Origin of the sequence: Actinomadura chokoriensis (assembly GCF_041463665.1) — a bacterium.
Lineage (GTDB): Bacteria > Actinomycetota > Actinomycetes > Streptosporangiales > Streptosporangiaceae > Spirillospora > Spirillospora chokoriensis_A.
The window spans coordinates 113,791-227,587 of sequence record NZ_JAXCEJ010000008.1 but is presented as its reverse complement, the minus strand read 5'-3'; the positions used below and the strand labels follow the sequence as shown (position 1 = coordinate 227,587).

Below are 113,797 nucleotides of genomic sequence, written 5' to 3'. Positions count from 1 at the left end.
CTGCTCGACCATGTTCCCGATCGTGGTGATCGACCGCTCCCGCACCGGACGGGTGATCATCCCGGCCTGGCAGAACCGGCAGCCGCGGGTGCAGCCGCGGAAGATCTCCACGCTGAACCGCTCGTGCACGGTCTCGGCGAGCGGGACCAGCGGCTTCTTCGGGTACGGCCACTGGTCGAGGTCCATGACGGTGTGCTTCTCGATCCGCCACGGGACGCCCGGACGGTTCGGCGCGACCCGCTGGATCCGGCCGTCGGCCAGGTACGTCACGTCGTAGAAGCGGGGCACGTACACGCCGCCGGACGCCGCGAGCCGCATGAGCAACTCGTCCCGTCCGCCGGGCTCGCCGTCGGCCTTCCACTCGCGGATCACCTCGGTGATGGCGAGCGCGATCTCCTCGCCGTCGCCGAGGACGGCCGCGTCGACGAAGTCGGCGATCGGCTCGGGGTTGAACGCGGCGTGCCCGCCCGCGATCACGATCGGGTGGTCGTCGGTGCGGTCGGCGGCCTCCAGCGGGATCCCGGCGAGGTCGAGCGCCGTCAGCATGTTGGTGTAGCCGAGCTCGGTGGAGAACGACACGCCGAGCACGTCGAACGCGGCGACCGGGCGGTGCGCGTCCACGGTGAACTGCGGGATGCGGTGCTCCCGCATGACGGCCTCCAGGTCGGGCCAGACGGAGTACGTCCGCTCCGCGAGCACACCGTCGCGCTCGTTCAGGATCTCATAAAGGATCTGGACGCCCTGGTTCGGCTGCCCCACCTCGTAGGCGTCCGGGTACATGAGCGCCCACCGGACGTCGGTCTCGTCCCAGTCCTTGAGCTGGGAGTTCAGCTCGCCGCCAACGTACTGAATCGGCTTCTGCACGCTCGGGAGCAGCGGTTCCAGGCGCGAGAAGAGCGACTCGACCGGCATGACGGAATCCTCCGTGCAGGGGACGTGGGGATGAACGTCCAGCCTACGCGGTCGCCGGTCGCTAATCGAACGCGCGGCGACCGCTAGTCGAACGCGCGACGGCGCACGTGGACGGCCTGCAGCAGGCCGAACGCGATCATGTTAGCGAAGGTCGCGGAGCCGCCGTAGGACACGAACGGCAGTGGCAGCCCGGTGATCGGCATGATCCCGATCGTCATCCCGACGTTCTCGAACGTCTGGAACCCGAGCCAGCACACGACCCCGGTCGCGACGAGCGTGCCGAACAGGTCGGCGGCCTGGGTGGCGATCCGCAGCCCGCGCCACAGCACCACGCCGAGCAGCGCGATGATGACCGCGGCGCCGACGAAGCCGAGCTCCTCCCCCGCCACCGTGAAGATGAAGTCGGTCTGCTGCTCGGGGACGAAGTGGCCGCCGGTCTGCTCGCCATGGAACAGGCCCTTGCCGAACGCGCCGCCCGACCCGATCGCGATCCGGGCCTGCTGGGCGTTGTAGCCGGCGCCGCGCGGGTCGGCCTCCGGGTCCATGAACGCGGTGAACCGGGCGATCTGGTAGTCCTCCAGCAGCCCGAAGAACCATACGGCCGCGGCCGCGGCGACGCCGCCGCCGACCAGGCCGAAGAGCCAGCGCTTCTGCGCGCCGGAGATCGCCAGCATGCCGAGCACGACCGCGATGAACACCAGCGTCGTGCCGAGGTCCGGCTGCAGCATGATCAGCAGGCCGGGCACCCCGGCGAGGACGAGCGCGAGCAGCACGTCGCGGCGTCCCGGCCCGATCTCCCCGTCCCGCGGCTCCCCGAGGATCATCGCGAGCAGCACCACGAGCCCGACCTTCGCGAACTCCGACGGCTGCACCTGGAACCCGCCGCCGAGCACGATCCACGAGTGCGACCCGTTGATCGTCGAGCCGAGCGGGGTCAGGACCGCCAGCAGGCCCACGCACGCCACCCCGTACAGGATGGGGACGTAGGCGCGCAGGAGCCGGTAGTCGAGGACGGTGACGACGCCGCCGAGCAGGAACCCGATGAGCAGGTTCAGCACGTGCCGCTTGAGGAGGCTCTCCGGGTCCTCGCCGCGCTCGGTGAGCAGGTGGAAGGTGGCCGAGCGGACCAGCAGCGCGCCCACCACCGACAGCGCCAGCACGGCGAGGAACAGCGGCCAGTCGAGCCGCCGCAGACCGCCGAGCCGGGCCTGCCACGTCCGCCGGGCGCCGTACCCCTCGACCGGGCCCGCGCCGGTTCCGGTGATCACGGGGCGGCTCCCGCGCCGGGCATCTTCGGCAGCTCCGACGGGAGATCGCCGTCCTTGAGGATGGCCTTGCCCTTCTTCGTCCCGTACATGGCCTCCCAGATCTCCCGGACGGCCGGGCCGGCCGTGGAGGCGCCGGTGCCGCCCTGCGAGACCATCGCGACGACCGCGAAGCGCGGGTTCTTCACCGGCCCGAACGAGGCGAACCAGGACGTGTCCTGCTTGCCGTAGACCTCCGCCGTACCGGTCTTGCCGCCCACGTCGACGCGCTTGAAGTCGAAGCCGGAGAACGCGCCGGCCGCCGTGCCGCTCTTGGTCACGTCGGCGAGCGCGTTGCGCATGTACGTCAGCACCTTCGGTGCGACGGGGAGCTTCACGGGCGGCGGGGCGTCGATCCTGCGGACGACGGTGCCGTCCGCCCGGACGACCGCGACGCCGAGCCGGGGCGTGAACAGCTTGCCGCCGTTGGCGACCGCCGCGTACGCGCGGACGAGCTGCAACGGCGTCACCAGCACGTCGCCCTGGCCGACGGAGAAGTTCGCGGCGTCACCGGGCCGCCACACGTACCCCTCGAGGCAGTTCTCCGTCGCGACCGCCTTCAGGTAGGCGGCACGCGCCGGGTCGGTCTTCGCGAGCTCGGGGTAGCCCGCCTTGGCGCCCTTGCAGTTGGCGTCCTTGGTGATCTTCCAGAAGTTCTTCTTCCAGCCCCGGTCCGGGATGCGGCCGGCGCTCTCGCTCGGGAGGTCGATGCCGGTCCTGGTCCCGAACCCGTAGTGGCGGGCCATCTTCACCATCGGGTCGGACGGGTTCTTCTTCGGCTTCATGCCGCCGTCGCGCTGCCACTCCTGGTAGGCGAACCGGTAGAAGATGGTGTCGCAGGACTTCACCAGCGCGGTGTGCAGCGTCATCGGGCCGAGGGCCTGGCCCTCGAAGTTCCGGAACCCCCGGTTTCCGACGTTGTAGGAGCCGGGGCAGTCGTAGATGCCCGACAGGCTGTTCCCGTCGTTCACCGCGGCGGACACCGAGGAGATCTTGAACGTCGAGCCGGGCGCGAACTGCCCCTGGGTGACCCGGGAGGTCAGCGGCTCGCCCTGCTTCTTGCCGAGCAGCGCGTCGTACTCCTCCTGGGAGATGCCGCCGGTCCAGATCGACGGGTCGTAGGTCGGGTAGCTGGCCATCGCCACCATCCGGCCGGTCCGCACGTCCATCACGGCGGCGGCGCCGGCGTCGGCAGGGCGGCCCGCCCTGCGCGCGTTGTCGATCGCGTTCTTGAGGGCCTTCTCCGCCGCGCCCTGCACCCCCGCGTCGATGCTGGTGACGATGTTGCTGCCGGCCACCGCCTGCTGCTCCTCGGCGGTGCCGGTGACGCGCCCCTGGCTGTCGACGAGGACCCGGCGGAATCCGGGCTCGCCGCGCAGCGCCGCGTCGTACTGCGCCTCCAGCCCGGCGCGTCCGACCAGGTCGACGCCGCTGTACCCGGTGACCTTCAGGCCCTTGCGCTGGTCCAGCTCCTCCTGCGTGACGGGCTGGAGGTAGCCGAGGACCTGCGCGGCGCTCGCCCCCTGCGGCGCCGGGTAGTCGCGGACGGCCTGGATCTGCGCGGTGACGCCGGGGAAGTACTCCTGCCGCTCCATGATCTGCAGGGCGCGCTTGGGGTCGACGTGGTCCTCGACGGGGATCGGCTGGTACGGGGAGCCGGGCCAGCAGGGCCGCTTGATGCCGGGCCCGCACAGCCGGATCCGCTTGGACATCTCGTCGTAGGTCGTCCCGAGGACGCCCGAGAGCCGCTTCAGGACGGCCGTACCGCCGTCCTCCTGCCGCGACAGCGTGGTCCGGTTGACGGACACGACGAGCGCGCTGCGGTTGCGGACGAGCGGTTCGCCCCGATCGTCCAGGATCATGCCGCGGACGGCGGGGACGACGATGTCGCGGGTGCGGTTCTGGGCGGCGATCTCCCTGTAGTGCGCGCCCTCCAGCACCTGCAGCGCCCACATACGCCCGACGAGGACGAGCAGCAGCGCGCCGACGAGCACGTACAGGACGACGAGGCGGAAGTGCGTCCTGGAGTTCACAGGGCCCCGCCCCGCCCCGACATCGCGCGGTAGCGGGCGGCGGGCACCGCGAGGCGGTCGCCCCGGGCTCGTTCGCCGCTCTCGTACCGGCGGGTCGCGCGCAGCACGGCCCAGACGACGAACGGGCTGGCGATGATGTCGTAGAGGACCTGCAGCGGGACCATGCTCGACACGGTCGCCCACTCGGCGCGCGGGTCGCCGAGGATCATCCCGGTCGCCGCGTAGAGCACGGTCCCGGCGAGGGCCCCCGCGGCGACGGCGAAGAACGGCACGACGGACTGGCGGTCCATCTCGGCGGACGCGACGCCGCACAGGAAGCCGATGAGGCAGTAGACGAGCGCGTACCGGCCGATGGTGTGGTCGGCGGGCGGGATGATGTCGGCGGCGAGGCCCGCGAGGAAACCGGCGACCATGCCGGTCATCGACCCGGAGACGAGCGCCAGCGCGACGACGGCCAGCAGCACCAGGTCGGGTTGCACGCCGCCCGGCAGCGGCAGCCGGTTCGCCACCGACACCTGCAGGATCAGCGTCACGACGATCACCACTGCGGCCACCGCGGTGCGGCCGGCCGGCGACGCCTCGGGTGGGTTCAGCACGTTCAGTCCCCCGCGGTCGGTTCTGTGGACGGGCTCGTGGATCTCGGCCGCGCTTCGGGGGTCTCGCGGGAATGCGGGCTCTTGCTCGCCTTCGGGGTCTTGCTCGGGCTCGGCGTCGGCGTCACCGGGGGCTTCGGCTTCGGCGGCAGCACCGCGTCCCGCGGGTCGGTCTTCGGCGGGGCGACCACGACGGCGACGACGTCGAGGCTCGTGAACTTCACGAACGGCCGGACGTAGGCGGTGCGGGTCAGCTGGCCGGTGGGCTTCTCGATCCGCTCGACCACGCCGATCGGGACGCCGGGGACGTACGGGCGCTGGCCCTGCGACCCGAGCGTGACGATCCGCTGGCCGACCCGGATCGGCGCGGAGGCGTCCAGGAGCTGGAACCGCAGCGGCGTCTCGCCGCCCCCGCCGAGGCCGCGGCGGCCGCGGCCCTGCACGATCCCGATCTCCTTGGAGTCCTCCAGGCGGGAGCCGATGGAGGAGGTCTGGTCGGTGGCGAGCAGCACGGTCGACGTCGCGGGGCCGACGCGGGTGACGCGTCCGACGAGCCCCTCGGCGCTCATCACGGTCATGTCGGCCTTGATGCCGCTGCGGCTACCGACGTCGATGGTGACGGTGTCCTCGAAGCCCTGCCCGGCGGAGATTACCTGCGCGGCGTGGATCTTGTAGCCGCCCATCCCGGCGGTGCCGAGGAGCCGCTGCAACTGCGCGGACTTCTCCCGGTCCAGGTGCGCCGAGCGCAGCTGCTCGCGCAGCTTCTGATTCTGCCGCTGGAGCTGGTCGGCGCGGCGCCGCTCGCCGGGGGCGTCGGTGATCGCGTCGAAGGTGTTGCCGACCGGCCGGACGACGGCCGCCGACGCGCGCTCCACCGGGCCGAACACGGCCGCGCCGAGGTCGCGCAGGCCGCGCAGCGGGGAGTCCGCCCCGCCGCGGTAGTCAATCGTGATCATCGTGAGCGCCACGACGAGCAGCCCGCCGAGCACCACGCGGGTGCGCCGGGTGTCCTTCACGCACCGACCTCCGGTTTCCTTGTCCCCGGGGAACTCAGAGCCTCCCGCCGGCGGGACGGCCCACGTCCCCCCGGCGGACTGCGTCCGTCCTAGTGCCGCGGCTCCGGCACGAGGACCGTGCGGAGCGATTCGAAGTCCTCGACGCACTTGCCGGTGCCGAGCACCACCGAGTCGAGCGGGTTGTCCACCAGGTGGATGGGCATCCCGGTCTCCTCGCGGAGCCGTTCGTCGAGGTTCTTCAGCAGCGCCCCACCGCCGGTCAGCGCGATCCCGCGGTCCATGATGTCGCCCGACAGCTCGGGCGGGCACTTGTCGAGGGTGGTCTTCACCGCGTCCACCACGGCGTTGACCGGCTCCTCGATGGCCCGCCGGACCTCCTCGGCGGAGATCACGACGGTCTTCGGCAGCCCACTCACGAGGTCGCGACCCCGGATCTCGGCGTGCGGCTCCTCGTCGCCGCCGGGAAAGGCCGACCCGATCGCCATCTTGATCTCCTCGGCGGTACGTTCCCCCAGCATCAGGGAGTACTCCTTCTTGGAGAACGAGATGACGGCCTGGTCCAGCTCGTCGCCGCCGACGCGGACGGACTGGCTCGTGACGATGCCGCCGAGCGAGATGATCGCGACCTCGGTGGTGCCGCCGCCGATGTCGACGACCATGTTGCCGGTCGGCTCGTAGACGGGCAGGCCCGCGCCGATCGCGGCGGCCATCGGCTCCTCGATGATGTAGACGCGGCGGGCGCCGGCCTGGTAGCCCGCCTCCTTCACCGCGCGCTGCTCCACCCCGGTGATGCCGCTCGGCACGGCCACGACGATCCGCGGCTTGGCGAAGTGCCGGCGCTTGTGGACCTTCTGGATGAAGTAGCGCAGCATGCGCTCGGTGACGTCGAAGTCGGCGATGACCCCGTCCTTGAGCGGGCGGACGGCCACGATGTTGCCGGGCGTGCGGCCGATCATCCGTTTCGCCTCGATGCCCACCGCGACGATCTTCCCGGTGTTGGTATTGATCGCCACCACGGATGGTTCGTTCAGGACGATGCCACGCCCGCGCACGTACACCAGTGTGTTGGCGGTACCAAGATCGACGGCCATGTCCCGGCCAAGAAACGACAGCTTGTTACCCATGAAGAAAGGGAGCCCTTCATGATTGACGGGCGTGTATATAGCGGCGCGTCCATCGTAACTGCACCCCCGCCCGCGGGCAGTCACCCCACCGCCGCGCGTCGCGAAAAAAACGCGTCCTGACCAGCCCGGTTTTCGCTAAAGAAGACGCGGGCCGGAAGATCCGGCCCGCGCTGTACCGCCCCCGGGGAAGCGCTTCAGCCCAGCTCGGGGAAGAAGAGCTTGATCTCGCGGTCGGCCGAGTAGGTCGAGTCGGAGCCGTGCACGATGTTCTCACCGATCTCCAGCGCGAAGTCGCCGCGGATGGTGCCGGGAGTGGCGCTGACCGGGTCGGTGGCGCCGGCCAGGGAGCGGAACGCCTCGATGGCGCGGGGGCCCTCGACGACCATGGCGACGAGCGGACCGCCGGTGATGAACTCGACGAGCTCGCCGAAGAACGGCTTGCTCGCGTGCTCCTCGTAGTGGGACTCGGCGGTCTCGCGGGCGAGCGTGCGGAGTTCCAGCGCGACGAGCGTCAGGCCCTTGCGCTCGATCCGGGAGATGACCTCGCCGACGACGCCGCGACGGACGCCGTCGGGCTTGACCAGGACAAGAGTGCGCTCGGACACGGGTGGTTCTCCTTGCGGAATTTCGGTTTCGGTGAGCGCGCGAATACTACCCGCCCCGCGGGCCGGAAGCGGCATTCAGGCGCCGGGAGTCGCGCCGGGCGGCGCCGGCGGCCAGGAGCGCGGCGAGCAGCACGGCGACCATTCCCGCGACGGCGAGCCAGCCGCGAAAGCCCTCCAGCAGGGCGTGGACCTGCTCCGCCCCCGTCTCCGCCCCCGTCTCCGGCCGCGGCCCCCGCAGCCGGGACGCCTGCAGGGACAGGACGAGGAGCTGCCCGGCCAGCACCGCGGGGAAGCACAGCGACAGGCCGAACAGCGCGGCGCACGGCCCGGCGTCCCGCAGCGACGCGGCGAGGGCCAGCCCGGCGCCCGCGCCGAGGGGGACGATCGGGACGAGCAGCGACCACTGGTCGCGGGCGTCGGTGGCGACGGCGAACGGCACCGCCAGGACCAGCAGCAGGAATCCGGTGGAGACGGCGCCGCGCGAGGGCGCGCGCACGGCGGCGAGGGCGCCCGCCACGGCCGCTGCCGCCGCCACGGCGAACGGGAGCGGTGGCACGCCGTCCCCGCGCGCGTGGGCGGTGGCGGCGGCGATGCCGGCGAGCGGTCCCGCGACCGGGTAGGTGAGCAGGCCGACGGCGATCATGACCAGGGCGCAGCCGTGCGGGCTGCCCGCGGGCGCGTCCCGTCCGCCGGTGAGGGCGAGCCCGATCAGGGCGAGCACGGCGAGGCCCGCGACGAGGACGCGTGCGCCGGGCGACCACTCGCCCGCGGCGACGACGGCGAGGAACGTGAACCCCGCCGCCGGGACGAGCGGGAGCAGCAGCTGGCCCCGCTCGCTGTACCCGGACGCGGGGAGCGTCCAGGGGCGGCGGCCGTGCAGCAGCGGGCGGGCGAGCGCCGCACCCGCGGCCGCGACCGCGGGCCACGGGACGGGCGCGAGCGCGGCATGCCAGTCGCCGGCCGGCGTGCCGCCGGCGGGCTGCGGGACGGCCGCCAGAGCCAGCGGCATCGCGAGGATGAGCATGCCCGCGAGCACGCCCGCCCAGAGGGCCGTCAAGGCTCGGTCACGGCGTTCCCAGACGAGGACGAGCGAGGCGGGCAGCACGATGCCGGCGCCCGCGCCCTGCGCCGCCCGGATCGTCGCGGTGAGGGGCACGGAGTCGGCGAGGTGGGCGGCGCCGAGCCCGGCCAGCAGCACGGCAAGGCCCGCCGCGAGCACCGTCCACGCGGGGAACCTGCGGGCCGCCACGGCGGCGGGCGGGACGGTGAGCAGCAGCGCGGGCAGGGACAGGCCGGTGGCGCGCAGCAGGCCCGGTACGCCGGCGTCGCCGAGGCCGAGGGCGCTCGCCGCGGCGGGTACGACGGTGCCGGAGGCGTCGGGCACGGTCAGGACGGCGGCGGGCAGCGCGGTGCCGGTCAGCAGCAGCGCGCCGAGCGCCGCGAGCCGCCGCCGCGCCGGATGTTCCAGATACTCCAGGTGTTCGGGTGCCTCGTCGGGCACGGCATGGGTGGGCGCGGCATGGGTGGACACGGCCTGCTCCTCCGGAGGGTCGTCATCCGCCGGACGCGCATTTCCCGGAAGGGAATGATGTCCAAATTAAGGCAAGAATTGGAATTCTCGGCAATCGGCGGGATGATTGGCTGCCGTCCCGCCGAACTTAGCGCGGCTGCGCGGCCACCGCCTTGCGTCCCAGCCAAATGGCCGTTCCCCAAAGCGCCCCGAAAACGGCGCCGAGGAAGAACATGGCCGGCACCATGAACCCGGTCGCGATGATGAGCGCCTGCAGGACGGTGCCGGCCGGGATCGCCCACGGGCGGCGCAGCAGCCCGGCCAGCACCAGGCAGACGAGCGCCAGGCTCCCGCAGACACCGCCCGCGGTCGCGCCGTCCACGTCCAGGACGGTCACGGCGACCGGGATCGCCAGCGCGATCACGATGGCCTCGCACGCCAGCACCGTGGCGAACAGCCGGCGTGCCGGGTTCTCGGCGGTTTCCGGGCTCATGACCGGCCTTCCTCCACGCGCAGCAGGGTGCGGGCGTCGCCGGCCGTGACCACCGATCCGGTGATCAGCACGCCGGCGCCCCGGTACTCGCCGGTCTCCTCGGCGAGCCCGATCGCCCGGTCGATGGCGTCGTCCAGGCGCGGCGCGACATGGACGCGCTCGGGGCCGAAGACGCTCTCGGCGATCTCGGCCAGTTCCTCGGGCGGCAGCGAGCGCGGCGAGGAGTTGCGGGTCACCACCAGCTCCGCCAGTACGGGTTCGAGCTGGTCCAGGACGCTCGCGACGTCCTTGTCGGCGGCGATGGCGAGCACCCCGACGAGCCGGGTGAAGCCGAACGACTCGGTGATCGTGGCGACGGTCGCCGCCATCCCGGCCGGGTTGTGCGCGGCGTCCACCAGGACGGTCGGGCCCGTCCGCACGACCTCCAGCCGCCCCGGCGAGGCCGACAGGGCGAAGCCGCCGCGCACCAGCGCCGGGTCGAGCTGCCCCTCGCCGCCGCCGAGGTAGGACTCCCCGGCCGCGACGCGGGTCGCCGCCTCCAGGTTGTGCTCTCCCCTGGTCGGCGCGCCGCTCGCGAACGCCTCCACGGCCGCGAGGGCCGTCGCGGCGTTGCTCGCCTGGTGCTCGCCGAACAGCGGCAGGAAGATCTCGTCGTACACGCCGTGCAGGCCCTGCAGGCGGAGCTGCTGGCCGCCGAAGGCGACGTCGCGGCCGAGCACGCCGTACTCGATGCCCTCGCGTGCCGCCGTGGCGCCGATCTCCGCGACCCTGCGCAGCAGCACCTCGGCCGCTTCGACCGGCTGCTGCGCCAGCACCGCGACCGCGCCGGTCTTGATGATCCCGGCCTTCTCCCCGGCGATCTCCTCCAGCGTGTCGCCGAGGTAGCGGGTGTGGTCCAGCCCGATCGGGGTGATCACGGCGACGACGCCGTCCGCGACGTTCGTCGCGTCCCACGCGCCGCCCATGCCCGCCTCGACCACGGCCACGTCGACGGGCGCGTCCGCGAACGCCGCGAACGCCATCGCCGTCAGGACCTCGAAGAACGACAGCCGCGCCGCGTGCTTGCCGTCGACCAGCTCGACGTACGGCAGGACGTCCTCGAACGCCTCGACGAACCGCTCCTCGCTGATCGGCTCCCCGTCGATGGCGATGCGCTCGCGCAGCGTGGTCAGCTCGGGGCTGGTGTAGAGGCCGGTGCGCAGCCCGCGCTCGCGCAGCAGCGACTCGATGAGCCGGGCCGTGCTGGACTTTCCGTTCGTCCCGGCGACGTGGATCACTGGATACGCGCGGTGCGGCTCCCCCAGGACGTCGACCAGGTCGCGGATCCGGTCGAGGGTGGGATCGATCTCCCACTCGACCCCGCGGGCCATGATCGCGCCTACGGTCGCCCGGTACCCGTCGGGCTCGGTTGGCTGACTCACGGTCTCAGAGCCTACTCGGCGGCGCGCAACGCTCCGTCCGGCCCCACATTGGAGGTATGGACGTGTTCTTCCGGGAATGGGAGCGGCGCACCCCGGGCGAGACCCGCGACGTCGGGCGCGCCCGCGCCGTCGCCGCCGCCCTGGACGTCCTCGCCCCGGACGCCCCCGTCCTGACCGTCGTGGGCTCCAAGGGGAAGGGCACGACGGCGACCTACGCCTCGGCCTTTCTCGCCGCCGCCGGACTTCGCGTGTGCACGGTCACAAGTCCGGGCCTGCGCACGAATCGCGACCGGATCAGGATTAACGGGCGAGCCGTTTCGGACGCCGAACTCGCCATTCTGGCGGCCGCCCTCGAAGAGGCCGTCGGCACGCTCCCGCCGCCCTCGGACGGTTACCTCTCGCCGTCGGGCCTCTTCCTCCTCGCGGGCGTCCTGCACGCCAGGCGCACCGGCGCCGGCGCGCTCGTCCTGGAGGCCGGGATGGGCGGACGGTCGGACGAGGTCGCCCTGTTCCCGCCGGACGTCGCCGCGATCACGCCGATCTTCCTCGAACACGCCGGCGTGCTCGGGGACACCGAGGCGGAGATCGCCCGGGAGAAACTCGGCGTCGCGGGGCCGGACACGGTCCTGCTGTCCGCGCCGCAGTCGGCTCCGGTCACCGAGGTGCTGCGCGGCGTCGAGGTCGTCCGGGGCGGCGGGCTGCCGGAGGACCTGCTGCCCGCCGGTCCCGGACGGGTCGGAGCCGAACTCGGCGTCGCCGCCGCCCGCTGCATGCCGGGCGTGCCCGAACCCGCCGCCGGGACGCTCCGCGAGGTGATGGCGTCGGTCGTCCTGCCCGGCCGGATGTCCTTGCATGACGTGCCCGGCTCCGCGACGAGACTGCTCGTCGACTCCGCCGTCGACCGCACCGGCGTCGCCGCCGCACTGGCCGCCGCGCGCGAGGCCTGGGGGACGATCGACCACGCCGTCGTCTGCCTCCCCGACCACAAGGACCTGGACGGGGCCGTCGCCGAACTCGGGGCCCTGCCGGTGACGTTCGTCCGGCTGCCGCTTCCGCACCTGCGCTTCACCCGTCCGCTGCCGCTCGGCTGGGACGTCGTCGACTCCGCCGCCGTCACCCCGGAGTCGCTCGCGACGCTCGGCCACCGCGTGGTCGTCCTCGGCACCGGCTACTTCACCGGGCACGTCCTCGACGTGATCGGCGCCTGCACCGAACGGCTCTTCGTCACTTCGGCCGCTCGACGTCCTTCCTGATGCGGCGCATGACGTCGGCCATCAACGGGAACTGCGGATTCACCGTCGGCTGGTTGGACGCGACGACGCCGTAGGAGTCGCGGGTCGCCCACGCGCAGTAGGTGTGGGTCTCGGCGAGGACGGCGAACGTGCCGCAGACCGCCTTGCCCTTGCCGCCCGGCTCGGCGTCCTGGCCCGCGATGAACGTGGTGGGCTGCGCCTTCTGCAGGAAGGCCGCCGGGTCGCCGACCGGGCCCGTCCCGCCCATGAACAGGACGTTGACCTTGCGCACCGGCTCCTCGGTGTAGACGGCCATGCCCTGCTTGGCGGCCGGGACGCCGCCCGCCTCGACCGCCCCCGCGACGAACGGGTACGCCGCGCTCTCCCGCGGCGGCGTCAGGGCGTCCTTGCGCAGGCCGCCGGCCGCCGGGCCCGCGACGATCAGCCTCGTGGACGGGGGCACGGCCGTCGTGCGCGCCTCCCTGGCGGCGCCGCCGCCCGTCCGGAACGCCAGCGCCCCCGCCATGAGGGCCACGGCCGCGGCCGCGGAGACGCTCACCACCAGCAGCAGCCTCGGGACGCGCCGTTTCCGCGCGAGGGGCGCACCTGGCGGCACCGGCAGCGGGCCCGTGCCGTCCGCGACCACGGGCTGCGCGCCCGTACCGCCCTGGACGATGGGATGGCCGCCGGTGTCCAGCACCTGGTAGGCGCCCGAACCGCCCACCATCGGGTGGCCGCCCGTGCCGTTCACCCTCGGCAGCGGGCCCGTCCCGTACGGCGGAGCCGGGTAGGGGCCGGAGCCGTCGCGCGGGGAGGGCAGGACGTGCGGCCCGGTGCCGCTCAGCGCGCCGTGCGGGCCCGTCCCGCCGGCGCCGTCGGCCGACCACCACGGGCGAGCCCCGCCCCAGGGCTCGCCGGCGGCGTCGCCCGGCGCGGACCCGTCCTCGATGACCTGCGCCGCGTCCAGGTCATCGCCGGACGCCGAGTCCGGCGCGCCGGACCGAGGGGGTGATTCGGCCATTGCACTCCCGATGCTTCATCTACCGCCAAAAGCCCGCGGGCCCAACCGGATCGTAACCGCGCCGGGCCCGCCGCGCCGACCGTTCACGCGCTCGTGACCTGCCGGACGGGACGGCCGGCCCGGGTCAGCCCGCCGGAAGTGCGGTCAGCTGCGACTCCAGGCGGCCGATGTCGGCCTCCGCCTGGGCGAGCCGGTCCCGGTTCTTCGCGACCACCGCCTCGGGAGCCTTCGCCATGAACGCCTCGTTGCCGAGCTTGCGGCGCGCCTGGTCGACCTCCTTGCGGGCGGCGGCCAGGTCCTTCTCCAGCCGCTTGCGCTCGGCGGCGACGTCGATCGCCCCGGCGGTGTCGAGCCGCACGGTGACGCCCTCGACGGGCAGGGACGCCGTGGTGGCGAACCCGTCGCCGGGCGCGGTGAGGCGCAGCAGCGCGCGGACGCCCTCCTCGTGCGCGGCCAGCGGCGAGCCGCCCCACTCCAGCTCCGCCGCGACCTTCTGGCCGGGCTTCAGGCCCTGGTCGGCGCGGAACCGGCGGACCTCGGTGACGAGCCGCTGCAGCGACTCGATGACGGCCTCGGCGTCCCGGTCGGCGCGGGCGGGCTCGGCGGCCGGCCACGGCGCGGTGAGGACGGTCTCGCCGCCGGTGAGGGACGTCCACAACTCCTCGGTGATGAAGGGGATCACCGGATGCAGCAGCCGCAGCAGCTTGTCGAGGATTTCGCCGAGGACGCGCCGCGTCGCCTCGGCCCGCTCGTCCGCGAGTTGGACCTTGGCCAGTTCCACGTACCAGTCGCAGACCTCGTCCCACGCGAAGTGGTAGAGCGCCTCGCACGCCTTCGCGAAGTCGTAGGACTCCAGGTGCTCGTCGACCTCGGCGACGACCGACTGGAGGCGCGACAGGATCCACGCGTCGACGGCGGTCACCTCCGCGGGCATGTCGCCGCGGACGTGCGCGCCGTTGATGAGCGCGAACCGCGTCGCGTTCCACAGCTTGTTGCAGAAGTTGCGCGAGCCCTGCGCCCACTGCTCGGCCACCGGGACGTCGCCGCCCGGGTTCGCGCCGCGCAGCAGCGTGAAGCGGGTCGCGTCGGCGCCGTAGGCGTCGATCCAGTCGAGCGGGTCGATGACGTTCCCGAACGACTTGGACATCTTCTTGCCGAACTGGTCGCGGACCATCCCGTGCAGCGCGATGGTGCCGAACGGCTGGACGCCGTCCATCGCGTACAGCCCGAACATCATCATGCGGGCGACCCAGAAGAACAGGATGTCGTACCCGGTCACCAGCACGGACGTGGGGTAGAACCGCTCGAGCTCGGGCGTCTTCTCCGGCCAGCCGAGCGTGGAGAACGGCCACAGCGCCGAGGAGAACCAGGTGTCGAGGACGTCGGTGTCCTGCGTCCAGCCGGCGGGCGGCTCCTCGTCCGGCGCGGGGCAGACGACCTCGCCGCCGGGCCCGTACCAGACGGGGATGCGGTGGCCCCACCACAGCTGCCGGCTGATGCACCAGTCGTGCATGTTGTCGACCCACTCGAAGTAGCGGGACGCCATCTCCGGCGGGTGGATCTTGACGCGGCCGTCGCGGACGGCGTCGCCGGCGGCCCGCGCCAGCGACTCCACCTTCACGAACCACTGCAGCGACACGCGCGGCTCGACGACCGTGGCGCAGCGCTGGCAGTGCCCGACCGAATGCTTGTAGGGGCGGATCTCCTTGACGATCCGGCCCTGCTCGCGCAGCGCGGCCACGACCGCGGGGCGCGCCTCGAACCGGTCGAGGCCCTCGAACGGGCCGGACGCGGTGACGACGCCGCGCTCGTCCATCACCGAGAGGGACGGCAGCGAGTGCCTGCGGCCGATCTCGAAGTCGTTCGGGTCGTGCGCCGGCGTCACCTTGACCGCGCCCGTGCCGAACTCGGGGTCGACGTGCTCGTCGGCGACGACCGGGATGCGGCGGCCGGTCAGTGGAAGCTCGATCTCCCTGCCGACCATGTGCGCGTAACGGGCGTCGTCCGGATGGACGGCCACGGCGGTGTCGCCGAGCATCGTCTCCGCCCGGGTGGTCGCGACGACCAGCTCGTCCTCGCCGGAGCCGTACCGGATCGAGACCAGCTCGCCGTCGACCTCCTCGTGCTCGACCTCGATGTCGGACAGGGCGGTCAGGCAGCGCGGGCACCAGTTGATGATGCGCTCGGCGCGGTAGATCAGGCCGTCGTCGAACAGCCGCTTGAAGATCGTCCGGACGGCGCGGGCGCGGTCGTCGTCCATCGTGAACGCCTCGCGCGTCCAGTCGACGCTGTCGCCGAGGCGGCGCATCTGGCCGAGGATCCGGCCGCCGGACTCGGCCTTCCACTGCCAGACCCGCTCGACGAACGCCTCGCGCCCGAGGTCGTGCCTCGACCGGCCCTCCTTGGCCAGCTCGCGCTCCACGACGTTCTGGGTGGCGATGCCGGCGTGGTCCATGCCGGGCACCCACACCGCCTCATGGCCCTGCATGCGGCGCCGCCGGACGAGGGTGTCCTGGATGGAGTGGTCGAGGGCGTGCCCCATGTGCAGCGAACCGGTGACGTTCGGCGGCGGGATCACGATCGAGTACGCGGGACGCTCAGGCGCGCGCGCGGGGTCGGCGGTGAACAGCCCCGCCGATACCCACCGCTCGTAGAGCCGGCCCTCGACATCGGCCGGGCGGTACTGGGTGGGCAGGTCGACGTCCGCGGCGGCCCCCTGGCCGCGCTCAGTGCTGGGCTGTGTCACGGCTGACGATTCTACGGGGACGACGGAGGTGGGACGCCCCGGGGACGCCCCGCGCCCGGGATTGACCGCTGCCCTGAGAGCGTTTTCCCGTCGCGGTCGGGACACAGGTCACCTGACACCGGGTCGCCTCACCCGAAAAGGTGGCGACCGAAGGTCCGCGAACCGGGGCGTAGAGAGAGGGACGGGATGCGAGCGGTACTGGCACGCGCCGCCGTGCTGGCCGGCGCGTTCACCGCGGGGGCCGTGGCGGCACGTGCCGCGACCATCCCTCACCTCCGCCGGCTCACCGCGGACCTGCAACGTTCCCGCGAGCGGATCCTCGCCAACCGGGAGGAAGAACGCCGGCGGCTCCGGCACGACCTGCACGACGGGCTCGGGCCGACGCTCGCCAGCCTCGCCATGTCGCTCGACGCGGCGCGCATCACCCTCGCCTGCGAGCCGGAGCGGACCGACCCGCTGCTCGCCGAGGTCCGCAACCGGCTGGCGGGCGCCGTCGGCGAGATCCGCGACCTGGCGCACGGGCTGCGGCCGCCCGCGCTGGACGACCTCGGCCTCGTCGCCGCCATCGAGTCGTTCGCGGACGGCTGCTGCGAGCGGGTGGACGTCCGGTTCGACGGCGAGCCCGCGGGGCTGCCCGCGGCCGTCGAGGTGGCCGCGTACCGGATCGCGCAGGAGGCCCTCACGAACGTCCGGCTGCACGCGCCGGAGAGCTGCGCGTCCGTCCGGCTGAAACGGGACACCGAACTGCACCTCGTCGTGGCCGACAGCGGCCCCGGCCTGCCGGACTCCGCGCGCGGGGGCCCGAAGCCGGGCCGCGGGCTCGCCTCGATGAGGGAGTGGGCGGCCGAGATCGGCGGCAGCTGCGTGATCACGTCCCGCAACGGCGGCGGCACGCTCGTCGCCGTCCGGCTGCCGCTCGCCGCCCCGCAGACCGCCGACGGGTATCATCGTCCCTCGGTCGGAAGAAGGCGGGCGTAGATGTCGGAGACCATCCGGGTCCTCATCACCGACGACCACCCGGTGTTCCGGCAGGGCCTGAAGGGCCTCCTGCAGGCGCTGGGCGTGGAGGTCGTCGGCGAGGCCGAGAACGGGCCGGAGGCGGTGAGGCTGGCGGCGGAGTTGCAGCCGGACGTCGTCGTCATGGACCTGCACATGCCCGGCGGCAACGGCATCGAGGCCACCCGCACCATCACCCGGACCAGCCCGCGCATCGGCGTGCTCGTGCTGACGATGTTCCGCGACGACGACTCCGTCTTCGCCGCGATGCGCGCCGGCGCCCGCGGCTACCTGCTGAAGGAGTCCGGCGCCGAGGAGATCGCCCGCGCCGTCCGCGCGGTCGCGGCCGGCGAGGCCATCTACGGCCCGGAGATCGCGCGCCGCGTCCTCACCTACTTCACCGACATGCCCGACCCGAGGCGGGCCGCGTTCCCCGAGCTGACCGAGCGGGAACGCGAGGTCCTCGAACTGATCGCGCAGGGCCGCAGCAACGCCGAGATCGCCGGGACGCTCTTCCTCAGCCAGAAGACCGTCCGCAACCACGTCTCGAACATCTTCATGAAGCTGCACGTCGCCGACCGCGCCCAGGCCATCGTCGTGGCCCGCGAGGCCGGCCTCGGCGAATCCACCCCCCGCTGACCCCGCGCAGGCGGACGACACAGGCGGACGACACAGGCGAACGCCCCCGGCCGCGTCGGCCGGGGGCGCTCTCGTGCTAGGCGGACTTCTCGCGAGGTTCGCGCTTGGGACGGTCTCGCGGGACGAGCGTCGGGTTCACGTGCTCCAGGACGGCCTCGCGGGTGATGACGACGCGGGCGACGTCCTGGCGGCTCGGGACCTCGTACATCACCGAGAGGAGGACCTCCTCCATGATGGCCCGCAGGCCGCGGGCGCCGGTGCCGCGCAGGATGGCCTGGTCGGCGATCGCCTCCAGGGCGTCGTCGGTGAACTCCAGGTCGACCCCGTCGAGTTCGAAGAGGCGGTGGTACTGGCGGACCAGCGCGTTCTTCGGCTCGGTCAGGATGTTGATGAGGGCGTCACGGTCCAGGTTGTGCACGGACGTGATCACCGGGAGGCGGCCGATGAACTCCGGGATCATCCCGAACTTCAGCAGGTCCTCGGGCATCACCTCGCCGAGCACCGCCGCCGACTCCTCGAAGTCGGACTTGGAGCGGATCTGCGCGCCGAAGCCCATGCCCTGCTTGCCGACCCGGGACTCGACGATCTTCTCCAGCCCGGCGAACGCGCCGCCGCAGATGAACAGCACGTTCGTGGTGTCGATCTGGATGAACTCCTGGTGGGGGTGCTTGCGGCCGCCCTGCGGCGGGACGCTCGCGGTGGTGCCCTCCAGGATCTTCAGCAGGGCCTGCTGGACGCCCTCGCCCGAGACGTCACGGGTGATCGACGGGTTCTCGCTCTTGCGGGCGACCTTGTCGACCTCGTCGATGTAGATGATTCCGGTCTCGGCCTTCTTGACGTCGTAGTCGGCCGCCTGGATCAGTTTGAGGAGGATGTTCTCGACGTCCTCCCCGACGTAGCCGGCCTCCGTCAGCGCCGTTGCGTCCGCGATGGCGAACGGGACGTTGAGGAGCTTGGCGAGCGTCTGCGCGAGCAGCGTCTTGCCGGATCCGGTGGGGCCGAGCAGCAGGATGTTCGACTTGCCGATCTCGACCGGGTCGTCCCTGCCGCTGTCGCCCGACTGGATCCGCTTGTAGTGGTTGTAGACGGCGACGGACAGTGCCTTCTTCGCCGTGTCCTGCCCGATGACGTAGGAGTCGAGGAACTCGTAGATCTCCCGCGGCTTGGGCAGGTTGTCCCACTTGAGGTCGGAGGTCTCGGAGAGCTCCTCCTCGATGATCTCGTTGCAGAGATCGATGCACTCGTCGCAGATGTACACGCCCGGACCCGCGATGAGCTTCTTGACCTGCTTCTGGCTCTTCCCGCAGAACGAGCACTTGAGCAGATCACCACCGTCGCCGATGCGTGCCACCCAACTGTCTCCTTTTCGTGGGGCCGCCCGCCCTGGAGGATGCGGCGCAGCTCGGTTGCGTCCCGAAGGCTCTCGACGTTGGACTCGACGTTACCGCCTCCAACGGACTTGGAAAGCCCCTAGCCCGGAAGTGTGGCCCCCGGGCTGGGGGCTCCCTCGTCCTAGTGCCGTCTCACGACGACACTACCTCGGCCTTCCGCTTCCTGCTGGCGAAGACGTCGTCGATGAGACCGTAGTCCTTCGCCTCGTCCGCCGTGAGGATCTTGTCGCGCTCGATGTCGCGGCGGACATCGTCGATGCTCCGGCCGCTGTGCTCGGCCAGGATGCTCTCCAGCAGCTCGCGGATCCGCATGATCTCGCGCGCCTGGATCTCGATGTCGCTGGACTGGCCGTAGGTGCCCTCGGTCGCGGGCTGGTGGATCAGGATCCGCGAGTTGGGCAGCGCGGCCCGCTTGCCCGGCGTCCCGGCCGCGAGCAGCACGGCGGCGGCGGACGCGGCCTGCCCGATGCAGACCGTCTGGATGTCGGGCTTGACGAACTGCATCGTGTCGTAGATCGCCGTCATGGCGGTGAAGGACCCGCCCGGCGAGTTGATGTAGATGCTGATGTCGCGGTCCGGGTCGATGGACTCCAGCGTGATCAGCTGGGCCATCACGTCGTTGGCGGACGCGTCGTCGATCTGCACGCCGAGGAAGATGATGCGCTCCTCGAACAGCTTGTTGTACGGGTTCATCTCCTTGACCCCGTACGTGGTGCGCTCGACGAACGACGGAATGATGTAGCGGTTGTCGACCGGCAGCGGGCCGGCGCCCGGCCGGGCGATATCGGTGAAACCGGGTCGGAACAGGTCGCTCATGTGTGCCTCCGATAAGAGTTCAGGTCGTCAGGAGACGGTGCCCTCGGAAGGCACCTGGGTGGCACTGAGCACCACGTGGTCGACGAACCCGTAGTCCTTGGCCTCGTCGGCGGTGAACCAGCGGTCGCGGTCGGAGTCGCGCTCGATCTGGTCGAGGGGCTGTTCCGTGTGCTCGGCGATCTTCTCGGCGAGCGTCTTCTTCACGTAGAGCATCTGCTCGGCCTGGATCTTGATGTCGGAGGCCGTGCCGCCGATGCCGCCCGACGGCTGGTGCATCATGATCCGCGCGTGCGGCAGGGCGTACCGCTTGCCCCGGGTGCCCGCGCACAGCAGGAACTGGCCCATCGACGCGGCGAGGCCCATGCCCACCGTGACGATGTCGTTCGGGACGTACTGCATGATGTCGTAGATCGCCATGCCGGCGGTGACGGAGCCACCTGGCGAGTTGATGTACAGCGTGATGTCGCGGCGGCCGTCCTCGGCCGACAGCAGCAGGAGCTCGGCGCAGATGCGGTTGGCGATGTCGTCGTCGACCTGCTGGCCGAGGAAGACGATGCGCTCGCGCAGCAGCCGCTGGAACAGCTGGTCGCCCAGAGGCAACAGGGGCGCCTCGGCGACCCGCGCCTGGATCCGCGACGACTCGTCGAAAGTCGGAGGCATGCTCACCGGGTGTTCCTCCGGTCCTTTTAATCGGTTCGGATGATTGGACATTAACGCGCTCCCGGGGCCGCTTAAGCCCGGGGGGCCGCCTTTTCGCCAGGGGCGTACCCGCGTGGCGCCGGATGTCGCACGCGTTCCGGGCGATCTTCGCTAACGCGGCACGCCCCGTACCCGGTGGCCGGGTACGGGGCGTGCCTGCGCTGCGCGCGGGAAACGTCCGGGCGTGCGGCGCCGCACCGAAGCGGGGCGAGGCCGCGAGACGCCTCAGGCTTCCTTGTCCTTGGCGTCCTTCTCGTCCTTCGCCTCGGCGGCCGGGGCCTCCTCAGCGGCGGCCTCAGCCGTCTCCGCGGGGGTCTCCTCGGCGTCCTCGGCGGCGGTCTCGGCGCTCTCGGCGTCCTCGGCGTCCTCGGCCTGGACGGTCTCGCCCGTCTCGCCGTTCAGCTCGCGCTGGACGGCCTCGACGTCGATCTCGTTGCCCGACTCGTCCTTGACGGTGACGTGCTCGACGACGAGGTTCAGCGCCTTGCTGCGCAGCACCTCGGAGACGATCGCCGGAAGCTGGTTGTTCTGCGTCAGGTACTCGGCGAGCTGCTGCGGCTGCACGCCCATCTGCATCGCCTGCGTGACGACGTACTCGCTGAGCTCCTCGTTCTCGACGCCCAGCTCCTCCTGGACGGCGAGCTGGTCGAGGACGAACCCGCCCTTGACCGCGAGGCGGGCCGCGTCGGCGACCTCGGTGTCGAAGTCCTCGGCGGACTTCTCCTCCTCGGAGAGGTAGTCCTCCTTGGTCATGCCGGCCATCTGGAGCTGCTGCTCCAGCTGCTGGTTGCGGCGGCTGATCTCCTCTTCCACGACCTTCTCGGGAAGCGGGATGTCGACCTTCTCCAGCAGCGCCTCGAGGGCCTTGTCGCGCGCCTCGGACAGCTGCTGCAGCTTCACCTGCCGGCCGAGCCGCGTCCGGACGTCGTCGCGCAGCTCGTCGATGGTGTCGAACTCGCTGGCGAGCTGGGCGAACTCGTCGTCCAGGTCGGGCAGGTTCTTGACCTTGACGCTCTGCACGGTGACGGTGATCTCGGCCTCCTCGCCGGCGTGCTCGCCGCCGACCAGCGTGCCGGTGAACGTCTTGTCCTCGCCGGCGGCGAGGCCGACCAGCGCCTCGTCCAGGCCCTCGACGGCCGAGCCGCTGCCGACCTCGTAGGAGTAGCCGGTGGTGGAGGCGTCCTCGATCTCCTCGCCGTCGATCTTCGCGACGAGGTCGATGGAGGCGAAGTCGCCCTCCTCGGCCGCGCGCTCGGCGTTGGTGAGGGACGCGAACCGCTCGCGCAGGTTCGCGATGGTCTCCTCGACCTGCTCGTCGGTCACCTCGGCGTCGTCGACCACGACTTCGAGCCCGTCGTAGTCGGGCACCTCGAACTTCGGCCGGATGTCGACCTCGGCGGTGAACGCGAACTGGGTGCCGTCGTCCAGCTCGGTGACCTCGACATCGGGCTGTCCGAGCACGAAGATTTCGGACTCCTCGACGGCGCGGCCGTACAGCTCGGGAAGCGCGTCGTTGACGGCCTCCTGCAGGACCGCACCCCGGCCGACGTACTTGTCGATCAGCGGGGCCGGGACCTTGCCGGGCCGGAAGCCCTTGATCCGTACCTGCTGCGAGATCTCCTTGTACGCCTTGTCGAGGTTCGGCTTGAGCTCGTCGAACGGAACCTCGACGGTGAGCTTGACCCGGGTGGGGGTCAGCTCCTCGACATCGGTCTTCACTGGGGTAGGTCTCCTTGATCGGGCGCTGTCTCGGCCGCGGCGTTCGACGCGTGCTCAACTCGAGGGGCGCGGGCACGCCGAAATACGGCTCCGCGCCTTCGCGCGGTCAAGTCTATGGGGTAGCGGCCCCGGCTGCGGACATCGGCTGCCCACAAGCCGGGCGAATCGCGTCAGCGACGCCGCACGGGCAGTGACATGAGAGACCGGAAGGCCCATACTCGTCCGGGATGAACGGGATAGCCGCGGCCTTCAGTGCGACCGGTCTCTACTACCTCGGGTTCGCCGTCTTCAAGCTGGCGGCGGACCGGATGCCCGCTGTCCGGGGCAACCGGCTCCCGCACATGATCTGGGCGATCGTGAGCAACTGGATCTTCCTGGTCGCGCTCGGCATCGTGCTCGGCGGGCTCACCCTGCAGATCCTCGCGCTGGCGAACCTGCCGCTGTCCCAGGCCGTCCCGATCTTCATGTCCGGCATGGTGCCGCTGCTGCTGATCGCGCTGGTGTTCTTCGGCGAGCGGCTCACGCCGCGCGAGTGGCTGAGCCTGCTGCTGATCGGCGGGGCGATCCTGCTGCTGACCGTGTCGCTCAGCGGGGACGAGCCGATCGGCTCCGCGGACGCGCCGCTGTGGAAGATCGCGGTCGTGGTCGCCCCGGCGATCGCGGTACCGGTGCTGATCCTCTTCCTCGGCGACTACCGGCCGGACGGCCGGCACGCGCGCCCGGTCACCGGTATCGCCTACGGGCTGAGCGCCGGCTTCCCGGTCGGCACCGCCGAGCTGGCGATCAAGGGGTGGAGCGACGACGACGCCGCGACCAGCCTGCGGATCGTCGCGACGCCGTGGCCGTACCTCACCGTGGTGGCGGCGGCGATCGGGTTCGGGATCATGGTGATGGCGTTCCAGCGCTGCCGGGTGTCGATCGTGGCGACGGTCATGACGGTGGCCGCCAAGTCCTACCTGCTGACCATGGGCACGTTCATGTACGGGGAGCCGTGGCCGCAGGACGGGGCCCACTCGGCGATGCGGCTCGGCGCGCTGGCGCTGGGCGCGATCGCCGTCGTGCAGTTCCCGCTGCACCGCCCGGTCGAGGAGGAGCCGCACGAGCCGGCCGGCGCGGGCGCCTACGCCGCGCAGGACCCGTTCGGCGGTCCGGAGATCGGCGGGCCCGCTTTGGGCGGGCCGCGGCCCGGGCAGGTCCATGGGGCCCCGGTACCGCCGCAGCCGTCCCCCTACGCGCGGGACCCGCTCGGCCAGGGCCCGTACAACCCCCCGGAGGGGTACCGGCCCCGGGAGGGGACGCAGCCGCGCCGTCCCATCCGCCCGCAGAGCACGACCGAGACCGGTTCGGACGGACGCTGGCAAGGGTTCAGCGACTGAACCCGCACGTCTCGCTCACGACGATCCCCGGCCTCCGGTGAGGCCGGGGATCATCGCGTTTTCAGCGTCCCTGCGTTTCAGCGTCCCCTGGGTTTCAGTCCCCTGCGTTTATCGGCGGCCCTTGCGGTCGTTGCCGGGGAGTCCCTTGTCGAGGCCGGCCCGGCGGAGGGCGTCCGCCATGGCGCCGCCTCCTCCCTGACCACCACGGGTCTGGCCGCCTCCGGTCTGACCGCCCCTGCCCTGACCGCCCCTGCCCTGACCACCGCTGCCCTGACCAACGCGGGCCTGGTTGCCGCCGCGCTGGTTCTGGCCGCCCCGGTTCGGACGTCCGTCGCGCTCGCCCTGCTCGCCGCGCCGCCCGCCGCCCTGGCGTCCGCCCTGCCTGCCGCCGCCGGGCTTGCCGCCAGCCTGCTTACCACCGCCCTGTTTGCCACCGCCCTGTTTGCCACCGCCGGGCTCATCGTCCAGGCGGAGCGTCAGCGAGATGCGCTTGCGCTGCAGGTCGACGTCCAGCACCTTCACGCGGACGATGTCGCCGGGCTTGGCGACGTCGCGCGGGTCCTCGACGAACTTGTCGGACATGGCGGAGATGTGGACGAGCCCGTCCTGGTGGACGCCCACGTCCACGAACGCGCCGAACGCGGCGACGTTCGTGACGACGCCCTCCAGGAGCATGCCGGGTTCGAGGTCGGCGATCTTGTCGACGCCCTCCTTGAACGTGGCGGTCTTGAAGGCCGGGCGCGGGTCCCGGCCGGGCTTCTCCAGCTCGGCGAGGATGTCGGTGACGGTCGGCAGCCCGAACGTGTCGTCGACGAACCGCGCCGGCTTCAGCGAGCGCAGCACGGCGGTGTTGCCGATGAGGCCCTTGAGATCGTCGCCGGCCGCGTCCATGATCCGGCGGACGACCGGGTAGGCCTCCGGGTGCACGCTGGAGGCGTCCAGCGGGTCGTCGCCGCCGGGGATGCGCAGGAAGCCCGCGCACTGCTCGAACGCCTTCGGGCCGAGGCGCGGGACGTCCTTCAGCCCGGCGCGGCTGCGGAACGGGCCGTTGGCGTCGCGGTGCGAGACGATGTTCTCCGCGAGGCCCTCGCCGATGCCGGACACGCGGGTGAGCAGCGGCGCGGACGCGGTGTTGACGTCCACGCCCACGGCGTTCACGCAGTCCTCGACGACGGCGTCCAGGGAGCGCGACAGCTTCACCTCGGAGACGTCGTGCTGGTACTGGCCGACGCCGATCGACTTCGGGTCGATCTTGACCAGCTCGGCGAGCGGGTCCTGGAGGCGGCGGGCGATGGACACGGCGCCGCGCAGCGAGACGTCCATGCCGGGCAGCTCGCGCCCGGCGTACTCCGACGCCGAGTACACCGACGCGCCCGCCTCGGACACCATGATCTTGGTGAGCTCGAGGTCGGGGTGCCGGGCGATCAGGTCGGCGGCGAGCCTGTCGGTCTCACGGGACGCGGTGCCGTTCCCGATCGAGACGAGGTCGACCTTGTGCTCGCGGGCCAGCCCGGCGAGCGTCTCGATCGACTCGTCCCACTTCCGGCGGGGCTCGTGCGGGTAGATCGTGTCGGTGGCGACGACCTTGCCGGTGCCGTCCACGACGGCGACCTTCACGCCGGTGCGCAGGCCCGGGTCCAGGCCCATGGTGGCGCGGGTTCCGGCGGGCGCGGCGAGCAGCAGGTCGCGCAGGTTCGCGGCGAACACGCGGACCGCCTCGTCCTCGGCCTCCTGCCGGAGCCGGGTGCGCAGGTCGATGCCGAGGTGGACGAGGATCCTGGTGCGCCAGGCCCAGCGGACGGCGTCCGACAGCCACCGGTCGGCCGGACGTCCCCGGTCGGCGATCTGGAACCGGCGCGCGATCTCCGCCTCGTAGGAGCTGCGGGCGGCCGGGTCGTCACCGGTCTCCTCGGGCTCCAGGTCGAGTTCGAGGACCTCTTCCTTCTCCCCCCGGAACAGCGCGAGGACGCGGTGCGAGGGCAGTTTGGCGAACGGCTCGGAGAACTCGAAGTAGTCGGAGAACTTGGCGCCGCTCTCCTGCTTGCCGTCCCGGACCCGCGACACCATCCGGCCCTGGTTCCACATGCGCTCGCGCAGCGCGCCGATGAGGTCGGCGTCCTCGGCGAACCGCTCGACGAGGACGGCGCGGGCGCCCTCCAGCGCGGCGGACGCGTCGGCGACGCCCTTCTCGGCGTCGACGTAGGCGGCGGCCTCGGCCTGAGGGTCGCGGGACGGGTCGTCCAGCAGCAGCTCGGCGAGCGGTTCGAGGCCCGCCTCGCGGGCGATCTGCGCTTTGGTGCGCCGCTTCGGCTTGTACGGGAGGTAGACGTCCTCCAGCCGCGCCTTGGAGTCGGCGGCCATGATCTGGGCCCTGAGCTCGTCGGTGAGCTTGCCCTGCGACTCGACCGACTCCAGGATGGCGGCGCGCCGCTCGTCCAGCTCCCGCAGGTAGCGCAGCCGCTCCTCCAGCGCGCGGAGCTGCGCGTCGTCGAGCGTTCCGGTCGCCTCCTTGCGGTAGCGGGCGATGAACGGGACGGTCGCCCCGCCGTCGAGCAGGTCCACCGCGACCCGCACCTGCCCCTCGCGGACGCCGATCTCCTCGGCGATGCGCTGGGTGATGGGCGTCGTGGCCTGGCCGGTGGGCGTCTGGCCGGTGGACGTCTGGCTGATGGTCGCTGTCACAGCTTGGATTCGCTTTCTCCCCTGGGTGTCGCCTGTGCATTGTCCAGGGAACGGGGCCGGTTGTCTTGTCAGCGTTGGAATGACGGTAGGCCTAGCTCCCCTGTGGACGGGACGAAGAGGGGACCTAACACCACCGAGGCCGATGGCGTGACCGATGACAATGATGGATGCCGGTGGGCGGAGCGACCTTTGGAGGATTCGGTGGGCGGGCGACTCGGCAGGTATGCACGGCTTGTGCTCGTCAACCTCCTCCGCGGGGTGGCGCAGATCGTGCTGGCGTTCGCGGCGGGCCTTCCGCTGTTCATCCTTGCGGTGCTGTCGATCGCGTTCATCCCGCTGGGGGTCGGGATCGTGCTGGTGCCCGGGGTGTTCCAGGCGATCCGCATGGTGGCCGATCAGCAGCGGGCGTGGGCGTCCACGTGGTCGGGGGTCGAGATCCCCTCCCCGTACCGGCCGGAGCCGCCCGGCGGGTTGGGGCCGTTCCGGCGGTTGAGGTGGGTGCTCGCCGATCCGGCGACATGGCGCGACCTGGTATGGACGCTGCTGAACGTGCCGATCGCGCTCGTCATCGGCGTCCTCGCGGGCGGTTCCGCGGTGTACGGGCTGGAGGGCGCGCTGGTGGCGCCCTGGGTGGCGCAGATCACCGACTACGGGTGGGGCCCGTTCTGGCCGCTGGACGAGTACGGGCTGATCGGCTTCGTGGGCTGCTTGGTGCTGGGGACGGCGATGACGGCGGCGTCCGTCCCGCTGGGCAGGGTGTCCCTGAAGGCGCACGCCGTGTTCAGCCGGTCGCTGCTGGCGCCGACGCGGGGGGCGCTGGCCGAGCGCGTGCAGCGGCTCACCGAGACGCGGTCGGAGACCGTGGACACGTCGGCCGCCGAGCTGCGCCGCATCGAGCGGGACCTGCACGACGGCGCGCAGGCCCGGCTGGTCGCGCTGAGCATGAACATCGGGCTCGCCGAGGAGATGATGAAGCACGACCCCGAGATGGCGCAGCGGCTGCTGGCCGAGGCGCGGGAGGCGAGCGGGACGGCGCTCACCGAGTTGCGCGATCTGGTGCGGGGCATCCATCCGCCGGTGCTGGCCGAGCGCGGGCTGGACGGGGCCGTCCGCGCGCTGGCGCTGACGCTGCCGCTGCCCGTGGACGTCCATGTGGACCTGCCAGGACGCGCGGAGGCGCCGGTCGAGTCGGCGGCGTACTTCGCGGTCGCGGAGATGCTCGCCAACGTCGTCAAGCACTCCGGCGCCCGGCGGGCCTGGATCCAGATCGAGCACTCCGGCGGCCGGCTGCTTATGATCATCGGGGACGACGGGACGGGCGGCGCCGACCCCGCCGGCGGCAGCGGCATGCACGGCATCGAGCGCAGGCTGGCGGCCTTCGATGGGACGATGGCGGTGACGAGCCCTCCCGGCGGGCCGACCGTCGTGACCATGGAGCTGCCGTGCGCGTTGTCATCGCCGAAGATCTCGCCCTCCTCCGGGACGGGCTGATCCGCCTGCTGGGGGCGTTCGGGTTCGAGGTCGTCGAGGCCGTCGACAACGGGCCGTCGCTGCTGCGGGCGCTGACCACGCACCGTCCCGACGTGGCGGTGGTGGACGTCCGGCTCCCGCCGACGTTCACCGACGAGGGGCTGCGGGCCGCGCTGGAGGCCCGCAAGGAGATCCCGGGCCTGCCGGTGCTGGTGCTGTCGCAGCACGTGGAGCAGCTGTACGCGCGGGAGCTGCTGTCCGACAGCACGGGCGGCATCGGCTACCTGCTGAAGGACCGGGTGTCGGACGTCAGGGTCTTCGTGGACTCGGTGCGCCGGGTCGCGGACGGCGGCACCGCCCTCGACCCGGACGTCGTGTCGCAGCTGCTCACCCGGCACGCCCGCGAGGAGCCGCTGCAGCGGCTGACCCCGCGCGAGCGCGAGGTGCTCGGGCTGATGGCGGAGGGCCGCTCGAACGCGGCGATCGCCGGGCAGCTCTTCGTGACCGAGAAGGCGATCAGCAAGCACACCAACAGCATCTTCGGCAAGCTCGGGCTGCCGCCGTCCGAGGACGACAACCGCCGCGTGCTGGCCGTCCTCGCCTATCTGGGCGCCTGAGCGTTCCGCGCGTCCGCCGGGCTACCGGGCCCACGGCGGGACGAGCCGCTCGGCGCCCTGAGGGGCGATCGCGCACCTGGTGTCGTCCACCAGCTCGTCGGGGTCGTAGGCGAGGCAGCCGGCGTGGGCGGCGACGACCGCGGTGAACCCGGTGTCGCCGGCCGTCATCTGGCGGGGCACGTCGGCCGCGAGGACGATCGTGTCGCCCTGCCCCGCCTCCAGCTTGCGGCCGTCGAGGTCGATGGCCGCCGCGCCGTCCAGGAACGTCCACACCTGCTCGGTGTCGAAGGCGTGCAGCGGGCCGGTCTTGCCGGGCAGCATGTCGACGCGCCAGACGGCGATGCCCTCGGTGCCGCCCTGGGTGGGCGTCGCGAAGGTGGTCATGGTGCCGTTCGGCGTCTCGGTGCGGCGGCTTTCGGCGTTGCGTACGAGCGTCATGGGGTTCCGTCCCGTAAATTGGTCAATGTGGTTGTCCATATAGTCAATGAGGTTGTCTTTTATGTCAAGCGCTCCCCCGGACCCGCCCGGCTTCGAGCTGCCGCTGCGGCTCTTCCTCGCCTTCCGCGTGATCATCGACGAGCTGCACGCCGAGCTGGCGCGCGAGGGGCACTCCGAACTGCGCCCGATGCACGGGTTCGTCTTCCAGGCCATCGGACCGGACGGCACGACGGCCGTGGAGCTCGGCCGCCGCCTCGGCGTGTCCAAGCAGGCGGCGGGCAAGATGGTCGAGTCGCTGGAGCGCGCCGGGTACCTCGAGCGCGCCGCCGACCCGCGGGACGCCCGGCGCAAGATCGTCCGGCTGACGGCCCGCGGCGCGGACTCGCTCGCCCGGTCCGCGCGGATCTTCGAGCGGATCAGGGACGACTGGGTCGCCGTGCTGGGCGCGGACCGGCTCCGGGCCCTGGAGGACGATCTGCGCCGCATGACGCCCGCCGACCTGTGGCGCCTCGACATGCCCGGCTGGTTCGGGACGTCCTGAGCTTTCTTCGGCCGCCGGTGACCGTACGGGTCCAGGCAGCCGCTTAGATCCTGGCGGACGCCCATCAGGCGCCCGCCCCCTTCCCTGTTTCCGGGACAATGGATCGCGTGCTCACGGCCGTGCTGTTCGACCTCGACGGGACGCTCCTCGACCACGAAGGCGCCGCGGGGGAGGCGATCGTCCGCTCGTTCCCGGACGTGGACCCGGCGTGGCTCGTCCGGCGGTGGGTGGACCTGACCGAGGACGCCGTCGACCGGTACCTCGCGGGCGAGCTGGATTTCCTCGCCCAGCGCCGCGTCCGGATCCGCACGCTCGCCGGGGATCTGGGGCTGGGAGACTGGGACGACACCCAGGCCGATGCGTGGCTCGCCGGATACGTCGCGCTGTACCAGGCGGCGTGGCGTCCGTTCCCCGAGGTCGGGGCCGTCCTGGACGACCTGGCCGGGCGAGGGCTGCGGCTCGGGGTGATCACGAACGGGCATGCCGCGCAGCAGCGTGCGAAGGTCGCGGCGCTCGGCTTCGCGGACGTCCTGCCGTACGTCGTGGCGTCCAGCGAGGCGGGCTCCGCGAAACCGGACGCCGCGATCTTCCGGGCGGCGTGCGCGGGGCTCGGCGTCACCCCCGGCGAGGCCGCCTATGTCGGCGACCGGCTCGTCACCGACGCGCAGGGCGCCGCCGCGGCCGGGCTGACGGGGATCTGGCTGGACCGCTCCGGCTCCCCCGCCCCGGACGACCTGGAGGTCCTCCGCGTCACGTCCCTGGACGCGCTGCCTCCGCTGTTGTCGTCCTGACGAGGGCGGGCGGCGTCGGAGATGCGGGCGGCCTTGAGGCCGCCCGCATCTCCAAGCTCAGGAGGGAGTCTGGAGGGCGGCCTGGATCTCCAGGACGATCTGCACCTTCTCCCCCAGCCCGAGCCCGTTGCCGCCCGGGATCTTGGTGGTGTCGCCGACGCCGAACTCCAGCCGGCTGATCTCGCCGGTCGCCGTGAACCCGACCCGGGCGCCCCGGAACGGGTCGTCCTGCAGGAACGGGTCGGGCCCGAACCCGCCCACCTCCAGCTTCAACGGGATCTCCCTGGTCAGGCCGCGCAGGGTCAGTTCGCCGTCCAGGACGAAGCCGTCGCCGTCCGGGCGCAGGCCCGTGGAGCGGTAGGTCATCGCCGGGTACTTCGCGACGTCCAGGAAGTCGGCGGACCGGACGTGCTCGTCGCGCTGGGCGTTGCCGGTGTCGACGGAGGACAGGTCGACGGTCGCGGTCACCGACGAGTCGAGCGGGTCGTCGCCGGTCACGATCGTGCCCTGGAACGTCCCGAAGCGGCCGCGGACCTTGCTCACCATCAGGTGCCGGATCGTGAAGCCGACACCGGAGTGGACGGGGTCGATCGTCCAGGTGCCCGCGACGTAACCGGGGATCTGGACAAGCTCGGCGGTCATGGCGTCTCCTAAGGTGGTTATGAATGGTGAGAGGGTTCCGATCAGGAACCGTCTCCATGGTGCGGACCCCCGCGGAGCCGGCACAAGAAGGCACTTTTTCCTGCCTCGGTCACCTGGAGAGAACCAATGGAGCACACGACGGCGGGCTGCAGGGCCCGCGAGATCCTCGACCGGGTCGGCGACAAATGGTCGCTGCAGGTCATCGCGCTGCTCGGGGAGCGCACCAAGCGGTTCAGCGAGCTGCGGCGCGAGATCGACGGGATCAGCCAGCGGATGCTCACCGTCACCCTGCGCGGCCTCGAACGCGACGGCATCGTGATCCGCACCGTGTACCCGGTGGTCCCGCCGCGCGTGGACTACTCCCTCACCCCGATGGGCGCGACGCTGATGGACGCGGCGAACACCCTCGTCCGCTGGGCCGAGAACCACCTCGCCGAGATCGACGCAGCCCGCGCCGACTACGACGCCCGCGCCGCCGAGTCCGCGTCGGAGAAGGAATAGGCGGCACCGGAGAAATGGCGTGCCCGGGCGCGGGCACGGCGGTACTTTGGACGGTGATGGACCTTCACGAGATGGGACGGCGAGCTAGCCGCGCCGAGCTGGGGAACGGGCAGTCGTGCCCGGCCCGGCTCGGCGGTGCGTGCCGTCGTCCCATCGACCTCGTGAGGCCGTCCCATGCGTTCGACTGACATTCGCTCGACCTTTCTCGACTTCTTCGAGGAGCGCGACCACCGCGTCGTGCCGTCCAGCTCGCTGGTTCCGTCCGATCCGACGCTTCTGCTGACGAACGCGGGCATGAACCAGTTCAAGCCGTACTTCCTCGGCGAGACCGCGCCGGAGCATTCCCGGGCGGTTTCCGTGCAGAAGTGCGCGCGCACATCCGACATCGAGAACGTGGGCCGTACCACACGGCACTCGACGTTCTTCGAGATGCTCGGCAACTTCTCCTTCGGCGACTACTTCAAGGCGGACGCGATCGCCTGGGCGTGGGAGCTGTTCACCCGGCACTACAACCTCCCCCCCGGAACGCCTCTGGGTCACCGTCTACCTGGATGACGACGAGGCCGAGCGTCTCTGGCGGCGCGTCGGCGTCCCTTCGTCACGGATCCAACGGCTCGGCATGGCGGACAACTATTGGTCGATGGGCATACCCGGCCCGTGCGGGCCGTCCGCCGAACTCCACTACGACCGGGGCCCGTCCTTCGGACGCGAGGGCGGCCCAGCCGTGGACGGCGAGCGCTACCAGGAACTGTGGAACCTCGTCTTCATGCAGAACCTCCGCGGCGAAGGCTCCGGAAAGGACGGTTACCCGATCCTGGGTGAACTGCCCGCGCGGAACATCGACACCGGACTCGGACTCGACCGTCTCGCAGCCGTATTGCAGGACGTGGACACGGTGTGCGAAACGGACCTCCTCTCCCCCACACTCCGGCTCGTCCAGGAAATGGCGGGCCGCGCATATCCCGGACGCGACGGGAGCGACGACTCGACCTCCTTCCGGGTGGTCGCGGACCACTCCCGCTCGATCGCGTTCCTCATCGCCGACGGCGTCATGCCCGCGCGCGACGGACGCGGCTACGTGCTGCGCCGGCTGATGCGCCGCGCGATCCGGCACGCGCGTCGGCTCGGCATCGACCTTGCGCTGCCGGACCTGACGTCCAGCGTGGTCGCGGGTCTCGGCGGGACGTGGCCGGGGCTGACCGAGCACGCCGAGCTGATCCGCCAGGTCGTGACGGCGGAGGAAGAAGGCTTCGACCGCACGCTCCGCCAGGGCTCCCGCCTCCTCGACGCGGCGATCAGCCGCGCGACCTCGACCATCTCCGGCCGCACGGCGTTCGAACTGCACGACACCTACGGCTTCCCGATCGACCTGACCGTCGACGCGGCGCGCTCGGCGGGCCTCACCGTCGACGAGGCCGCGTTCGCGGAACTCCTCGACGACCAGCGCCGCCAGGCGCACCAGGCCGGCCGTGACAGGAAGGGCGACGCGGTGGCCCGCCAGGAGGTCTACCGCCGCGTCACCGCCGAGCACGGCCTCACCGAATTCGTGGGCTACTCGTCAACAACGGCGGAGACCACCGTGCTGGCGCTCCTCGGTCCACATGGCGAGATGCGGAGCGCTCACCCGGGCGACGAGGTCGATCTGGTCCTCTCCCGCAGCCCGTTCTACGCGGAGTCCGGGGGCCAGGTCGGCGACACGGGCGAACTGCACACCGGCACCGGGCGGGCCCAGGTCCTCGACACCCGCCTCGGGCTGGACGGTCTGCACGTGCACACCGCCCGCATCCTGGACGGCGAACTTCATCCGGGCGACGCGGCGGAAGCGGCCGTCGACACGTCCCGCCGGGACGCGACCGCGCGATCCCACAGCGCCACCCACGTCCTGCACGCGATGCTGCGCCGCGTCCTCGGCGAGCACGCGACCCAGCGCGGGTCACGCGTAGAACCGGGGCGACTGCGTTTCGACTTCACGCACATCTCCTCGGTCGACACCGCACCCCTCCAGACGCTCATCAACGACTACCTGCTCGACGACCCCGAAGTACGTGTCTGGGAGGCGACCCGAACCGAGGCGGAAAGAGCCGGCGCGACAGCGCTGTTCGGCGAAAAGTACAACGACACCGTCCGCGTCGTGGACATCGGCGACGCGTCCCGCGAACTGTGCGGCGGTACCCATGTCGGCCACGGCTCGCAGGCGGGCCCCGTCCACATCGTCGGCGAGTCGTCCATCGGCACGGGCCTGCGCCGGATAGAAGCACTCACCGGCAGCGACGCGCTCCGCCACTACGACCACCAGCGCCATCTCCTCGACGAACTCGCGGCACTGCTGAACGTCCACTCCGACCAGGCCCCGGACCGTCTACGCCAGCGCCTCGAAACCCTCGCAGAGACCCAACGGCAACTGGAAACACTCCACCAAGCGGAACTGAACGCCCACTCCCAGCACCTCGCCTCCCAGGCCGAACCACTCGCGGGCGGCTGGCTGGTGGCGCAGACCGTCCCCGGCCTGACCAGCACGGACCTCCGCACCATCGCGACCGGCATCCTCGACCCGCGCGGCGTGGTCGTCCTCGGCACCGAGGCCGACGGCAAAGCGATACTGGTGGCGGCGGCAGGCGCGGAAACCGGCATCCGGGCCCGCGACCTCCTGACCCGCGCCGCCCGGGAGGTCGGCGGCGGGGCGGGCGGCAAGGGCCCGATAGCGAACGCGGGCGGCCGCCGCCCGGAAAACCTGCCGAAGGCGATCCGCACAGCCGCGACCGAAGCCCGAACCCTTCTGGGACCGCGGTAATCAGAGTCCGGGCGCGCCCCACGCGGGCGCGCCCGGCCATCCGTGTCGGGCTGGCGGGATTTGAACCCACGACCCCTGGCACCCAAAGCCAGTGCGCTACCAAACTGCGCTACAGCCCGCACACCACCGCCGACCGCGATGACGGGGGAAGTCTAGTCCCGATCCGCCCCCGCCCGCTGCGCCGAACGAACATCACCGCCCGGCCGACCCGTCCGCCGCCGGAACCCTGTACGCTACGGGATGGCGATCGAGGCCCACCCGGGCCCTCCATCCGCTCGCGGGCGTAGCTCAATGGTAGAGCCCCAGTCTTCCAAACTGGCTACGCGGGTTCGATTCCCGTCGCCCGCTCTCCCATCTCCCAGGCCAGAGCCCTGTAGGGCGATCTTGGACGTGAAGATATCCGTCACCCATCTGTCACTGGGATCTGGCACATCTGAGCGTCGCCTGGTTCAATCGCGGACCTTAGTGATCACGGTCTGACCGTCTCTGGCGGAGATCAGCACGGTGGCGGATCTTGCGTCCTCAACACGGCCCTTCGCGCCCGAACGTGTCCTCAGCCGCCAGGTAGCTGGGCATTCGATGCGTCCGGGTCGATAATCTGCCGGGTCGGCGGGTGGATGCCGTCGGCGCCGATCATGATGTCCGCGTCGAGCCGATGGCTTCGCCCAAGGGATGAAGACGAGGGTTACGTGCCGACTCGCCGCGGTGGACCCGTTCGGCGTGGTTCGGTGCCGAACGAGTCAGGCGTTCCCGGCTGAGGACGGGCCGGTGTGTCCGCCGTAGGAGACGATCTTGTATTCGGTCGCCGCCAGCGACAGGGTCAGCTCCTTGAGCCGCCGGCGGATCGTGTCGCGGTGTTCGAGCAGCAGGTCAAGGCGGTCGGGGACGGTGTCGTCGCCCTCATCGGCCAGCTTCATGTAGTGCTGAAGGTCGCGCATGGCCATCCCCGACAGGCGCATGCGGGTCAGGAACACCAGTCTCCGCACCGCCGCCGCGTCGTAGCTGCGGTGGCCGCTGGCGTCGCGGGCCACCTCGACCAGCCCGATCCGCTCGTAGTAGCGCAGCGTGTGCGGCGACATGTCGAGCAGGTCGGCGACCTCCGTGATGGTCATGGGGTCGGTGGCGGCGCTGACGTCGACGAGGCGGTGGATCACCTCGACCGACATCGGGCCGTCGACCTCGTCGAGGGCGGCGAGCGCCCTCGACATCAGATCGTCGGTGGCCATGACGACACTCTAGATCGGCCGGGCGGACGCGGGGGCGCCGGGGAAGTCGGCGGCACGCGCGGTGGGGGCCCAGCGTCCGAGCTCCTCCAGGTTCTGCCGGTAGGACCTTCCGATGCGCTCGACCGCCTCACGCCCGAGCGGAAGGCGCAGCGGCAGTTCGTCACCGGCGACCAGGTCCACGATGATCTCCGCGGCCCGTACCGGATCGCCTTCCTGCATCCCGTCGGCGCCTGCCATGTCGTTGCGGACGGCCTCCAACAGCCCGGTGTACGCGGCGCTGGCGTCGGCGACCCCGAGCACGTCGGGCGCGTTGAACGAGGTGCGGAACCGGCTCGGCTCGACGATCATCACCCGGACCCCGAACGGCGCGACCTCGCCGGCCAGCGCCTCCGACCAGCCTTCGAGCGCGAACTTGCCGGCCGAGTACGCGCCGACACCGGGGAAGGAGATGCGCCCGCCTTGGCTGCTCATCTGCACGATCGTGCCCGACCCCTGCTCGCGAAAGTACGGCAGGACGGCCCGCACGAGCGCCGCCGGACCCAGCAGGTGCAGTTCCAGAGATGCACGAAGCTCCTCCTCGCCAACCTCCTCGGCCGCGCCGACGACCCCGCGGCCGGCGTTGTTCACCAGCACGTCCACCCGCCCGAACCGGTCGACCGCCGACCGTATGACGTCCCCCGCGCGCCCGGTGTCACGCACGTCGAACTCGGCGACCAGCACCTGGTCGCGGTGGGCGTCCGCGAGGTCGGCCACCGACCCGGGCTGCCGCACGGCCAGCACCGCGTTGTCGCCCCGCCCGACCGCGCACTCCGCGATGGCACGGCCGAAGCCCGCCGACGCGCCGGTGATGATCCATGTCCGCTGAGTACCTGGTGGAGATGTCATGTCGGCGACGCTAGAAGTTCGAGCGCGCTCGAACGCAAGCGCGGCGTCCGCCGCTGCTCCTCGACGGTCTGCCTGCCGAGCTCCACGTCGTCCCTTGGTCCCGAACCCAAGGACCGGATACGCCCACCACGGCCCCAAAGCCGCCCTCGGTTCGCTGAGGATCTTCCGTGACTTTGCGGCGGCACCGAGGTAGTCGACCTTTTCCCGCTTCTGCTCGCGTCGATCTCCCCCGCCGACGTTGGTGCCCGCAAAGGTCCACGCCACCGCGCGCAAGGCGCTTCCGTACCGCGTGGTTCGCCCGGGAACTCCTCCAGGTCGGTGAGCACCTTGGCCGTGGCCTTTCAGGAGCTTCCACCGTGCTTGGTCGGCTGCCGGGATTCGCTGTGAAGCCGATCTGAAGCAGTCGGGTGCTTCACTCACTCTTGGCTCCACTGTCCGCCTAGCCGGGCAGGCCGACAACCGAATGGAGAAAGCCGCATGTTTCGAAGCGCTCCCCGGCCCAGCAGCAGACGATCGGCGATAATGCTCGCGGCTTCCAGCACGTTGATGACGGCCGGAATCCTCGGAGCTTCCGTCGCCGCGGCCACAGCGGCCCAAGCAGCGCCGGTCCAAGCAGCGCCGTCGCGGTCCGCACAGAGCATCATCTGGGTCTATGTGTGGGCCACCAATGTCAACGTCCGCGTCGGCTCGACCGCAGCGTGCAGCAACTACCCGTCCACCACCAACTGTCCAACGATCTACCGGAAGGTCTCCGAGCAGAACATCGGGGTTTACTGTCAGAAGCGAGGCCAGCCGATATCCAACTCGGGTTACTCCAGCGAGTGGTGGTCGTACACCTATAACGGCTCCGAGCGGCCCACTGGCTGGGTGAGCAACGTCTTCATCCGCGGAAAGGCCCACCTCGACGGGGTACCCGACTGTGCGTGGTGAGCATGGTCCGTGGAGGTTCCATGCAGGAGTTGGTCGGGACGGCCTCGGCGTGATGCTCTCGAACCGGTCCGGCCGAGCTTCATGATCATGTGCCTCACTCTGGATCGATCCCGTCATGCGCGAGCGGAGCTCATGAGTGCACTCCGTCCTAGTTGGTGAGAAGCGGCTACGCAGGTTGCGAGGAGGAGTGCAGCCATCCGGCGACCCCGTGCCTGGTGAAGTTCGCGCCCTCGCCCGCCGTCGACAAAGATCTGGCACCGCCCCATGATGGGCACCCGTACCTTCGCCCAGGTGTGTGTGCCCTGGGCGCGGGCCGGTCCAAGCCCCACCTGCCGAGCGGGGACGCCGAAGGCGTGGCGGCGATGCACGCCACCGGGTACCGCGTCGATCTGGAATGGTGGATGGACGGCGAGTCCTGCTGCTTGGAGAACTGTGCGCAGCCACCGATGAACGCCTGACACCACCACGGGGATTGATCCCATGCGTTACGGCTGGTCCGACCTGCCACCCGAGGTACTCGACACGGTCAAGGCGCACACCGGCTCTATCCACAGGGTCGAGCCAGCGCCCGCAGGCAACCACGCCGACATCACCGCGACCGTCCACACCACGGACGGCCGCCTGTTCGTCAAGGCCGCCCGCAAGACCGCGCGGGACACCGATGGCCCGGAAGTCCGGTCGCTGCGCTGGGAAGCCGCAATCAATCCCCATGTCACCGAGTACGCCCCCCGCCTCCATTGGACCGTGGAGGCGGGCGGGTGGCTCGTCCTCGCCTTCGAACACGTCCAGGCCCGGCACGCCGATTACACCCCCGGCTCTCCGGACCTGGACGTCCTGGCAGAGATCATCGACAGCCTCCAGGCGCATCCACTCCCCGACGTGCTGGAACGCAAGAGGATCGAGCGCCGCTGGGAATCGATGGGCGACGTGTCCGCGCTAGCCGGCGCCACACTGCTGCACGCCGACCTCAACCCCGCCAACGTCCTACTCGGCGACGACGACACCGCCTACGTGGTGGACTGGACCTTCGCCGGCCGCGGCGCCACATTCCTCGAGATGGCGCTGCTCATCCCTTGGCTGTTGAAAGCCGGACATACCCCGGCCAAAGCGGAGCACTGGGCCTCGCAGTTTCCCGCGTGGACATCCACCGCCCCGAGCACCATCGACCTGTTCGCACGCGTCTTCGACGACAAATGGCGGGCCAACCTCGCCACCAACAGCAAGAGTTGGGCGCTCGAACACGCGACCGCAGTGTCGCAGTGGGCGTCGCACCGACGCACTCTCGCTCGTACGCCCTGAAGCTGAACCCAGTGCTCCGCCCAGAAGGATCTTCAGAGAGCCCTGGCCTTACCGCTCGGCTCAGGGCTCCGTCGTGATGCGCAAGATGGGCTGTCAGGGTAGGTCGTGTGCTCCGCGCTTGATGTCGGCGGCCAGTCGGCGAAAGCGCTCGACCTGAAGCGTGATGCGGGGGCCGCTCGGGTCCTTGCTGTCACGCACGCCGACGTCCCCGGAGAGGTCCGCGACCTCCACGCAGTTGGACTGGCCACCTGTACCGCTGCGGCCCGACTTGCGCCACTGGGTCATCTGTACTTCTCCAGTTCAGCCTCCAGGAAGGCCCGACTTGGGCCGACCGGGGCGGCTATGTCGCTCATCAAGTCGTACCTTACTGCCACTTCTTGCACATCGAACGGGTCCATGAGGAAGCAGCCACGCGTCGCCGCCTCGGTGTAGGCGATGTCCCGGTCCCCGACAGTGAGGAGCACGAAAGGGCCGTCAAGGCCCGGATGCGCACCCGAGTTGTTCTCCACTATCCGGATGCTGATGAGGGGAAGCTCGCTCAGCTCGATCAGCCGAGAGAGTTGGCCGCGCATGACGTCCGGACCGCCCACGATTTGCGACACTGCCGCCCAGCCGAGAAGAGCCGTCACTCGTGGTGGCTTCGTCTTCCCGAAGACGGTGGCCTGCCGTGCCAGTCGCCGCTCAAGGGTCGCATCAAGATCCTCTGCAGTTCCGGCGCTCAGTGCGGCACGCGCGTAGTCCGGTGTCTGGAACAGCCCCGGGATGACTGATGACTCCCACATCCTGAGCCTTGATGAGCGCGCCTCCAACTCGGTGAGTTCCAGCAGCCAGTTGCCCTCGTCGGCCCGCTCGGCAAATCCGACGAGGGCTGTGAACATGCTGTCCGCGTTCCACACTCGGTCGATGATCTCCGCGTGCTCCCGCTTGAGTTTGAGCGTGTTGGACTCGTACCGGGAAACAGTCGAACGGTCGCACCCAAGCAGATCACCGAGAGCCTGCCCTGACATCCCGTGTGCCTTACGGTAGCGACGCAGGTGGAACGCTATGAAGTGCCAGATGGATCTTGACGGGTCGAGCGACTCCCGCGCAAGCATGGCCTCTCCAGTTTGTTGCGAATGCTTCCGGAACGTAGCGAGCGTAGCCCAGAGCGAGCACGCTTACACCCGAAGTAACCGGCAACGTTCCGAAGGTCGTAGCGATATGTCCGTGCCTGCCCCAGAAATCCCGACTCTTCTTCTCGACCCCAACGAGAACGCACCGGCGTTGGCGAGAGATTTCGTCGCGGCGCAGTTCCGGGAGTGGGGCTCCGCGGACGACTTCATGGCGCGCCTGGTGGTGTGCGAGCTGGTGACGAACGCCTGGCGGCATGGCGAGGGTCAGATCATCCTTCGCGTCTTCCGCGACGTCCGCGCGGACTTGGCGGTGATCGAGGTGTGGGACCGGGGAGAGGGCTTGCCGGTGGTCGGCCCGGAGGACTTGGAGGCGACCTCGGGGCGGGGCCTGCTGCTGATGTCGCAAGTCGTGGACGACTGGGGAACCCGACCGATCGCGGAAGGCGGAAAGATCGTATGGGCCAAGTGCGCCCTCTGAGCGCCCAGGTCGAGCAGTGCGTCCTGCGGTGGCGGACGTACCGGGGCCGGGCTACGGCGGAAACGTTCCTGAGCATGTTGGCCGTGGCTCTGGAGCCTCGCGGGGGGCGCACCGTCCGGCTCTATCGCTCGCAGGGGTTCGCAGTGCCCCTGCTGTGGATCTATGTCGGCGGCCCGGACAGTCACGTCGGGCTCGGGGTGGTCGTACTGGCCGTTCCGGGTGTTGCATGGGGGTACCACGACGCCGAGCGCGGGCGGCGCGGCTACCTGGCTCCCTGCGGAGACGCCAAAGCCGCCGCCGAACAGGTCGAAGACCTGCTCAAGCACCGCATGTTCCCCGGCACCTGGTAGACCGCAAGAGGGACGCGCCCTGTGGGACGCGGGGCCCAACTAGGTTTGCGCAGTGCGGTGGGTGCGGAGCGTCCGCAGTGGCAGGGTGTCGCACGCTCTCTTATTTCTGCAGGTCAGAGCATTGTGGAACGATCTTGGCCGCCCTTTCCAGATTGTTCGTATTCCCCTCCCCGCCGGGATCGGGCACGCCCGAACGTCACCGGGTCCACGGCGGTGACTTTCACCCGGCTTGGGCCGCCCATTCATGGCGCTCTCGTCGAGGGTGGATGGTTGATCCGCGAATCAGTGGATATGGGTGCATCGTTCAAGTTGGCGTGGAACCTCTGCGTGCGACGAGCCAGGACCCCCGAACGAGGACGTGATGGACAAAGACAGGCAGCCGCTCGAAACGCGGCGGTCCGAACAGGATGCCGATGTCGTCCGCCCCGCTTCGATCGAGCGCCGCAGTACCGGATCCGCCGTGAGCGCGCGGGACCTGACCGGGCGTCCGGTCGGTGCGCGGCGTCCGATGGAACCGCAGCGCGCTGGTGAGGGCGGTCTGGCCCACGTGGTCGAGGTCCTGCTGGACAGGGGCTTGGTGATCAATGCCGACATCATGGTGTCGGTCGCGGGTGTGGAGCTGCTCGGAATCCGGTTGCGGGCGGCGCTGGCGTCCTTCGAGACCGCGGCGCGCTACGGCCTGGAGTTCCCCTCGGGGACGAATGTGGAGACGGCCGCCTGGAAGGAGACCGAGGATCCGAAGGAGAGCTGCCCCGACTGCGGTAAGCGAACTCCAACGCGGCAGTTGCTGGAGGAGTACTGCCCGTGGTGCGGCTGGCGCAGCGCCAAGGCGCTGACCGAGGCCGCGCGTGAGGGCGGTTCGGCCGAGGCACCTCAGGACGGCGATGCCGACTAACTCCCCCATGAACGGGCCGTCCGCGCCGCTGCGCCCCACGCGCGACCCCCAGGTCACCTTGGACGATCTGCTGGAGGTCGTGCTGAACAAGGGCGCGGTTCTTCACCTGGACCTCATCATCGCGGTCGCCGACATCCCGCTCATCGGAGTCAACCTGCGGGCTGCGATCGCCGGCATGGAGACCATGCTGGAGTACGGGCTGCTGCAGCAGTGGGACGCCGACACACGCGCCTGGGCGGAGCGCGCCACCGCCGCGACGCCCGAACTGAAGCAGGACGAGCGGGTGGTGATCCGGTCGTTCGGCGGCCACTGCGACGAGCGCGGCCTGTCCAAGACCTGGCGGCCCGGCACGCTCTTCCTCACCGACCGGCGCGTCCTGGTCTACCGGCGCGAGCCGCGCGGGGTCCTCTGGGAGGCGCGGCTGGAGGACGTCGACGCCACCCGGTTGCAGAGCGAGCGGACGGTCGGCGGCGAGGAGCGCCTGCGGGTGCGCGTGGAGCTGACCGGTGGGGGCGGCGCGCTGCTGTCGGCCGCGAAGCCGGAGGAGTTCGACGAGAGCCTGCGCCGGCTCGCCCCGCACGTCCGGTCCGAGGCGCCCGGTCCCCTTGCCCCGGACGACGGCGGCCCCGAATGCGAGGGCCACATGTGGTACCACGAACCACGCAGGGACGGCGCGCTGTGGCGCGGGGGCCGGGCGCGGCTGGAGAACGGCCGCCTGACCTGGAGGGCGCCGACCGACGGCCGCCCGGCTGTGAACCTGGACACCGGCCGGATCCACGGCGTGCGGCTCGAGCCCGGTTCCACGCCCTCGACCGGCCTGGACCGCCTGGTCGTGGACGCACCGGGCGAGCAGCTCGTGCTGGCCACCGCAGAGGCGCCGCGCTGGATGCGGGCTCTGGCCCCGTCCGCCCGCGCCGTCGGTGCCGGTCCTGACAGGAAGGAGCCCCATGGCCATCACCGTTGACGAGAACAGCCTCAAGAACGGCGTCCTCACCCTCGTCGTCACTCTGGTCGAAGTGATCCAGGAGGCGCTCGAACGGCAGGCCGTGCGCCGGATGGAGGGCGGCGACCTCAGCACCGAGGAGCTGAACCGGCTGGGCGACGCCCTGCTGGAACTGGACGAGGCCATGCAGGAGATCAAGTCCGAGCACGGCATCACCGCGTCCGTGGCGGAGCTGCACCGCGGCCTGGACGAGGTCGTCGACGAGGTCGTGGACCGGCTGGCCAACCCCGACCGCTGGGCAGACGAGATCGAGGGCGGAGGTGTCCGGCGTTGACCCAGGAAGCGCTGTACGTGTACGCGCTGCTCGCCGATCCCGGGACTGACGCCGACCCCCCGGGCGAGGGACTCGACGGCGCGCCGCTGCGGCTGGTCCGCGCCGCCGACTGCGGGCTGGCGGCCGTCGTCCACGACGCCCCCGCTCAGCCCTACCAGGGGCCGGACGACGACGTCCGCCGCTGGATCCGCGCACATGACGAGGCGGTCGAGGGCGTGCGGCGCACGGCGGGCGGCGTGCTGCCCATGACCTTCAACGTGCTGGTCGCCCCCGGCGAGGACGGCGACGCCGCAGGCCGCCTGCGCGCATGGCTGCGGGAGAACCGGGACGACCTCAACGACCGCCTCGCCCGGCTGCATGGACGCGCCGAGTACCGCGTGGAGATCACGGTGGAGAGTGCGGCCGTGCCGACCGACGACGCCTCCGTCCAGGAGATCGAAGAGCGCATGCGGCAGAGCTCGCCCGGCCTCCGGCGCCTGCTGGGCAAGCAGCTGGACGCCCAGCGCAGGGCCGCCGCCGAAGCCTTCGCCGACCAGTTGCACGCCGACGCCCGCCGGCGGCTGAGCGCCGTCGCCGAGGACCTGGCCGACCGCCGGCGCGCGACGCGCCGTCCCGAGGAGACAGAGGTGCTGTCCCTCGCCCTGCTGGTGCATGACGACGATGTCGAGAACCTTGGGTTCATCCTCTCCGAACTCCAGGAAAGCCATCCCGCCGTCAACGTGCGCTTCTTCGGTCCGTGGCCGCCGTACTCGTTCACCGGCGGGGAGCAACTGGCGACACCGGACGCCACGAGCACCATGCCCGGTCACTGAAGCCCCCCGGATCGATGGGCGCTCGGCGACCGGGCACCATGCCCGGGGGCGCCGCCGACCCGCAGGCCCTGGCCAGCCCCGAGCCCTCCCCCGGCTAGGGCTCCACCCGTCCTGGGGCGCTTTCCTCGGCGAGTTGCCAGAGGAGCTCGAAGCGCTCCTTGCACTCGCGGGTGTAGTCGGTCCGGGTCCGGAGGCGGGTCATGAAGAAGCCGAGTTGGCGGTTGGAGGCCGGGACGACTTCGTAGGCGACCTCCTCGTCGAAGAGGATGAAATCGGTCGGGCTGTCGAGGATGGAGGGAATCTGGTTGTAGCGAAGTGCCCTGACCTCGATTCCGGCGCCGCGCTGCTCCTGGGTGATCGACCGGAAGTCCTCGTCGTTGAAGTCAGGGTCACCCTGCATGATGAACAGGCGGCGGATGGTCACTCCCCGGCTCTTGGCCTCGACCTGGGCCTTGAGGTAGCGCCGGCCGTGCTCGCTCGTCCAGAAGCCCCCGGTGAAGTTCTCCCCCTTGCCGTCGACCGTGGTGGTGCTCGTCGCATCGAGGGTCTTCATGGTGGCGTTGGTGAGCTGGAGGATCCAGTTGTGGTCCTCGCCGTCGCAGGTCACCTCGCCCTCGCCCCGGCTGAGCCTGTCGATCAGGTCGGTGTCGCCCTTCACCACGATCTCGGTGAACCGCCTGATCAGCGGCGGGCAGTCCTGGCCGAAGTTCACCACGGCCTCGCGGAATTTGGTGAAGGCCTCGCGGTCCAGGGCCGAGTCGCCCAGCGCCTGCTGCCACTTGGCGGACTCGATGGCCAGATCGGTGGCGCGCATCCACCGTTCGATGCCCTCGACCCGGCCGTCGAAGTCGATCAGCAACTGCACCAGCATGATCACGCCGCCGATCAGGACCGACAGGGTGAGCGACTGGGCGACGGACTGGTCCGCGACGTAGTTCGTGATGACGAAGGCGAAGGCCCCGGCGGCCGTGGCAGCGGCGATCCTCCTGATCACGGCGCCGGTGCTGATCGTCGGTAAGGGTTCTCTCGACACGCTCAACAACTTCCTGGATAACGCTCCGCAGCCTTGATCACTTCTGCTGAACCACGTAGCTGGCCTTGTCATGGAACCCGAGGACGGTTCCGCCGTCCGCGACGAGCCGGCCCAGGGTGTCCCGGACCGCGCTGCGCCAGCGGACGGCCAGATCGGAGCCGGCCATGCGGGTTCCCTCGATGTCCGGAGGCACATCGAGCAGGACCGTCTCGGAATTCGTCGGGCGGACCTCCGGCGCCCCGTCCGGCCGGACGACGAGCAGCCGCTGCGCGTCGTCCGGAATCGTGACCGGCATCGGACGGCCGTGCTCGACCGCCTCTCTCACGTCAGGCTCCGTGATGTGCCAGACGACCCTGATCCGGTCGGACTGGTCCTGTCCGTTGATGGCGTCGGGCATATGGCCGTAGTGGTTCTCGAGGTAGGTCTCCGCGCGCGCGCCGAGCTTCGCGAGGTTGAAGTGCGCGTTGCGGCGGACGAGTGGATCGAAGGTCCAGATGATCCGCTCGATCCCGTGGTCCATCGCCCAGCGACGCTGGTGCAGCTTGAGTTCCAGCCCGGCGTGCGGCTTGACCGCGCCGGTCACGTACGACAGGAGCGCCCGCCCGTGCGGGGGGCCGAAGTGACCGACCGAGGCGCCGACCAGGGCACCGCCGAGAAACGCTCCGGCGACGTAGTTCCCCTCATACGCGTAGCCGCGCATGATCTCCTGGAGGATCGAGAGTGCGCCGTCCTCGAACCCCCAGATCTGGTCGAACAACTCGCAGGCCGCGGCCAGCTCGTCGAGCTCCCGTAGTTCCCGGATTACAAAAGCGGACATGCCCACCTGCCTGCGGTCGGTGCTCTTGATCCAAGATGCGCGATCCCGTATACATTTCTACAATGAACGCGGGACGTTTCGGGAGGACTATTGCCCATGCACCGCGAGACTGATCTTGGCCAGGAACGGTCAGCGAATTCGAGTTTCAACCGAGACGTTTCGTGGAACCAGATGGACTTACCGACCTACTGGCAGTCCAACTACCAGGAACCGCACGGGGACGACCTCCGCTTCGTCGCAATGATCGGCGCCTTCATGGTCGACCATCTGCAGGGCAGAACCGACCTCCAGGGCGTCGACGTCGGCACCGGGGCGAATCTCTATCCCGCCTTCTCCATGCTCCCCTTTTGCTCCGCGCTGACGCTGATCGACCTGTCTCCCTCCAGCATCAACTGGCTCACGCGCGAGCTCGACGGTTCACTGGCATCCTGGGCTCCCTTCTGGGACGAGTTCGCCAAGATCCCCGTGTACGCGGCCGCCGGTCCGTTGCACGAGGCCATCAGGGCTCGGGCCCGGATCGAGATCAAGCAGGCGTCGGTCTTCGACCTCCCCGGCGAGCAGTGGGACGTCGGCACCATGTTCTTCGTCGCCGAATCCATATCCGGGGACCGGGAGGAGTTCAGGGCGGCGCTCGCGAGGTTCGTCGAGGCACTCCGGCCGGGAGCCCCGTTCGCGGTCGCGTTCATGGAGAACTCCGAAGGCTGGCGGGTCGGTGATCAAGACTTTCCGGCGGTGGCGGTGTCCATCGAGGATGTCGTCGCGTCCATGCCCTTTTGCACACAACTGCACTATGTGAAACGGCTGAGCGCGGAGGCAAATCCGATCCGACCGGGGTATACTGGGATGATCTTGGCTTGCGGCATCAAGAGATCGACTGAAAGCTGAGCAAGATGAGGATTCAGCCACGCGAAGAACTCCTCAACCTCTGGCGCTCCGTCGTGAAAGTCTCACTCGACGGAGACAAGTGGCAATGGGGCGGCCGGTACGAGCGCAATTCGATCAGCGATGCCGAGCAGCTCCTGTGCATCATCTATCCGGCGACGGTTCTCCCCTACTTCCGCCTCGACCAGCCCGACGACACCGCCGACGACATCCTCGAGGTGCTCCGGCCGCTCGGCGACGAGCTGGACATCCCCCAGCGCCTGATCGAGCTGCTCATCGAGCACATCGAGTACTACACCGAGAGCGACGGCCCCTCCTTCACCGGAGGCAGCTACTTCAAGGGCGCTCAGGACGGCGTCGAGCCCACCCCGGAGCAGATGCAGGTCGACGTCGTCGACTCGTTCTCGATGGCGGTCTCGCTGATGCTGAGCACGCTGTCGCTCGTCCGCGGCTTCGGCAACACGGTCATGAACCCCGAGGTCGAGCGCCGCCTGCGCCACCTCGAGCGGATCGCGAACGTCCGGCTGACCGCCGCGATGGTGGGCCTGCTGCGCAGCTTCGTCATCAACGTCTTCACGCCCGACTCCGACGAGGGCCGGGCCCTGCTCGGCACGGTGAACCGGGCCAACCGCTCGGATCGCCAGGTCGCCGAGGAACTGCGCTCGTCGCTGCAGGAGATCCGCGCCTCCCTCGGGGACGTGACCTTCGGTTTCCGCCAGCAGCGCGCCACCGAACTGATCGAGAACCGCAACCGGCTGTTCGAGATCGGCTGGACCTGGGGCATCGCCGAGGACGCCCCGGAGGTGGAGATCGCCCCCTCGGTGACGAACCAGCGCAGCGGCATCGCGGAGAGCGCGCCCTTCCTCTACTTCACGGTGAACGCTCTGGACGGCATCGCCGACCTGTTCTCCGGACGCACGACCGTCCTCGGCCTCCTCAACGAGGAGCAGCAGCGCCTCGCCGGCGCGCTCAAGCTGCGGTGGGAGCTCACCCAGCGGTACTGGGGCACGATCGCGACCTTCGGCGAAGGCCGCAGGTGGCCGCTGGAGGACCTGCCGTGGCGCACCACCGACGACCGGGAGTCCGACCACTTCAGTCTGCTGATCATCTCGCTGGTGCTGCAGGACCAGGAGGTCCGCGGCACGAGCACCATGGAGCTCCCCCGGCTGGCGGAGATCCTCATGAAGCTGGGGGAACGCGGCCGCGTCACCAGCCGGGCCACCCGGGACGACGCGGCCATCCGGTACCACACGCCGGGGACGGAGATCCAGCTCGGCGGCAGCGGGGGCGACGGGCCCGACCTGCTCTGGCGGCTCAACGACTTCGCACCGCTGCTGCTCAAGAACGTCCTGCGCCTCGCCAAGCTGTCCAGGGACGCCGACATGCGGGAAGACCTCGTCCAGACCGCGGACGAGATCTGGGACCACATCTTCCGGCGCCGGATCGAACACTCGGTCAACGCGGGGCTCTGGGACGACGCGGCGAACGTCTTCGAGGGCCTCAAGAAGCACAACGACCGCCCGTCGTGGTACTACACCGAACGGATCGTCGAGTGCATCGTCATGGCGATCAGCCTCATCCGGGATCCGCTCCCGCGCAGCGGCAACATCCACGCCTACGCCCGCGGCATCCTCAGCGAGACCGACAACCTTTTCGATCTGGAGCTTCTCGAGGCGAACGTGGTCGACCGGGGAGCGTTGCGCGCCCAGCTGGAGGAAGCGCGGCTCAACCTGAACCACGCTCATGAGATCTCGTCGCTGCGGCCCGCCACCGCCATCGGGATCGCGATGGAGATCCTGCGCATGCTGGAGAAGGTCGGTGTAGCCCGGCAGAACGCCGCGGAAGGGACCGGTTGACGTGCTCGTCATCGCCACCTCCGACAAAGGCGGCACCGGACGCTCGGTCACCACGTGCAACGTCGCCTACCGGCGCGCGCTCCAGGGCGATGACGTCTGCTACCTGGACTTCGACTTCGGCTCGCCGACCGCCGGAGCGATCTTCGGGATCGAGCGGATGTCCCACGGGACCCAGGGCGAGGACGGGCTCCACCGCTACTTGCAGGGCAAGACGGTGGCGCCGGGCCATGTCGACATATGGTCGGAGAGCCGTCGGCCCCCGGGCACCGGTCCCCGGCCGACGGGCGCCGGGAACCTCGTCCTGTACCCCGGAGACCTCGGCGGCGGTGAGTTCACCGCCAAGCCCGAGGTCATCGAGCGCTGCGCCGACCTGCTGCTGCTGTTGCAGAGCCAGTTCTCGGTGATCTTCATCGACCTGAGCGCCGGGCGGTCGCACGCGGCGGAGATGATCCTCACCCTCACCGCGCGGGAGAAGCGGATCTCGGACACGCGCTGGCTGGTCTTCCACCGCTGGACCAGACAGCACATCTCGGCCGCGGCCGACCTGGTGTTCGAGGATCGCGGGCTGCTGGAGTTCGGCAACCTGTTCGGCCACGACCGCGACGAACTGCGCCGGCGCATCCGCTTCGTACGGACGGCGGTGATCGACCCGAAGAGCGACCAGGGCGTGCTCGGGCTGCGTGCCGAGCAGGAGGCATGGTTGCGCCAGGTCGACAAGGGCCTCAACGAACAGGCCAACATCGCGGGTCTGGGCCGTACCTCCGTGATCGCGACGGTCCCCGTCGACCCGGTGCTCCAGTGGCGCGAACAGCTCATCACCGACGAGGACGTCTACGCCGAGATCGCCAACGAGGACACCGTCGAGGCGTTCGCCAAGCTCGCCGCGAACCTGGACGACCCGGCGGCATGGAGCCGGATATGACGGATCCCGAGTTGGAGGTCGATGTACTCACGAGCCAGCCCCGCGTGGAGCTGGTGCCGCGCTCGCACCTGTCGCTTGAGCTCGGCCACCTGTACATGGAGGACCTGCTGGACGGCCCGGAAACCCTGCGCCGCCACTTCGCACGGATCAGGCCGCTGGCGGACTTCGTCCGCGCCCGATACCCCGCGCCCCTGCGGATCAGTACGTGCTTCCTGGTCGACGACTACTTCAGCCAGCTCACCTCGCCCAAGAAGCTCGTCCCCGAACTGCTCGACGCGGTGCGCGACGCCGGGCTCGGCATCGACTATCTGGTGCGGGAGTCCGCGTGTGCGTCCGCCGGCGAAGTGTCTCCGGCCGAGCTGGTCCTGGGGCGGATCGTCTCCGATCCCCCGCGGGGCAGCAACGGTCTCCGCCCCCCGGTCCACGTGACCGGCTGGGTCTCCAACAGCAGGGACAGGCTCAGTCCGGACGGGCTGGACGAGGCGCTCGCCACCCGGCCCTGGCACCCTCCCGAGCAGAACGGCGCCCGGAGCCACTCCATCTGCATGGAGGTCCAGCTCTGGGACGAACGGGACGGTCAGCGGCAGTGGTCCTGTGCGCTGCTTTCGGCCGTCTGGCAACTGCTCCGCCTGGGCCTTCTCCGTCATCAGGGCAAACCCGTGATCTCGCCCACGCGGTGGACGGCCGAGTACCCGGACCGTTGGGAGGATCTTCCGCCGCTGGTCCAGCTCGCCGACGGCGCCCAGCCGTTCGCCGCGTTCCAGACGATGTCGCTGCTCGAGACCAGGTTCGCCGACGTGGAGGCCGCCGTGCGGACCATCCTCGACCAGGTCTCCGTCGACCCGGCCGTCACCGAGCAGACCGCCGCGCAGGCCGCGGCCCAGAAGATCGATCTCCCCGGTGACGTCGTCGGCAGGATCTCCCATGTCTTCAGCGACGGCTTCTGAGAGCACGCTCTCCATCGGAGAGGTCCGGACGGGCCTCCTCGGGCACTCCTCGCAACTGTCCATGGCGGAGACGGTCAGGCTGCTCGACCTGGTGCCCGGTGAGCAGGTGCGGCACGCCGCGTATCCGCGCGCCTATGCGGTCTCGCCCGAGCGGCTGGCCGGCATCGACTGCCTCATGCCCTCGCACTCGGGACGTCGCGTCCGGGGCGTCGGCACGTTCGCGACACGGGCCACCCTGACCGGCGGCCTGATCGTGCAGTCCTGCTCGCACACCACGCTCGTGCCGTCGTCCCGGCAGTACCGGCAGGCATGGTCGCATTACCTGGCCAACCCCGGCGTGGTCGAATACCTCGGCCGGCTGCGCCTGGACGACGCCGCCGCGGGATTCGCCCAGGCCGAGCACGGCCACCTGAACATCGAGATGGGGCGGACCGCCGAGTCCACGATCTTCGGTCTCCAGCGGTCGCGGCTGCTCGACGGCAGGCAGCCGCTGCACGCCCCGCTGGGCCGGTGGCGGTGGGCGCTGCAGCCCGTGCGGGAGGACGGCGGCCCCGGTCTCTACCGCTTCACCGTCCTGCCCGAGGGCATCCGCCTCATCCGGCTCTCGGTCGTCTGGCCTAACGTGTCCGACCTGCTCGACCTGGTCGAGGACCTGGCGCTGCACGATTGGCTGCTCGACTTCGTCGGCCATCAGATCGAGCGGGCGCGGCCCGGTTCCGGGGATCTGGACCGGACGCTCCAGCACATCGGACCCGTCATCGACCATCTGCTTCACCACTGGATGCCCAAGGCCCGAGTCCAGCCCGGCCTATACGGGCTGTGGGACGCCTTCGACCGTGTTCAGGGCCTGACTCGGCAGTGGGAGCTGACCACCAACCGGATCCGCGACCATGTGGCGCTCAACAGCCTGCGCCTGGTGCTGCGAACGGAGAGTGAATGGTCGGGGATGAGCTGAGCTAGCCCGAGCGGCTCGCAGCGAGGCGCTCTGGCCTGCTCACATGCAGGTCGTCGCGGTCGTCCTCGGTCAGCGGCATGTCGAGCAGCAGCTTGACGGCCAGTTGCGCCGTACGCGGCGCCAGCGTGATGCCCAGGCCGTTGTGCCCGGTGGCCGCCAGCACGCGGCGGTGTGGATCGACATAGCCGACGATCGGCAGCCCGTCCGACGTTCCCGGCCGGATTCCGGCGCGGGCACCGATGACCTCCCAACCGGCGACGGCCGGCAGGATTCGCCGCAGGTTCCGCAGGATGGTCTCCTTCGCCCGCGAAGACGTGCCCGGCGAGGCGTCGCCCCGGTCATGGGTCACGCCCACGGCCACCCGGCCCTCTGCGTAGGGGGACGCACGGACGATGTGCGTCTCCCCGTCGCCGGGCACGAGCGCGTCGCATTGGGTGCGCAGCCCGCCGCCCGCGGGGACCGCCACTTCGAGGATCTGCCCCTTGATGGGCCTGAAGCTGCCGTCCCGCCAGTCGATGAAGTCTTTGACCAGGTCATGACTGAGGTGCCCCGCAGCGACGACCACCCGATCGGATCGCAGGGCACGTCCGGATCTCAGGACGACCCGTACACCGTCTCCGTCTACGCGGATGTCTTCGGCACAGTCCTGGACGTAGGTGAAGCCGTCGTCGTCCTTGAGGACCGCCTCCAGCGCGGCCATCACACGCATGGGCTCTACCGCGAGGTCGTCCGGCAGCCATAGCCCTCCCGTGACGGCGGACCCGAGCAGCGGCTCGCGCCTGCGCGCCTCGTCCGCACTGAGTTCCTCGGCGGCCACGCCGCGCTCGCGGAGAAGGGGAAGCACATCGTTGATCAGCCGGCTGTGCTCCTTCTCCTCGGTGGCCATGCACAGGAGCCCGGAAGGGCGAAGCTCGATCGGCTGCCCCCAGGCGGCGGAGAGCCGCTCGACCCAGCTCGGGTAAAGGTCTCGGCTGCGTTGGGCCATGGGGCCGAGGGCGCCGTCTCCTTCGTCGTAGAGGTGCGGGTTGATCCCACCGGCCGCCGCCTGCGAGGCGCTGGTCTTGACGCAGGCGGCGAGCTCCTGCTCCACCAAGCTGACCCGCAGGCGCGACCCGCATCGCAGCTGTTCGGCGATCCCACCTCCGATGATGCCTCCGCCGACGATGATCACATCGTGGTGGGTAGGGATCATCACGTCTCCTTCGACGCCGAGGTCTTCGTGGGACGGCGGGTACCTCGGCTCGGTGCCCATCGTCGGTGCTGATTCCGGAGCGTCGCCCGCCCGGCTTCGCCCGCGGCGGACAGAGCGGTGCCGAGAGCGAATCAGCCAAAAGTGGGCATCGCTAGAAGGATGCATCCCGAAAGGAAGTTATATCACCCGGCCGCTCTCCTGAGCGAAGTAAGAGTAGGTTGCCGGTTTCACCACGATACCCACCAAGCTGCTATGACCGGCATCCTGCGGCTAAATGGTGAGTCTAAGTTGCTTCACTGTTTTTGGGTGCCGACAGGATGATGTCGCGAGGTGGTCGACAAGCGCCGCAGGGAACACGTCGAACGGCCCGTCCCGAGAGAAAGAGCGGCCGAGCGACTTAGGTGGCGTTATGTCGGATATGTCGCCTTCCGTTGGTCGCATTGCTCACGCATCCGCGCACGCCAACGCGATCCGGGACCGCCCGGCCGGTCGCCGATCCGGCCCAACGCACCGGCTCGGCGCGCTCTCCGCCCGACAACGCAACTGTACAGCTCTTGGTCCACGCTGACCCACGGAGCTAAGTTACCAACCTGGACTCGCAATTTCAGGTGCAGGCCAAAAGAGACGTCAACCCCGCTTGGCCTGTGCATCGGAGAAGAGGTGCCGATGGATAGCCCAGGGATAGCCGGCCGATGAGGATCGAGTACGTCGACCTGATCGAGGTCGCACTGCCGCTCGTGAGCCCCTTCCGAATCTCCACCGGGACCATGACGACCAGGGAGACGTTCCTGCTGCACATGGTCACCGACGCCGCCGAAGGCTGGGCCGAATTCGCCGGAGACCCCGACCCGGGCTACTACTCCGAGTTCGCCGCCGCCGCCGAGATCGTCGTCCGCGACTTCCTGCTGCCCGGCGTCCTCACGCTGCCCGAGCCCCGGGTCGCCGAGCTCGGCCCGGTCTTCGCGGCGGTCAAGGGGAACCGGCTGGCCAAGGCGGTGCTCGAGACCGCGCTGCTGGACGCCGAGCTGCGCGCCTACGGCATGTCGCTCGGCACCTTCCTCGGCGCGGCGCGGGAGGCCGTCCCCGTAGGGGTGTCCGTCGGCATCCAAGACTCGGTCGGCGAGTTGCTCGACGTGGTGGAGCGGTACCTTGCCGAGGGATACGCGCGTATCAAGGTGAAGATCGCGCCTGGCTGGGACCTCGAACCCGTGCGCGCTGTCCGGGAGCGGTTCGGGGACGACCTGCCGCTACAGGTGGACGCCAACACCGCCTACACCCTCGGCGATGCCGGGCATCTGCGCCGCTTGGACGAGTACGGCCTGCTGCTCATCGAAGAGCCGCTACAGGAAGACGACCTGCATTCCCACGCGCTGCTGCAGCGGCGGCTGGCCACCCCGATATGCCTGGACGAATCCATCCACAGCGCCCGCGACGCCGCCGCCGCCATCGCGCTCGACGCCTGCCGGGTCATCAACGTCAAGCCGGCCCGTGTCGGCGGCTATCTGGAGGCCCGGCGGATCCACGACCTCGCCGCCGCGCACGGCGTCCCCGTCTGGTGCGGCGGCAACCTCGAAACCGGCGTGGGCCGCGCCGCCAACCTGGCGCTGGCCGCTCTGCCCGGTTTCACCCTCCCCGGCGACCTGTCGGCCTCGAACCGCTATTTCGCCGAGGACCTCACCGAGCCGTTCGTCCTGCGCGACGGCCTCATGCGCGTGCTCGACGGGCCAGGCATCGGCATCGATCCCCAGCCGGATGCCCTGGCCCGGCACACCACCGCCGTCAGGCGGCTCCACCCGCGAGAGTGACCGATACCGCGCACGGCGAAGATGCATCCTGGCGTGGTGAGTACGCGGTCCGGGCGGTCATTCGCTGCGGACAGGCCGTGATGCCTGCACCGCGATCGGGGTGCCGCGTATTCTGTGCCGAAACATGATCAATTCAGAAAGGGTGCCGCGTGGACGCACTCGGTCCCGAGGACCCGCGGAGCGCTGGGCCGTACCGGCTGATCGCGAGGCTGGGCGCCGGCGGCATGGGACGGGTCTTCCTCGGACGTTCCCAGCGCGGCCGGACGGTCGCGGTGAAGCTCGTCCATCCTGAATTGATGCGCGAGCCCGCGACCCGCCGCCGGTTCCGGCACGAGGTCGAGGCCGCGCGCAAGGTCGGCGGTGAATGGACCGCGGCCGTCCTGGACGCCGACACCGAATCCGACGCGCCGTGGGTGGCCACCGCCTACGTCCCGGGCCCCGGCCTCAAGGACGTCGTCGAGTCGCACGGTCCGCTGCCCGAGCCGTCCGTTCTCGCGCTGGCCGCCGGGCTCGCGCGGGCGCTGAACGGCGTGCACGGCAATGACCTGATCCACCGCGACGTCAAGCCGTCGAACGTGCTCATCACGATCGACGGGCCCCGCCTGATCGACTTCGGCATCGCGCGCTCGGCCGAGGTCGGCCTCGGCACCCGCAGCGGCGGGATCATCGGGTCGCCGGGATTCATGTCGCCCGAACAGGTCCGGGGCAGACCGCTCACCCCGGCGTCCGACGTCTTCTCCCTCGGCGCGGTACTGGCGTTCGCGGCCACCGGGCGGCCGCCGTTCGGGGACGGCGGCGTCCACGCCCGGATGTTCCGCATCGCGTCCGAGCCCGCCGATCTCGGCGGACTGGACGGGCCCGTTCGCGACCTCGTGGAGCGCTGCCTCGCCAAAGATCCCGCGGCGCGACCCGCCCTCGACGACCTGCTCGTCGGCCCCCTGGCCGACCCGCCCGGCGGCGCCTGGCTGCCCGCCGAGGTCACGGCGGAGCTGGGCCGGCACGCCGCACAGCTACTCGAGGTCGAGGAACCGCGGGAACCGTCCCCCGTGCCGGGCGCGCCCGCGGCGCTACCAGCCGCCACCTCCCCGGGCCCGGCGCCCGGCGACACCCGAGGCGGCTTGCCGGGACGCCGGAAAATGCCGTTCTACCTCGGGGCGGGCGCGGCGGCGACCGTCGTCGTCCTGGTTTCCGGACTTCCGTTCGCCTTGCTGCGGGACCAGGACGCCGGCGCCCGAGACGGAGGGGGCGCGGCGGCCTCCGGTACTGCCCGTGACGTCCCGCTGGGCATGCTCGGCACCTGGGAAGGACGGTCGGAGGCGTTCGACGGGCCCTCCGCCCGCCTCCAGCGCATCACCATCCGGCGGGGAACGGTCGGCGAACAGGTCGCCGACCTCCACACGGCCACCGCCGACGCGTTATGCGAGTACGAGGGCGTCCTCAAGGAGGGCGGGTCGACCATCCGGCTGAACACGCAGCTGGTCCGATCCTTCCGCTCCAGATGCGCGGACCGCGTGGAGGTCGTCCTGACCCTTGAGGCGGGCAAGGTCCGCTGGAAAGGCCCCGGCCCCGTCCAAATGCTCTTCGGTGCGCGCAACCAGGCCGTCCCGCAGCGTCTCCAGGGCGTCTGGCAGTGGGCGGGCGGTGCTCAGGCCCCGTCGCCACGGCAGGTCGAACTGGGCTCGGACGACGTCGGAAGCGAGGCGGTCACGGTCGTCGCCCCTGGCCGGGACGGAGCCCAATGCATCGCGAAGGCGATCCTGGTGTCCGCCGAAAAGGACATCGTGCTGTTCCCCAGCCGCCTGATCGCGGGCCAGTGCGAACTGGACGGCCTGCAGAAAATCGCTCCTCAGGGCGACGGGGCCGCCTACTGGGCGTCCTTCGCCCGAGGGGAGAGCGGCAACCTCCGCCAGTACGTGGGCTGACCCGTGCTCCGTTCCTCGGTTGTCCGGATGTGCGGCCTCGCGTTCGATCAGGGTCCAACATCGCAACGAAATGGCGGGGGCGATCACTCGGGTTGTCGCTAGCGTGACTTCTCGTTTGCATGCGGTCCGTACGGCCTCATTGTGTTGCTCAACCGTGGTAAATAGGCTGAGAAGGAAACGCTCTTCGGATAATCAGTTGCGTGCCGAACCACGGCCCGCCTAGGCTCGGCGGGTGCGGCGAACCGTCATCATCGGCGACATCCACGGCTGCTTCGACGAACTGCTCGAACTGCTCGAGAAAATCGACCTCCGTCCGGACGACCTGCTGGTCAGCGTCGGCGACCTGGTCGACCGCGGCCCGGCGCCCGATGAGGTCGTCAGGCTTTTCCGGGAGCGTCCGAACTCTGTCGCTGTCATGGGCAACCACGAACGCAAACACGTGCGCGGAATTTTTTCCTACGCCCAGGAGATCACGCGTTTGCAGCTGGGCGACCGCTACGCCGAAACGGTCGACTGGATGCGGACGCTGCCGTACCACTTCGAGAACGACCATGTTCGCGTGGTTCATGCCGCGATGGTGCCCGGCATTCCGCTGGACGAGCAGAAAGAGGAAATCCTCTGCGGCTCGACCAGCGGCGAGCGGGAACTCACCGCGCTGTTCCCCGATGGCTACTGGCACGACCACTACGACGATGACAAGCCGGTCGTCTTCGGCCATCACGTGACCGGACGCGAGCCGATGATCCGCGACGGCAGGATCTTCGGTCTGGACACCGGCGCGTGCCACGGCTGGAACCTGACCGCGCTGTGCGTGCCGGAATTCACGATTCATTCGGTGGAAGCGCACGCGGATCACTGGTCGATCGTCAAACGTCAGTGGCAGCTCCCCGTCCTGAAGACCAAGCCTTGGCGTGACTTCACCTGGCCAGAGCTGGCCGAGACGATCGCGAGTTTTTCCAGGGCGTCCAACACCGCCACACGAAGCTGGCTGGAGACCGTCGAGAATTGGGCCACGGATCTGCAGGCGCTGTTTCCTGACCTGGTCACCGAGGCTCACCGCGTCGCCGACGAGCTCAGCACGGACGAGCTGCGGCACCATCCCGCCGCACGGTTCCTGTTCCAAGCCCGTAACGGGCGGCTCGTCCAGGCCAGCCTGGCCAGGCAGTGCTCGACACCCCGCAGAACGATCGACTTGGCGGGCGCCTTGGGCCTGGCCGTACCCGACGTGCCCAGCTGACCCGCGCCGAGGGACCGGCCTGTCGCTACCAGGCCGGCCCCTCAGGCCAGAATGAATGAGCCTCCCCGGCACCGAGACAGCGGCCGCTTTCGGCGCAGCCACTCATAGCGTCGTCACACGACTCACTTCACATCTTCTTCAACCAGGAGTCGCAACGGCCCACGCCGAGGATTACCTAGGGTCCGGCCACCGTCCGCGGGATCACACCGGAAATGCGTGAGGGACGTCCACCGGGTGGTGGGCGTCCCTCACGGAGCGGGTCGAGTTACTTGAGGATCGGAAGGCGCTTGACCAGCGGGAGCTTGCCCCACCAGCGGCCCAGGCCCAGGGTGTCGCCAGCGCTGACCAGGGCCAGCCCGACGACCAGCAGCGCGTAGATCAGGTGGTCGTCCATGAAGACGTTGTTCTCCGGAGGAAGAACCGCGGTCCACATCATCACCAGCAGCGCCGCACCACCGACCGCCGCGATCCGCATCCCGATGCCCAGGATCAGCGCCGCACCCACACCGGCCAGACCGATCATGAACAGCCAGTCCGCCCACGCCGCACCGGCCAGGTCGTTGTAGAACCCCGCGAACGGGCCCTTGGGCGCGTGCGCCAGGAACCCCTCGGTCGGGCTCCCGCCGTCCACCCAGCCCTTACCTTTGGGAGTCTCGTGACCGAGCCCGAAGGTCTTGTCCAAGAATGCCCAGAGGAAAACCCAGCCCAGCGCCAGCCGGGCCGCGGCCCACACATACCGGGCGGCGGGCGACTCGGTTCTGGGCGAGGGGGCAGTCCGCCCCTCACTGGTCCTCGGCTCGGAGAGTGCCATCGTCTCTCGCCTTTCTCGCGTCGCTCATTTCCTACACCTATGACTCAACATCATCAGCGGTGGGCGGGGATAGGCCCATTCGCACACGATCAACGGGACGAAGGTCCGCGTTTACGGCGGCGGGCAGGGCCCAAAGTCCAGGTGATCGAAGGTCTTCGGCCTCTGCGATGCCGGTGGCCAGGCAAAATGAACGGGACGTGACGCTCGTCACCCAGACAGGCATCGGCCGTCACCCTTATGAGGAAATGCGTGAGGGACGTCCACCGGGTGGTGGGCGTCCCTCACGGAGCGGGTCGAGTTACTTGAGGATCGGAAGGCGCTTGACCAGCGGGAGCTTGCCCCACCAGCGGCCCAGGCCCAGGGTGTCGCCGGCGCTGACCAGGGCCAGCCCGACGACCAGCAGCGCGTAGATCAGGTGGTCGTCCATGAAGACGTTGTTCTCCGGAGGAAGAACCGCGGTCCACATCATCACCAGCAGCGCCGCACCACCGACCGCCGCGATCCGCATCCCGATGCCCAGGATCAGCGCCGCACCCACACCGGCCAGACCGATCATGAACAGCCAGTCCGCCCACGCCGCACCGGCCAGGTCGTTGTAGAACCCCGCGAACGGGCCCTTGGGCGCGTGCGCCAGGAACCCCTCGGTCGGGCTCCCGCCGTCCACCCAGCCCTTGCCCGCCGGGGTCGCGTGCCCCAGCCCGAACAGCTTGTCCACGAACGCCCACGCGAACACCCAGCCCAGCGCCAGCCGGGCCGCGGCCCAGACGTAACGGGCGGCGGGCGTCTCGGCCAGCGGCTCCGGAGCCACCACCCGGATCAGGGTGTGCCGCCCCACGTGCGTCTTGTGCTCGGTGACTGCCATCGCCGTCTCACCTTCCACCACATCGCCGGTTCCTTCTGCACTCCTTACTCAACCCCAGCCCGCCCCCCGCACGTAGGTCCGTTCGGTCCCAGATCAGCGGGACCAACGTCCCCGCGTTGCGGCGATGTGAGAGACCCAAAAGTCCCTGGGCATAGGGCCTTGCGCCCAGGTATGTCGGAAAGCGACGCTGAGCAGAGCGTTTCCTGACCTGCTCGTCCTTCCTGATGGCATTTCAGGAAGGACGAGCGCGCCTTTCGTGTGGCGGTCTGTTCAGCGGGTCAGGACGACCTTGAGTGCGCCGGTGTTGGCGGCGTCGCTGAAGACCTCGTAGGCCTTCGGGAATTCGTCCAGGGTGAAGGTGTGGGTGATGAATTTGCCCGCGTCGATCTGGCCGCCCGCCAGCAGGCGGAGCAGGGTGGGCGTGGAGAAGGTGTCCACCAGGCCCGTGGTGATGGTGATGTCCCGGATCCACTGCTCTTCCAGGTGCAGGGACGCCGGGGCGCCGTGCACGCCGATGTTGGCGATCCGGCCTCCCGGACGGGCCATCTCGACCGCCAGCTCGAAGGCGGCGGGGACTCCGACGGCCTCGACGGTCACGTCCGCGCCCAGGCCGCCGGTCATGTCGCGGACCAGGGTCAGGGCGTCCTCCCGCGAGTTGTTGATCGTGGTGTCGGCGCCGAACCGCTCGGCCGCCTCCAGCCGGCTGTCGGCGAGGTCGATCGCGATGACGCGGCTCGGGCTGAACAGCCGCGCGCCCATGATCGCCGAGAGCCCGATCGGGCCGGCGCCCACCACCGCGACGGTGTCGCCGGGACCGACGGCGCCGTTGAGCACGCCGACCTCGTAGCCGGTCGGCAGGATGTCGGCCAGCATCAGCACGTCCCGGGCGGGGACGCCCTCCGGCAGCGGGTGCACCGAGGTGTCGGCGAACGGCACCCGCACGTACTCGGCCTGCGTCCCGTCGATCTTGTGGCCGAGGATCCAGCCGCCACCGCCCAGGCACTGTCCGTAGCGGCCCTCGCGGCAGAACCGGCACGTCCCGCACGCGGTGATGCACGACACCAGCACCTGGTCGGCCGGCTTGACCGTCCGCACGGCCGGGCCGACCGACTCGACCGTGCCGACCGCCTCGTGGCCGAGGACGCGCCCGTCGGTCACCTCCGGGACGTCCCCCTTGAGGATGTGCAGGTCGGTTCCGCAGATCGTCACCGCGTCCACCCGCACGACCGCGTCACCGTCCTCGATGACCTGCGGCTTGGGCACGGCCTCCCAGGACCTGCGGCCGGGCCCGTGGTACACCAGCGCTTGCATGAGGCACCTCCTTCGTCCGTCCCCCGATGCGCTTTCCAGCGTCGAACGTGAGGGAACGCGGGCGGCAGGGCGCCAGGTCCCCCCGGACGCGGGCCTAACGTCCCTGCCCGCTCATCGCGCTCGGCCCCGGCTCCGGCGTCGGCTCGCCGCCGCCCATGTCGAGCCGGAACGGCGGGTAGCGGTCGGTCATCAGGAAGGCGTAACCGGCCACCCGCAGCACCCACCGGTTCATACCCATGACGAACCCGAAGATCCCCTGCGGGAACCGGGCCGTGAACAGCAGCGCGACGGCGGCGAAGAAGACGAGCACGCCGACCAGGCCGGGCGTGTTCGCGGCCCAGCCGGAGTCGTCCCCGCCGGGACCGGCCCCGAGGAACAGCGAGACCACCAGGTAGTGCGGGATCGCCAGCAGCCACCACTTCACCAGGACCAGCCCTCGCGACAGCCGTTCGGGGTAGTCGATCGCGAGGCGGGCGGGGTAGCCGGGGACGTCCTGGAGCGTGAACGGCGGGTACCGGTCGGTGCCCAGCGCGCTGTACCCGTAGAACGCCACCCGCCATGCCCAGCGCAGCACCCCGACGTTGAAATCGAAGATCGACCGCGGGTAGCGGCCCGTGATCAGGATCGCGAAGAACGCGACCACGGTCAGCACCGTGAACGCGATCCCGAGGAAGAAGAGCACGATGTAGTGCGGGATCAGCAGGAGCCATTTCACCAGCCACAGCCATCGCGACAGCGGCTCGTCCAGCCGGCCGTCCACTCGGACCGGTAGATCTCGACCGTTCATCTTGGCCTCCCAGCGAGGTCGAGTACCCGGTGGCCTGCCGGCAGCCGGGCGAATCTCCTCTCCCACGGTCGTCCTGAGCGGATGCCGCCGTGTAGGGAGGTATGTCCGCAACCTCGGAGGACGAACGTCCACGGGGGCGCGGCGTCCCATGGGGGCGTCTTTCACGGGCGTGGTGCGTCCGCGTCCGGCCCGGCTTGCTACTACGGTTGTAGCAGATTGTCGGGAACCGATGAGCGGAGGATCCAATGGCTTTCTGGGACAAGCTGCGTGAGTCGACGCAGACCATGCAGACGCAGCTGCTCAGCAAGAAGAACGACCTGAAGAGCGGGGCGTTCCGGGACGCGAGCATGGCGATGTGCGCGCTGGTCGCGGCGGCGGACGGGAGCGTGGACCCCGCGGAACGGCAGCGCACCGCGTCGCTGATCGCGAGCAACGAGGTGCTGCAGAACTTCCCCGCGGACGATCTGCAGCGGCGGTTCAACGACTACGTGTCGAAGCTGACGGCCGACTTCGACTTCGGGAAGGTTTCGGTCCTGCAGGACATCGGCAAGGCCGGGAAGAAGCCCGCCGAGGCGCGGGCCGTCGTCCAGATCGGCATCGTGATCGGGGGCGCAGACGGGAACTTCGACGACATGGAGAAGGCCGTCGTCCGCGAGGCCTGCTTCGCCCTCGGCCTGAACCCCGCCGAGTTCGAACTCTGACGCTTCCGAAGGCGAGCGGAGTCGGCGCCTGCGCGCCTTCGGAGTGGGACGGGGCCGGTCCGGTCACCGCGCCGCGACCGGACCGGGCCCGCGCCGGGGGCGGCCGCTCGGATCGGCGGCGCGCGGCGGCGGCCGGCGGGTTCAGGCCGCGGCGGCCCGGGTGCCGAGCACCGCCGCGACCTGGGGCGCCACCTGGCCGGCCCAGCCGTCCAGGATCTCTCCCGCCCGCTCGATCCGGCTCTCCAGCAGCACCGCCCCCGGAGTCGGGACGAACGCGCCGAGTTCCACCAGGGCCGGACGCAGATGGACCTCGACGGCGAGCGCGTGCCGAGGGTCGCTCAGGACCAGCAACGGCAGCGCCACTGCCGAGGTCAGCGCCCCGCTGGGCAGGCGGTCGAGGAAGGTCTTCAGCAGCCCGGTGTAGGTGCCCTTGTGGGACGGGCTCGCCACCACGAGGACGTCGGCCTCGCGGACCATCTCCACCGCCGTCTCCACCACGGCGGAGGCCGAGGCCGAGCCGAGGGCGGCCGCCAGCGCCGACAGGTCGAGGATCTCCTGTTCGACGGGTCCGATGCGCCCGCCGATCGCCCTGGCGGCGAGGGCCGCGACGGCGCGCGTCTGCGATCGCGGCCGCGGAGTGCCGATCAGCGTGACGACGCGCGGCGTCACCATTGGCCGGCCTCCTCGGTGACGCGCCGCACCGGCCGTCCGTCGACGAGGTCGTAGCGGTTCATGTAGGCCAGCGGCGGCGAGTACACGTGCACGCTGACCGCGGGGGCGGCCGAGACGTTGCGCACCTCGTGGACGTAGTCGGCGCCGAACGCGCGGGAGCCGCCCGCCGTCACCGTCCGCACGGTGCTCAGGTCGGCCTCCTCCAGCGCGCCGAGCGCCACCGCGAACGCGCCGCGCGAGCCGCCGTGGTCGTGCAGGCCGGTGCTCTGGCCGGGCAGCCAGCTGATCAGCCAGATCTCCCGGTCCCCGTCGCGGTGCAGGCGCTCGTACCAGCGCCCCTCCGGGCTGAGCCGCACCCGTGGCAGCCATTCGTCGCAGTGCTCCGCGAGCTCCGCCGCGGCCGAGGCCAGCGTGGTGCCGGCGGGGACGAAGGTGCTCGTCGTCATCTATGCCCTCCTCTGGATCGTCAGGTGCTGCCGCCATGCGTCACTGGTACGGGGCGAGCCGACACAGGCCGCTCGCCAGCCGTCCCAGATCGACATGCGGTCGCGTCCACAGAGAGGGCCCCGGGTTCATGAGAACCAGCATGCCGTCTATTACCTACTTAGTCAATCGGAATTATGGTCAAACCTCCCTTGGATCAGTGGGTGGCACGGTAAAGGTCTGGACGCCGCCGAGAGCCGTACTGTCCGGGTACCGCGCATCAGGGCTGCGGAGCGGGCTCCGGGCAGGCGCTCTCCAAGAGGCGCATCTGGGCGGCCTGGAGCCGGTCGACGACCAGTTCGGTGAACCGGCGCGTCAGTTCGTAGCCGAGCGCGGGGTCGACGGCGCAGAGGGTGCGGATCAGCCGGCCGTCGAACTCGATGGCCCGGACGTCGGTCAGCGCCGTCGCCCCGAAACGCCACCGGTACGGGCGGAACAGCCACGACCAGCCGAGGACGGAGCCGGGTCCGAACGTGTCGACGACGACCGGCCCTCGCTCCGGCACGCGGAGATCGAGGACCACCGATCCGTCCTGGATCAGCCAGAACCGCTCCGCGGGCTCGGACTCGGCGATGATCCGCCGGCCCGCCGCGATCTCGGCGGCGCGGGCGGTGGTCGCCAGTCTCGCCAGGTCGGCGCTCCGCATTCCCCGCAGGAAAGCCTCACGCGCCAGGTCTGCCGCGGTAATGGTCTTCACCGGTTCGCCCCCGATCGTGCGGTCGAAGTTCTCGCGTCCCCCCATCTCACCCGTCGCGTGATCGGTGACACAGGGCCGAAGGGCCCTTGGCCGCGGGACTTCCGCCGTATCTCGCCCGAGGGGCGGCCTTATCTCGCCCGCGGGGCGACCGTGTCTCGCCCACGGGGCGAAGGTCCCGGGACGGACGGGCCGCTCGGCACTGATACGCGGCCGCCCCCATGGGGCAGGGTGGAGGTATCCAAGCCGAGGACGTGAGGAAACGATGGGCGACGCCGCGATCAGTGAGACGCACATCGGCGTGGTGTTCTTCGTCGGCGACCGTGCCTACAAGCTGAAGAAGCCGGTGAACCTGGGGTTCCTCGACTTCAGCACCCGGGAGTTGCGCGAGCGCGCCTGCCGGGAGGAGGTCCGGCTCAACCAGCGGTTCGCCCCGGACGTCTACCTCGGGGTCTGCGACGTGCGCGCCCCGGACGGCGAGATCTGCGACCACCTGGTCGTGATGCGCCGCATGCCCGCCGAACGGCGGCTGTCCCGCCTCGTGGAGGAGGGCGCGCCGGTCGAGGGCGCGGTCCACGACGTCGCCCGGCTCCTCGCCGCCTGGCATGCCCGCGCGCCCCGCGGCCCCCGCGTCGCCGCGCAGGGGACGCGCGACGCCCTGCGCGCCCGCTGGCGCGACAGCTTCGAGCAGGTGCGGCCCTTCCACGGCGGCGTGCTCGACGCGGTGGACGCGACCGAGATCGAGGACCTCGTCACCGCGTTCCTCGCCGGCCGCGAGCCGCTGTTCGAGGCGCGCATCGCCGACGGGCGGGTGGTCGACGGGCACGGCGACCTCCTCGCCGGGGACGTCTTCTGCCTGGACGACGGCCCGCGCGTCCTCGACTGCCTGGAGTTCGACGAGGCGCTGCGCTCCCTGGACGGGCTCGACGACGCGTCCTTCCTGGCCATGGACCTCGAACGCCTCGGCGCCCCGCACCTCGCCGACCGCTTCCTCGGCTGGTACGCCGGGTTCGCCGCCGACCCGGCGCCGTCCTCGCTCCGCCACCACTACGTCGCCTACCGCGCGTTCGTCCGCGCCAAGGTCGCCTGCCTGCGCCACGAGCAGGGCGCCCCGGACGCGGCCGCCGAGGCGCGCTCCTACGCCGATCTCGCGCTGCGGCATCTGCGCGCCGGTCAGGTCGGGCTGATCCTGGTGGGCGGGCTCCCCGGAACCGGCAAGACGACCCTCGCCGGGGCCCTGGCCGACCGGCTCGGCTGCACCCTCCTCAGCAGCGACCGCCTCCGCAAGGAGACCGCCGGGCTCGCGCCGCTCGACTCGGCCGCCGCCCCCTACGGAACCGGGCTCTACTCCCCCGAGCAGACCCGGCGCACGTACCGGGAGCTCGCGGAACGCGCCGCCACGCTGCTCCAGCACGGCGAAACGGTCGTCCTGGACGCCTCCTGGACGTCGGAGGACGCGCGGGCCCTGCTCGCCGGAGTCGCCGAGCGCGCGCACGTCCCGCTGTACTCGCTGCGGTGCGACGCCCCCGAAAGCGTCGCCGTCGAGCGCATGCGCGCCCGCCCGCAGGGCCTGTCGGACGCCGACGCCGAGATCGCCGCCGCGATGCGTGCGGACGCGGCACCGTGGCCGGAGGCCGTCGCGATCGACACCGGCGGCTCGCCCGCGAAGTCTTTGGACCAGGCGCTGGAGGCCGTCCGCCCCCATGGCGCCGAGCACGTGCGGCCGCTCCGGCCGCTGCTGCCCCCCGGCTGAGTCGCGCCCCCGCTGAGTCGCCGCCCCGGCTGACCGGCGCCCGCGGGTCTCTCTGCCGCATTCGGGACCTTGGTCCCTTCAATGGCGGGACGCCCGCTGAAGTAACACCCCGCAAGGGGGAGCGGGTAACGTCCAATCCGTCAGCGACGAGGCGAAGGACGATGCCATGACCGGCGAGGCTGCCGAGACGATCCGGGTGTTCCTGCTGGACGATCACGAGGTCGTGCGCCGCGGGGTGGCCGCGCTGCTGTCGGCCGAGGACGACATCGAGATCGTCGGCGAGGCCGGCACCGCCGAGCACGCCCTGGCGCGCATCCCCGCCGCCCGGCCCGACGTGGCCGTGCTGGACGTCCGGCTCCCCGACGGCGACGGCGTCAGCGTGTGCCGCGAGCTCCGCTCCCAGATGCCCGACCTGGCCTGCCTGATGCTGACCTCCTTCGACGACGAGGACGCCCTGTTCGAAGCGGTCATGGCGGGCGCGTCCGGCTACGTCCTCAAGCAGATCCACGGCTCGGACCTGGTCGGCGCGGTCCGCACCGTCGCCACCGGCCAGTCCCTGCTCGACCCCCGCTCCACCGCCCGGATGCTGCAGCGCCTGCGCGACCGGCAGGAGAAGCAGGACCCGCTCAAGGGCCTGACCGACCAGGAACGCCACATCTTCGACCTCATCGGCGAGGGCCTGACGAACCGGCAGATCGGCGAGCGCCTCTTCCTGGCCGAGAAGACCGTCAAGAACTACATCTCCAACATCTTCGCCAAACTCGGCATGAGCCGCCGCACCCAGGCCGCCGCCCTCGCCGCCCAGCTCAAGGCCGACCGCAAGCCCCCTCGCACCGGCCTCCGTCCCTAGGGCGGCGGCCCGATCGCCGCGTCCCCGCGGTGCCCGGACCGTCCGCCCCATCGGCCGCGGGCTCGGCTCCGCACCGTCCGCCCGTCATACGGCTACGTGCTGCAGCTCGCGGGCGATCCCGGCGGCCCACTCGGCGACCCGGTCGCGGTCGCGGTAGTCGCCGGCGGACTGCCGCGCGATCCGGGAGGCCAGGAAGCCCTCCGCGTCCGCGGTCAGCCGCCCGCCGAACGTGGCGTGGCCGCGGGCGCCGACCCGCCGGGCCAGCTTCGCCACGCCCCGCACCGGCTCGATCTCACGCTCCCCGGCGCTGCGGTCCAGCGGGCCGCTGCTGAACAGCCACACCGGCACGCGCTCGAGCGCGCCCGCGTGCCGACGGACGAACCGCCGCGCCTCCCCGTGCCAGCGCCCCGCGTACAGGGCGCCACCGACGACCACGGCGTCGTACCCGTCCAGCGCGGTGACCTCCCCGGCCCGTCGCACCTCGGCCTCGACGCCCATGCGGCGCAGCGTGGTACCCACCCATTCGGCGATCTCGGCGGTTCCTCCCCGGTCGGAGGCGTACGCCACCAGCACCCGCATCATGACGACTCCTTCCCCTGCGTTCACCTCCAGCCTTCCCGAGCGTCGCCGCACCGTTCAGGGGCATGGGTCGGGGATCCGCGGGACCTTCGGCCCTGGGAGCATCGAGGCGGGCACCCAGAGGCTGAAGGTGACAGGGAGGCATGGGGATGACGACGGCGCTGGCGCCTTACCGCAGGCCCGCCGAGGACGTCGTGCGCGACCTCGGCGGCGACGCCTCCCGCGGGCTGACCTCGGCCGAGGCGGCGGCCCGGCTGCGGCGGGACGGGCCGAACACGCTGCCGGCGGCGCGGGGCCGCGGCCCGGTGCTGCGGTTCCTGATGCAGTTCAACAGCCCGCTGATCTACGTCCTGCTGGCGGCGGCCCTGGTCACGGGGCTGCTCGGCGAGCACGTGGACGCGCTGGTGATCCTCGGCGTGGTGATCGTGAACGCGATCGTCGGGTTCGTCCAGGAGTCGCGCGCGGAGCGGGCGCTGACCGCGCTGGCCGCGATGGCGCGGACGACGGCGGTGGCCGTCCGCGACGGCGCGCCGGTCGGCGTCCCGGCGGCCGACCTCGTCCGGGGCGACCTGGTCGTCCTGGAGGCCGGCGACAAGGTCCCGGCCGACCTGCGGCTGCTGCGCACCGACGAGCTGGCCGTGGACGAGTCGGCGCTGACCGGGGAGTCGGTGCCCGTCGCGAAGGACCCGGCGGCGCTGCCCGAGGTCGCCCTCGCGGACCGAACCGGCATGGCGTTCTCCGGGACGCTGGTGACCGCGGGCGCGGCCACCGGCCTGGTCGTGGCGACCGGCGCGGACACCGAGCTCGGCGACATCAACCGGCTGGTGCAGGGCACCGCGACGGTGCAGACGCCGCTCACCCGCAAGATCGCGCAGTTCAGCAAGATCGTGACGGTGGCGATCCTGCTGCTGGCCGCGCTCACCTTCGTGATCGGCATCCTGCGCGGACGGGACGCGCCGGAGATGCTGACCGCCGCCGTCGCGCTCGCGGTCGGCGCGATCCCCGAGGGCCTGCCCGCCGTCGTGACGATCACGCTGGCGCTCGGCGTCGCCCGGATGGTGCGGCGCGGCGCCATCGTCCGGCACCTGCCCGCCGTGGAGACGCTCGGCGGCACCACCGTCATCTGCAGCGACAAGACCGGCACGCTCACCCAGAACCAGATGACCGTCACCGCGATCAGCGCGGGCGGTCGCGACTACACCGTCACCGGCACCGGCTACGCCCCGGACGGCGCGATCGAGCAGGACGGCCGCGCGGTCGATCTCGCCGGGCACCCCGCCCTCCGGGAGACGCTGCTGACGGGGCTCGGCTGCAACGACGCGCGGCTCGCCGAACAGGACGGCGGCTGGGTGATCACCGGCGACCCGACCGAGGGGGCCCTCGTCACCAGCGCCGCCAAGGCCGGGCTCGACCGCGTCCCGCCCCGCACCGCCACGCAGCCGTTCAGCTCCGAGCGCCGCTACATGGCGACCCTGCACGAGGACGGCACCGTCTACGTCAAGGGCCCGGTCGAGCGGCTGCTGGAGCTGTGCGACGACGCCGCCGGACCCGACGGCACGACCGTCCCCCTGGACCCGGCCGCCGTCACCGCCCGCGCCGAGGCCTACGGAGCGCAGGCGCTGCGCGTGATGGCCTTCGCCCGGGGGCGTGCCGAGACGCTGGACGAGCTGCCCCGGCTGACGTTCCTCGGCCTCCAGGCCATGCTGGACCCGCCCCGCGCGGACGCCGCGCGCGCCATCCGGACCTGCCACGACGCCGGCATCCAGGTCAAGATGATCACCGGTGACCACGCGGCGACCGCCGCCGCCATCGGCGCCCACGTCGGTCTCGAGGGCGAGGTGATGACCGGCGCGGAACTCACCGGCGACCTCTCCCCCGAGCGGCTGCACGCCACCACCGTCTTCGCCCGCGTCTCCCCGGAGCAGAAGCTCCGCCTCGTCCAGGCGCTGCAGGGGTCCGGGCACGTGATCGCGATGACCGGCGACGGGGTCAACGACGCGCCCGCCCTCAAGCAGGCCGACATCGGCGTGGCCATGGGCCGCACCGGCACCGACGCCGCCAAGGAGTCGGCCGACATGGTGCTCACCGACGACGCCTTCACCTCCATCGAGCAGGCCGTCGAGGAGGGGCGCGGCGTCTTCGACAACCTGGTGAAGTTCATCGTGTGGGCGCTGCCGTCCAACATCGGGCTCGGCCTGGTCCTCGTCGCCGCGATCGTCGCCGGCACCGCGCTGCCGATCCTGCCGCTCCAGGTGCTGTGGCTGAACATGACCGCGGTGCTCGTCCTCGGCCTGCCGTTCGCCGTCGAGCCGAGGGACGAGCACATCATGCGCCGCCCGCCGCGCGACCCGGCGCTGCCGCTGCTCACCCGCGCGATGACCAGCCGGATCCTGCTGGTCTCGGGGATCCTGCTCGCCGGCTCCTTCGGCCTCCAGCACTGGGAACGGGACCACGGCGCGGCCCCGGAGGTCGCGCAGACGATCGTCGTCAACGTGTTCGCGCTGACGCTGCTGACCTACATGTTCAACTGCCTGTCGCTGGACCGGCCGCTGCTGTGGGGCGGCGTGCGCCGCAACCCGTGGGTCGCCGTCAGCGTCCTCGTCCTCGCCGCGCTCCAGATGCTCTACACCTACGCGCCGTTCATGAACGACCTGTTCGGGTCCGCGCCGCTCGGCGCGGCCGCCTGGGCGCGCATCGCGGTCATCGCCGTCGCGTCCTACCTCGTGGTGGAGGCGCTGAAGTTCGTCCAGCGCGCCCGCTGACCTCACCGCCGGGAGTCCGTCGGCGTACCACGGTGAGCGGGTCGGCAGGTACTACACCCACGCCCAGGGACACCCCACGCCAAGGGCCCGGCGGCACGGGCCGGGGGCCCCGTCGGCACGGGGGCGGACGTACCGTCCTTGGTCCCCTCGCCCGCGGGACCTTAGGCCCTGGGGCGCCAGCCCCGGCGACCGGGAACCTTGGGGCACAGCGGCAGCACGAGGAGGTGCGCCATGCCTCATCCGTTCGCGACGCGCGTCGGGGTCCGGCGTCTGGTGACCGCGGCCATCGCCGCGCCGTCGGTCCACAACACCCAGCCCTGGCTCTTCCGGCTCGACGAGGACGCGTCCGTCATGGAACTGCGCGCGGACCCGGACCGCGGCCTGCCGGTCATCGACCCGAGCGGCCGGGCCCTGCACCTCAGCTGCGGCGCCGCCCTGTTCAACCTGCGGCTGGCGATCCGGGTGACCGGGCACCTGCCGGTCGTCGACCCCTTCCCGGACGCCGCGGCCGAGCCGGTGCTGCTGGCGTCCGTCCGGGCCGTGGACGCGACGATGCCGACGGCGGGCCAGACTGAGCTGTACGCGACGATCCCGCACCGGCGCACCAACCGCAGGCCGTTCGGCAAGAGGCGGGTGCCGCAGGTCGTGCGGGACGAGCTGGTGGCCGCGGCCCGCGAGGAAGGGGTGGCGCTGGGCCTTCCCGGCCCGCAGACCACCGCGTACCTGCTCAGCCTGATCGCCGCGGCGGACGCCAAGCTCGTCGCCGACCCCGCCTACCTCGCCGAACTGGCCCGCTGGACGCCGGACCGCACCCGCGGCGACGGCATCCCCTGGTACGCGTTCGGCCCGCGGCCGAGCGGGCACGGCCTGCCGCTGCGCGACTTCGGCCCGGCCGGGCCGGCCGCCGGCCGCGAGGTCGACGACTTCGCCGCCCGCCCGCAGCTCGGCGTCCTGCTCACCCGGGGCGACGGGCCGCGCGACTGGCTGCGCGCCGGGCAGGCCCTGCAGCGGGTCCTGCTCACCGCGACGCGGCGCGGCGTGGCGACGTCGATGCTGTCCCAGATCCTGGACGCGCGCTGTACCGGGGCGGACGAGCCCAAGGCGCACGGCCACATCCAGGCGATCATCCGGTTCGGCTACGGGCCGCTCGTGCCCGGGACGCCCCGGCGCCCGTTCCCCGAAGTCCTCGAACGCGTCTGACCCCGCGAAGAAAGGCGAACGATGCCCACACTCGTCCAAGAGTTCACCGACGTGTTCCGCCCGGAGCACCGCTTCGACGACATCCTGACGACCCGGCGCCGGGCGCGCGCCGCCGGGCTGAACCCGCTGACGTGGGCGGCCACCGCCCGAGGGCGGAATGTCTGAGCCGGGGCTGCCGCGGATCATCCAGGGCGGCATGGGCGCGGGCGTCTCCGGCTGGCGGCTGGCGAGCGCCGTCGCCCGGACGGGACAGCTCGGCGTCGTGTCCGGGGTCGCGCTGGACGCCCTGCTGGCCCGCGGCCTCCAGGCCGGGGACGAGGGCGGCCACCTGCGCCGCGCGCTCGCCCACCTGCCGCTGCCGGGGGTCGGCGAGCGCATCCTGGAGCGCTACTTCGTCCCCGGCGGGATCGAGCCGGGGCAGCGCTTCCGGCCGGTGCCGAAGCTCGGCCTGCGGCCGAACCGGACCCGTGACGAGCTGACCGTCGCCGGGAACTTCGCCGAGGTCTGGCTCGCCAGGCAGGGCCACGGCGGCCTGGTCGGGATCAACTACCTGGAGAAGATCCAGCTCGCCACCCCGGCCGCCGCCTACGGGGCGATGCTGGCCGGCGTGGACTACGTCCTGATGGGCGCGGGGATCCCCAGCGAGATCCCCGCGCTGCTGGACGCGCTGGCCGCCGGGTGGCCCGGCCGGGTGACGGTGACGGTCGCGGGCGCCGAGGAGGGCCGCGCGTTCTCCTTCGACCCGGCGTCGCTGGCCGGGCCCGGGACGCCGGCGGAGACGGTCCGGCCCCGGTTCCTGGCGATCGTGTCGTCGTCCGTCCTCGCGATGTACCTGAACCAGTCGCCGGTCACCCGCCCGGACGGGTTCGTGCTGGAGTCGGCGGTCGCGGGCGGGCACAGCGCGGCGCCGCGCGGTCGGCTCCGCCTGGACGACGACGGTGAGCCGATCTACGGCCGGCGCGACCGGATCGACCCGGCGAAGGTCGCCGCGCTCGGCCCGCCGTTCTGGGTGGCGGGCGGGCACGCCCGGCCCGGCACGCTCGCCGAGGCGCGCTCGGCCGGCGCCGCGGGCGTCCAGGCCGGCAGCGTCTTCGCGCTGTGCCGCGAGTCCGGCCTCGAACCCGGGCTGCGGAAGGAACTCCTCGAACGGGCGCTGGGCGGCACGCTCCGGGTGCGCAACGATCCCCGCGCCTCGCCGACCGGGTTCCCGTTCAAGGTCGCCGCGCTGCCCGGCACGCTCGCCGAGCCGGACGTCTACGCGCGGCGTCCCCGGCTGTGCGACCTCAGCTACCTGCGGACCCCCTACCTCAAGGAGAACGGGACGGTCGGCTACCGCTGCCCCGCCGAACCCGTCGACGCCTACGTCCGCAAGGGCGGGACGGCCGGGGAGACGGCCGGGCGCCGCTGCCTGTGCAACGCGCTCGTCGCGAACATCGGCCACGGCCAGCACCGTCCGGACGGCTACGTCGAACCGCCGCTGCTCACCCTCGGCCAGGACCTCGGCTTCCTGCCCGGCCTCGTCCGCGCGACCGGCGGCGACTACTCCGCCGCCGACGCCGTCGACTACCTGCTGCGAACATGAGGCCCGCCGGAACCACGGGACAGATCCGCGTCCCCCGCCATGACACCGCCGACCGGCCGTTCATCGTGATCTGGGAGGCCACCCGGGCGTGCCCGCTGGCCTGCCGGCACTGCCGCGCCGAGGCCAGACCGGACCGGGATCCCGGCGAGCTGAGCACGGCCGAGGCGTTCGACCTCATCGAGCAGGTGGCCGCCTTCGGCAGCCCGCCGCCGCTGTTCGTCATCACCGGCGGCGACCCGTTCCAGCGGCCGGACCTGTTCGCCCTCGTCCGGCACGGGCACCGGATCGGCCTGCCGGTCGCGGTCTCCCCGTCGGGCACGCCGACGCTGACCGAGGCCGGCCTCACCGGGCTGCGGGACGCGGGCGCGCGCGCCGTCTCGCTGAGCCTGGACGGTTCGGACGCGCGCGTCCATGACGACTTCCGTGCCACGCCGGGCGTGTTCGACTGGACGCTGGACGCCTGGCGGGCCGCCCGCGACCTCGGTCTGAAGGTGCAGATCAACACCACCGTGACCGGGCACAACCTGACGGACCTGCCGGAGATCGTGCGGGTCGTGCACGAGATGGGGGCGCTCACCTGGAGCGCGTTCCTGCTCGTCCCGACCGGGCGGGGCAAGCTGCTGCCCGGACTCGATCCGCACCAGGTCGAGGACGTCCTCAACTTCGTGTACGACGCGGGGGCCCACGTTCCCGCGCGGACGACCGAGGCGCACCACTTCCGCCGGATCGCCGTCCAGCGGGAGATCCTGCGCGGGCACGGCGCCGACCATGTGGCCGCGCTCGGCCTCGGCCCGCTCTACGAGGGCCTGCGGGACCGGCTCGCCGCGCTGGACCTGCCGGTGCGGCGGGCCAGGCGCCCGCCCATGGACGTGAGCTCGGCGCGCGGGTTCGTGTTCGTCTCGCACCGGGGCACCGTCCATCCCAGCGGCTTCCTGCCGACCCCGGCCGGCGACGTCCGCCGCGAGCGGCTGACCGACATCTACCGGACCTCGCCCCTGTTCGTCGGCCTGCGCGACCCCGCCAACCTCACCGGCAAATGCGGGGCCTGCGAGTTCCGGACGATCTGCGGCGGCTCGCGGTCCCGGGCCCTGGCCGCGTCCGGCGACCCCTACGCCGAGGAACCCTGGTGCTCCTACCGGCCCGGCTCGTTCCCGTACCAGGACGAGCTGGCCGCCCACGTGCCGGCCGGTGGCCGGGCCGTCCCGCCCGCGTGAGGAACCCTGGAGCGCACCGAACTTATCCGCCGTGAGCTGGGTAGATGAGGATCGAGAAGCTTTCGATCCAACGGTGGGACAGGGACATGTTCGAGATCGAGGACATCCGGGAGTGGCGCGGCCGGCCGGTGATCGACGAGGCCGGAAGCAAGATCGGTGAGCTGGAGGCCATCTACGTCGACACCCTCACCGACCAGCCGGCCTTCGCGACCGTCAAGATGGGCCTGCCGACGCGGCAGCGGCTGGTGTTCGCACCGCTCGACGGGGCGACGGTGGGGCCGGGTCACCTGCGGCTGGCGCACCCGAAGAAGCAGGTCAAGAGCGCCCCCGCGATCGACACCGACGGGGAGCTTCTCGCCGGCGACGAGGGCGCCGTCTTCGCCCACTACGACCTGGCCTACCGGGCCGCGCCCGACGAGCGCCTGCTCGCGCGCCGCTGACCATCGATCCGACCGGGAGGGATCGCGCCGTGGCACTGTTCCTGCTCATCCTGCTTGCGGCGGTGGGGCTCGGCATCGCCGGCGTCGTCGTGAAGGGCCTGTTCTACCTGCTGATCATCGCCATCGTGCTGCTGGCCCTCGACCTCGTGCTGAGCGGCATCCGGCTGGGCCGCCGCGGCCGCTCCCGCCCCGCCCGCTAGGCCCCTGGGCTCCCGCCAGGCGAACACACGCTGACCTCGCGGATTCGGTCGCGCCGCCGTTAGAGGCGGGCGGCGCCGGGTAGCCCGTAGCGCGACGCCCGGCCGTGCCGGGGAACCATTCGACATCGGGGGGCATGCATGACCACGCCTGAGGAGAACGTGCCGCGGACCGACGACACCGATCACGTCCGGAAGGAGCCGGGCGGCGACCCGGAGCCGGAGCCGGACCGGCGGCGCCCGGACGAACGGAGCGACCTCGGCGCCGAACTCGAAGCCAAGATGGCGGAGAAGGGGCTCTCCCGGGAGGACTTCAGCGGCTCCTGAACGCGAATTCCAGCCTGCCCCCGCCGGTCGCGGCCGTCAGGACTCCCCCAGCCGGCGGACGGCGAGCTCGGTGAGGAGCGCCGCGGCGTCGGGCAGGACGGCGTCGTCGTAGGCGGCCTGCGGGGAATGGTTCATCGGCGCGGTCGCGAGGTCGCGGTCGGGCGGGCAGGCGCCGAGGCCGACGAACGCGCCGGGCACCCGCTGGAGGACGAAGGAGAAGTCCTCGGAGCCGGCGACCGGGCGGGGCACCTCGAAGACGCGGTCGCCGCCGAACAGGTCGCGGGCGGTGCCGAGCGCGAACTCCGCCTCGTCCGGGGTGTTGACGGTGACGGGGTACTGCTCGTCGTAGTCGAGGTCGACGGTGACGCCGTGGGCGGCCGCGATGCCGAGCACGACGCGTTCGAACCCGGCGCGGACCTTGCGGTGGGCGTCCTCGGAGAACGACCGGATCGTGGCCTTCAGCTCCGCCGTCTCGGGGATGACGTTGGCGGCCGTCCCGGCGTGCACGGACCCGACGGTGACGACGGCGGGGTCGAAGACGTCCAGGTCCCGGGTGACCATCGTCTGCAGCGCCGTGATCATCTCACCGAGCGCGGGGACCGGGTCCTTGGCGGCGTGCGGGGACGAGCCGTGCCCGCCCCGGCCGCGGATCGTCACGGTCGCCTCGTCCATCGCGGCCATCATGGGCCCGGGGCGGCTGACGACCATGCCCTGCGGGAGGAGCGTGGAGAAGACGTGCAGGGCGTAGGCGGCGGCGACCCGCTCGCCCGCCGCGTCCAGCACGCCCTCCTCGATCATGATCTTGGCGCCGCCCATGCCCTCCTCGCCGGGCTGGAACATGAGGACGACGTCGCCCGCCAGCTCGCCCCGGCGCGCGGCGAGCAGCCTGGCGGCGCCGACCAGCCCGGCGACGTGCAGGTCGTGGCCGCACGCGTGCATCCGCCCGGCGATCCGCGAGCTGTAGTCGAGCCCGGTGTCCTCCTGGACGGGCAGCGCGTCCATGTCGGCGCGCAGCAGCACTGCGGGCCCGGGTCGCCCGCCGCGCAGGACGGCGGTCACCGACGACAGGCCCGTGCCGGTGGTGATCTCCAGCGGGAGGCCGTCCAGGGCGGCGAGGATCTTCTCCTGCGTGCGCGGCAGGTCCAGGCCGACCTCCGGCTCGCGGTGCAGGGCACGGCGCAGCTCGGTCAGCTCGTCTCGCAGGTCGGCGGCATCGTCACGGGTGGCCATGGAGGTATCGTGCGGATCGCACCTTTCAGCGCCGGGAACCTGCCGGTATTCACTGAGAAAGCATGATCGATTGCAGTCATCCGCCGCCCTCGACGAGCTGGACCACCTGCTCGTCACCGCCCTGCAGACCGCGCCGCGCGCCGAGTGGAGCCGCATCGGCGCCGCCCTCGGGGTGGACGCGTCCACGGCGGCCCGCCGCTGGGCGCGGCTGACCTCGTCCGGCCTGGCCTGGCTGACGTGCTTCCCCGTGGCGGTCGACAGGATGACGCCGCTGGTCGCGTTCGTCGAGGTCGACTGCGCGCCGGGCCGGCTGCACGCGGTGGCCGCCGAGATCGCCGAGGACCCGCACGTGTTCAACGTGGAGCACGTCACCGGCGGGCGCGACCTGCTCATGACGGTCGTCCTGCGCGACAACGCCGAGCTGGCCCGGTACGTCGGCTTCCGGCTCGGCCGGCTGGACGGCGTCACGGCGACCCGCGTCCAGCTCGCCACGACCCTGCACTCGGAGGGGAGCCGGTGGCGGCTGGACCGGCTCGACCAGACCCAGCGGGACCTGCTCGGCGACCGTCCGCACGGCCGCCGCGACCGGGCGCTGCGGCCCGAGGACGCGGGGCTGGCGCGGCTGCTGGTGGAGGACTGCCGGCAGCCGGTCGCGCGGCTGGCCGAGCGCAGCGGACTCAGCCCGACGACCGTCCGGCGGCGGCTCGCCCGGATGGACCGCGGCGGCGCGCTGATGTACCGGTGCGAGGTGGCCCGCTCGGTGTCGGGCTGGCCGGCCACCGTCTACCTGTGGGCGGCGACGCCGCCGGACGAGGTGGCCCGGGTCGCCGGGCAGTTCGCCGGGCTGCGGGAGACGCGCATGTGCGCCTCGCTCTCGGGCCCGCACAACGTCCTGTTCGCGGTGTGGCTGCGCTCGGTCGACCACCTCCAGGCGTTCGAGACGGCGCTGCGGCGGCGCTTCCCGCGGCTCACCGTCACCGACCGGGCGGTCGCCCTGTGGCAGCTGAAGCTGGCCGGTCAGCTCCTCGACCCGCGTGGCCGGCATCTGCGGACCGTTCCGTTCTGGACGTGGGACGATCCCGGCTCCGCGAGCGAGATGGACGCGCTCGTCGCCCGCCTGCGCGGCGGGCCGCCGGGCGCCGGGTCACCGTGCACCGTCGCGCCGTGACGCCCGGAGCCTCTATCGTGGGGTACCGCCTGCGACCGCACCGCCCAGGCACGACCGGGACGAGCCGCGGGATGCCGCCTGGGGGTGAGGCGGCAGAGTGGACTCCGTGCGAAAGGCCGAGGTGTGAGTCAGCGACGACCGCGGCCGCCGGGCGACGAACCGGCGGGCGATGGGGCGGGCGGCGTCCCGGACGACGTCGCGGCCGCGATGGAGCGGGTGCTGAGCACGACGGCGCTGCTGTGGAGCCGCGCGGAGCAGGGACTCGAACCCGCGGTGTCGCCGATCCAGCTGCGCGCCGTGGAGGCGATCTCGCGTTCCGGGCGGCTGAACCTGGGCGGGCTGGCCGAGGAGCTCGGCGCGATCCCCTCGTCCACGAGCCGGCTGTGCGACCGGCTGGAGGCCGCCGGGCTGATCGTGCGCGAGCCCGCCCGCGCGGACCGGCGGGAGATCATCGTCCGGCTCAGCGAGCAGGGCGAGCGGCTGCACGCGCAGCTGGTCCGGCGGCGGCGCGAGGTGGTGCGGGACGTGCTCGCGCTGATGTCGCCCGCGTCCCGGGCCCGGCTGCTCGACGCCCTGACGGAGTTCGGCCAGGCGTGCGAGCGCAGGGCGCCCGGCGGGGCGGGGGCGGTCGACTCCCGGACGGCCTGAGGCCGAAGATCTTCGGCGTTCTGCCCGGTGCACCGGACCTCGTCCGCGGCTCGACCCAAGTATTTGCCATAAGGCAAACTCTTTGGCAGTCTTCCCCTGCGGTCCTCCGTCCCCGCCCATCAGAAGGGCGGGAGGGACCGGGCCACGGGGCCGCCGTCCCGCCGCCGGACGGCCGGACGAGGTGCCGGCCGGAACCGGGGGGCGCGGCCGCGCGTCCGGTGTCGGCAGGCAGCAACGAGATGGGGTCGCGATGAGCACGCAGGGCCGCCCGGCCAGGGGCGAACGACGCCGCCCGGCCAGGGGCGAACAGCGCCGCCCGGCCCTGACCGAACGGGCGTTGCGGGCCGCCCCCGCGCACGCGGTGCCCGAGGCGCTGGCCGTTGCGCTCGCCCAGGAGTACCCGCAGGTCTCCGGTGTCCGCCTGCTGGTGTGCGACTACCACTCGCGCCTCCTGCTGCCGGTCGAGCCGTTCGCCGCCGCGACCGTCTCCGGCCCCGGTAATGGAGACGGCGATGGCGAGGCACATGGCGAGGCACATGGAGATGGCGAGGCGGATGATGACGTCCTCGCCATCCGGCAGAGCACCGCCGGCCGGGCGTATCTCTCCCGGAGCGTGCTGCTCGACACGTCCGAGGACGACGGGCCGCGCGAGACGACGACTTACATACCGGTGACCGCGCGGGGCGAGCGGCTCGGCGTCCTCGAAGTGACCTCGTCCGAGCCCTGGGGCATCCCGGACGCGCTGACGGAGATCGGCGAGCTGTTCGGCACCGCCCTGAAGGTCGCGTGGAACTGGACCGACCGGTACGAGCGGGCCAGGCGCCGGCGGCGCCTCACGCTCGCCGCCGAGTTGCAGTGGCAGCTGCTCCCCGGGCACGCGTGCTCGGACGAGGGCTTCAGCCTGGCGGGGCACCTGGAGCCCGCGTACTCGATCGGCGGCGACAACTTCGACTGGTCCGCCGAGCACGATCATCTGGCGCTGACCGTCACCAACGGCGCGGGCACCGGCATCAGCGCGTCCCTGCTGACCTCGCTGACCGTCGGCGCGCTGCGCAACGCGCGCCGCTCCGGCGCCGATCTCGGCGAGCAGGCGAGCCTGGCGAACGACATGGTGCACCTCCGCTACGGGGGCCGGGAGTTCACCGAGACGCTCGTGATGCGCATCGACCTCGCGGACGGGGCCGTGCACGTCATCGACGCGGGCTCGCCGCGGATCCTGCTGCTGCGCGGCACCGAGGTGACGCGCGTGCCGCTGGAGCAGCAGCTCCCGCTCGGCATGTTCCCCGACACCGAGTACCGCCCGCAGCGGTTCGATCTCGAACCCGGCGACCGGCTGGTCATCGTCAGCGACGGCGTCTTCGCCGCGAGCACCGCGCGCGGCGAGTTCGGGACGCTCGCACTGGAGCAGGCGACCCGCCGCACCCTGCTGCAGGACGCGGCGGAGGTTCCGCTGGCCGTCATCAACGAGCTGATCGAGTTCCACGACGGCGCCGGTCTCACCGACGACGCGGTCGTGGTGTGCCTCGACTGGCACGGCTCCCCGACCGGCCGGTAACCTCCCGCTTACCGGCCCTTGCCGGTCCCCGCGAGCTGAGGAGCCCCCATGCCGGAACTGACTGCCGCCGAGACCGTGCGGGCCGCGGACGAGACCGTCCACGACATCGGGGCGAAGTGGATGCTCGACCCGGCGGTCTCTCGCCACGGCAAGGAACTGGGGTACGCCAACCCGTTCGCCTTCTACTTCGCGGGGCGCGGCGGCGTGCTGGGGGACGTGGACGCCGAGGTCGTGTCGGCGGCGTTCGGCTGGTTCGAGCCGGGGTTCACCAGGGCCATGTGGGAGAACGGGATCGCGGTCGCCGGGGCCAGGGAGGCGGCGCGGCGGTACACGACGGCGTTCACGGCGTGGGGCGAGCAGCACCTCCCGGACGACCGGCGCCTCAGCGAGCTGGCCGGGCGGGTCGTCGAGACGGCCGCGGGGTCGGGGCTGCCGCTGTTCGCCGGCTGGCGCGCCGAGCCCCTGCCGGAGAGCGGCCCCGCCCGCCTCGTGCAGGTGCTGCACGTGTTGCGGGAGCTGCGCGGCGGGCTGCACCTCGTCGCGACGACCGCGGTCGGCCTCACACCGCTGGAGGCCGCCCTCACCCACGGCGGGGAGGGCCGGGCCAAGTTCCTCGCCTGGCAGGGCGACTTCGCCGACTGCACGGCGCTGAAGCCGCTCCGGCTGGAGGCCGAGGAGATCACCGACCGCCTCGCCGCCAAGGTCTACGAGCGCGCGCTGTCGCCGTCCGAGCGCGCCGAGTTCGCGGACCTGGTGGAGAAGGCGGGGTCGGCCGTCCTGTCCTGACCGGTTCGCCGCGCGCGGGCAGGAGGCGCGCGGAGATCGCGCGAACGGGCGACGCGGGCCTGTTTTGCGGGGCGGACGCCGGGTAGGTGGACGGCGCGCCGAGGTGAGAGGTGGTGTGACGTGGGCGTTCGCACATGGATCGAGTCATGGCCCGTCTACCGCCAGTTCACCGGCGGCGATCCGCTAGGCCGGGGCGCCGCGGCGAAGAGCGCGGTGTCCGAGCGGATCAAGGCCCGGGTGAGCACCGCCGACCAGGTCGTGAAGTCCGTCTGCCCGTACTGCGCGGTCGGCTGCGGGCAGGACGTGTACGTCAAGGACGGCGAGGTCACCCAGATCGAGGGCGACCCGGACTCGCCGGTCAGCCGGGGGCGGCTCTGCCCGAAGGGCTCGGCCTCGCTCCAGCTGACCACCGGGTCGGCCCGCGAGCACGGGGTGCTGTACCGGCGGCCGGGCGGCGCCGACTGGGAGCGGCTCGACCTCGACACGGCGATGGACATGATCGCCGACCGGGTGATCGAGGCGCGCCGGCACGGCTGGCAGTGGGACGAGGAGGGCCTGCGGGTACGGCGCACGCTCGGCTTCGCGAGCCTCGGCGGCGCCACCCTCGACAACGAGGAGAACTACCTGATCAAGAAGCTGTTCACCGCGCTCGGCGCGGTGCAGATCGAGAATCAGGCGCGCATTTGACACTCCTCCACCGTTCCCGGTCTGGGAACCTCGTTCGGACGCGGCGGCGCGACCACCTTCCAGCAGGACCTGCAGAACTCGGACTGCATCGTCATCCAGGGCTCGAACATGGCCGAGTGCCATCCGGTCGGGTTCCAGTGGGTGATGGAGGCGAAGGCGCGCGGCGCGAAGCTGATCCACGTGGACCCGCGGTTCACCCGGACCAGCGCGCTCGCGGACGCGCACGTCCCGCTGCGCGCGGGCAGTGACATCGCGTTCCTCGGCGGGATCGTCAACTACGTCCTGGAGAACGACAGGTACTTCCGCGACTACGTGGTGGCCTACACCAACGCGCCGGTGATCCTCACCGAGGACTTCCGCGACACCGAGGACCTCGACGGCGTGTTCTCCGGCCTGGACACCGAGGAGCGCAGCTACGACCCCGCGACGTGGCAGTACGAGGGCATGGAGGTCCAGTCGGCCGCAGGCCAGCGCGACATGGAGTACGGAGACCGCGTCGCGGAGGCGGGGCGCGGTGAGGCGCACGGTTCGGGCGGCGCCGCGATCGGCGTGGGCGACCCGAACCGGGACCCGACCCTGGAGCACCCGCGGTGCGTGTTCCAGGTGCTGAAGCGGCACTACTCGCGCTACACGCCGGAGATGGTCGAGCGGATCTGCGGCGTCCCGCGGGACCAGTTCCTCAAGGTCTGCGAGATGCTCACCGAGAACTCGGGCCGGGACCGGACGTCCGCGTTCGTCTACGCGGTGGGCTGGACGCAGCACACGGTCGGCGTCCAGTACATCCGGACGGCGTCGATCCTGCAGAGCCTGCTCGGCAACATCGGACGGCCCGGCGGCGGCATCCTGGCGCTGCGCGGCCACGCGTCCATCCAGGGGTCGACGGACATCCCGACGCTGTTCAACCTGCTCCCCGGCTACATCCCGATGCCGCACGCGCACACCAACGAGGACCTCGACGCGTTCGTCCAGGGCGAGTCCGCGAAGAAGGGCTTCTGGGGCAACATGCGCGCGTACGTCGTGAGCCTGATGAAGTCGTACTGGGGCGACGCCGCGACGGAGGACAACGACTACTGCTTCGACTACCTGCCGCGGCTGACGGGATCGCACAGCACGTACGAGACGGCGATGGCGCAGATCGACGGCGTCTGCAAGGGCTACTTCCTGCTGGGCGAGAACCCGGCGGTCGGGTCCGCCAACGCCAAGATCCAGCGGCTCGGGATGGCGAACCTCGACTGGCTCGTCGTCCGCGACTTCTCGCTGATCGAGTCGGCGACGTGGTGGAAGGACGGTCCGGAGATCGAGTCGGGCGAGCTGCGCACCGAGGACATCGGCACCGAGGTGTTCTTCCTGCCCGCCGCCGCGCACACCGAGAAGGACGGCAGCTTCACCAACACGCAGCGGATGCTGCAGTGGCACCACCAGGCGGTGGAGCCGGCCGGGGACGCGCGCAGCGACCTGTGGTTCATCTACCATCTGGGCCGGATCATCCGGGAGAAGCTCGCCGGGTCGGCCGACGACATGGACCGTCCGGTCCTCGACCTGACGTGGGACTACCCGACGCGGGGCCGGTTCGACGAGCCGGACGCCGAGGCCGTCCTGGCCGAGATCAACGGCTTCGACGCGGACGGGAACCCGCTGTCGTCCTACACGCAGCTGAAGGACGACGGGTCCACCCGGTGCGGCTGCTGGATCTACTGCGGCTGCTATGTGGACGGCGTCAACCAGACCGCCCGCCGCAAGCCCGGCAAGGACCAGAACTGGGTCGCGCCCGAGTGGGGCTGGGCGTGGCCGGCGAACCGGCGCATCATCTACAACCGGGCGTCCGCCGACCCGGACGGCAACCCGTGGAGCGACCGCAAGGCCTACGTCTGGTGGGACGCCGACGAGGGCAGGTGGACGGGCCACGACGTGCCCGACTTCATCGCCGACCGGCCGCCCGACTACCGGCCGCCCCGCGGCGCGAAGGGCCCGGACGCGCTCGCCGGCACCGATCCGTTCATCATGCAGGCGGACGGGAAGGCGTGGCTGTTCGCCCCGGCCGGGCTGACGGACGGCCCCCTTCCGGCGCACTACGAGCCGCAGGAGTCGCCGTTCACGAACCCGCTGTACGGGCAGCAGCGCAATCCCGTCCGGCATCTGCCGCCGCCGCATCCCGACAACCGGTACGGGCCGAGCGGCGACGCGCCGGGCGCGGACGTGTACCCGTTCGTCGCGACGACGTACCGGCTCACCGAGCACCACACGGCGGGCGGCATGTCGCGCTGGCAGCCGTACCTGGCCGAGCTGCAGCCGGAGTTCTTCTGCGAGGTGTCGCCGGAGCTCGCGGCCGAGCGGGGCCTGGAGCACGGCGGCTGGGCGACGATCGTCAGCCCGCGGGCCGTCGTCGAGGCCCGCGTGCTGGTCACCGAGCGGATGCAGCCGCTGGTCGTGGACGGCCGGACGATGCACCAGATCGGCCTGCCCTACCACTGGGGCCCGAACGGCTACAGCACCGGGGACGCCGCGAACGAGCTGCTGCACCTCTCCCTGGACCCGAACACCCACATCCAGGAGGCGAAGGCGATCACGTGCGACATCCGTCCCGGCCGCCGCCCGCGCGGCGCCGCGGCCGGCGCGCTGGTCCGCCGCTACCGGGAGCGGGCCGGCGTCACCGAGGAGACGGGCACCGAGATCTAGCGGACGACCAGCGGGTGCTCCCCGGCGGGGACCAGCTCGCCGATGACGGGGGCGCCGGGGATCTCGCCCGCGACGAGAAGCCCGCCGGACGTCTGCGCGTCGGCGAGGAGGAGGCGGTCCTCCTCGGGCGTTTCGCCGAAGGCGGTGTGCGGGGCGACCCAGTCGAGGTTGCGGCGGGTGCCGCCGCTGACGTATCCGGCGCGGAGCGACTCTCTGGCGCCGTCCAGGTAGGGGACGGCGGCGGCGTCCACGACGGCGGTGACGCCGGACGCGCGGGCCATCTTGTAGAGGTGGCCGAGCAGCCCGAAGCCGGTCACGTCCGTGGCGCAGACCGCGCCCGCGTCGAGCGCGGCGGCGGACGCGTCGCGGTTCAGCTCGACCATCGTCGCGACGGCGTGCTCGAAGATCTCGCCGGTCGCCTTGTGCCGGTTGTTCAGGACCCCTAGGCCGAGCGGCTTGGTCAGGGTGAGCGGCACGCCGGGCTTGCCGGTGTCGTTGCGGAGGAGGGCGGCGGGATCGGCGACCCCGGTGACGGCCATGCCGTACTTGGGCTCCGGGTCGTCCACGCTGTGGCCGCCGCCGACATGGCAGCCCGCCTCGGCGGCGACGTCCAGGCCGCCGCGCAGCACTTCGCGCGCCAGCTCGAACGGCAGGACCTCGCGGGGCCAGGCGAGCAGGTTCACCGCGACGAGGGGGCGGCCGCCGACCGCGTACACGTCCGACAGGGCGTTCGCGGCGGCGATGCGTCCCCAGTCGTAGGGGTCGTCGACGACCGGGGTGAAGAAGTCGGCGGTGGCGACCGCGGCGAGCCCGCCGCGGGAGCCGGGCAGCCGGACGACGGCGGCGTCGTCGCCGGTCTCCAGGCCGACGATCAGCTCGGTGTTGGGCGCGGCCGGGGCGGTGTTCAGGCCGGCGACGACGTCCTCCAGCTCGCCGGGCGGGATCTTGCAGGCGCAGCCTCCCCCGTGCGCGTACTGGGTCAGCCTCTTCGCCGTCTCGGTCATGTCGTCTCCTCGGTGCAGCGCCGCCGGAGGTCGTCCAGCCTGGTCGTGTAGCCCCGCTCGTCCAGGTGCTCCAGGAGCGGGACGGCGACGCGGCGGGTGGTGCCGAGCGCGCGGCGCGCCTCGCTCAGCGTGAACGGGCCGCCGAGCCCCGCGAGCACGGCGGCGGCGCGGGCGTCGTCGCCGGGCAGCAGGACGATGCCGTCGCCGACCTTGATGAGCGCGCCGGTCGCGGCGGCGACGGCGACCATCTTCGGGGTGAGGCCGAGTTCGGCGAGCCGGTTCGCGTCCGGTGCCCGGAACGGATGCTCGGCGAGGTCGCGGCGGACCGCGTCGACGGCCTTGCGGACGGCCGGCGGCAGTTCGGGCGCGGTCGTGCCGCCGTAGATCCTGCCGTCGCGTTGGCACAGGTCTCGGGCGAGGGCCTCGACGAGCGCGCGGTCGGGCAGGCCGAGGGCGCGGCGGGCTGCGTCGGCGGGCAGCCCGGGGTCCGACGGGTTCGCGGCGGCGTGCTCCTCGACGGCCGTGACGAGGCGTGCGCGGAGGTCTTCCCAATGGCCGGGGTCGGCGAGCCAGTCCCCCGCCACCGGCTCGGACGGGGCGGGAACGCCCATCGCCACGAGGTCGGTCCGCCTGATCAGCTTGCGGCGGCGCAGCTCCCCCGCGCCGTCGGGGCGTCCGCTGAGCCAGGCGAGTTCGCGCGCCCGCGCCGCCGCGGCACCGCGCCGCCGGAACGGCTCCGGGCGGACGTCCAGCACCGTGACCCCGGCCGGGACGCGATGGGCCCCGGGGTCGCGGAGCAACGCGACGTCGCCGACCCGCAGCGGCAGGGCTCGCCGCAGCGCCAGCCGCGCGGTGTCGTCGCCCAGCGGACGCACATGGACCGGCACCGCCGCCGACCCGGCGTGCAGCGTCAGCTCGCGCGGCAGGCCGACCGCCGGTTCGCCGCGCAGCCGCACGTCGACGACGTCGGAGGCGAGCCAGCGTCCCGGGGTGAGCAGGGCGTCGCCCCGGCTCGCCTCCCCCGCGTTCCCGTGCAGGTTGACGGCGACGCGGGCGACCGCGCCGACCCGGTCGCGGTCTTCCTTGAGACTCTGCAGGCCGCGCACGCGCACGATGCCGCCGCCGACGGCGAGGCGGTCGCCGACGCTGATCGTCCCGGCGCCGAGCGTCCCCGTCACGACCGTGCCCCTGCCCCGGATCGTGAAGACGCGGTCGATCCAGAGCCGCACGTCGGCGTCCGCGTCCGGGCTGGGGAGGGACGCGGTGAGCCGTTCCAGTGCGGCGCGCAGGTCGTCCAGACCCTCGCCGGTGGCTCCGCTGACCGTGACCGCCTCGATCCGGCCGAGCGACGTCGCGGCGATGTGGGCGAGCGCCTCCTCCCGCACCTGCCCGGCCATGCCCGCGTCGGCGAGGTCGCGGCGCGTCACGACGAGGAGGCCGTGCTGGACGCCGAGCGCGTCCAGGACGGCGAGGTGCTCCTCCGACTGCCGCTGCCAGCCCTGGTCGGCGGCCACCACGAACATGACGGCGGGGACGGGACCGACCCCGGCCAGCATCGTCGTGACGAGCCGCTCATGCCCGGGGACGTCCACGAACGCGAGGCGATCACCGCCGGGCAGGGTCGTCCAGGCGAAGCCCAGCTCGATCGTCAGGCCGCGCCGGCGCTCCTCGTCCAGCCGGTCGGGCTCCATTCCGGTGAGGGCGCGGACGAGGGTGGACTTGCCGTGGTCGACGTGACCGGCCGTCGCGACGACGTGCATCATCGCGCCGCCGCCCGGACCGCCCCGGCCAGGTCGCCGTCCTGGCCGGGAGGCACCGACCGCAGATCGAGCAGGCACCGCCCGTCCTCCACCCGTCCCATCACGGCGGGAACGCCCTGCCGCAGCCGGGCCGCGTAAGGCTCGGGCAGCGACACGGCCGCGCTCGGCAGCACGACGCCGGGCGCACCGCCGCCCCCGACCGCCGCCTCGCTCTCCACGGCGAACGCGTCCACGCCGTCGCCTCTCAGCCGGCCGGCGAGCCGCTCGGCCCGCTCCCGCAGCTTCCCGGCGTCGGCGTGCAGAGCCTGTTCCGTCGGGGAACGCGGACCCCGGACGGTCGCCTCCAGCGCGGCGAGCGTCATCTTGTCGACCCGCAGCGCCCGTGCCAGCGGATGCCGGGCGAGCCGCCGCACCAGGTCCTCCCGTCCGAGGACGAGCCCGCACTGCGGCCCGCCGAGGAGCTTGTCGCCGCTGGCGGTGACGAGATGCGCGCCCGCCTTGAGCATGGACGCGGCGTCCGGCTCGTCCGGCAGGAGGGGTTCGGGCGCGAGGAGCCCGGAGCCGATGTCGGCGACGACCGGCACCCCCAGCCCGGCCAGCTCGCCGACGTCCGCGCCCCGGGTGAAGCCGGTGATCCGGAAGTTCGACGGATGCACCTTCAGGATGAAGCCGGTCTCCTCGCCGACCGCCGCGGCGTAGTCGTCGGGCGCGGTCCGGTTGGTGGTGCCGACCTCCCGCAGCCGCGCGCCCGTCGCCGAGAGCAGCTCCGGGATGCGGAAACCGTCCCCGATCTCCACCATCTCGCCGCGGCTGATGACGATCTCCCGGCCGGGCGCGAGCACGGTCGCGGCGAGCACGAGCGCCGCCGCGCCGTTGTTGACGACGTGCGCCGCCTCCGCCTGCGGGACCCGCTCCAGCAGCGCGGCGAGCGCGGACCGCCCCCGCCCCGCCCGCCGCCCGGTCTCCAGGTCCAGCTCCACGTCCGTCGCGCCCGACGCCACGGCGACGGCCTCCCGCGCGGCGTCCGACAGCGGCGCGCGCCCGAGGTTCGTGTGCAGGAGGACGCCGGTCGCGTTGAGCACGGGCCGCAGCCCCGACGCGGTCACCGGCAGCGACGCGACGGCGGCGTCGGCCACCGCGTCCGGCGGGATCTCGCCCGCCCTGGCCCGGTGCTGCGCCGCGACGACGGCCGCCTTCACCACCCCGCGCCCGAGCCGTCCCGCCGCCTCGGCGAGCCGCCGGTCGGCGAGGAGCACGTCGGTGCGGCCGATCCGCCGCCGCCCGTCCACCTCGGCGCCGGGCACGGCTTCACGATCCATGGGGCGACCTCCGACGACCAGCGTTACCCGTCAGGGTCGCACGCAAACGCCGGAATCGAGCGTGCGACGCGCACCCGCCTGGTCACCGCCGCGGCGCACGGAAACGGAAGTGCGATCTGTCAATTCTCGTCTGCTTTATTTCCCGCACATGACAACGAGGCCGGGCGCCTTGTCATTGATGTGAGTGTCTTGTGTGATGTGGGTTACTTAGCCTGGCTGCCCCGGGTGTCCGCTGCTGGAGGTGACACTTTGACGGAACTGTACGAGAGGTCCACGGAGATCGACGACCTTGCCGGGGAACCCTGGCGGGACGTTCCCTCGCACGAGGCGCAATGGATCCGGCCGCACCTCCCGGCCCTCGTCGACTCCATGGTGGGCGGCGTGCTCCGGCACGTTCCCGAGTACGCCCGGCCCGACGACCCCGTCTACATCGAGGTAATGCGCGTCGCGGTGACGCGCGGCATGGGACATTTCGTGCAGATGATCGCCGACCCGGACGCGTCCTGGCGGGACGTCCACCAGGTGTTCTTCGAGATCGGGTACGGCGAGGCGGTGGAGGGGCGCTCGCTGGAGCATCTGCAGAACGCGCTGCGTGTCGCGTCCCGGACGGCGTGGCGGTACCTGTCGGAGGAGGCCGAGCGGCTGAAGAAGCCCCGCGAGCTGGCCATCTCGCTGACCGAGGTGAACTTCGCCTACCTGGACCTGCTGGCGTCCGCCGCCGCGCAGGGCTACGCGCGGGCGCGGGAGAAGGCGGCGGGCGAGCGGGAGCAGCGGCGCAGCCGGCTGCTGGGCCTGCTGCTGTCGGACCCGGCGGCGCCGAAGGACGTCGTCGTCGAGCAGGCGAATCTGGCCGGCTGGGCGCTGCCCGAGCGGGTCGCGGTGATCGTGTTGAGCCCCCGTCCCGGCAGCGGCGGCGAGGGCCCGGCGGGACTGCCGCCGTCCCTGCTGGGCGGCCTCGACCGGGGGCGGCCCTGCCTGCTGGTACCGGACCCGGACCGTCCCGGCGGCATCGACCGGCTCACCGCCTCGCTCGGCGGCTGGACGGGCGCGGTCGGGCCGTCGGTGCCGGTGGACCAGGCCGCGGTGTCGCTGCACTGGGCGCACCGGACGCTCGAGCTCATGGCCGGATGGCTCGCCCCGTCCGGAACCGGCCTCGTCCACGCCGACCGGCACATGCCGGCCCTGCTGCTCCAGGAGGGGTGGACGCTCGCCGAGGCGGCGGCACGGCGGCGGCTGGCCCCGCTCACCGAACTCGGCGCGCACCGCGGCTCCCGGCTGGCGATGACGATGCTGGAGTGCCTCAAGCACGGCTTCAACGCGACCGACGCGGCCGAGGCGCTGTGCGTGCACCCGCAGACCGTCCGGTACCGGCTCGCGCAGCTCCACGAGATCTTCGACTACGACATCGAGGACCCGGCGATCCGGCTGGAGCTGATGCTGCTGCTCCCCGTCTGGCTGCGGGACAACGTGGACGGGGAGCAGCCCTGAGCGTCACTCGTCCCTGGCGGTGACCTCCGTGACCGGCAGCCTCCCGTCGAGGTGGGCGAGGCGGCAGGCGGAGCGGGCGATCTTCCCGCTGCTGGTGCGGAGCAGGCCGCCCGGCTCGATCAGCACGAAGTCGTGGACGCGCAGGTCGTGCTGCTGCTTCACGGCCGTCCGCACCGCCCGCGCCACCTCGTCCAGGTCGAGCAGCGCGGTCGGCACCCGGCGGTTCCGCTCGGCGATCACGACGAGGCCCTCGGTGTCGCCGGTGTCGACCGACACGGCGCACGTGTACTCGCGGCGGATCGCCTTGTGCGCGCCGGACACGGTGAACTCGATGTCCTGCGGGTAGTGGTTGCGGCCGTCGACGATGACCAGGTCCTTGATCCGGCCGGTGACGAACAGCTCGCCGCCGTGCAGGACGCCGAGGTCCCCGGTGCGCAGCCACGGTCCGCGCGGCAGGTCGCCGGTCGTGCCGGAGAGCCGCGCCTGGAACGTCTCCCTGGTCGCCTCGGGACGTCCCCAGTAGCCGGCGGCGACGTTCGGGCCGTGCACCCAGATCTCGCCGACCTTCCCGTCCGCGAGCCGGACGCCGCTCTCGGGATCGACGACGACGGTGTGCTGGCCGTAGGACGTCCCGCAGGCGATCAGCTGGATCGCGCCGGGCGCGCCGGCGTCGCACGGCTCGGCGACGCCGCGGCGCAGCCCCTCGTGGTCGAACGCGACGCGGGTCGGCGTCCGGAACCGCGACGACGCGGACACGTAGACGGTCGCCTCGGCCAGACCGTAGGCGCACACCTGCGCCTCGGGCCGCAGCCCGCAGTCCTTGAACGCCTCGTAGAAGCCGGTGAGCGTGCTCTCCCTGATGGGCTCCGCGCCGTTCATGAAGACCTGCACGCCGCTCAGGTCGAGCTTCTTCTTCTCCTCCTCGGTGACCTGCGCGGTGAGGTACTCGTAGGCGAAGTTCGGCCCGCCGGTGAACGCGTGCGCCTGCTCGCTGAGCAGTTCCAGCCAGCGGACGGGACGCATGATGAACGCCACCGGGTCCATGATCACGCCCGGGTTGCCGTACACGAGCGGCAGCGCGACCGTGGTGACGAGGCCCATGTCGTGGAACACCGGCAGCCAGTTCACGCCGGACGACTCGCGCGGGATGCCCTCGAACGTCCGCCACAGCTGCTCGGCGTTCGTCGCGAAGTTGCCGTGCGTGATGATGACGCCGGCCGGGGTCCGGGTCGAGCCGGACGTGTACTGGAGGTAGGCGACGTCGTCGGGGTCGATCGGCTCGGGCGCCCAGTCGAGCGCCGGGTCCACCTCGTCCGCGACGATGATCTCCGCCGGCCCGCGCACGGACTCGCCGCTCAGGAACGCCTCGACGTGCGGCAGCGACGCGCTCGTGGTGATCACGACGTCGGGCTCGGCGTCCTGGTAGACGGCGAGCAGCCGGTCGCCGTGGCCTGGCAGGTCCGGGGAGAACAGCGGGACGCCGATGACGCGGGCGTACATCGCGCCGAGGAACCCGGTGACGTAGTGCAGGTCCTGCGGGGCGAGGAGCGCGACGCGCCGTCCGGGCTCGGTCGCGCGGCGGATCGCGGCGGCGACGGAGCGGGCGCGCCGGTCCAGCTCTCCCCAGGTGACGTGCGTGGCGACGCCGTTCGGATCCGACATGTAGTCCATGAACGTGTACGCGCGGTCGCCGGGGAAGTCCTTGGCGAACCGGGCGAGCCGTTCGATCAGCGGGGTCCGGTCGAGCGCGGGCAGGTCCTTGGCGGGCGAGCTCTGGGCGGGCGGGTCTTGGGCGGGCGGGTCTTGGGCGGGCAGGGCTTGGGCGGGCAGGTCGCTCATGCTGCTTCTCCGGTCTGGGGGACGCTGGTGCCAGTGGCGCGGCGGGCGGCGAGGCGCTCGTGGTCGGGCCAGCGGACGTCCCAGACCCAGCCGAGCTTCTCGAAGATCCAGATGACCCGGGCGCTGATGTCGATCTGCCCCTTGAGGACGCCGTGCCGCGCGCAGGTCGGGTCGGCGTGGTGCAGGTTGTGCCAGGACTCCCCGAACGACGGGATGGCCAGCCACCACACGTTGCGCGCCTTGTCGCGGGTCTTGAAGTCCTCCTTGCCGAACACGTGGCAGATCGAGTTGATCGAGAACGTGATGTGCTCGCCCGCGAACACCCGCATCAGGCCCGCCCAGAACAGCGCGGTGAGGGCGCCGTGCCAGGAGAGGGTGAGCAGCCCGCCGAGCCCCATCGGAACGAGGAACGTCGACAGGACGATCACGGCGTACACGGGGTCGAGGGACAGGAACCGGATGTCGGGATCCCTGAGCAGGTCGGGCGCGTACTTGCTGCGCGACGTGCGGTCCTTGCTGAACAGCCAGCCGATGTGCGCGTGGTACAACCCCTTGGTGAGGCCCCACACGCCCGGCCCGTACGCCCACGGCGAGTGGGGGTCGCCCTCCTGGTCGGAGTACTTGTGGTGGCGGCGGTGGTCGGCGACCCACCGGACCACCGACCCCTGCATCGCCTGCCCGCCGAGGATCGCGAGCGCGATCCGCAGCCACCGCTTGGCCTTGAAGCCGCCGTGCGTGAAGTGGCGGTGGTATCCGACCGTGATCCCGATCGCGTTGAACGGATAGAGGAAGGCGAAGACGGCCACGTCCGTCCAGCCGAGCCCCCAGCCCCACAGGAAGGGGACGGCCGCCAGCACCCCGATGATCGGTGCGACCACGAACACCACGACCGCGATGCGCTCGGGCCACGGAACGGTGCCGGAGATGTCCGGTTGCGGGTTTCGGCTGCCAACGTCGGCGAGGCCCGCTGTCATGTTCGGACTCCTTTGCGATTCGGGTGCGGGTGGGTTCCGGGCGGGTGGGATTCGGGCGGGTGGGATTCGGGGGCGGGTCAGCAGTTGCCCTGGACCGGCCTGCCCTCGAACCGGTCACCGAGGAAGTTCGTGACGTCCCCAGCCGCGCCCCAGTCGGTGGACAGGTGCTCGGTCGGGTAGGTGTTCTTCCACGTCGTGTTGACGCCGGCGGCGCAGTACGCCTGCCGGGTACCGTCCTCGGTCTCGTGCGGGATGATCTCTTCGAGCCAGCCGCGGTACTGGAACACCGGGAAGCCGATCTCGTACCGGGCGCCGGACGACGCCGGCCCGATGTCCACGCCGAGCTTCTGCCGGTCGACGATCTCGCCCCACGTCACGCCGCCGGGCCCCTCGATCCCGTAGATCTGCTCCAGGCCGAGCCCGTCGGTGGAGAAGTTCTCGACGCGGGCGCCGAGGAACACCGCGAGCGTCCCGAACAGGCAGTTGCCGCGGACGTCCCTGATGGCCTGCTCGCCCTGGCCGTTCATCAGCTCGTCGAACGGCATCTCGGGATAGGCGGCGTTCAGGCCGACGAGCGCGTCGGCGAGGAAGCCCGCGAAGAAGCCGCCGTTCAGCTGTTTCGCGGTGAGCCGCAGGTCGCCGGGCACGCCGCCCGCCGCCGCGCCCGCCACGTCCAGCTCCGGCGCGTAGGACGCGGCGAGCTGCGCGCCCCACAGCGCGGCGGCGCCGCCCTCGGAGTAGCCGGAGATGCCGACCTTGCCGTCCGCCGTGAGCGTCCCGCCCGGAATCTGGCGGGACGTCCGGACGATGTCGAGCAGCGCGTGCCCCGCGTTCGCGCCCACCATGTACGTGTGGACCTGCCCGTCCAGGTACCCGACCCCGTCGGTCGCCGCGATCGCGTACCCGGCCTTGAGGAACAGCTGCAGGTTCCCGCCCTCGTACATGTCGACGTACTCGCCGGCGAGCTGCTTGGAGAAGGCGCACCGGGGGCCGGAGCCGAGCGTCCCGGGGTTGAACGCGACGGTCGGGCGGGAGCCGCCCTTCGTCCACGCCGCGTCGGGGATCGCGACCGTCCCCGTCACCACGTTCTTCGCGCCCTTGGCGTCCGTCGAGACGTAGCGGACCTTCCACGCCTTCATCGGGACGTCGCCGGGGATGTTCGTCAGCTTCGCCGGGCGGCAGGCGAGCAGGTCGCCGGGGTCGCCCGCCACCGTGGCCGGGGCCGCAGCGTAGATCTCAGCGTCGGCCGCGTCGCAGCCGGGCGGGGCGGCCGTCGCCGATGGCGCGGCGACCGGCACGATCAGGGCCGCGCCCGACGCGGCGGCGGCGAACAGGGAACGCAGGCGCATTCTCGCTCCAGGGACGGGCTGGGAACCGAACGCTGACGACTGTGCCGATCACGCCCCGCGCGCGGAATGAAGTCTTCCCACATGCTCGGGCGCCGTTCTTAGCAACGAACTCAATAACCGGGGCGTCCGGCCCGTCACCTAATGTCGCGTTCATGGCCAAGTCACTCCGGGACGTCGAGCGTGCCCGCACCCCGCGCCCCCGGCTCGTCACCCGGCCGGTGGCGCTGGTGTTCGCCGCCACCTTCACCAGCCTGACGGGGGTCTTCCTGCTGCTGTCGGTCGTCCCGATGTACGCGGTCGACGGCGGGGCGGGACGCGCGGGCGCGGGCCTCGCCACGGGCGCGCTGATGCTGACGACGGTCCTCGCCGAACTCGCGCTGCCCCGCCTGCTCACCCGGTTCGGGTACCGGACGGTGCTCGCGGCGGGCACGCTGCTGCTCGCCCTGCCGCCGCTCGCGCTGCCGCTCTCCTCCGGCACGGCCATGATCGTCCTGGCGAGCCTGGTGCGCGGGCTCGGCTTCGGCGTCGCGGTGGTCGTCCCGAACGCGCTGGTGGCGGCGCTCGCCCCGGCGGAGCGGCGCGGCGAGGCGCTCGGGCTGTTCGGCATCACCTCCGGGGTGCCGGCGGTGCTCGCGCTCCCGCTCGGCGTGTGGCTCGCCGACCGGGTCGGCTACCCGCCCGTGTTCGTCGCGAGCGCGGTGATCTCGCTCGCCACGTTCGCGGTGCTGCCGGGCATCCCGGGCCGGATCGCCGCGTCGTCGCCGCGGCGCCCGCTGGGGGTCGTCGCGGGGCTGCGGTCACCGGGGCTGCTCCGCCCGGCGGTCGCGTTCGCCGCGACGGCGATGGGGGCGGGCATCCTGATCACGTTCCTGCCGGAGGCGGTGCCGGCCGGGGGCGTCGCGGCGGCGGCGCTGTTCGTCCAGCCGGCCGTCACCACGGTCGCCCGCTGGTGGGCGGGACGCTTCGGCGACCGGCACGGCGCGGCGCGGCTGCTGATGCCCGCCCTGGCCACGGCCTCGGCCGGTATCGGGCTGCTGTTCCTCGTCCCCCACCCGGCGGCCGTGTTCACCTCGATGGTGCTGTTCGGCGCGGGCTTCGGCGTCACGCAGAACGCGAGCCTGGCGATGATGTACGAGCGGGCGCCCGCGTCCGCCTACGGGACGGTCAGCGCGCTCTGGAACGTCGGCTACGACGGCGGCATGGGCGCGGGCAGCGCCGCGTTCGGCGTCGCCGCGACCAGCGCGGGCTACCCTGTCGCCTTCGCCCTGACGGCCGCCGTGGTCCTGCTCGCCCTGCCGCTGGCGCGCCGCTCCTGAGGGACTCGCCCGGCGGTCAGCCGTGGGCTGGGCGGGGCCGATCCTCGGGCGGCGGGCCCGGACGGCCCGACTCCGGGCGGCGCGGGACGTTGTCCGGGGAGCGCCGGGGGCGCCCGGCGGGACGGCCCGGTTCGGCCGCCTCCGGCAGGAGGCCGGAGGTCTCCAGGTAGTGGCGGCCGCGAGGGGTGAGGTCCCAGGCGTTCTGCCGCCACTCCTTGCGCCGCCACACGACGCCCGCCGACAGCAGCTTGCGGCCGACACGGCTGATCTCGGTCTCGTCGGTGCCGAGTTCGGTGGCGAGTTGCCGGTTGGACATGCCCTGGCGGCGGGACACGGCCACGAGGAAGCGCGCCGCGTACCCGTCGGGCTGCAGCGAGAGCTGGAGGCCGGACGGGAGCCGCTTCAGCGCCCAGTGCACGACGTCGATCAGCCCGAGGATGCGGCCGCGCTGCTCGCGCTGCGCTCCGTCGAGGGCGGCGACGTCGAGGTAGTGGCGGTGCAGCCATTGGAGGCCGTCCTGGCACTCGGCCAGGGCCGGTTCGTCGGCGCTCAGCGAGGCGTCGGTGATCAGCATGCCGAGCGCCGAGAAGTGGCCGTCGCTGATGACCTTGGCGTGTTCCATGGCGTCGATGAGGCGCCGGATCTCGGTCCGGCGGTCGCGGTCGGCGGGTGCGGTGTCTGTGGTCGCTCTCACGGCTCACTCCTGGGTCGACGAAGCAGCGCCGGACCCCTCCAGCGTGCGTCTATGCCAAGTGATTGTCAAGTGATTGTGCCTCTCCAGCCCGCCACACTCTGTTGCCGAGGACACGGTGAGCGACGCTCAGGAGAGTTAGCATCGACGGACCACCTGTAACCGTGCTTGTCAATCCCCCGGGGGCGCCTATGCAGGATCAGTTGGCTGCAGCCGTGTATCCGGCCGAACCAGCTGATCTCTTCGTCCTCCTGTACGACGCCATGTCCGACGACGTCTTCCAGGGCTGGACGGCCACGCGCTGGTACGAGGACGAGCGGGTGCGGCTGCGCGCGAACGAGATCGCCGAGATCGTGCTGGAGCGGGGCGTCCTCGACCCGGAGGTGACCGAGGGCATCGTCGCCGAGCGCGGCGACCTCGGGCGGTTCACGATCCTGCTCGGGCTCGACACCGCGCTCGCGCACGCCAGCCCGTACGCCCCCTACCACGGCGCGCCCGCGCTGGCGGGCGTGCTGGTCACCTACCTGACCGAGGGCAGGCTCAACGGGCCGGGGACGACCGGCGCGCTGCTGCCGCGCTGCGCCTTCCCCGGCCGGCCGCGCGGGCTGCGGTCGAAGGCGGACTTCTTCGGCGTCCACCGCGTCCCGCAGGCGGAGTGGGAGCGGCTCGACCACGCCATCCTGCCGACCGTGAACGACCCGCACTTCAGCCGGGACGAGCCGGTCGCCGTCGGCTGCGCGCCGGTGCTGGAGACCTACGACGACGTAGAGGTCGAGTTCGGCGAACGGGACGGCGCCACCGTCTACCGGCTGCGCCCGATGGACTCCTCCGGGCTGCGCAGCCGGATCAAGGCGATCGTCCGGCGGCTGGACGAGTCCGGCGCGCAGCTCGCCGTGATGCCGGAGGCCTCGCTGTCGGACGCGCTGCTGGAGCACTGGAAGGAGGTCGCGTTCGACACGGCCGGACGCGACCGGGACCGGCGCCCGCTCCGCTTCATCCTGCTCGGCACCGGCCCGGTCGGCGGCGGGGACCCGCCGCCGAACCGCGCCGTCCTGCTCGACCGGTGGACCGGCCAGGAGCTGCTCACCCAGGACAAGCTGTCCGGCTTCACGCTGGACGCCGCGCAGATGAGGCTGTGGCGGCTGCCGGACGCGCCGGCGGCGGGCACCGCCGCCGAGCACATCCGGCCGGGCCGCAGGGTCAGCGTGCTGGACTGCTCCCTCGGCCGGCTCGCCGTGCTGATCTGCGAGGACCTCGGCCGGTCGATCCGCTGGGAGCGCGAGCTGCTGGCGTGCGGGGTGTCGCACCTGCTCGTCCCGATCTTCGCCAAGCCGATCCTGGAGTACCGGTGGGAGGACCAGGGCGCCGAGCGTCAGGTCGCGGAGCTCGGGGCCTGGGTGACGGTGTCCAACAGCCTCACGGTCGGCGCCGCCATCCCGGACGGCGAGCTGCCGGGCCCCCGCTACACGTGCCTCGTCGTCGGGCCGAAGAGCCTGCGCCGCACCGCGTACGCGAGCGACCGGCAGTTCGGCGTCGCGCGCACGGGCGCCGAACTCGGGCGGCTGCCCACCTCCGAGCTGCCGCGCGTGTTCCCCGGCGCGGCCTACGACGCCTGGCACCACCACTGGCGGGACGCGGAGCAGGCCCCGGGCGGGGTCACTCGACGGTGAACGGTTCCGGGCTCGCCGCGCTGCCCGCCGGGGTGTAGACGATCGGGCAGCCCGAGGCGGCGCCCGCCGGGACGGTCGTCCGCAGCAGCGTGTCCGTCACGTCGCTGACCGGTGCGCGGGCGGGGCCGAAGCGGACGCCCGTCGCGGCCGCGAGGCCGCCGCCGTGGACCGTGACCGCCGTGCCGGGCGGGCCGCTCACCGGCTCGACCGCGCTGATCCGCGGCGCGAGGGCCTGGTCGCGGCCCGGCTGCGCGGGGGCGAGGAGCGTCCCGAAGACGGTGCGGAGCTTCTCGGCGGTCTCCCGGGAGAACAGCCCGACGAGCGCGGCGATCGCCGTCATCCCGTACGGGTTGATGTCGGCCGCGCCGCCCGTGGGCGAGGTCAGTCCGCCGCGCAGGACGAGGTAGACGATCAGCCCGAACAGCGCCCCGACGAGCGGGAGCAGGAGGTACATCATCAGCCAGCTGCGGCGCAGCGCGCGGTTCCCGACGTACCAGTAGAAGGAGCGCAGGACGTGCACGACGCCGCCGAGCGCGCCGGCGGCCATGACGACCACGAACAGGCTCGTCTCGCGGGACAGGCTGGGCGACCACCCCGGCAGGTGGACGGTCGTGCTGAGCGCGGGGATCTCGGTGCGCCCGTCCGGGGCGATCCGCGGCGCGGGCGGCCACGCCTGGACGAGGACGGTCACCAGCGCGGCGGTGAGCGTGAGGAGCACGACCGCGGCCGCGATGATGTCCCGGGTGCGGGCGTACTCGGATCCGACCGGCGACTCGCTCACGGCTCCCCTTTCGTACGGCTTTGTTCCGGCGTTCTGCGGGGCCTCTCCAGCCGGTTATCCGATCGCGCTCGCGGGGCGTTTCGCAAAGCCCGGGTCGAGCCGCGCCCAAGATTGCGACAATCCGTTGCAAATTGGTGGAGTCTTCATCAACGGTTCGCCGCCTCGCCGAGGCCGCGCCCTACTCTCCCGCCATGCGCCGAACAGCAGCAGCACTCGCGACCGTCCTGACCGCCGGCCTCGCCGCCGGCGTGCAGCCGGCGGCCGCGGCGGAGCCGCCCACCTGCGGCACTCCCGCCGACCAGCAGATCGCCGACGTCCAGGGCAGCGGGGACGCGAGCCCGCTGGCCGGACGGACCGTCCGGGTCGAGGGCGTCGTCACGGCCGACTTCCAGCGGGCCGACCAGCTCAAGGGCTTCTTCGTCCAGGACCCGACGCCCGACCGCGACCCGCGCACCTCCGACGGGCTCTTCGTCTACTCCACCAGCGAGGTCGCGGTCGGCGACCGGGTGCTCGTGACCGGCCGGGCCGTCGAGTACAACGGCCTCACCGAACTGTCGCCCGTCTCCGCCGTGGACGTGTGCGGCAAGGGGCGCATCGCCCCGGCCCGCGTCCTGCTCCCGCTGAGCGGCGGCGCCACCGCCGAGCAGTACGAGGGCATGCTGCTGCGGTTCGGGCAGCGGCTCACCGCCACCGAGGTCTACCAGCTCGGACGGTACGGGGAGGTCACCGTCTCCGCCGGCGGCAGGCTCTTCCAGCCGACCGACGGCCACGGCTCGACGCAGGGGCGCAACGACGCGCGGAAACTGCTCATCGACGACGCGTCGAACGTCCAGAACCCGGACACGATCCCGTACACCGACCCGCGCGTCCTGCGGATCGGCGACTCGGTGCAGGGGCTCACGGGCGTCCTCGGCCAGGGGTTCGGCGAGTACCGGCTGCAGCCGACCGAGGCGGCGCACTTCGCCGGCACGAACCCGCGGCCGAAGGCGCCCGCGCGGGTCGGCGGCGACGTGCGGGTGGCGAGCTTCAACACGCTGAACTGGTTCACGACGCTCGGCGCGCGCGGTGCGGACACGGCCGAGGAGCGGGAGCGGCAGCTCGCCAAGCTGGCCGCCGCGCTCAGGGGCCTGGACGCCGACGCCGTCGGGCTCATGGAGGTCGAGAACAACGGCGACGCCGCCGTGGGGGCGCTCGTCGACCGGCTGAACCGCGACGCCGGCGCGGGGACGTACGCGTGGGTGCGGCACCCGTACCCGGGGACGGACGAGATCCACGTCGCGCTCGTCTACAAGCCGGCGAAGCTCACGCCGGTCGGCGCCGCCCGCTCGTCGCAGGACCCGGTCTTCGACCGCCCGCCGCTGGTGCAGGAGTTCCGGCCCGCGTCCGGCGGGACGGCGTTCACGATGATCGTGAACCACTTCAAGTCCAAGGGCTGCGGCGACGCCACCGGCCCCGACCAGGACCAGGGCGACGGGCAGGGCTGCTACAACGCCCGCCGCGTCGCGCAGGCCAGGGCGATCAGCGAGATCGCGGGCGGGGCGCGTAACCCGCTCGTCGTCGGCGACCTCAACGCCTACGCGGCCGAGGACCCGGTGAAGGCGCTCACCGGCGCCGGGCTCGTGTCGCAGACGGCGCGGTTCGTCCGTCCCGGCGACCGGTACAGCTACGTGTTCGACGGGCAGTCCGGCGAGCTGGACCACGCGCTGGCCGGAGGGGCCCTGTCGCGGCGCGTGACGGGCGCGACGATCTGGCACATCAACGGTGACGAGCCGGTGTTCCTCGACTACAACACCGAGTTCAACCCGCCGCGGTTCTACCGGCCGGACGAGTTCCGCTCCTCCGACCACGACCCCGTGCTGCTGGGGCTGAACCTGCGCTGACTCCTGCCGGGCCGGCCGCCGGAAAGCGGCGGCCGGCCTCTCGCGCGCGGCGATCACGACGCGTATGATCCAGGTCACATTCCTAGTGATCGGTGCGCTGAGATGACCGAAACCGCCCCCGCCCCGGCACCCTCTCTCGCCTTCGGCATCGGCTCGGACGGCACGTACACCCGGCTCGGACAGGTCTCCGCCTTCGTCCTCGGCCTCCTCACCACGTTCGCCTTCCTGCCGCTCGTCGTGGTCGCCGCGCTCCTGTACAGCCGCGCGGAGATCCGGTTCGCCGAGAACCCGGCGCGGGCCCGCACGCTCGTGAACTGGTCGTGGCTCTGCATCACGGTGCCCGTCCTGCTCGGCGTCGCCGCCGCCGTCGTCGTCGCGCTGACGCGCTGACGCGGTGATGTGCTGACGTGTTGACGCGCTGACGGGAAGAGGAGCGCCGTTCGCCGGGTTGGCACCCGTATGACCGTGCGCTTCTCCGTCCTCGATCTCGCCCCCGTCGTCACCGGCTCCACGTCCGGCCAGGCGCTGCGCAACACCCTCGACCTGGCCCGGCACGCCGAGCGGCTCGGCTACCACCGGTACTGGCTCGCCGAGCACCACGCGATGCCCGGCATCGCCAGTTCGGCGACGGCCGTGCTGATCGGGCAGGTCGCGGCGGCCACGTCCACGATGCGGGTCGGGTCCGGCGGGATCATGCTGCCGAACCACGCGCCGATGGTCGTCGCCGAGCAGTTCGGGACGCTGGAGGCGCTGTATCCGGACCGCATCGACCTCGGCCTCGGCCGCGCGCCCGGCACCGACCAGGCCACCGCGCTGGCGCTGCGCCGCTCCCCCGACGCCCTCTCGGTGGACGACTTCCCCGAGCAGGTCATCGAACTGCGGAACTACTTCGGCGCGAGCAGCGCCGTGACGCCCGCCGCCGGGAACGAGCCGCCGATCTGGCTGCTCGGATCCAGCGGCTACAGCGCCCGCCTCGCCGGGCTGCTCGGCCTGCCGTTCGCGTTCGCGCACCACTTCAGCGCGGAGAACACCGTGCCGGCGCTGGCGCTGTACCGCGACTCGTTCCGTCCCGGCGCGCTGGACGAGCCGTACTCGATGATCGGCGTGTCGGTCACCGCCGCCGAGAGCGACGAGCGGGCGCGCGAGCTGGCCGCTCCGCAGGCGCTCGGGTTCCTGCGGCTGCGGCAGGGCCGTCCCGGCCCGCTGCCGACGCCGGAGGAGACCGCCGCCCACCCGTACACGCCGCTGGAGCGGCAGATGATCGACGCGCGGCTGGGCGACCAGGTGCTGGGCGGGCCCGAGACCGTCCGCGAGCAGATGGACGCGCTCATCGAGCGATCCGGCGTCGACGAGGTCATGGTGGTGACGCAGGTCTTCGACCATGCCGACCGGCTGCGCTCCTACGACATCGTCGCCGACCTCTACAAGGAGAACTTCGCGGGCGCGGCCTGACCTCGGGCGCCGCTTACGATGAACTGTACGGGGCGGCGAAATCCGTCCCGCGAAGTAGACACTTTGCACGAGGATTGACATGCCGCCGACCCTGGCCGCCGTGGCCGCCCTCCCCCAGCTCGGCCTGCGGTCGCTCACCGGGCCGCTGCCGGACGCGCCGGTCGTGTGGGTCGCGGTCAGCGAACTGGAGGACCCGACGCCCTTCCTGGAGGGCGGCGAGCTGGTGCTGACCACCGGCATGCGGCTGACGTCCGCGAACACGGCCGCGTACGTGTCCCGCCTGGTCGGGCGGGGCGCCGCCGGGCTCGGGTTCGCGGTCGGGGTCATCCACGAGGACGTGCCGGCGGAGCTGCTCGCGGCGGCCCGCGACCAGGGTCTCGCGCTGCTGGAGGTGCCGCGGCCCACCCCGTTCATCGCGATCGGCAAGGCGGTGTCGCGGATGCTCGCCGCCGAGTGGTACGAGGACGTCACCCGCGCGTTCCACGCCCAGCGGGAGCTGACCCGGGCCGCGCTCACCGGGCCCGGCGCGCTCGTCACCCGGCTGGCGCGGCTGCTCGGCGGATGGGCGCTGCTGCTGGACGCGTCCGGGGCCGTCCAGCACGCCGAGCCCGCGAGCGCCCGGGGCCGGGCCGCGGCCCTCGCGCCCGAGCTGACCCGGTTGCGCCGTCCCGCGAAGGGCAGCCCGGCCGCGAGCGTTTCGCTGGCCGTCCCGGACGACCACACGGCGGTGCAGCGGGTCGGGCTCGGCGGACGCCCGCGCGGGTTCCTCGCCGTCGGCACCGGTGCCCCTCTGCCGCCCACCGCGCACACGATCGTGGGCGCGGCCGCCGCCCTGCTGACGCTCCAGTCGGAGACCCCGCGCACCGGCCGTGACCTGCGGGCCTCGCTCGCCGCGCTGCTGCTGGGCCGCCCCGACGACGGGCCTTGCGTGCCGCGCGGGCCGGTCCGGGTGCTGGCCTGCGCGGGCGGAGCCGCCGTGCTGGACGCGCTGGAGTCCGACCCGGCGGGGGCGCGCTGCCCGGCGCTGCCGCTGGACGGGCACTGCGCCCTGATCGTCCCGGACGAGATCGGCGGAACGGTCGAGGCGCTGCTGGCGGGCACCGGCCCGATCGGCGTCAGCGCCCCCACCCTCGGCCGCGGGTCCGGCGACCTGTCCGCTGCCCTGCGGCAGGCGGAAGAGGCATTGGCGGCGGCCAGGCAGACGAAGCAGGACGTGCTCCGCTACACCGACCTTCCGGGGCAGGGGGTCCTCGGCCTCCTGGAGCCCGGCCTCGCGCACGCCTTCGCCGACACGCTCCTCGCACCGCTCCGCAGCGAAGACCTGGTCGAGACGGTCCGGGCCTATGTCGCGGCCAACGGGCAGGGGGAGGCGGCGGCACGCGCGCTGGGCGTCCACCGGCACACCCTTCGCACGAGGATGCGCAAGGCCGCCGCGCTTCTGGGACGCGACCCGGACGACCCGGCCGTCCGCGCCGAACTGTGGATCGCGCTGGCCGTCACGTCCAATCAGGCCGACCGGATTGGACATGGTGGAGACTCGCAATCGGGCCCGCCGGCACTAGCGTGAACGGCATGAACGTGACCCCATTCTGGCTGGCCGGCCGGCCCGAGACCGGTGACGGCGAGCTGACCGTGACGCACCCCTACGACGGCCGCGTGGTCGGGACGGCGGCCGTCCCGACGCCCGCGCAGGTGGAGGAGGCGATCGCCGCCGCGGACGCGCTCCGCAAGGAGGCCGCGGCGCTGCCGCTGCACGTGCGGGCCGAGGCGCTCGCGCACGTGTCCGCGCGGATCGCCGAGCGGGCCGAGGAGATCGCCCGGCTGATCACCGCGGAGAACGGCAAGCCGCTGCTGTGGGCGCGCGGCGAGGTGACCCGCGCGATCTCCACGTTCCGGTTCGCCGCCGAGGAGGCCCGCCGCTTCAGCGCCACCACCCAGCGGCTCGACACCGACCCTGCCGCCGAGGGCCGGATGGCCTACATCACCCGCGTGCCGAAGGGCCCGGTGCTCGGCATCTCGCCGTTCAACTTCCCGCTGAACCTCGCCGCGCACAAGATCGCGCCGGCGATCGCGGCGGGCGCCCCGATCGTCCTCAAGCCGGCGCCCGCGACACCGCTGTCCGCGCTGCTGCTCGGCGAGCTGCTCGCCGAGACCGGCCTGCCCGCCGGGATGTTCTCGATCCTGCCGGTGCCGAACGACCGCGCCCCCGCGCTCGTGGACGACCCGCGCCTGCCGATCGTGTCGTTCACCGGCTCGGTTCCCGTCGGCTGGGCGATCAACGACCAGGCGCCGCGCAAGCACGTCACCCTCGAACTCGGCGGCAACGGCGCGGCCGTCGTCCTGCCGGACGCCGACCTCGACTGGGCCGCCGGGCGCATCGGCCTGTTCGCCAACTACCAGGCCGGGCAGAGCTGCATCGCCGTCCAGCGCGTCTACGTCGACCGGTCGGTGTACGACGCGTTCGTGCCGAAGCTGATCGACACCGTCTCCTCGCTCGTCACCGGCGACCCGTGGGACGACAAGACGCAGGTCGGCCCGCTCGTCAGCCAGGAGGCAGCGGAGCGCGTCGAGAGCTGGGTGGAGGAGGCCGTCGCGGCGGGCGCGAAGGTCCTCACCGGCGGCACCCGGGAGGGCGCGGCCTACGCGCCCACGGTGCTGGCCGACGTCCCCGCCGACGCCAAGGTCTCCCGCGAGGAGGTCTTCGGGCCGGTCATGCTCGTCCAGCCCGTGGACGGCGTCGACGAGGCGTTCGCCCTGGTCAACGACTCCAAGTTCGGCCTCCAGGCAGGTGTGTTCACGCGCAGCCTCGACATCGCGTTCCGCGCGCACCGCGAACTCGACGTCGGCGGGGTCGTGATCGGCGACGTCCCGTCCTACCGCGCCGACCAGATGCCCTACGGCGGTGTGAAGGACTCGGGCGTCGGCCGCGAGGGCCTGCGGTCGGCGATGGCCGACTACACCGAGGAGAAGGTCATGATCCTCACCGGCCTGCCGCTCTAGTCCCCGATCTAGTTGCGGCCGCGGGGCCCGGCGTACAGTCCGGTGCGCAGGGCCCCGGCCGCCTCCGACAGCGCCTCGAGCGCCCGTCCGCCGAGCGACCAGGTGTTCGCGAACCCGTGGATGAGGTCCTCCTGCCGCCGCAGCGCGACGCGCACCCCGGCCTTCTCCAGCCGCCTCGCGAACTCCTCGCCCTCGTCCCGCAGCGGGTCGAAGCCCGCCGTGACGAGGTACGTCGCCGGGAACCCGCTCAGGTCGTCGGCCAGCATCGGCGACGCCTTCACCTCGGCGCGCCGCTCCCGCGGGCAGTAGTGGTCGCTGAACCAGACCATGTCGTCGTCGGTCAGGTAGAACCCCTCCGCGAACAGCTCCCGCGACCGCCGCCGGACGGTGAAGTCGGTCGCGGGGTAGAACAGCAGCGCGAAGGCGGGCGTGCGCTCCGCCAGAAGCCCGACGACCGCCGCGAGGTTGCCGCCCGCGCTGTCGCCGCCGACCGCGATGGCCGAGGGGTCGGCGCCGAGTTCCGCGGCGTGCTCGACGGCGTACCCGTAGGCCGTGAGCGCGTCGTCCGGCGCCGCCGGATACGGGTGCTCGGGGGCGAGCCGGTACTCGACCGTCAGCACCCGCACGTCGGCGTGCACCGCCAGGTACCGGCAGACCGTGTCGTGCGTGTCGATGTCGCCGATGACCCATCCGCCGCCGTGGTAGAAGACGAGCAGCGGCGACCCGTCCGCGAGCCCCTTCGGCGTGTAGAGCCGCGCCGGCACGCCGCCCGCGTCGATCTCCCGCGTCGCCACCGGACGCTCGGGCACCTTCGGCAGCAGCGCCTTCGTCCTGGCGAGCCCCTCCCGCGCCTGCTCGACGCCGGCGCCGCCGAGCCTCCGCTCGCCCTCCAGCCGCATCATCAGGAGCAGCAGCTGCGCGTCCAGCGCCAGGCGCTGCCCGTCCCGGCGCACCGGCGCCCCGACGATCAGCCGCTTGACGGGCTCCGGCAGCGCGAAAACGCTCCGCAGCACCCGTCCCGACACCGACGGGGGCACCATCTCGACCAACGAGGCCACACGAACCTCCAACCCTGGGGGAATTCCGCACACCGTACTCGCCCCCGATGTTCCACCAGCCCCGTCCCCTCCGCCAAGGGCGGGTCAGGGCTTGCGGGCCATGGCGGCGTAGCCGGCCACTTCGGCGGGCTCGCCCCAGGGCGTGTGTTCGGGACGCCACCGGGACATGGAGACCACTCCGGGGTCCAGCAAGTCCATGCCGTCGAAGAAGCGGGTGATGGCTTCCCGCGTGCGCGGCACCATCGGATTGGCCGATTTCTCGTTCCAGTCCTGCTGGGCCTCGGCCTGCGCCGTCGCGCCCTCGTCGAAGTCCAGGGTCGCGTGCGTGATCACCAGGTGGCTGCCGGACGGAACGGCGTCCAGCAGCACGCCGAGCAGCCGCCCGGCCTCGTCGTCGTGGATGAAGTGCACGATGCCGAGCAGCATGATCGCGACCGGCCGGTCGAGGTCGAGCGTCGCGGCGGCCTTCGCCAGGATGTCGTCCGGTTCGCGCAGGTCGGCGTGGACGTAGTCGCAGGCGCCCTCGGGGGTGCTGCTGAGCAGGGCCCGGGCGTGCGTCAGCACCAGGGGATCGTTGTCCACGTAGACGATGCGCGCGTCGGGGGCGACGCGCTGGGCGACCTCGTGGGTGTTGTCCATGGTCGGCAGGCCGGTGCCGATGTCGAGGAACTGGGTGACGCCCGCCTCGCCCGCCAGGTGGCGGACGGCTCTGCCGAGGAACGCGCGGTCGGCGAGGGCGATGTCGGCGATCTGCGGGAACATGGCGCGGAACTGCTCGGCGGCCCGCTGGTCGACCTCGTAGTTGTCCTTGCCGCCGAGCAGGTAGTTCCAGACCCGTGCCGAGTGCGGAACCGTCGTGTCGATCTCAAGGTGGTCGGCCACGGCCGCGCCTCCCGATTTGTCGGCTTTCCGGCTTTGTTCGGACAACCTAGCCGCCGGGAGGCACCGCCATGATCGAAAACTGCCGTCCCTATCTGGCCATAGGTGGCCGGACGGGCCTGGCGGACGCGGGCGGCGAATCCGGCGCGGGCTCGGAGGCCCCGGCGGGCCGGGAGGCATCGCGGGGACGCTTGGCCCAGCGGGTCTTGCCGGCCGGTTTGAAGACGGAGAGGATCACCGCCGTCCACAGCAGGGACGCGTAGAGGAGCATGCAGAGGATCAGGGTGAGGCCCGTCCCGCCGGGGTCCCCGGCGGGGTCGGCGGTGCGGAGCCGGAGTTCCTCGATCCACGTGCTCTGGATTATTGCGATCACCGGGATGACCAGGGAGATGACGAGTTTGAGCAGGACCCACCAGTGCTTGACCAGGCCCCAGGGCGTCCCCAGGGACACGACCAGGCCGGTGATGATCGCCATGACCACGCTCGGGATCACGATGGTCAGGTCGAAGACGTGCATCAGTTCGTAGGCGCCGTGCCGGACGGCGTGGGAGTCCGCGGACGCGCCGGCGACCGCGAGTGTCGTCATCGCCAGGGAGAGGCCGAGCCAGCCGACGCTGACGCCGACGTGCAGCGTCAGCCAGACGCGCCGTGCCCGGCGTTTCAGGTGCGGGAAGCGCGGACGCATCCGGACGACGAGCACCGTGCAGAAGACCATGCCGGCCAGCTGTTCGGGACCGCCTCCGAAGCTGAAGAGGAACTGCGCCGGGACGAACAGGAGATGGAAGACGATCAGCGTGCGCCGGGCTCCGAGCCGGGCGGCCACCGACGTCAGGACGGCGGCCAGGAGGTAGGCGAACATGGCGGACGTCTTGATGGCCGGATAGGACGTCTCATCCCGCATCCACAGCAGTACGGCCGCCACGGCCGAGAAGGCGCTGAAGGCGAACTGCCCACCGCGAGGGACATGAGACGCCGGTGGGTCAATGGTTCTGGGCATGTGATCCACAGTGCGCACGGGCCCGCGTCCGGCACATCGGCCGATGCTCGCTTTCCGGGTCCGCGAAGTGCTGACGGCACGTACGACTTTCTATGGACGACCGCAGGTCGCGGCGCGGTTAGCGTGGTGGTCATGAAGCGGACGAGGGTGATGGACGCGGTCCTGGCGCTCGCCGTCGCCGCGAGCACCGCGTCCGCCGACCTCGGGGCGGGACGGTCGATCGGCGAGCAGAACATCGCCTACCTCGGCTGGGATCCGCCGCTCTGGTTCTCGATCCCGGTCGGCCTGATGGCCGGGGCCGCGATCTGGTGGCGGCGGCCGCGGACGCTCGTGGTGGTGGCGCTGGCCGCGTGGGTGACGCTCGGGGCGTTCGTCGCCGTCGTCGTCGCGCAGTACCGCTTCGCGGACCGGTCGCCGTCGAGGGCCGCGACGGCGGCCACCGCGGCGCTCGCCTCCGCCGTGGTCGGCGCCGGGATCTGGCGTCTCGGCGGGGCGGACGCCGCCGTGCCGCTCACCGCCGCGATCTGCCTCGCGCCCGCGCTGCTCGGGCTGTACGCGAGGACCCGGCGGGAACTGGTCGAGGGGATCCGCGAACGCGCCGAGCGGGCCGAGCGGGAGCAGCACGAACGCGTCCTGCGCGCCCGGAGCGACGAGCGCGCCCGGATCGCGCAGGACATGCACGACGTCGTCACGCACCGGGTGTCGCTGATGGTGCTGCACGCGACCGCGCTGGAGGCGTCCGCGGGGCGGGACGCGGTCGCGATCGGCAAGCGGATCGGCGTCATCGGGCGGGAGGCGCTGACCGAGCTCCGCTCGCTCGTGGAGGTGCTCCGCGCGGACGGCGACGCACCCCTCGTCCCGCAGCCGGGTCTCGCGGACCTGGGCGAGCTGGTGGAGGAGTCCCGCCGCACCGGCATGCGGGTCACGCTCCATCTCACGGACGAGCCGGGTGCGCGTCCGCCGGCGCTCGTCGAGCACGCCGTCTACCGGGTCGTCCAGGAGGCGCTGACGAACGTCCACAAGCACGCCGGGGACGCCGAGTGCGCCGTCCACGTCCGGCAGACGCCCGACGCCCTGCGCCTCTCGGTGACCAACGGCCGCGCCGAAGGCCCGGTGGCCGGGCTGCCGAGCGGCGGGCACGGGCTGCTCGGCATCGCCGAGCGGATCAGGCTGGTGGGCGGCAGGCTGACCGCCGGGACGACCCCGGACGGCGGCTACGCCGTGACCGCCGAGGTCCCGCTGTGATCCGGGTCCTGGTCGTGGACGACGAGTGGATGGTGCGCGCGATGCTCCGCACCATCATGGAGACCGCGCCGGACATCACGGTCGTGGGTGAGGCGGCGGACGGGAACGAGGCCGTCCGGCAGGCCGCGACACACCGCCCGGACGTCGTCCTGATGGACATCCGGATGCCGCGGGCCGACGGCCTGACCGCCACGGAACGGCTGGCCGGCTCCTACCGGGTCGTCGTGCTGACCACGTTCGACCTGGACGAGTACGTGCGGACGGCGCTGCAGCACGGCGCGGTCGGGTTCCTGCTGAAGGACGCGTCGGCCGAGGAGATGCTGAGCGCCGTCCGCAGCGCCGCGCGCGGCGACGCGATGCTGTCGCCCAAGGTGACCCGGCGGCTGCTCCGCCACTTCGCGGGCGCGGGGCGTTCAGAGGCCGAGGAGCGCATCGGCGTCCTCACCGCCAAGGAGCGAGAGGTCCTCGTCGCCGTCGGCGGGGGCCTGTCCAACACCGACATCGCCGGCGCCCTCCACATGAGCGAGGCGACCGTGAAGACGCACGTCAGCCGGATCCTCGCGAAGCTGTCGCTCAGCAATCGCGTGCAGGCCGCGATCATCGCGCATCGCGCCGGGCTGCTCGATCCGCCCTCCTGAGGCTATTCCTTGCGGAGCAGCAGGAGGCCGGCCGGGAAGCGCTCGTTCTCGTCCCGGCGGCGCAGCATGCGGGCGACCTCGGCCAGCCCCGCCCGCTCCGCGATGGCGGCGACGCGGCCGACCGGCCAGCGGTGGGCGCGGATGACCTTGTGGTCGAAGGCCTCCGGTTCGTCCACGTCTCCGGACTGGAACGCCACGAGCAGGTGGCCCCCGGGCGCCAGGACGCGGTGGAACTCGGCGAAGACGCCGGGGAGGTCCGCCGGGTCCAGGTGGATGATCGAGTAGTAGGCGAGGGCGCCGGCCAGGCCGCCGTCGGGGAGCGCGAGCGAGGTCATCGTCCCCTCGTCGAAGCGCAGGTGCGGGTGCTCCGCGCGGGCCTGGGCGATCATCGCGGGCGACAGGTCGATGCCGGCGGCGTCCACGCCCAGGGAGTGCAGGAACGCCGTCACGCGGCCGGGGCCGCAGCCGATGTCGACGACGGGTCCCCGGCCCCGGACGAGGTCCGCGAACGCGCTGATCAGCGCGCGGTCGAGGGGCATGTCGTCGAGGGCGTCGCGGAAGGTGTCGGCGTACAGGACGGCGACGGCGTCATAGGCGTCTCGTGTGGCGGTTTCGGTCATGGGGGCCGACGCTAGCGGACGCGGTACCGGGCCTGCCGCGCGGACGGTCCGCCCGGCAGGAGGCCCGACAGCCCGGCCTCGATCGCGGCGGCGGCCCGGCGGCAGAACGCCCCGGGCTCGTCGGCGGCGTCCGGGCGCTCGTCGACCAGCGCGTCCGCGATGCCGTCGCGGATCAGGTCCGCCGACCGGACGCCCTGGGAGGCCGCCATCTCGTCCGCCCGCGCCGGCGTCCGGTGGACGATCACCGAGGCCCCCTCCGGCGGGAGCGGCGACAGCCAGGCGTGCCGGGCCGCCAGCACCCGGTCGGCGGGCAGCAGCGCCAGCGCCGCGCCGCCGGTGCCCTCGCCGAGGAGCAGGCAGAGCGTCGGCGCGGGCAGCGTGATCAGGTCGGCGAGGCAGCGGGCGATCTCGCCGGCCAGGCCGCCCTCCTCCGCCTCCGCCGACAGGACGGCGCCGGGAGTGTCGACCACGGTGACCAGCGGAAGCCCGAGCTGGGCGGCGAGCCGCATCCCGCGCCGCGCGACCCGCAGACCGGCCGGACCGAGCGGGTGGCCGGTGCGCTGGCTGCCGCGGTCCTGGCCGACCAGGACGCAGGGCGCCGCGCCGAAGCGGGCCAGGGCGAGCACGAGGCCCGGGTCGGCCTCCCCCTGCCCGGTGCCCGACAGCAGGGTGACGTCGGCCGCGCCGTGCCGGAGCAGTTCCCGGACGCCCGGACGGTCGGGGCGGCGGGAGCGTTCGATCGACTCCCACGCCGTCGACTCCCCCGTCGTCCCGCCGGGCGGCGCGCCCTCGGACGGCGGGTCCGCCGGAGCCGAGGGCGGGCGCCCGCACAGGACGGTCAGGGCCCGCGACGCCACCTCGGCGAGATCGTCGATGCCGACCACGGCGTCCAGCAGGCCCTTCGCCGCGAGGTTCTCGGCGACCTGGACGCCGGGCGGGAACGGCTCCCCGTGCAGGCCCTCGTACACGCGCGGGCCGAGGAAGCCGATCAGCGCGCCCGGCTCGGCCGCCGTCACGTGGCCGAGCGACCCCCAGGAGGCGAACACCCCGCCGGTCGTGGGATGCCGCAGGTGGACGAGGTAGGGCAGCCCGGCGGCGCGGTGCGCCGTGACGGCCGCCGTGATCCGGGCCATCTGCACGAACGCGGACGTCCCCTCCTGCATGCGGGTGCCGCCCGAGGACGGCGCGGCGAGCAGCGGCAGACGCTCGGCGGTGGCGCGCTCGACCGCCGCGACGATGCGGTCGGCGGTGGCGAGGCCGATCGAGCCGGCGAGGAAGCGGAACTCCGACACGACGAACGCGACGCGGCGGCCCCGCAGCAGGCCCTCCCCCGTGAGGACGGCCTCGTCGCAGCCGCTGCGCTCCCGGGCGGCGGCCAGGGCCCGGCCGTAGGGAGAGGCGGGGGGAGGCTGCCCGGTGGGCGGTTCGTCCCAGGATGTCCAGGCACCGTCGTCCAGCACGCGGCGCAGCAGCCCGCGCGCCCCGACCCGTTCAGCCACGCCGCCCCTTCCGCCGTCCTCCCAGCATGATGACCTCAAGACCGGGCCGCCTGGCATCCGGGGGTGGACACTGGGGGTGACCCGGCAGAAGGCCCGGCAGAAGAGGAGGGCACGTGTCCGAGGACATCTGCTTCGCGTCCGCCCGTGACCTGGCGCGCCGGATCCGCGCCCGCGAGCTGTCGGCGCGCGAGGTCGTGCGGGCGCATCTCGACCAGATCGAGCGCACGAACCCGCAGGTCAACGCCATCGTCACGCTGGTCGCGGAGCGGGCGCTGGAGCAGGCGCGCGACGCCGACGAGCGGCTCGCCGCCGGGGAGCGGCCGGGCCCGCTGCACGGCCTGCCGGTCGCCCACAAGGACACCCACGCCACCGCCGGGATCCGCACCACGTCCGGGTCGCCGATCTTCGCCGGCCACGTCCCGGACGAGGACGAGCTGGTCATCGAACGGATGCGCGCCGCCGGCGTCATCACGCTCGGCAAGACGAACGTGCCGGAGTTCGCCGCCGGGTCGCACACCTTCAACCCGGTCTTCGGCCTGACCCGCAACCCCTACGACCCGTCCCGGTCGGCGGGCGGCAGCAGCGGCGGCGCGGCGGCTGCGCTGGCGTGCGGGATGCACCCCCTCGCGGACGGCGGCGACATGGGCGGCTCGCTGCGCAACCCCGCGTCGTTCTGCAACGTCGTCGGGTTCCGCCCCTCGCCGGGGCGGGTGCCGTCCTGGCCGGTGCCGGCGGGCTGGTCGACCCTGGGCGTGCAGGGTCCGATGGCGCGCGAGGTCGCGGACGTGGCGCTGCTGCTGTCGGTGCTCGCCGGCCCCGACCCGCGCAGCCCCATCGCGCTGGACACGCCCGGCTCGGCGTTCGCCGGGCCGCTCGACCGGGATCTCGCCGGGCTCCGCGTCGCCTGGTCCCCCGACCTCGGCGGGACGGTCCCCGTCGACCCGGCCGTCACCGGCGTCCTCGAACCCGCCGTCAAGGTGTTCGAGGAGCTGGGCTGCGCGGTCGAGGAGGCGTGCCCCGACCTGTCCGGTGCCGACGAGGTGTTCCGCACGCTGCGGGCCTGGCACTGGGACATCATGCTGCGCCCCCTCCTGGACCGGCGCCGCGCCGACTTCAAACCGTCGCTGGCGGAGAACATCGAGGCCGGGCGCGCCCTCACCGGCGCCGACCTCGGACGCGCCGAGACCCTGCACACCGTCCTGTTCCACCGCGTGCGGGAGTTCTTCGAGCGCTACGACGCGCTGCTCCTGCCGGTCAGCCAGGTTCCGCCGTTCGACGCCGCGCTGGAGTACCCGGCGGAGGTCGCGGGGCAGCCCATGCCCGACTACCTGGAGTGGATGCGCTCCTGCTTCCTCGTCTCGGCGACCGGGTGCCCGGCGCTGTCGGTGCCCGCCGGGTTCACCGCGGGCGGGCGCGGCGGGCTGCCGGTCGGGCTGCAGATCGTCGGCCCCCACCACGCGGACCTGGCCGTCCTGCAGATCGGCCACGCGTTCGAGCGGGCGACGGGGCACGCGGCGCGGCGCCCACCGCCGGCCTCGCCATAAGGCCTGCCGCCTGCCGTAGGGCCTATCTCCTGCCGTACGGCCTACTGCCTGCCCTAGGGCCTACTGCCTGTCGAGCGGGATGCGCATGACGAACCGGGCGCCCCGGTCGCTGTCCGCGGCGACGAGCGTCCCGCCGTGCGCGCGGGCGATGTCGCGGGAGATCGTCAGGCCGAGACCGCTGCCGGAGGCCTCCCGCGCCCGCCCCTCGGGGAGCCGCTGGAACCGCCAGAAGACCCGCTCCCGGTCCTCGGGCGCGATGCCCGAGCCGTCGTCGCGGACCTCCAGGACGGCCTCCGGCCCGTCCGCCGCCACACTCACCCAGATCCGCGACTCGGCGTGCCGCTCGGCGTTGTCCATCAGGTTCGTCAGCACCCGCACGATGTGCTGCGGGGTGGCCCACACCATGACGCCCGTCGCGGCGTCGATGTCGACGGGGACGCGCCGCCTCCGCCGGCCCGTCTCCGCGCGCACCAGCTCACCGAGGTCGACGCGCTCCCGCTCGACGTGCACGCCGGCGCCGAGGCGCGCCAGGATGAGCAGATCGCTGACGATACCCTGCAGCCGGTCGGCGTCCCCGAGCGCCGCCCGCGCGACCTCCGGCCAGTCCTCGTCCTCCGGACGCTCGAGCGCCACCTCGAGCTGGGCGCGCAACCCGGTCAGCGGGCTGCGCAGCTCGTGCGAGACCTCCGCGACGAAGGCGCGCTGCCGGGACATGACGCCCGCCAGCCGGTTCAGCGTCACGTTCACCGACTCGGCCAGCTGCGACACCTCGTCGCCGGTGCCCGGGACGGTGACCCGGCGGTCGGACTCGCCGCCGGTGATCTGCGCCAGCTCCGCGCTCATCATCCGCACCGGCCGCAGCGCCCGCCGCACCGACAGCGACACGATCCAGCCGACCGCGGCCGTCGCGATGATCGCCAGCATCACGAGCAGCCCGATGAACGGGCCCCGGTACTGCGTGAACCCCTTGATCGGCGCACCGGCGTGCACGATCCGCGCGCCGTCGCGCGTCAGCACCTTCTCCGAGACGACGTAGACCCGGGCCTTGCCCGGCACGTTGACGGTGCGGTACGCCGGACGGCCCACCGTCCGCGGCTGCGGGACGTCCAGCGGGCCGCGTCCGTGCAGGGACTCGCTCGACGCGACCACGTCGCCCTGCGCGTCGACGACCTGGAGCAGGGTGAAGTCGGGGTCCTCGACGCTCAGCGTCCCGTGCGGGTCGGTCTCGCGGACGAACGTGGCCAGGTCGGCGATGACGAGGGCGCCCTGGTTCCGCAGTCCCTCGTACACGGTCTTCCGGATGGCCTGGTAGAAGAGCACGATGCCGACGGTGAGGAGCAGGCCGACCAGCAGGGTCGCGGCGGCGGTCACGCGGGTCCGCACCGACCAGCCCGACGGCGACAGCAAGCCCCCGAAGATCCGCAACCCGCCGCCCCTCCCCCTTTCCGGCACGCACACGCCGGGGGGTTGACGCAAAAGAGGTCCTACCTGGTCGTTGACCTTGCGAAACCTCGCCGCGGGCGGGACCGGCACCCGCGCGTACGGCGCCTCCCACCCCTGGGGAGCCGTCCGCGCGGGCACCGCCCTCGGTGCCGCCAGTCGCCCGTGGCCCGTGCGCCGAGGAGGATCGCGGGGGGCCGGGTCGTACTGCCGAACTGGTCCCCACTCTGCCCCCCTTCGGTGCACGCCGTGCTACATCGACGTGACGATCGCGTTTCCGTACTTCCTTCGGGAACCGGTCATAATCTGCCGCCAAACGGGGATGGACGGGCAGGAGATACGCGAGGGGGGCCAGAACACCGCATGGACGGAGACATCAGGCCGCTCAATGCGGCCGACCCGCGCCAGGTCGCCGGGCACATGCTGCT

General features: G+C 72.0%; 106 protein-coding genes and 2 tRNA genes (2 of these 108 running past the window's edge). 57 read left to right on the top strand and 51 right to left on the bottom strand.

The window, feature by feature from the left end; genetic code table 11:
• The 10 genes from SM418_RS16095 to SM418_RS16050 all read right to left on the bottom strand — a co-directional run.
• Positions 1–912: the start of a TIGR03960 family B12-binding radical SAM protein gene (locus SM418_RS16095; RefSeq protein WP_371941245.1), read on the bottom strand. Its footprint begins 1,011 nt before the window's first position; 912 of the gene's 1,923 nt are visible here — the first part of the coding sequence; it begins with the start codon at positions 910–912; the stop codon falls past the left edge of the window.
• A gap of 83 nt (positions 913–995) precedes the next feature.
• Positions 996–2,180, bottom strand: coding sequence for a rod shape-determining protein RodA (rodA, locus tag SM418_RS16090; RefSeq protein ID WP_371941246.1), 1,185 nt, complete (start codon positions 2,178–2,180; stop codon positions 996–998).
• The gene (gene mrdA / locus SM418_RS16085) at positions 2,177–4,249 is read right to left on the bottom strand and encodes a penicillin-binding protein 2 (RefSeq protein WP_371941248.1); all 2,073 of its coding nucleotides are present in this window, start codon (positions 4,247–4,249) and stop codon (positions 2,177–2,179) included. The genes rodA and mrdA overlap by 4 nt, the downstream gene beginning before the upstream one ends.
• Positions 4,246–4,845, bottom strand: a complete 600-nt coding sequence (gene mreD, locus SM418_RS16080) for a rod shape-determining protein MreD (RefSeq protein WP_371941250.1) — start codon at positions 4,843–4,845, stop codon at positions 4,246–4,248. Before mreD ends, mrdA begins: the two co-directional genes overlap by 4 nt.
• A 2-nt stretch (positions 4,846–4,847) precedes the next feature.
• Positions 4,848–5,858 (bottom strand): rod shape-determining protein MreC, encoded by a 1,011-nt coding sequence (mreC, locus tag SM418_RS16075; RefSeq protein WP_371941251.1) that lies wholly within the window; start codon positions 5,856–5,858, stop codon positions 4,848–4,850.
• A gap of 89 nt (positions 5,859–5,947) precedes the next feature.
• Positions 5,948–6,982: a rod shape-determining protein gene (locus SM418_RS16070; protein ID WP_371941253.1), complete on the bottom strand. Its 1,035-nt coding sequence runs from the start codon at positions 6,980–6,982 to the stop codon at positions 5,948–5,950.
• 194 nt (positions 6,983–7,176) lie between these two features.
• Positions 7,177–7,587 carry a nucleoside-diphosphate kinase gene (ndk, locus tag SM418_RS16065; protein ID WP_371941255.1) on the bottom strand — a complete coding sequence of 137 codons (411 nt, stop codon included), beginning with the start codon at positions 7,585–7,587 and terminating at the stop codon, positions 7,177–7,179.
• Between the two features lie 46 nt (positions 7,588–7,633).
• Positions 7,634–9,118 carry a hypothetical protein gene (locus SM418_RS16060; RefSeq protein ID WP_371941257.1) on the bottom strand — a complete coding sequence of 495 codons (1,485 nt, stop codon included), beginning with the start codon at positions 9,116–9,118 and terminating at the stop codon, positions 7,634–7,636.
• Positions 9,119–9,245: 127 nt separating this feature from the next.
• The gene (locus tag SM418_RS16055; protein ID WP_371941258.1) at positions 9,246–9,590 is read right to left on the bottom strand and encodes a DUF4233 domain-containing protein; all 345 of its coding nucleotides are present in this window, start codon (positions 9,588–9,590) and stop codon (positions 9,246–9,248) included.
• Positions 9,587–11,011 carry a bifunctional folylpolyglutamate synthase/dihydrofolate synthase gene (locus SM418_RS16050; RefSeq protein ID WP_371941260.1) on the bottom strand — a complete coding sequence of 475 codons (1,425 nt, stop codon included), beginning with the start codon at positions 11,009–11,011 and terminating at the stop codon, positions 9,587–9,589. The genes SM418_RS16055 and SM418_RS16050 overlap by 4 nt, the downstream gene beginning before the upstream one ends.
• A gap of 56 nt (positions 11,012–11,067) precedes the next feature.
• Here SM418_RS16050 and SM418_RS16045 point away from each other — a divergent pair, with 56 nt between their 5' ends.
• Complete coding sequence (locus SM418_RS16045; RefSeq protein WP_371941262.1) at positions 11,068–12,264, top strand: folylpolyglutamate synthase/dihydrofolate synthase family protein; 1,197 nt, start codon at positions 11,068–11,070, stop codon at positions 12,262–12,264.
• Here the strand turns inward: SM418_RS16045 and SM418_RS16040 are convergent.
• Entirely contained in the window at positions 12,236–13,264 is a 1,029-nt protein-coding gene (locus SM418_RS16040) for a hypothetical protein (RefSeq protein WP_371941263.1), read from the bottom strand. The genes SM418_RS16045 and SM418_RS16040 overlap by 29 nt on opposite strands.
• A gap of 124 nt (positions 13,265–13,388) precedes the next feature.
• Entirely contained in the window at positions 13,389–16,010 is a 2,622-nt protein-coding gene (locus tag SM418_RS16035; protein WP_371941264.1) for a valine--tRNA ligase, read from the bottom strand.
• 186 nt (positions 16,011–16,196) lie between these two features.
• Between SM418_RS16035 and SM418_RS16030 the strand changes: the two genes are divergently transcribed.
• Both SM418_RS16030 and SM418_RS16025 read left to right on the top strand, forming a co-directional pair.
• The gene (locus SM418_RS16030) at positions 16,197–16,988 is read left to right on the top strand and encodes a sensor histidine kinase (protein WP_371941265.1); all 792 of its coding nucleotides are present in this window, start codon (positions 16,197–16,199) and stop codon (positions 16,986–16,988) included.
• Positions 16,989–17,645 carry a response regulator transcription factor gene (locus SM418_RS16025; protein ID WP_371941266.1) on the top strand — a complete coding sequence of 219 codons (657 nt, stop codon included), beginning with the start codon at positions 16,989–16,991 and terminating at the stop codon, positions 17,643–17,645.
• 76 nt (positions 17,646–17,721) lie between these two features.
• Here SM418_RS16025 and clpX read toward each other — a convergent pair whose 3' ends face one another.
• From clpX to tig, 4 genes are all read right to left on the bottom strand, one after another.
• Positions 17,722–18,996 (bottom strand): ATP-dependent Clp protease ATP-binding subunit ClpX, encoded by a 1,275-nt coding sequence (gene clpX / locus SM418_RS16020; RefSeq protein WP_371941267.1) that lies wholly within the window; start codon positions 18,994–18,996, stop codon positions 17,722–17,724.
• A gap of 172 nt (positions 18,997–19,168) precedes the next feature.
• Positions 19,169–19,852, bottom strand: a complete 684-nt coding sequence (locus SM418_RS16015) for an ATP-dependent Clp protease proteolytic subunit (protein WP_371941268.1) — start codon at positions 19,850–19,852, stop codon at positions 19,169–19,171.
• Positions 19,853–19,879: 27 nt separating this feature from the next.
• A complete protein-coding gene (locus SM418_RS16010; RefSeq protein ID WP_371941561.1) occupies positions 19,880–20,512 on the bottom strand; it encodes a ClpP family protease in 633 nt (210 codons plus the stop codon).
• A 264-nt stretch (positions 20,513–20,776) separates the two neighbouring features.
• Positions 20,777–22,270 (bottom strand): trigger factor, encoded by a 1,494-nt coding sequence (gene tig / locus SM418_RS16005; protein ID WP_371941269.1) that lies wholly within the window; start codon positions 22,268–22,270, stop codon positions 20,777–20,779.
• 227 nt (positions 22,271–22,497) lie between these two features.
• Between tig and SM418_RS16000 the strand changes: the two genes are divergently transcribed.
• Positions 22,498–23,646, top strand: a complete 1,149-nt coding sequence (locus SM418_RS16000) for a hypothetical protein (protein ID WP_371941270.1) — start codon at positions 22,498–22,500, stop codon at positions 23,644–23,646.
• Positions 23,647–23,754: 108 nt separating this feature from the next.
• Here the strand turns inward: SM418_RS16000 and SM418_RS15995 are convergent, their stop codons facing one another.
• Positions 23,755–26,328 carry a Tex family protein gene (locus SM418_RS15995; protein ID WP_371941271.1) on the bottom strand — a complete coding sequence of 858 codons (2,574 nt, stop codon included), beginning with the start codon at positions 26,326–26,328 and terminating at the stop codon, positions 23,755–23,757.
• Between the two features lie 234 nt (positions 26,329–26,562).
• On the opposite strand from SM418_RS15995, the gene SM418_RS15990 reads away from it, so the two are divergent.
• Together SM418_RS15990 and SM418_RS15985 are read left to right on the top strand one after the other, a co-directional pair.
• Entirely contained in the window at positions 26,563–27,819 is a 1,257-nt protein-coding gene (locus SM418_RS15990) for a sensor histidine kinase (protein WP_371941272.1), read from the top strand.
• Entirely contained in the window at positions 27,771–28,415 is a 645-nt protein-coding gene (locus tag SM418_RS15985) for a LuxR C-terminal-related transcriptional regulator (protein WP_371941273.1), read from the top strand. Before SM418_RS15990 ends, SM418_RS15985 begins: the two co-directional genes overlap by 49 nt.
• Before the next feature lie 21 nt (positions 28,416–28,436).
• On the opposite strand, the gene SM418_RS15980 is transcribed toward SM418_RS15985, so the two are convergent.
• The gene (locus SM418_RS15980; protein ID WP_371941275.1) at positions 28,437–28,853 is read right to left on the bottom strand and encodes a cupin domain-containing protein; all 417 of its coding nucleotides are present in this window, start codon (positions 28,851–28,853) and stop codon (positions 28,437–28,439) included.
• A 61-nt stretch (positions 28,854–28,914) separates the two neighbouring features.
• Between SM418_RS15980 and SM418_RS15975 the strand changes: the two genes are divergently transcribed.
• Both SM418_RS15975 and SM418_RS15970 read left to right on the top strand, forming a co-directional pair.
• Positions 28,915–29,394 (top strand): MarR family winged helix-turn-helix transcriptional regulator, encoded by a 480-nt coding sequence (locus SM418_RS15975; protein WP_371941276.1) that lies wholly within the window; start codon positions 28,915–28,917, stop codon positions 29,392–29,394.
• A 107-nt stretch (positions 29,395–29,501) separates the two neighbouring features.
• Positions 29,502–30,185: an HAD family hydrolase gene (locus SM418_RS15970; protein ID WP_371941278.1), complete on the top strand. Its 684-nt coding sequence runs from the start codon at positions 29,502–29,504 to the stop codon at positions 30,183–30,185.
• A gap of 57 nt (positions 30,186–30,242) precedes the next feature.
• Here the strand turns inward: SM418_RS15970 and SM418_RS15965 are convergent, their stop codons facing one another.
• The gene (locus SM418_RS15965) at positions 30,243–30,827 is read right to left on the bottom strand and encodes a YceI family protein (protein ID WP_371941279.1); all 585 of its coding nucleotides are present in this window, start codon (positions 30,825–30,827) and stop codon (positions 30,243–30,245) included.
• Positions 30,828–30,953: 126 nt separating this feature from the next.
• Between SM418_RS15965 and SM418_RS15960 the strand changes: the two genes are divergently transcribed.
• The 3 genes from SM418_RS15960 (at position 30,954) to alaS (ending at position 34,119) form a co-directional block, all read left to right on the top strand.
• Complete coding sequence (locus SM418_RS15960) at positions 30,954–31,328, top strand: winged helix-turn-helix transcriptional regulator (protein ID WP_371941280.1); 375 nt, start codon at positions 30,954–30,956, stop codon at positions 31,326–31,328.
• A 174-nt stretch (positions 31,329–31,502) separates the two neighbouring features.
• Positions 31,503–31,883: an alanine--tRNA ligase-related protein gene (locus SM418_RS15955; RefSeq protein ID WP_371941281.1), complete on the top strand. Its 381-nt coding sequence runs from the start codon at positions 31,503–31,505 to the stop codon at positions 31,881–31,883.
• A complete protein-coding gene (gene alaS, locus SM418_RS15950; protein WP_371941563.1) occupies positions 31,876–34,119 on the top strand; it encodes an alanine--tRNA ligase in 2,244 nt (747 codons plus the stop codon). The genes SM418_RS15955 and alaS overlap by 8 nt, the downstream gene beginning before the upstream one ends.
• A gap of 45 nt (positions 34,120–34,164) precedes the next feature.
• Here alaS and SM418_RS15945 read toward each other — a convergent pair.
• Positions 34,165–34,238: transfer RNA gene (locus SM418_RS15945), tRNA-Pro, on the bottom strand.
• A 158-nt stretch (positions 34,239–34,396) separates the two neighbouring features.
• Here SM418_RS15945 and SM418_RS15940 point away from each other — a divergent pair.
• Positions 34,397–34,467, top strand: a tRNA-Gly gene (locus SM418_RS15940).
• A gap of 392 nt (positions 34,468–34,859) precedes the next feature.
• Here the strand turns inward: SM418_RS15940 and SM418_RS15935 are convergent.
• Both SM418_RS15935 and SM418_RS15930 read right to left on the bottom strand, forming a co-directional pair.
• Positions 34,860–35,345, bottom strand: a complete 486-nt coding sequence (locus tag SM418_RS15935; protein ID WP_371941282.1) for a MerR family transcriptional regulator — start codon at positions 35,343–35,345, stop codon at positions 34,860–34,862.
• A 9-nt stretch (positions 35,346–35,354) separates the two neighbouring features.
• Entirely contained in the window at positions 35,355–36,230 is an 876-nt protein-coding gene (locus SM418_RS15930) for an SDR family NAD(P)-dependent oxidoreductase (RefSeq protein WP_371941283.1), read from the bottom strand.
• A gap of 522 nt (positions 36,231–36,752) precedes the next feature.
• Between SM418_RS15930 and SM418_RS15925 the strand changes: the two genes are divergently transcribed.
• From SM418_RS15925 to SM418_RS15915, 3 genes are all read left to right on the top strand, one after another.
• Positions 36,753–37,160 carry a hypothetical protein gene (locus SM418_RS15925; protein WP_371941284.1) on the top strand — a complete coding sequence of 136 codons (408 nt, stop codon included), beginning with the start codon at positions 36,753–36,755 and terminating at the stop codon, positions 37,158–37,160.
• Positions 37,161–37,453: 293 nt separating this feature from the next.
• The gene (locus tag SM418_RS15920; protein ID WP_371941285.1) at positions 37,454–37,618 is read left to right on the top strand and encodes a hypothetical protein; all 165 of its coding nucleotides are present in this window, start codon (positions 37,454–37,456) and stop codon (positions 37,616–37,618) included.
• A gap of 22 nt (positions 37,619–37,640) precedes the next feature.
• Positions 37,641–38,459: a phosphotransferase family protein gene (locus SM418_RS15915; protein ID WP_371941286.1), complete on the top strand. Its 819-nt coding sequence runs from the start codon at positions 37,641–37,643 to the stop codon at positions 38,457–38,459.
• A gap of 93 nt (positions 38,460–38,552) precedes the next feature.
• On the opposite strand, the gene SM418_RS15910 is transcribed toward SM418_RS15915, so the two are convergent.
• Together SM418_RS15910 and SM418_RS15905 are read right to left on the bottom strand one after the other, a co-directional pair.
• Entirely contained in the window at positions 38,553–38,744 is a 192-nt protein-coding gene (locus SM418_RS15910) for a DUF397 domain-containing protein (protein WP_371941288.1), read from the bottom strand.
• A complete protein-coding gene (locus tag SM418_RS15905) occupies positions 38,741–39,553 on the bottom strand; it encodes a helix-turn-helix domain-containing protein (protein ID WP_371941289.1) in 813 nt (270 codons plus the stop codon). Before SM418_RS15905 ends, SM418_RS15910 begins: the two co-directional genes overlap by 4 nt.
• Positions 39,554–39,659: 106 nt before the next feature.
• Between SM418_RS15905 and SM418_RS15900 the strand changes: the two genes are divergently transcribed.
• The 6 genes from SM418_RS15900 (at position 39,660) to SM418_RS15875 (ending at position 43,383) form a co-directional block, all read left to right on the top strand.
• On the top strand, positions 39,660–40,049 hold the full coding sequence (locus SM418_RS15900) for an ATP-binding protein (protein ID WP_371941290.1): 390 nt from the start codon (positions 39,660–39,662) through the stop codon (positions 40,047–40,049).
• Positions 40,050–40,132: 83 nt separating this feature from the next.
• Positions 40,133–40,399, top strand: a complete 267-nt coding sequence (locus SM418_RS15895) for a hypothetical protein (RefSeq protein WP_371941291.1) — start codon at positions 40,133–40,135, stop codon at positions 40,397–40,399.
• Positions 40,400–40,859: 460 nt separating this feature from the next.
• Entirely contained in the window at positions 40,860–41,294 is a 435-nt protein-coding gene (locus tag SM418_RS15890; protein WP_371941293.1) for a gas vesicle protein, read from the top strand.
• The gene (locus tag SM418_RS15885) at positions 41,284–42,258 is read left to right on the top strand and encodes a gas vesicle protein (protein WP_371966076.1); all 975 of its coding nucleotides are present in this window, start codon (positions 41,284–41,286) and stop codon (positions 42,256–42,258) included. Before SM418_RS15890 ends, SM418_RS15885 begins: the two co-directional genes overlap by 11 nt.
• Positions 42,242–42,571: a gas vesicle protein K gene (locus SM418_RS15880; protein ID WP_371941295.1), complete on the top strand. Its 330-nt coding sequence runs from the start codon at positions 42,242–42,244 to the stop codon at positions 42,569–42,571. The genes SM418_RS15885 and SM418_RS15880 overlap by 17 nt, the downstream gene beginning before the upstream one ends.
• Positions 42,568–43,383: a GvpL/GvpF family gas vesicle protein gene (locus tag SM418_RS15875; RefSeq protein WP_371941297.1), complete on the top strand. Its 816-nt coding sequence runs from the start codon at positions 42,568–42,570 to the stop codon at positions 43,381–43,383. Before SM418_RS15880 ends, SM418_RS15875 begins: the two co-directional genes overlap by 4 nt.
• Before the next feature lie 94 nt (positions 43,384–43,477).
• Here SM418_RS15875 and SM418_RS15870 read toward each other — a convergent pair whose 3' ends face one another.
• Positions 43,478–44,416, bottom strand: coding sequence for a DUF6879 family protein (locus SM418_RS15870; RefSeq protein WP_371941298.1), 939 nt, complete (start codon positions 44,414–44,416; stop codon positions 43,478–43,480).
• A 37-nt stretch (positions 44,417–44,453) separates the two neighbouring features.
• Positions 44,454–45,233, bottom strand: a complete 780-nt coding sequence (locus SM418_RS15865) for a GNAT family N-acetyltransferase (RefSeq protein ID WP_371941299.1) — start codon at positions 45,231–45,233, stop codon at positions 44,454–44,456.
• Positions 45,234–45,329: 96 nt separating this feature from the next.
• On the opposite strand from SM418_RS15865, the gene SM418_RS15860 reads away from it, so the two are divergent.
• From SM418_RS15860 to SM418_RS15840, 5 genes are read left to right on the top strand one after another with little or no spacing between them, the layout of a single operon-like run.
• Complete coding sequence (locus SM418_RS15860; protein WP_371941300.1) at positions 45,330–46,118, top strand: SCO2525 family SAM-dependent methyltransferase; 789 nt, start codon at positions 45,330–45,332, stop codon at positions 46,116–46,118.
• A 5-nt stretch (positions 46,119–46,123) separates the two neighbouring features.
• A complete protein-coding gene (locus tag SM418_RS15855; RefSeq protein WP_371941302.1) occupies positions 46,124–47,971 on the top strand; it encodes an SCO2524 family protein in 1,848 nt (615 codons plus the stop codon).
• Position 47,972: 1 nt separating this feature from the next.
• Positions 47,973–48,893, top strand: a complete 921-nt coding sequence (locus tag SM418_RS15850; RefSeq protein WP_371941304.1) for an SCO2523 family variant P-loop protein — start codon at positions 47,973–47,975, stop codon at positions 48,891–48,893.
• Positions 48,890–49,840, top strand: a complete 951-nt coding sequence (locus SM418_RS15845) for an SCO2522 family protein (protein WP_371941305.1) — start codon at positions 48,890–48,892, stop codon at positions 49,838–49,840. The genes SM418_RS15850 and SM418_RS15845 overlap by 4 nt, the downstream gene beginning before the upstream one ends.
• Complete coding sequence (locus SM418_RS15840) at positions 49,818–50,795, top strand: SCO2521 family protein (RefSeq protein ID WP_371941306.1); 978 nt, start codon at positions 49,818–49,820, stop codon at positions 50,793–50,795. Before SM418_RS15845 ends, SM418_RS15840 begins: the two co-directional genes overlap by 23 nt.
• Position 50,796: 1 nt before the next feature.
• Here the strand turns inward: SM418_RS15840 and SM418_RS15835 are convergent, their stop codons facing one another.
• Complete coding sequence (locus SM418_RS15835; RefSeq protein ID WP_371941307.1) at positions 50,797–51,987, bottom strand: NAD(P)/FAD-dependent oxidoreductase; 1,191 nt, start codon at positions 51,985–51,987, stop codon at positions 50,797–50,799.
• 692 nt (positions 51,988–52,679) lie between these two features.
• Here SM418_RS15835 and menC point away from each other — a divergent pair.
• The 3 genes from menC to SM418_RS15820 all read left to right on the top strand — a co-directional run bounded on the left by menC (position 52,680) and on the right by SM418_RS15820 (position 56,951).
• A complete protein-coding gene (gene menC, locus SM418_RS15830) occupies positions 52,680–53,792 on the top strand; it encodes an o-succinylbenzoate synthase (protein WP_371941309.1) in 1,113 nt (370 codons plus the stop codon).
• Between the two features lie 149 nt (positions 53,793–53,941).
• Positions 53,942–55,714, top strand: coding sequence for a serine/threonine-protein kinase (locus tag SM418_RS15825; RefSeq protein WP_371941310.1), 1,773 nt, complete (start codon positions 53,942–53,944; stop codon positions 55,712–55,714).
• Positions 55,715–55,946: 232 nt separating this feature from the next.
• Positions 55,947–56,951, top strand: a complete 1,005-nt coding sequence (locus SM418_RS15820) for a metallophosphoesterase family protein (RefSeq protein WP_371941312.1) — start codon at positions 55,947–55,949, stop codon at positions 56,949–56,951.
• Positions 56,952–57,216: 265 nt separating this feature from the next.
• On the opposite strand, the gene SM418_RS15815 is transcribed toward SM418_RS15820, so the two are convergent.
• The 4 genes from SM418_RS15815 to SM418_RS15800 form a co-directional block, all read right to left on the bottom strand.
• On the bottom strand, positions 57,217–57,762 hold the full coding sequence (locus tag SM418_RS15815; protein WP_371941314.1) for a hypothetical protein: 546 nt from the start codon (positions 57,760–57,762) through the stop codon (positions 57,217–57,219).
• A 298-nt stretch (positions 57,763–58,060) separates the two neighbouring features.
• A complete protein-coding gene (locus SM418_RS15810; RefSeq protein WP_371941315.1) occupies positions 58,061–58,624 on the bottom strand; it encodes a hypothetical protein in 564 nt (187 codons plus the stop codon).
• Between the two features lie 270 nt (positions 58,625–58,894).
• A complete protein-coding gene (locus SM418_RS15805; protein WP_371941317.1) occupies positions 58,895–59,935 on the bottom strand; it encodes a zinc-dependent alcohol dehydrogenase family protein in 1,041 nt (346 codons plus the stop codon).
• Between the two features lie 94 nt (positions 59,936–60,029).
• The gene (locus SM418_RS15800) at positions 60,030–60,722 is read right to left on the bottom strand and encodes a DUF4389 domain-containing protein (RefSeq protein WP_371941318.1); all 693 of its coding nucleotides are present in this window, start codon (positions 60,720–60,722) and stop codon (positions 60,030–60,032) included.
• 245 nt (positions 60,723–60,967) lie between these two features.
• On the opposite strand from SM418_RS15800, the gene SM418_RS15795 reads away from it, so the two are divergent.
• A complete protein-coding gene (locus SM418_RS15795; RefSeq protein ID WP_371941319.1) occupies positions 60,968–61,423 on the top strand; it encodes a tellurite resistance TerB family protein in 456 nt (151 codons plus the stop codon).
• A gap of 141 nt (positions 61,424–61,564) precedes the next feature.
• Here SM418_RS15795 and SM418_RS15790 read toward each other — a convergent pair whose 3' ends face one another.
• From SM418_RS15790 to SM418_RS15775, 4 genes are all read right to left on the bottom strand, one after another.
• Positions 61,565–62,095, bottom strand: coding sequence for an NAD(P)H-dependent oxidoreductase (locus tag SM418_RS15790; protein WP_371941320.1), 531 nt, complete (start codon positions 62,093–62,095; stop codon positions 61,565–61,567).
• Positions 62,089–62,541 (bottom strand): cysteine dioxygenase, encoded by a 453-nt coding sequence (locus SM418_RS15785; protein WP_371941322.1) that lies wholly within the window; start codon positions 62,539–62,541, stop codon positions 62,089–62,091. Before SM418_RS15785 ends, SM418_RS15790 begins: the two co-directional genes overlap by 7 nt.
• Before the next feature lie 40 nt (positions 62,542–62,581).
• Complete coding sequence (locus SM418_RS15780) at positions 62,582–62,671, bottom strand: putative leader peptide (protein ID WP_371966077.1); 90 nt, start codon at positions 62,669–62,671, stop codon at positions 62,582–62,584.
• 127 nt (positions 62,672–62,798) lie between these two features.
• The gene (locus SM418_RS15775) at positions 62,799–63,320 is read right to left on the bottom strand and encodes a cyclic nucleotide-binding domain-containing protein (RefSeq protein ID WP_371941324.1); all 522 of its coding nucleotides are present in this window, start codon (positions 63,318–63,320) and stop codon (positions 62,799–62,801) included.
• A gap of 217 nt (positions 63,321–63,537) precedes the next feature.
• Between SM418_RS15775 and SM418_RS15770 the strand changes: the two genes are divergently transcribed.
• Together SM418_RS15770 and SM418_RS15765 are read left to right on the top strand one after the other, a co-directional pair.
• Positions 63,538–65,025, top strand: coding sequence for a bifunctional aminoglycoside phosphotransferase/ATP-binding protein (locus tag SM418_RS15770; RefSeq protein WP_371941325.1), 1,488 nt, complete (start codon positions 63,538–63,540; stop codon positions 65,023–65,025).
• Between the two features lie 166 nt (positions 65,026–65,191).
• Positions 65,192–65,875: a response regulator transcription factor gene (locus SM418_RS15765; protein WP_371941327.1), complete on the top strand. Its 684-nt coding sequence runs from the start codon at positions 65,192–65,194 to the stop codon at positions 65,873–65,875.
• 84 nt (positions 65,876–65,959) lie between these two features.
• Here SM418_RS15765 and SM418_RS15760 read toward each other — a convergent pair whose 3' ends face one another.
• Complete coding sequence (locus SM418_RS15760; protein ID WP_371941328.1) at positions 65,960–66,457, bottom strand: flavodoxin domain-containing protein; 498 nt, start codon at positions 66,455–66,457, stop codon at positions 65,960–65,962.
• A gap of 146 nt (positions 66,458–66,603) precedes the next feature.
• Here SM418_RS15760 and SM418_RS15755 point away from each other — a divergent pair, with 146 nt between their 5' ends.
• From SM418_RS15755 to SM418_RS15720, 8 genes are all read left to right on the top strand, one after another.
• Entirely contained in the window at positions 66,604–69,216 is a 2,613-nt protein-coding gene (locus tag SM418_RS15755) for a cation-translocating P-type ATPase (RefSeq protein WP_371941329.1), read from the top strand.
• A gap of 231 nt (positions 69,217–69,447) precedes the next feature.
• Complete coding sequence (locus tag SM418_RS15750) at positions 69,448–70,416, top strand: Acg family FMN-binding oxidoreductase (RefSeq protein WP_371941331.1); 969 nt, start codon at positions 69,448–69,450, stop codon at positions 70,414–70,416.
• A gap of 21 nt (positions 70,417–70,437) precedes the next feature.
• Entirely contained in the window at positions 70,438–70,581 is a 144-nt protein-coding gene (locus tag SM418_RS15745; RefSeq protein ID WP_371941332.1) for a hypothetical protein, read from the top strand.
• Positions 70,574–71,998, top strand: a complete 1,425-nt coding sequence (locus tag SM418_RS15740; RefSeq protein WP_371941334.1) for a beta/alpha barrel domain-containing protein — start codon at positions 70,574–70,576, stop codon at positions 71,996–71,998. Before SM418_RS15745 ends, SM418_RS15740 begins: the two co-directional genes overlap by 8 nt.
• Positions 71,995–73,212 (top strand): TIGR04053 family radical SAM/SPASM domain-containing protein, encoded by a 1,218-nt coding sequence (locus tag SM418_RS15735; protein ID WP_371941335.1) that lies wholly within the window; start codon positions 71,995–71,997, stop codon positions 73,210–73,212. The genes SM418_RS15740 and SM418_RS15735 overlap by 4 nt, the downstream gene beginning before the upstream one ends.
• A gap of 86 nt (positions 73,213–73,298) precedes the next feature.
• On the top strand, positions 73,299–73,652 hold the full coding sequence (locus SM418_RS15730) for a PRC-barrel domain-containing protein (protein WP_371941337.1): 354 nt from the start codon (positions 73,299–73,301) through the stop codon (positions 73,650–73,652).
• A gap of 29 nt (positions 73,653–73,681) precedes the next feature.
• Positions 73,682–73,852, top strand: coding sequence for a hypothetical protein (locus tag SM418_RS15725; protein ID WP_371941339.1), 171 nt, complete (start codon positions 73,682–73,684; stop codon positions 73,850–73,852).
• Positions 73,853–73,990: 138 nt separating this feature from the next.
• On the top strand, positions 73,991–74,176 hold the full coding sequence (locus tag SM418_RS15720) for a hypothetical protein (RefSeq protein ID WP_371941340.1): 186 nt from the start codon (positions 73,991–73,993) through the stop codon (positions 74,174–74,176).
• A 36-nt stretch (positions 74,177–74,212) separates the two neighbouring features.
• Here the strand turns inward: SM418_RS15720 and SM418_RS15715 are convergent, their stop codons facing one another.
• Entirely contained in the window at positions 74,213–75,406 is a 1,194-nt protein-coding gene (locus SM418_RS15715) for a M20 metallopeptidase family protein (RefSeq protein ID WP_371941342.1), read from the bottom strand.
• A gap of 70 nt (positions 75,407–75,476) precedes the next feature.
• Here SM418_RS15715 and SM418_RS15710 point away from each other — a divergent pair, with 70 nt between their 5' ends.
• The 5 genes from SM418_RS15710 to fdh all read left to right on the top strand — a co-directional run bounded on the left by SM418_RS15710 (position 75,477) and on the right by fdh (position 82,926).
• Entirely contained in the window at positions 75,477–76,574 is a 1,098-nt protein-coding gene (locus tag SM418_RS15710; RefSeq protein ID WP_371941343.1) for an Lrp/AsnC family transcriptional regulator, read from the top strand.
• A 123-nt stretch (positions 76,575–76,697) separates the two neighbouring features.
• Complete coding sequence (locus SM418_RS15705) at positions 76,698–77,222, top strand: MarR family winged helix-turn-helix transcriptional regulator (protein ID WP_371941345.1); 525 nt, start codon at positions 76,698–76,700, stop codon at positions 77,220–77,222.
• Between the two features lie 250 nt (positions 77,223–77,472).
• Positions 77,473–78,777 carry a PP2C family protein-serine/threonine phosphatase gene (locus tag SM418_RS15700; protein WP_371941346.1) on the top strand — a complete coding sequence of 435 codons (1,305 nt, stop codon included), beginning with the start codon at positions 77,473–77,475 and terminating at the stop codon, positions 78,775–78,777.
• Between the two features lie 48 nt (positions 78,778–78,825).
• Positions 78,826–79,563, top strand: coding sequence for an SCO6745 family protein (locus SM418_RS15695; protein WP_371941348.1), 738 nt, complete (start codon positions 78,826–78,828; stop codon positions 79,561–79,563).
• A 120-nt stretch (positions 79,564–79,683) separates the two neighbouring features.
• Positions 79,684–82,926 (top strand): formate dehydrogenase, encoded by a 3,243-nt coding sequence (gene fdh, locus SM418_RS15690; protein ID WP_371941349.1) that lies wholly within the window; start codon positions 79,684–79,686, stop codon positions 82,924–82,926.
• Here fdh and selD read toward each other — a convergent pair.
• From selD to selA, 3 genes are read right to left on the bottom strand one after another with little or no spacing between them, the layout of a single operon-like run.
• On the bottom strand, positions 82,923–83,930 hold the full coding sequence (gene selD / locus SM418_RS15685) for a selenide, water dikinase SelD (protein WP_371941351.1): 1,008 nt from the start codon (positions 83,928–83,930) through the stop codon (positions 82,923–82,925). The genes fdh and selD overlap by 4 nt on opposite strands.
• Entirely contained in the window at positions 83,927–85,693 is a 1,767-nt protein-coding gene (gene selB / locus SM418_RS15680; protein WP_371941352.1) for a selenocysteine-specific translation elongation factor, read from the bottom strand. The genes selD and selB overlap by 4 nt, the downstream gene beginning before the upstream one ends.
• Positions 85,690–87,009, bottom strand: coding sequence for an L-seryl-tRNA(Sec) selenium transferase (gene selA, locus SM418_RS15675; RefSeq protein ID WP_371941354.1), 1,320 nt, complete (start codon positions 87,007–87,009; stop codon positions 85,690–85,692). Before selA ends, selB begins: the two co-directional genes overlap by 4 nt.
• A 249-nt stretch (positions 87,010–87,258) precedes the next feature.
• Here selA and SM418_RS15670 point away from each other — a divergent pair, with 249 nt between their 5' ends.
• Complete coding sequence (locus SM418_RS15670) at positions 87,259–88,497, top strand: PucR family transcriptional regulator (RefSeq protein ID WP_371941355.1); 1,239 nt, start codon at positions 87,259–87,261, stop codon at positions 88,495–88,497.
• A gap of 3 nt (positions 88,498–88,500) precedes the next feature.
• Here the strand turns inward: SM418_RS15670 and SM418_RS15665 are convergent, their stop codons facing one another.
• From SM418_RS15665 to SM418_RS15655, 3 genes are all read right to left on the bottom strand, one after another.
• Entirely contained in the window at positions 88,501–90,336 is a 1,836-nt protein-coding gene (locus SM418_RS15665; protein ID WP_371941356.1) for a fatty acyl-AMP ligase, read from the bottom strand.
• Positions 90,333–91,310 (bottom strand): acyl-CoA desaturase, encoded by a 978-nt coding sequence (locus SM418_RS15660; protein ID WP_371941357.1) that lies wholly within the window; start codon positions 91,308–91,310, stop codon positions 90,333–90,335. Before SM418_RS15660 ends, SM418_RS15665 begins: the two co-directional genes overlap by 4 nt.
• A 77-nt stretch (positions 91,311–91,387) precedes the next feature.
• The gene (locus tag SM418_RS15655; protein ID WP_371941358.1) at positions 91,388–92,659 is read right to left on the bottom strand and encodes a lipase family protein; all 1,272 of its coding nucleotides are present in this window, start codon (positions 92,657–92,659) and stop codon (positions 91,388–91,390) included.
• Between the two features lie 152 nt (positions 92,660–92,811).
• On the opposite strand from SM418_RS15655, the gene SM418_RS15650 reads away from it, so the two are divergent.
• Positions 92,812–93,975: an MFS transporter gene (locus SM418_RS15650; RefSeq protein WP_371941359.1), complete on the top strand. Its 1,164-nt coding sequence runs from the start codon at positions 92,812–92,814 to the stop codon at positions 93,973–93,975.
• 16 nt (positions 93,976–93,991) lie between these two features.
• Here the strand turns inward: SM418_RS15650 and SM418_RS15645 are convergent, their stop codons facing one another.
• The gene (locus SM418_RS15645) at positions 93,992–94,669 is read right to left on the bottom strand and encodes a hypothetical protein (protein ID WP_371941361.1); all 678 of its coding nucleotides are present in this window, start codon (positions 94,667–94,669) and stop codon (positions 93,992–93,994) included.
• 200 nt (positions 94,670–94,869) lie between these two features.
• Between SM418_RS15645 and SM418_RS15640 the strand changes: the two genes are divergently transcribed.
• Complete coding sequence (locus SM418_RS15640; protein ID WP_371941363.1) at positions 94,870–96,336, top strand: hypothetical protein; 1,467 nt, start codon at positions 94,870–94,872, stop codon at positions 96,334–96,336.
• Here the strand turns inward: SM418_RS15640 and SM418_RS15635 are convergent.
• Positions 96,323–97,117 carry an IPT/TIG domain-containing protein gene (locus SM418_RS15635; protein ID WP_371941364.1) on the bottom strand — a complete coding sequence of 265 codons (795 nt, stop codon included), beginning with the start codon at positions 97,115–97,117 and terminating at the stop codon, positions 96,323–96,325. The two genes, SM418_RS15640 and SM418_RS15635, sit on opposite strands and share 14 nt — an antisense overlap.
• Positions 97,118–97,308: 191 nt before the next feature.
• On the opposite strand from SM418_RS15635, the gene SM418_RS15630 reads away from it, so the two are divergent.
• The 5 genes from SM418_RS15630 to SM418_RS15610 all read left to right on the top strand — a co-directional run bounded on the left by SM418_RS15630 (position 97,309) and on the right by SM418_RS15610 (position 103,449).
• A complete protein-coding gene (locus SM418_RS15630; RefSeq protein ID WP_371941366.1) occupies positions 97,309–98,997 on the top strand; it encodes an ExeM/NucH family extracellular endonuclease in 1,689 nt (562 codons plus the stop codon).
• A gap of 102 nt (positions 98,998–99,099) precedes the next feature.
• Complete coding sequence (locus SM418_RS15625; RefSeq protein WP_371941368.1) at positions 99,100–99,387, top strand: hypothetical protein; 288 nt, start codon at positions 99,100–99,102, stop codon at positions 99,385–99,387.
• Between the two features lie 69 nt (positions 99,388–99,456).
• Positions 99,457–100,449, top strand: coding sequence for an LLM class flavin-dependent oxidoreductase (locus tag SM418_RS15620; RefSeq protein ID WP_371941370.1), 993 nt, complete (start codon positions 99,457–99,459; stop codon positions 100,447–100,449).
• A 79-nt stretch (positions 100,450–100,528) separates the two neighbouring features.
• Positions 100,529–102,016 (top strand): PucR family transcriptional regulator, encoded by a 1,488-nt coding sequence (locus tag SM418_RS15615; RefSeq protein WP_371941372.1) that lies wholly within the window; start codon positions 100,529–100,531, stop codon positions 102,014–102,016.
• A 5-nt stretch (positions 102,017–102,021) separates the two neighbouring features.
• Complete coding sequence (locus SM418_RS15610; protein WP_371941374.1) at positions 102,022–103,449, top strand: aldehyde dehydrogenase family protein; 1,428 nt, start codon at positions 102,022–102,024, stop codon at positions 103,447–103,449.
• An 8-nt stretch (positions 103,450–103,457) separates the two neighbouring features.
• Here SM418_RS15610 and SM418_RS15605 read toward each other — a convergent pair whose 3' ends face one another.
• From SM418_RS15605 to SM418_RS15595, 3 genes are all read right to left on the bottom strand, one after another.
• Positions 103,458–104,507 carry an alpha/beta hydrolase gene (locus SM418_RS15605; protein ID WP_371941376.1) on the bottom strand — a complete coding sequence of 350 codons (1,050 nt, stop codon included), beginning with the start codon at positions 104,505–104,507 and terminating at the stop codon, positions 103,458–103,460.
• Positions 104,508–104,591: 84 nt separating this feature from the next.
• Positions 104,592–105,389, bottom strand: a complete 798-nt coding sequence (locus SM418_RS15600) for an SAM-dependent methyltransferase (RefSeq protein WP_371941377.1) — start codon at positions 105,387–105,389, stop codon at positions 104,592–104,594.
• 88 nt (positions 105,390–105,477) lie between these two features.
• The gene (locus SM418_RS15595) at positions 105,478–106,383 is read right to left on the bottom strand and encodes a hypothetical protein (RefSeq protein ID WP_371941379.1); all 906 of its coding nucleotides are present in this window, start codon (positions 106,381–106,383) and stop codon (positions 105,478–105,480) included.
• 132 nt (positions 106,384–106,515) lie between these two features.
• Here SM418_RS15595 and SM418_RS15590 point away from each other — a divergent pair, with 132 nt between their 5' ends.
• Positions 106,516–107,628, top strand: coding sequence for a sensor histidine kinase (locus SM418_RS15590; protein ID WP_371941381.1), 1,113 nt, complete (start codon positions 106,516–106,518; stop codon positions 107,626–107,628).
• A complete protein-coding gene (locus tag SM418_RS15585) occupies positions 107,625–108,266 on the top strand; it encodes a response regulator (RefSeq protein WP_371941383.1) in 642 nt (213 codons plus the stop codon). The genes SM418_RS15590 and SM418_RS15585 overlap by 4 nt, the downstream gene beginning before the upstream one ends.
• A 2-nt stretch (positions 108,267–108,268) precedes the next feature.
• Here SM418_RS15585 and SM418_RS15580 read toward each other — a convergent pair whose 3' ends face one another.
• Positions 108,269–108,886, bottom strand: a complete 618-nt coding sequence (locus tag SM418_RS15580; RefSeq protein ID WP_371941385.1) for a class I SAM-dependent DNA methyltransferase — start codon at positions 108,884–108,886, stop codon at positions 108,269–108,271.
• An 11-nt stretch (positions 108,887–108,897) separates the two neighbouring features.
• Positions 108,898–110,385, bottom strand: a complete 1,488-nt coding sequence (locus SM418_RS15575) for a carboxyl transferase domain-containing protein (RefSeq protein WP_371941387.1) — start codon at positions 110,383–110,385, stop codon at positions 108,898–108,900.
• Positions 110,386–110,498: 113 nt separating this feature from the next.
• Between SM418_RS15575 and SM418_RS15570 the strand changes: the two genes are divergently transcribed.
• Positions 110,499–111,929, top strand: a complete 1,431-nt coding sequence (locus SM418_RS15570) for an amidase (protein ID WP_371941389.1) — start codon at positions 110,499–110,501, stop codon at positions 111,927–111,929.
• 60 nt (positions 111,930–111,989) lie between these two features.
• Here SM418_RS15570 and SM418_RS15565 read toward each other — a convergent pair whose 3' ends face one another.
• Positions 111,990–113,336, bottom strand: coding sequence for a sensor histidine kinase (locus SM418_RS15565; RefSeq protein ID WP_371941391.1), 1,347 nt, complete (start codon positions 113,334–113,336; stop codon positions 111,990–111,992).
• 396 nt (positions 113,337–113,732) lie between these two features.
• Here SM418_RS15565 and SM418_RS15560 point away from each other — a divergent pair, with 396 nt between their 5' ends.
• Positions 113,733–113,797, top strand: the 5' portion of a protein-coding gene (locus SM418_RS15560) for a serine/threonine-protein kinase (RefSeq protein WP_371941393.1). Its footprint extends 1,159 nt past the window's final position; only the first 65 of its 1,224 coding nucleotides appear in the window; it begins with the start codon at positions 113,733–113,735; its stop codon lies off the right edge, out of view.

Excerpts from the sequence above, each read along its gene's own strand:
- SM418_RS16070 (WP_371941253.1), bottom strand. The coding sequence starts at position 6,982 with ATGGGTAACAAGCTGTCGTTTCTTGGCCGGGACATGGCCGTCGATCTT.
- SM418_RS16055 (WP_371941258.1), bottom strand. The coding sequence starts at position 9,590 with ATGAGCCCGGAAACCGCCGAGAACCCGGCACGCCGGCTGTTCGCCACG.
- SM418_RS16045 (WP_371941262.1), top strand. The coding sequence starts at position 11,068 with ATGGACGTGTTCTTCCGGGAATGGGAGCGGCGCACCCCGGGCGAGACC.
- SM418_RS16040 (WP_371941263.1), bottom strand. The coding sequence starts at position 13,264 with ATGGCCGAATCACCCCCTCGGTCCGGCGCGCCGGACTCGGCGTCCGGC.
- SM418_RS16030 (WP_371941265.1), top strand. The coding sequence starts at position 16,197 with ATGCGAGCGGTACTGGCACGCGCCGCCGTGCTGGCCGGCGCGTTCACC.
- SM418_RS16025 (WP_371941266.1), top strand. The coding sequence starts at position 16,989 with ATGTCGGAGACCATCCGGGTCCTCATCACCGACGACCACCCGGTGTTC.
- SM418_RS16015 (WP_371941268.1), bottom strand. The coding sequence starts at position 19,852 with ATGAGCGACCTGTTCCGACCCGGTTTCACCGATATCGCCCGGCCGGGC.
- SM418_RS16010 (WP_371941561.1), bottom strand. The coding sequence starts at position 20,512 with ATGCCTCCGACTTTCGACGAGTCGTCGCGGATCCAGGCGCGGGTCGCC.
- SM418_RS16000 (WP_371941270.1), top strand. The coding sequence starts at position 22,498 with ATGAACGGGATAGCCGCGGCCTTCAGTGCGACCGGTCTCTACTACCTC.
- SM418_RS15980 (WP_371941275.1), bottom strand. The coding sequence starts at position 28,853 with ATGACGCTCGTACGCAACGCCGAAAGCCGCCGCACCGAGACGCCGAAC.
- SM418_RS15975 (WP_371941276.1), top strand. The coding sequence starts at position 28,915 with ATGTCAAGCGCTCCCCCGGACCCGCCCGGCTTCGAGCTGCCGCTGCGG.
- SM418_RS15965 (WP_371941279.1), bottom strand. The coding sequence starts at position 30,827 with ATGACCGCCGAGCTTGTCCAGATCCCCGGTTACGTCGCGGGCACCTGG.
- SM418_RS15960 (WP_371941280.1), top strand. The coding sequence starts at position 30,954 with ATGGAGCACACGACGGCGGGCTGCAGGGCCCGCGAGATCCTCGACCGG.
- SM418_RS15955 (WP_371941281.1), top strand. The coding sequence starts at position 31,503 with ATGCGTTCGACTGACATTCGCTCGACCTTTCTCGACTTCTTCGAGGAG.
- SM418_RS15935 (WP_371941282.1), bottom strand. The coding sequence starts at position 35,345 with ATGGCCACCGACGATCTGATGTCGAGGGCGCTCGCCGCCCTCGACGAG.
- SM418_RS15930 (WP_371941283.1), bottom strand. The coding sequence starts at position 36,230 with ATGACATCTCCACCAGGTACTCAGCGGACATGGATCATCACCGGCGCG.
- SM418_RS15925 (WP_371941284.1), top strand. The coding sequence starts at position 36,753 with ATGCTCGCGGCTTCCAGCACGTTGATGACGGCCGGAATCCTCGGAGCT.
- SM418_RS15915 (WP_371941286.1), top strand. The coding sequence starts at position 37,641 with ATGCGTTACGGCTGGTCCGACCTGCCACCCGAGGTACTCGACACGGTC.
- SM418_RS15910 (WP_371941288.1), bottom strand. The coding sequence starts at position 38,744 with ATGACCCAGTGGCGCAAGTCGGGCCGCAGCGGTACAGGTGGCCAGTCC.
- SM418_RS15905 (WP_371941289.1), bottom strand. The coding sequence starts at position 39,553 with ATGCTTGCGCGGGAGTCGCTCGACCCGTCAAGATCCATCTGGCACTTC.
- SM418_RS15900 (WP_371941290.1), top strand. The coding sequence starts at position 39,660 with ATGTCCGTGCCTGCCCCAGAAATCCCGACTCTTCTTCTCGACCCCAAC.
- SM418_RS15885 (WP_371966076.1), top strand. The coding sequence starts at position 41,284 with ATGCCGACTAACTCCCCCATGAACGGGCCGTCCGCGCCGCTGCGCCCC.
- SM418_RS15880 (WP_371941295.1), top strand. The coding sequence starts at position 42,242 with ATGGCCATCACCGTTGACGAGAACAGCCTCAAGAACGGCGTCCTCACC.
- SM418_RS15865 (WP_371941299.1), bottom strand. The coding sequence starts at position 45,233 with ATGTCCGCTTTTGTAATCCGGGAACTACGGGAGCTCGACGAGCTGGCC.
- SM418_RS15860 (WP_371941300.1), top strand. The coding sequence starts at position 45,330 with ATGCACCGCGAGACTGATCTTGGCCAGGAACGGTCAGCGAATTCGAGT.
- SM418_RS15855 (WP_371941302.1), top strand. The coding sequence starts at position 46,124 with ATGAGGATTCAGCCACGCGAAGAACTCCTCAACCTCTGGCGCTCCGTC.
- SM418_RS15845 (WP_371941305.1), top strand. The coding sequence starts at position 48,890 with ATGACGGATCCCGAGTTGGAGGTCGATGTACTCACGAGCCAGCCCCGC.
- SM418_RS15840 (WP_371941306.1), top strand. The coding sequence starts at position 49,818 with ATGTCTTCAGCGACGGCTTCTGAGAGCACGCTCTCCATCGGAGAGGTC.
- SM418_RS15835 (WP_371941307.1), bottom strand. The coding sequence starts at position 51,987 with ATGATCCCTACCCACCACGATGTGATCATCGTCGGCGGAGGCATCATC.
- menC (WP_371941309.1), top strand. The coding sequence starts at position 52,680 with ATGAGGATCGAGTACGTCGACCTGATCGAGGTCGCACTGCCGCTCGTG.
- SM418_RS15815 (WP_371941314.1), bottom strand. The coding sequence starts at position 57,762 with ATGGCACTCTCCGAGCCGAGGACCAGTGAGGGGCGGACTGCCCCCTCG.
- SM418_RS15810 (WP_371941315.1), bottom strand. The coding sequence starts at position 58,624 with ATGGCAGTCACCGAGCACAAGACGCACGTGGGGCGGCACACCCTGATC.
- SM418_RS15805 (WP_371941317.1), bottom strand. The coding sequence starts at position 59,935 with ATGCAAGCGCTGGTGTACCACGGGCCCGGCCGCAGGTCCTGGGAGGCC.
- SM418_RS15800 (WP_371941318.1), bottom strand. The coding sequence starts at position 60,722 with ATGAACGGTCGAGATCTACCGGTCCGAGTGGACGGCCGGCTGGACGAG.
- SM418_RS15795 (WP_371941319.1), top strand. The coding sequence starts at position 60,968 with ATGGCTTTCTGGGACAAGCTGCGTGAGTCGACGCAGACCATGCAGACG.
- SM418_RS15790 (WP_371941320.1), bottom strand. The coding sequence starts at position 62,095 with ATGGTGACGCCGCGCGTCGTCACGCTGATCGGCACTCCGCGGCCGCGA.
- SM418_RS15785 (WP_371941322.1), bottom strand. The coding sequence starts at position 62,541 with ATGACGACGAGCACCTTCGTCCCCGCCGGCACCACGCTGGCCTCGGCC.
- SM418_RS15780 (WP_371966077.1), bottom strand. The coding sequence starts at position 62,671 with ATGAACCCGGGGCCCTCTCTGTGGACGCGACCGCATGTCGATCTGGGA.
- SM418_RS15775 (WP_371941324.1), bottom strand. The coding sequence starts at position 63,320 with ATGGGGGGACGCGAGAACTTCGACCGCACGATCGGGGGCGAACCGGTG.
- SM418_RS15770 (WP_371941325.1), top strand. The coding sequence starts at position 63,538 with ATGGGCGACGCCGCGATCAGTGAGACGCACATCGGCGTGGTGTTCTTC.
- SM418_RS15765 (WP_371941327.1), top strand. The coding sequence starts at position 65,192 with ATGACCGGCGAGGCTGCCGAGACGATCCGGGTGTTCCTGCTGGACGAT.
- SM418_RS15760 (WP_371941328.1), bottom strand. The coding sequence starts at position 66,457 with ATGATGCGGGTGCTGGTGGCGTACGCCTCCGACCGGGGAGGAACCGCC.
- SM418_RS15755 (WP_371941329.1), top strand. The coding sequence starts at position 66,604 with ATGACGACGGCGCTGGCGCCTTACCGCAGGCCCGCCGAGGACGTCGTG.
- SM418_RS15750 (WP_371941331.1), top strand. The coding sequence starts at position 69,448 with ATGCCTCATCCGTTCGCGACGCGCGTCGGGGTCCGGCGTCTGGTGACC.
- SM418_RS15745 (WP_371941332.1), top strand. The coding sequence starts at position 70,438 with ATGCCCACACTCGTCCAAGAGTTCACCGACGTGTTCCGCCCGGAGCAC.
- SM418_RS15740 (WP_371941334.1), top strand. The coding sequence starts at position 70,574 with ATGTCTGAGCCGGGGCTGCCGCGGATCATCCAGGGCGGCATGGGCGCG.
- SM418_RS15735 (WP_371941335.1), top strand. The coding sequence starts at position 71,995 with ATGAGGCCCGCCGGAACCACGGGACAGATCCGCGTCCCCCGCCATGAC.
- SM418_RS15730 (WP_371941337.1), top strand. The coding sequence starts at position 73,299 with ATGTTCGAGATCGAGGACATCCGGGAGTGGCGCGGCCGGCCGGTGATC.
- SM418_RS15720 (WP_371941340.1), top strand. The coding sequence starts at position 73,991 with ATGACCACGCCTGAGGAGAACGTGCCGCGGACCGACGACACCGATCAC.
- SM418_RS15715 (WP_371941342.1), bottom strand. The coding sequence starts at position 75,406 with ATGGCCACCCGTGACGATGCCGCCGACCTGCGAGACGAGCTGACCGAG.
- SM418_RS15700 (WP_371941346.1), top strand. The coding sequence starts at position 77,473 with ATGAGCACGCAGGGCCGCCCGGCCAGGGGCGAACGACGCCGCCCGGCC.
- SM418_RS15695 (WP_371941348.1), top strand. The coding sequence starts at position 78,826 with ATGCCGGAACTGACTGCCGCCGAGACCGTGCGGGCCGCGGACGAGACC.
- selD (WP_371941351.1), bottom strand. The coding sequence starts at position 83,930 with ATGACCGAGACGGCGAAGAGGCTGACCCAGTACGCGCACGGGGGAGGC.
- selB (WP_371941352.1), bottom strand. The coding sequence starts at position 85,693 with ATGATGCACGTCGTCGCGACGGCCGGTCACGTCGACCACGGCAAGTCC.
- selA (WP_371941354.1), bottom strand. The coding sequence starts at position 87,009 with ATGGATCGTGAAGCCGTGCCCGGCGCCGAGGTGGACGGGCGGCGGCGG.
- SM418_RS15665 (WP_371941356.1), bottom strand. The coding sequence starts at position 90,336 with ATGAGCGACCTGCCCGCCCAAGCCCTGCCCGCCCAAGACCCGCCCGCC.
- SM418_RS15660 (WP_371941357.1), bottom strand. The coding sequence starts at position 91,310 with ATGACAGCGGGCCTCGCCGACGTTGGCAGCCGAAACCCGCAACCGGAC.
- SM418_RS15655 (WP_371941358.1), bottom strand. The coding sequence starts at position 92,659 with ATGCGCCTGCGTTCCCTGTTCGCCGCCGCCGCGTCGGGCGCGGCCCTG.
- SM418_RS15650 (WP_371941359.1), top strand. The coding sequence starts at position 92,812 with ATGGCCAAGTCACTCCGGGACGTCGAGCGTGCCCGCACCCCGCGCCCC.
- SM418_RS15630 (WP_371941366.1), top strand. The coding sequence starts at position 97,309 with ATGCGCCGAACAGCAGCAGCACTCGCGACCGTCCTGACCGCCGGCCTC.
- SM418_RS15625 (WP_371941368.1), top strand. The coding sequence starts at position 99,100 with ATGACCGAAACCGCCCCCGCCCCGGCACCCTCTCTCGCCTTCGGCATC.
- SM418_RS15620 (WP_371941370.1), top strand. The coding sequence starts at position 99,457 with ATGACCGTGCGCTTCTCCGTCCTCGATCTCGCCCCCGTCGTCACCGGC.
- SM418_RS15615 (WP_371941372.1), top strand. The coding sequence starts at position 100,529 with ATGCCGCCGACCCTGGCCGCCGTGGCCGCCCTCCCCCAGCTCGGCCTG.
- SM418_RS15610 (WP_371941374.1), top strand. The coding sequence starts at position 102,022 with ATGAACGTGACCCCATTCTGGCTGGCCGGCCGGCCCGAGACCGGTGAC.
- SM418_RS15595 (WP_371941379.1), bottom strand. The coding sequence starts at position 106,383 with ATGCCCAGAACCATTGACCCACCGGCGTCTCATGTCCCTCGCGGTGGG.
- SM418_RS15590 (WP_371941381.1), top strand. The coding sequence starts at position 106,516 with ATGAAGCGGACGAGGGTGATGGACGCGGTCCTGGCGCTCGCCGTCGCC.
- SM418_RS15580 (WP_371941385.1), bottom strand. The coding sequence starts at position 108,886 with ATGACCGAAACCGCCACACGAGACGCCTATGACGCCGTCGCCGTCCTG.